Origin of the sequence: Rahnella sp. PCH160 (assembly GCF_047784855.1) — a bacterium.
Taxonomy (GTDB): Bacteria; Pseudomonadota; Gammaproteobacteria; order Enterobacterales; family Enterobacteriaceae; genus Rahnella.
This window is the reverse complement of record NZ_JBLOGT010000001.1, coordinates 1,036,843-1,152,185: the sequence shown is the minus strand read 5'-3', so window position 1 is coordinate 1,152,185 and position 115,343 is coordinate 1,036,843. Positions and strand designations below refer to the sequence as shown.

General features: G+C 52.6%; 101 protein-coding genes, 4 tRNA genes, 3 rRNA genes, 2 pseudogenes and 1 riboswitch (1 of these 111 running past the window's edge). Of the genes and pseudogenes, 52 read left to right on the top strand and 58 right to left on the bottom strand.

Annotated elements, in window-relative coordinates:
* Together rhlB and gppA are read left to right on the top strand one after the other, a co-directional pair.
* Window positions 1-1,031, top strand: partial view of an ATP-dependent RNA helicase RhlB gene (gene rhlB, locus ACM5QY_RS05275; protein ID WP_416119539.1) — the 3' portion only. 265 nt of this gene lie to the left of the window's left edge; 1,031 of the gene's 1,296 nt are visible here — the last part of the coding sequence; its start codon lies beyond the left edge, outside the window; its stop codon occupies window positions 1,029-1,031.
* 6 nt (window positions 1,032-1,037) lie between these two features.
* Window positions 1,038-2,531 (top strand): guanosine-5'-triphosphate,3'-diphosphate diphosphatase, encoded by a 1,494-nt coding sequence (gppA, locus tag ACM5QY_RS05270; RefSeq protein ID WP_416119538.1) that lies wholly within the window; start codon window positions 1,038-1,040, stop codon window positions 2,529-2,531.
* A gap of 61 nt (window positions 2,532-2,592) precedes the next feature.
* On the opposite strand, the gene rep is transcribed toward gppA, so the two are convergent.
* A complete protein-coding gene (gene rep, locus ACM5QY_RS05265) occupies window positions 2,593-4,617 on the bottom strand; it encodes a DNA helicase Rep (RefSeq protein WP_416119536.1) in 2,025 nt (674 codons plus the stop codon).
* 177 nt (window positions 4,618-4,794) lie between these two features.
* On the opposite strand from rep, the gene ppiC reads away from it, so the two are divergent.
* Window positions 4,795-5,076, top strand: coding sequence for a peptidylprolyl isomerase PpiC (gene ppiC / locus ACM5QY_RS05260; protein ID WP_015690589.1), 282 nt, complete (start codon window positions 4,795-4,797; stop codon window positions 5,074-5,076).
* Between the two features lie 90 nt (window positions 5,077-5,166).
* On the opposite strand, the gene ilvC is transcribed toward ppiC, so the two are convergent.
* A complete protein-coding gene (gene ilvC / locus ACM5QY_RS05255) occupies window positions 5,167-6,642 on the bottom strand; it encodes a ketol-acid reductoisomerase (RefSeq protein WP_104924029.1) in 1,476 nt (491 codons plus the stop codon).
* Window positions 6,643-6,828: 186 nt separating this feature from the next.
* On the opposite strand from ilvC, the gene ilvY reads away from it, so the two are divergent.
* Window positions 6,829-7,710: an HTH-type transcriptional activator IlvY gene (gene ilvY, locus ACM5QY_RS05250; RefSeq protein ID WP_416119534.1), complete on the top strand. Its 882-nt coding sequence runs from the start codon at window positions 6,829-6,831 to the stop codon at window positions 7,708-7,710.
* A 58-nt stretch (window positions 7,711-7,768) separates the two neighbouring features.
* On the opposite strand, the gene ilvA is transcribed toward ilvY, so the two are convergent.
* The 7 genes from ilvA to ACM5QY_RS05215 all read right to left on the bottom strand — a co-directional run bounded on the left by ilvA (window position 7,769) and on the right by ACM5QY_RS05215 (window position 15,716).
* Entirely contained in the window at window positions 7,769-9,313 is a 1,545-nt protein-coding gene (gene ilvA / locus ACM5QY_RS05245) for a threonine ammonia-lyase, biosynthetic (protein WP_416119533.1), read from the bottom strand.
* Between the two features lie 5 nt (window positions 9,314-9,318).
* Window positions 9,319-11,169, bottom strand: a complete 1,851-nt coding sequence (ilvD, locus tag ACM5QY_RS05240) for a dihydroxy-acid dehydratase (protein WP_416119532.1) — start codon at window positions 11,167-11,169, stop codon at window positions 9,319-9,321.
* Between the two features lie 73 nt (window positions 11,170-11,242).
* The gene (locus ACM5QY_RS05235) at window positions 11,243-12,172 is read right to left on the bottom strand and encodes a branched-chain amino acid transaminase (RefSeq protein WP_104924025.1); all 930 of its coding nucleotides are present in this window, start codon (window positions 12,170-12,172) and stop codon (window positions 11,243-11,245) included.
* Window positions 12,173-12,188: 16 nt separating this feature from the next.
* Entirely contained in the window at window positions 12,189-12,452 is a 264-nt protein-coding gene (ilvM, locus tag ACM5QY_RS05230) for an acetolactate synthase 2 small subunit (RefSeq protein WP_101079476.1), read from the bottom strand.
* Window positions 12,449-14,095: an acetolactate synthase 2 catalytic subunit gene (gene ilvG / locus ACM5QY_RS05225; RefSeq protein WP_416119531.1), complete on the bottom strand. Its 1,647-nt coding sequence runs from the start codon at window positions 14,093-14,095 to the stop codon at window positions 12,449-12,451. The genes ilvM and ilvG overlap by 4 nt, the downstream gene beginning before the upstream one ends.
* A 148-nt stretch (window positions 14,096-14,243) precedes the next feature.
* Entirely contained in the window at window positions 14,244-14,345 is a 102-nt protein-coding gene (gene ilvL, locus ACM5QY_RS05220) for an ilv operon leader peptide (RefSeq protein WP_015699153.1), read from the bottom strand.
* A gap of 132 nt (window positions 14,346-14,477) precedes the next feature.
* A complete protein-coding gene (locus ACM5QY_RS05215; protein WP_416119530.1) occupies window positions 14,478-15,716 on the bottom strand; it encodes an MFS transporter in 1,239 nt (412 codons plus the stop codon).
* A 368-nt stretch (window positions 15,717-16,084) separates the two neighbouring features.
* Here ACM5QY_RS05215 and ACM5QY_RS05210 point away from each other — a divergent pair, with 368 nt between their 5' ends.
* Entirely contained in the window at window positions 16,085-17,620 is a 1,536-nt protein-coding gene (locus ACM5QY_RS05210; RefSeq protein WP_416119529.1) for a YifB family Mg chelatase-like AAA ATPase, read from the top strand.
* 25 nt (window positions 17,621-17,645) lie between these two features.
* On the opposite strand, the gene ACM5QY_RS05205 is transcribed toward ACM5QY_RS05210, so the two are convergent.
* The gene (locus tag ACM5QY_RS05205) at window positions 17,646-17,984 is read right to left on the bottom strand and encodes a MaoP family protein (protein ID WP_416119528.1); all 339 of its coding nucleotides are present in this window, start codon (window positions 17,982-17,984) and stop codon (window positions 17,646-17,648) included.
* 118 nt (window positions 17,985-18,102) lie between these two features.
* On the opposite strand from ACM5QY_RS05205, the gene hdfR reads away from it, so the two are divergent.
* Window positions 18,103-18,927 carry an HTH-type transcriptional regulator HdfR gene (hdfR, locus tag ACM5QY_RS05200; RefSeq protein ID WP_416119527.1) on the top strand — a complete coding sequence of 275 codons (825 nt, stop codon included), beginning with the start codon at window positions 18,103-18,105 and terminating at the stop codon, window positions 18,925-18,927.
* A gap of 12 nt (window positions 18,928-18,939) precedes the next feature.
* Here hdfR and yjfF read toward each other — a convergent pair whose 3' ends face one another.
* The 13 genes from yjfF to btuB form a co-directional block, all read right to left on the bottom strand.
* Complete coding sequence (gene yjfF / locus ACM5QY_RS05195) at window positions 18,940-19,926, bottom strand: galactofuranose ABC transporter, permease protein YjfF (protein WP_416119526.1); 987 nt, start codon at window positions 19,924-19,926, stop codon at window positions 18,940-18,942.
* A complete protein-coding gene (ytfT, locus tag ACM5QY_RS05190) occupies window positions 19,926-20,945 on the bottom strand; it encodes a galactofuranose ABC transporter, ATP-binding protein YtfT (RefSeq protein ID WP_416119525.1) in 1,020 nt (339 codons plus the stop codon). Before ytfT ends, yjfF begins: the two co-directional genes overlap by 1 nt.
* A 10-nt stretch (window positions 20,946-20,955) precedes the next feature.
* Window positions 20,956-22,437: a galactofuranose ABC transporter, ATP-binding protein YtfR gene (ytfR, locus tag ACM5QY_RS05185; RefSeq protein WP_416122820.1), complete on the bottom strand. Its 1,482-nt coding sequence runs from the start codon at window positions 22,435-22,437 to the stop codon at window positions 20,956-20,958.
* A gap of 111 nt (window positions 22,438-22,548) precedes the next feature.
* Window positions 22,549-23,505 carry a galactofuranose ABC transporter, galactofuranose-binding protein YtfQ gene (gene ytfQ / locus ACM5QY_RS05180; RefSeq protein WP_104924017.1) on the bottom strand — a complete coding sequence of 319 codons (957 nt, stop codon included), beginning with the start codon at window positions 23,503-23,505 and terminating at the stop codon, window positions 22,549-22,551.
* A gap of 406 nt (window positions 23,506-23,911) precedes the next feature.
* A tRNA-Trp gene (locus tag ACM5QY_RS05175) sits at window positions 23,912-23,987 on the bottom strand.
* A 53-nt stretch (window positions 23,988-24,040) separates the two neighbouring features.
* Window positions 24,041-24,117, bottom strand: a tRNA-Asp gene (locus ACM5QY_RS05170).
* A gap of 101 nt (window positions 24,118-24,218) precedes the next feature.
* Window positions 24,219-24,334: ribosomal RNA gene (gene rrf, locus ACM5QY_RS05165) — 5S ribosomal RNA — on the bottom strand.
* A gap of 121 nt (window positions 24,335-24,455) precedes the next feature.
* Window positions 24,456-27,364, bottom strand: a 23S ribosomal RNA gene (locus ACM5QY_RS05160).
* A 208-nt stretch (window positions 27,365-27,572) separates the two neighbouring features.
* Window positions 27,573-27,648 (bottom strand) — tRNA-Ala (locus ACM5QY_RS05155).
* Between the two features lie 133 nt (window positions 27,649-27,781).
* A tRNA-Ile gene (locus tag ACM5QY_RS05150) sits at window positions 27,782-27,858 on the bottom strand.
* A 71-nt stretch (window positions 27,859-27,929) separates the two neighbouring features.
* Window positions 27,930-29,472: ribosomal RNA gene (locus ACM5QY_RS05145) — 16S ribosomal RNA — on the bottom strand.
* Together the 16S, 23S and 5S rRNA genes with 4 tRNA genes alongside form the textbook arrangement of a ribosomal RNA operon.
* Window positions 29,473-29,879: 407 nt before the next feature.
* On the bottom strand, window positions 29,880-30,761 hold the full coding sequence (gene murI / locus ACM5QY_RS05140) for a glutamate racemase (RefSeq protein ID WP_416119524.1): 882 nt from the start codon (window positions 30,759-30,761) through the stop codon (window positions 29,880-29,882).
* Window positions 30,706-32,568: a TonB-dependent vitamin B12 receptor BtuB gene (gene btuB / locus ACM5QY_RS05135; protein ID WP_416119523.1), complete on the bottom strand. Its 1,863-nt coding sequence runs from the start codon at window positions 32,566-32,568 to the stop codon at window positions 30,706-30,708. The genes murI and btuB overlap by 56 nt, the downstream gene beginning before the upstream one ends.
* A 69-nt stretch (window positions 32,569-32,637) precedes the next feature.
* Window positions 32,638-32,911, bottom strand: a riboswitch (cobalamin riboswitch).
* Between the two features lie 244 nt (window positions 32,912-33,155).
* Between btuB and trmA the strand changes: the two genes are divergently transcribed.
* On the top strand, window positions 33,156-34,256 hold the full coding sequence (gene trmA / locus ACM5QY_RS05130) for a tRNA (uridine(54)-C5)-methyltransferase TrmA (protein ID WP_416119522.1): 1,101 nt from the start codon (window positions 33,156-33,158) through the stop codon (window positions 34,254-34,256).
* Window positions 34,257-34,322: 66 nt separating this feature from the next.
* Here trmA and bglB read toward each other — a convergent pair whose 3' ends face one another.
* From bglB to fabR, 4 genes are all read right to left on the bottom strand, one after another.
* Complete coding sequence (gene bglB / locus ACM5QY_RS05125) at window positions 34,323-35,462, bottom strand: beta-galactosidase BglB (RefSeq protein WP_416119521.1); 1,140 nt, start codon at window positions 35,460-35,462, stop codon at window positions 34,323-34,325.
* Between the two features lie 29 nt (window positions 35,463-35,491).
* Window positions 35,492-37,078: an MFS transporter gene (locus ACM5QY_RS05120; protein ID WP_416119520.1), complete on the bottom strand. Its 1,587-nt coding sequence runs from the start codon at window positions 37,076-37,078 to the stop codon at window positions 35,492-35,494.
* A 311-nt stretch (window positions 37,079-37,389) separates the two neighbouring features.
* A complete protein-coding gene (locus tag ACM5QY_RS05115; RefSeq protein WP_416119519.1) occupies window positions 37,390-37,749 on the bottom strand; it encodes a YijD family membrane protein in 360 nt (119 codons plus the stop codon).
* The gene (gene fabR / locus ACM5QY_RS05110) at window positions 37,724-38,404 is read right to left on the bottom strand and encodes an HTH-type transcriptional repressor FabR (RefSeq protein WP_416119517.1); all 681 of its coding nucleotides are present in this window, start codon (window positions 38,402-38,404) and stop codon (window positions 37,724-37,726) included. The genes ACM5QY_RS05115 and fabR overlap by 26 nt, the downstream gene beginning before the upstream one ends.
* 212 nt (window positions 38,405-38,616) lie before the next feature.
* On the opposite strand from fabR, the gene sthA reads away from it, so the two are divergent.
* The gene (gene sthA / locus ACM5QY_RS05105) at window positions 38,617-40,017 is read left to right on the top strand and encodes a Si-specific NAD(P)(+) transhydrogenase (RefSeq protein ID WP_416119514.1); all 1,401 of its coding nucleotides are present in this window, start codon (window positions 38,617-38,619) and stop codon (window positions 40,015-40,017) included.
* Here the strand turns inward: sthA and oxyR are convergent.
* Complete coding sequence (gene oxyR, locus ACM5QY_RS05100) at window positions 40,000-40,923, bottom strand: DNA-binding transcriptional regulator OxyR (RefSeq protein ID WP_104924010.1); 924 nt, start codon at window positions 40,921-40,923, stop codon at window positions 40,000-40,002. The genes sthA and oxyR overlap by 18 nt on opposite strands.
* A 160-nt stretch (window positions 40,924-41,083) precedes the next feature.
* Here oxyR and ACM5QY_RS05095 point away from each other — a divergent pair, with 160 nt between their 5' ends.
* The 6 genes and pseudogenes from ACM5QY_RS05095 to ACM5QY_RS05070 all read left to right on the top strand — a co-directional run bounded on the left by ACM5QY_RS05095 (window position 41,084) and on the right by ACM5QY_RS05070 (window position 44,774).
* A complete protein-coding gene (locus tag ACM5QY_RS05095; RefSeq protein WP_416119512.1) occupies window positions 41,084-41,845 on the top strand; it encodes a glutathione peroxidase in 762 nt (253 codons plus the stop codon).
* Window positions 41,846-42,035: 190 nt separating this feature from the next.
* Window positions 42,036-42,995 (top strand): LacI family DNA-binding transcriptional regulator, encoded by a 960-nt coding sequence (locus ACM5QY_RS05090; protein ID WP_416119510.1) that lies wholly within the window; start codon window positions 42,036-42,038, stop codon window positions 42,993-42,995.
* Between the two features lie 3 nt (window positions 42,996-42,998).
* Window positions 42,999-43,154, top strand: coding sequence for a hypothetical protein (locus tag ACM5QY_RS05085; protein WP_416119509.1), 156 nt, complete (start codon window positions 42,999-43,001; stop codon window positions 43,152-43,154).
* A gap of 6 nt (window positions 43,155-43,160) precedes the next feature.
* Window positions 43,161-43,250: pseudogene (locus ACM5QY_RS05080) on the top strand (PTS fructose transporter subunit IIB); the annotation flags it as partial.
* Between the two features lie 68 nt (window positions 43,251-43,318).
* The gene (locus tag ACM5QY_RS05075; RefSeq protein WP_416119508.1) at window positions 43,319-43,651 is read left to right on the top strand and encodes a hypothetical protein; all 333 of its coding nucleotides are present in this window, start codon (window positions 43,319-43,321) and stop codon (window positions 43,649-43,651) included.
* A 52-nt stretch (window positions 43,652-43,703) separates the two neighbouring features.
* Window positions 43,704-44,774 (top strand): M24 family metallopeptidase, encoded by a 1,071-nt coding sequence (locus ACM5QY_RS05070; protein WP_416119507.1) that lies wholly within the window; start codon window positions 43,704-43,706, stop codon window positions 44,772-44,774.
* Between the two features lie 43 nt (window positions 44,775-44,817).
* On the opposite strand, the gene argH is transcribed toward ACM5QY_RS05070, so the two are convergent.
* From argH to argC, 3 genes are all read right to left on the bottom strand, one after another.
* Window positions 44,818-46,194, bottom strand: a complete 1,377-nt coding sequence (gene argH, locus ACM5QY_RS05065; protein ID WP_416119506.1) for an argininosuccinate lyase — start codon at window positions 46,192-46,194, stop codon at window positions 44,818-44,820.
* Between the two features lie 104 nt (window positions 46,195-46,298).
* Window positions 46,299-47,072: an acetylglutamate kinase gene (argB, locus tag ACM5QY_RS05060; RefSeq protein WP_416119504.1), complete on the bottom strand. Its 774-nt coding sequence runs from the start codon at window positions 47,070-47,072 to the stop codon at window positions 46,299-46,301.
* A 130-nt stretch (window positions 47,073-47,202) separates the two neighbouring features.
* The gene (gene argC, locus ACM5QY_RS05055) at window positions 47,203-48,207 is read right to left on the bottom strand and encodes an N-acetyl-gamma-glutamyl-phosphate reductase (protein WP_416119503.1); all 1,005 of its coding nucleotides are present in this window, start codon (window positions 48,205-48,207) and stop codon (window positions 47,203-47,205) included.
* A gap of 135 nt (window positions 48,208-48,342) precedes the next feature.
* Between argC and argE the strand changes: the two genes are divergently transcribed.
* A complete protein-coding gene (argE, locus tag ACM5QY_RS05050) occupies window positions 48,343-49,494 on the top strand; it encodes an acetylornithine deacetylase (RefSeq protein ID WP_416119501.1) in 1,152 nt (383 codons plus the stop codon).
* Window positions 49,495-49,782: 288 nt separating this feature from the next.
* Window positions 49,783-52,428, top strand: a complete 2,646-nt coding sequence (gene ppc, locus ACM5QY_RS05045) for a phosphoenolpyruvate carboxylase (protein ID WP_416119500.1) — start codon at window positions 49,783-49,785, stop codon at window positions 52,426-52,428.
* A 78-nt stretch (window positions 52,429-52,506) separates the two neighbouring features.
* On the opposite strand, the gene metF is transcribed toward ppc, so the two are convergent.
* The 3 genes from metF to metB form a co-directional block, all read right to left on the bottom strand.
* Window positions 52,507-53,415 carry a methylenetetrahydrofolate reductase gene (gene metF / locus ACM5QY_RS05040; RefSeq protein ID WP_416119498.1) on the bottom strand — a complete coding sequence of 303 codons (909 nt, stop codon included), beginning with the start codon at window positions 53,413-53,415 and terminating at the stop codon, window positions 52,507-52,509.
* A 309-nt stretch (window positions 53,416-53,724) separates the two neighbouring features.
* Window positions 53,725-56,160 carry a bifunctional aspartate kinase/homoserine dehydrogenase II gene (locus ACM5QY_RS05035; protein ID WP_416119497.1) on the bottom strand — a complete coding sequence of 812 codons (2,436 nt, stop codon included), beginning with the start codon at window positions 56,158-56,160 and terminating at the stop codon, window positions 53,725-53,727.
* A gap of 2 nt (window positions 56,161-56,162) precedes the next feature.
* Window positions 56,163-57,323 carry a cystathionine gamma-synthase gene (gene metB, locus ACM5QY_RS05030; protein ID WP_101079883.1) on the bottom strand — a complete coding sequence of 387 codons (1,161 nt, stop codon included), beginning with the start codon at window positions 57,321-57,323 and terminating at the stop codon, window positions 56,163-56,165.
* 329 nt (window positions 57,324-57,652) lie between these two features.
* Between metB and metJ the strand changes: the two genes are divergently transcribed.
* A complete protein-coding gene (gene metJ / locus ACM5QY_RS05025) occupies window positions 57,653-57,970 on the top strand; it encodes a met regulon transcriptional regulator MetJ (RefSeq protein WP_004392248.1) in 318 nt (105 codons plus the stop codon).
* Between the two features lie 171 nt (window positions 57,971-58,141).
* Here the strand turns inward: metJ and rpmE are convergent, their stop codons facing one another.
* Window positions 58,142-58,354 carry a 50S ribosomal protein L31 gene (gene rpmE, locus ACM5QY_RS05020; RefSeq protein WP_104923998.1) on the bottom strand — a complete coding sequence of 71 codons (213 nt, stop codon included), beginning with the start codon at window positions 58,352-58,354 and terminating at the stop codon, window positions 58,142-58,144.
* Window positions 58,355-58,554: 200 nt separating this feature from the next.
* Between rpmE and priA the strand changes: the two genes are divergently transcribed.
* The 7 genes from priA (at window position 58,555) to rraA (ending at window position 66,644) form a co-directional block, all read left to right on the top strand.
* The gene (gene priA / locus ACM5QY_RS05015; RefSeq protein WP_416119496.1) at window positions 58,555-60,750 is read left to right on the top strand and encodes a primosomal protein N'; all 2,196 of its coding nucleotides are present in this window, start codon (window positions 58,555-58,557) and stop codon (window positions 60,748-60,750) included.
* 190 nt (window positions 60,751-60,940) lie between these two features.
* Window positions 60,941-61,969, top strand: a complete 1,029-nt coding sequence (gene cytR, locus ACM5QY_RS05010; RefSeq protein WP_416122819.1) for a DNA-binding transcriptional regulator CytR — start codon at window positions 60,941-60,943, stop codon at window positions 61,967-61,969.
* Window positions 61,970-62,049: 80 nt separating this feature from the next.
* A complete protein-coding gene (gene ftsN / locus ACM5QY_RS05005) occupies window positions 62,050-63,021 on the top strand; it encodes a cell division protein FtsN (RefSeq protein WP_416119495.1) in 972 nt (323 codons plus the stop codon).
* Window positions 63,022-63,136: 115 nt separating this feature from the next.
* On the top strand, window positions 63,137-63,667 hold the full coding sequence (gene hslV / locus ACM5QY_RS05000; protein WP_056774599.1) for an ATP-dependent protease subunit HslV: 531 nt from the start codon (window positions 63,137-63,139) through the stop codon (window positions 63,665-63,667).
* A 12-nt stretch (window positions 63,668-63,679) separates the two neighbouring features.
* Complete coding sequence (gene hslU / locus ACM5QY_RS04995; RefSeq protein WP_416119493.1) at window positions 63,680-65,014, top strand: HslU--HslV peptidase ATPase subunit; 1,335 nt, start codon at window positions 63,680-63,682, stop codon at window positions 65,012-65,014.
* Window positions 65,015-65,111: 97 nt separating this feature from the next.
* On the top strand, window positions 65,112-66,038 hold the full coding sequence (locus ACM5QY_RS04990) for a 1,4-dihydroxy-2-naphthoate polyprenyltransferase (RefSeq protein ID WP_416119492.1): 927 nt from the start codon (window positions 65,112-65,114) through the stop codon (window positions 66,036-66,038).
* Window positions 66,039-66,158: 120 nt separating this feature from the next.
* Entirely contained in the window at window positions 66,159-66,644 is a 486-nt protein-coding gene (gene rraA / locus ACM5QY_RS04985) for a ribonuclease E activity regulator RraA (protein WP_152325023.1), read from the top strand.
* A gap of 64 nt (window positions 66,645-66,708) precedes the next feature.
* Here rraA and zapB read toward each other — a convergent pair whose 3' ends face one another.
* Window positions 66,709-66,948 carry a septal ring assembly protein ZapB gene (zapB, locus tag ACM5QY_RS04980; protein ID WP_013577585.1) on the bottom strand — a complete coding sequence of 80 codons (240 nt, stop codon included), beginning with the start codon at window positions 66,946-66,948 and terminating at the stop codon, window positions 66,709-66,711.
* 588 nt (window positions 66,949-67,536) lie between these two features.
* On the opposite strand from zapB, the gene ACM5QY_RS04975 reads away from it, so the two are divergent.
* The 3 genes from ACM5QY_RS04975 to glpX all read left to right on the top strand — a co-directional run bounded on the left by ACM5QY_RS04975 (window position 67,537) and on the right by glpX (window position 71,108).
* A complete protein-coding gene (locus ACM5QY_RS04975) occupies window positions 67,537-68,385 on the top strand; it encodes an MIP/aquaporin family protein (RefSeq protein ID WP_416119491.1) in 849 nt (282 codons plus the stop codon).
* Between the two features lie 45 nt (window positions 68,386-68,430).
* Window positions 68,431-69,954 carry a glycerol kinase GlpK gene (gene glpK, locus ACM5QY_RS04970; protein WP_104923990.1) on the top strand — a complete coding sequence of 508 codons (1,524 nt, stop codon included), beginning with the start codon at window positions 68,431-68,433 and terminating at the stop codon, window positions 69,952-69,954.
* 143 nt (window positions 69,955-70,097) lie between these two features.
* Window positions 70,098-71,108 carry a class II fructose-bisphosphatase gene (gene glpX / locus ACM5QY_RS04965; protein ID WP_416119489.1) on the top strand — a complete coding sequence of 337 codons (1,011 nt, stop codon included), beginning with the start codon at window positions 70,098-70,100 and terminating at the stop codon, window positions 71,106-71,108.
* Between the two features lie 53 nt (window positions 71,109-71,161).
* Here the strand turns inward: glpX and emrD are convergent, their stop codons facing one another.
* Window positions 71,162-72,355: a multidrug efflux MFS transporter EmrD gene (gene emrD, locus ACM5QY_RS04960; RefSeq protein WP_416119488.1), complete on the bottom strand. Its 1,194-nt coding sequence runs from the start codon at window positions 72,353-72,355 to the stop codon at window positions 71,162-71,164.
* 308 nt (window positions 72,356-72,663) lie between these two features.
* On the opposite strand from emrD, the gene fpr reads away from it, so the two are divergent.
* A complete protein-coding gene (gene fpr / locus ACM5QY_RS04955) occupies window positions 72,664-73,410 on the top strand; it encodes a ferredoxin--NADP(+) reductase (protein WP_416119487.1) in 747 nt (248 codons plus the stop codon).
* A 7-nt stretch (window positions 73,411-73,417) separates the two neighbouring features.
* Here the strand turns inward: fpr and ACM5QY_RS04950 are convergent, their stop codons facing one another.
* A complete protein-coding gene (locus ACM5QY_RS04950) occupies window positions 73,418-73,846 on the bottom strand; it encodes a DUF805 domain-containing protein (RefSeq protein WP_416119486.1) in 429 nt (142 codons plus the stop codon).
* Between the two features lie 182 nt (window positions 73,847-74,028).
* On the opposite strand from ACM5QY_RS04950, the gene ACM5QY_RS04945 reads away from it, so the two are divergent.
* On the top strand, window positions 74,029-74,607 hold the full coding sequence (locus tag ACM5QY_RS04945; protein ID WP_416122818.1) for a DUF1454 family protein: 579 nt from the start codon (window positions 74,029-74,031) through the stop codon (window positions 74,605-74,607).
* Window positions 74,608-74,734: 127 nt separating this feature from the next.
* Entirely contained in the window at window positions 74,735-75,502 is a 768-nt protein-coding gene (gene tpiA / locus ACM5QY_RS04940) for a triose-phosphate isomerase (protein WP_104923984.1), read from the top strand.
* A gap of 65 nt (window positions 75,503-75,567) precedes the next feature.
* Here tpiA and ACM5QY_RS04935 read toward each other — a convergent pair whose 3' ends face one another.
* The 3 genes from ACM5QY_RS04935 to cpxP form a co-directional block, all read right to left on the bottom strand.
* Entirely contained in the window at window positions 75,568-76,557 is a 990-nt protein-coding gene (locus tag ACM5QY_RS04935) for a sulfate ABC transporter substrate-binding protein (protein WP_416122817.1), read from the bottom strand.
* Between the two features lie 194 nt (window positions 76,558-76,751).
* Window positions 76,752-77,738 carry a 6-phosphofructokinase gene (pfkA, locus tag ACM5QY_RS04930; RefSeq protein WP_104923983.1) on the bottom strand — a complete coding sequence of 329 codons (987 nt, stop codon included), beginning with the start codon at window positions 77,736-77,738 and terminating at the stop codon, window positions 76,752-76,754.
* A gap of 345 nt (window positions 77,739-78,083) precedes the next feature.
* A complete protein-coding gene (gene cpxP, locus ACM5QY_RS04925; protein ID WP_416119485.1) occupies window positions 78,084-78,593 on the bottom strand; it encodes a cell-envelope stress modulator CpxP in 510 nt (169 codons plus the stop codon).
* Window positions 78,594-78,743: 150 nt separating this feature from the next.
* Between cpxP and cpxR the strand changes: the two genes are divergently transcribed.
* Genes cpxR through trmL form a run of 3 tightly spaced genes read left to right on the top strand, consistent with a single transcriptional unit; the run spans window position 78,744 to window position 81,323 of the window.
* Window positions 78,744-79,445, top strand: a complete 702-nt coding sequence (gene cpxR, locus ACM5QY_RS04920; protein WP_120133127.1) for an envelope stress response regulator transcription factor CpxR — start codon at window positions 78,744-78,746, stop codon at window positions 79,443-79,445.
* Window positions 79,442-80,812, top strand: coding sequence for an envelope stress sensor histidine kinase CpxA (cpxA, locus tag ACM5QY_RS04915; protein WP_416119484.1), 1,371 nt, complete (start codon window positions 79,442-79,444; stop codon window positions 80,810-80,812). Before cpxR ends, cpxA begins: the two co-directional genes overlap by 4 nt.
* A 37-nt stretch (window positions 80,813-80,849) precedes the next feature.
* On the top strand, window positions 80,850-81,323 hold the full coding sequence (gene trmL / locus ACM5QY_RS04910) for a tRNA (uridine(34)/cytosine(34)/5-carboxymethylaminomethyluridine(34)-2'-O)-methyltransferase TrmL (protein ID WP_101079903.1): 474 nt from the start codon (window positions 80,850-80,852) through the stop codon (window positions 81,321-81,323).
* 59 nt (window positions 81,324-81,382) lie between these two features.
* On the opposite strand, the gene cysE is transcribed toward trmL, so the two are convergent.
* From cysE to ACM5QY_RS04885, 5 genes are all read right to left on the bottom strand, one after another.
* Window positions 81,383-82,204 (bottom strand): serine O-acetyltransferase, encoded by an 822-nt coding sequence (gene cysE, locus ACM5QY_RS04905; RefSeq protein ID WP_101079904.1) that lies wholly within the window; start codon window positions 82,202-82,204, stop codon window positions 81,383-81,385.
* Between the two features lie 88 nt (window positions 82,205-82,292).
* Window positions 82,293-83,312, bottom strand: a complete 1,020-nt coding sequence (gpsA, locus tag ACM5QY_RS04900; RefSeq protein ID WP_416119483.1) for an NAD(P)H-dependent glycerol-3-phosphate dehydrogenase — start codon at window positions 83,310-83,312, stop codon at window positions 82,293-82,295.
* Window positions 83,312-83,782 carry a protein-export chaperone SecB gene (gene secB / locus ACM5QY_RS04895; RefSeq protein ID WP_013577602.1) on the bottom strand — a complete coding sequence of 157 codons (471 nt, stop codon included), beginning with the start codon at window positions 83,780-83,782 and terminating at the stop codon, window positions 83,312-83,314. The genes gpsA and secB overlap by 1 nt, the downstream gene beginning before the upstream one ends.
* Before the next feature lie 64 nt (window positions 83,783-83,846).
* Window positions 83,847-84,098, bottom strand: coding sequence for a glutaredoxin 3 (gene grxC / locus ACM5QY_RS04890; protein WP_416119482.1), 252 nt, complete (start codon window positions 84,096-84,098; stop codon window positions 83,847-83,849).
* A gap of 53 nt (window positions 84,099-84,151) precedes the next feature.
* Complete coding sequence (locus ACM5QY_RS04885) at window positions 84,152-84,583, bottom strand: rhodanese-like domain-containing protein (protein WP_416119481.1); 432 nt, start codon at window positions 84,581-84,583, stop codon at window positions 84,152-84,154.
* Between the two features lie 304 nt (window positions 84,584-84,887).
* On the opposite strand from ACM5QY_RS04885, the gene gpmM reads away from it, so the two are divergent.
* From gpmM to ACM5QY_RS04870, 3 genes are all read left to right on the top strand, one after another.
* Window positions 84,888-86,432, top strand: a complete 1,545-nt coding sequence (gpmM, locus tag ACM5QY_RS04880) for a 2,3-bisphosphoglycerate-independent phosphoglycerate mutase (protein ID WP_416119480.1) — start codon at window positions 84,888-84,890, stop codon at window positions 86,430-86,432.
* 172 nt (window positions 86,433-86,604) lie between these two features.
* Window positions 86,605-87,870, top strand: coding sequence for a murein hydrolase activator EnvC (gene envC, locus ACM5QY_RS04875; RefSeq protein ID WP_416122816.1), 1,266 nt, complete (start codon window positions 86,605-86,607; stop codon window positions 87,868-87,870).
* Between the two features lie 2 nt (window positions 87,871-87,872).
* Window positions 87,873-88,847 (top strand): divergent polysaccharide deacetylase family protein, encoded by a 975-nt coding sequence (locus ACM5QY_RS04870; protein WP_416119478.1) that lies wholly within the window; start codon window positions 87,873-87,875, stop codon window positions 88,845-88,847.
* 57 nt (window positions 88,848-88,904) lie between these two features.
* Here ACM5QY_RS04870 and tdh read toward each other — a convergent pair whose 3' ends face one another.
* Both tdh and kbl read right to left on the bottom strand, forming a co-directional pair.
* On the bottom strand, window positions 88,905-89,927 hold the full coding sequence (gene tdh / locus ACM5QY_RS04865) for an L-threonine 3-dehydrogenase (protein ID WP_416119476.1): 1,023 nt from the start codon (window positions 89,925-89,927) through the stop codon (window positions 88,905-88,907).
* A gap of 9 nt (window positions 89,928-89,936) precedes the next feature.
* Window positions 89,937-91,133, bottom strand: coding sequence for a glycine C-acetyltransferase (gene kbl / locus ACM5QY_RS04860; RefSeq protein ID WP_416119475.1), 1,197 nt, complete (start codon window positions 91,131-91,133; stop codon window positions 89,937-89,939).
* Window positions 91,134-91,375: 242 nt separating this feature from the next.
* Between kbl and rfaD the strand changes: the two genes are divergently transcribed.
* The 5 genes from rfaD to ACM5QY_RS04835 are packed head-to-tail and all read left to right on the top strand — an operon-like array spanning window position 91,376 to window position 96,413.
* Entirely contained in the window at window positions 91,376-92,308 is a 933-nt protein-coding gene (gene rfaD, locus ACM5QY_RS04855) for an ADP-glyceromanno-heptose 6-epimerase (RefSeq protein WP_416119474.1), read from the top strand.
* Between the two features lie 29 nt (window positions 92,309-92,337).
* On the top strand, window positions 92,338-93,387 hold the full coding sequence (gene rfaF / locus ACM5QY_RS04850) for an ADP-heptose--LPS heptosyltransferase RfaF (protein WP_416119473.1): 1,050 nt from the start codon (window positions 92,338-92,340) through the stop codon (window positions 93,385-93,387).
* Window positions 93,387-94,355, top strand: coding sequence for a lipopolysaccharide heptosyltransferase RfaC (gene rfaC / locus ACM5QY_RS04845; RefSeq protein WP_416119472.1), 969 nt, complete (start codon window positions 93,387-93,389; stop codon window positions 94,353-94,355). Before rfaF ends, rfaC begins: the two co-directional genes overlap by 1 nt.
* A gap of 2 nt (window positions 94,356-94,357) precedes the next feature.
* Entirely contained in the window at window positions 94,358-95,272 is a 915-nt protein-coding gene (locus tag ACM5QY_RS04840) for a sugar glycosyltransferase (protein WP_416119471.1), read from the top strand.
* Window positions 95,247-96,413, top strand: coding sequence for an O-antigen ligase family protein (locus ACM5QY_RS04835; protein WP_416119470.1), 1,167 nt, complete (start codon window positions 95,247-95,249; stop codon window positions 96,411-96,413). Before ACM5QY_RS04840 ends, ACM5QY_RS04835 begins: the two co-directional genes overlap by 26 nt.
* 51 nt (window positions 96,414-96,464) lie before the next feature.
* On the opposite strand, the gene ACM5QY_RS04830 is transcribed toward ACM5QY_RS04835, so the two are convergent.
* Both ACM5QY_RS04830 and ACM5QY_RS04825 read right to left on the bottom strand, forming a co-directional pair.
* Window positions 96,465-97,559, bottom strand: coding sequence for a glycosyltransferase family 9 protein (locus ACM5QY_RS04830; RefSeq protein WP_416119469.1), 1,095 nt, complete (start codon window positions 97,557-97,559; stop codon window positions 96,465-96,467).
* A 1-nt stretch (window position 97,560) separates the two neighbouring features.
* Window positions 97,561-98,517 carry a polysaccharide deacetylase family protein gene (locus tag ACM5QY_RS04825; RefSeq protein WP_416119468.1) on the bottom strand — a complete coding sequence of 319 codons (957 nt, stop codon included), beginning with the start codon at window positions 98,515-98,517 and terminating at the stop codon, window positions 97,561-97,563.
* Between the two features lie 206 nt (window positions 98,518-98,723).
* Between ACM5QY_RS04825 and rfaQ the strand changes: the two genes are divergently transcribed.
* The 7 genes and pseudogenes from rfaQ to coaD all read left to right on the top strand — a co-directional run bounded on the left by rfaQ (window position 98,724) and on the right by coaD (window position 105,719).
* Window positions 98,724-99,806, top strand: a complete 1,083-nt coding sequence (rfaQ, locus tag ACM5QY_RS04820) for a putative lipopolysaccharide heptosyltransferase III (RefSeq protein ID WP_416122815.1) — start codon at window positions 98,724-98,726, stop codon at window positions 99,804-99,806.
* Entirely contained in the window at window positions 99,803-100,933 is a 1,131-nt protein-coding gene (locus tag ACM5QY_RS04815; protein WP_416119467.1) for a glycosyltransferase family 4 protein, read from the top strand. The genes rfaQ and ACM5QY_RS04815 overlap by 4 nt, the downstream gene beginning before the upstream one ends.
* On the top strand, window positions 100,933-102,018 hold the full coding sequence (locus ACM5QY_RS04810) for a glycosyltransferase (RefSeq protein WP_416122814.1): 1,086 nt from the start codon (window positions 100,933-100,935) through the stop codon (window positions 102,016-102,018). The genes ACM5QY_RS04815 and ACM5QY_RS04810 overlap by 1 nt, the downstream gene beginning before the upstream one ends.
* 58 nt (window positions 102,019-102,076) lie before the next feature.
* Entirely contained in the window at window positions 102,077-103,063 is a 987-nt protein-coding gene (locus ACM5QY_RS04805; RefSeq protein WP_416119465.1) for a glycosyltransferase, read from the top strand.
* A 126-nt stretch (window positions 103,064-103,189) separates the two neighbouring features.
* Window positions 103,190-104,463 (top strand): annotated as a pseudogene (waaA, locus tag ACM5QY_RS04800) (lipid IV(A) 3-deoxy-D-manno-octulosonic acid transferase).
* The gene (locus tag ACM5QY_RS04795; RefSeq protein ID WP_416119463.1) at window positions 104,463-105,230 is read left to right on the top strand and encodes a glycosyltransferase family 2 protein; all 768 of its coding nucleotides are present in this window, start codon (window positions 104,463-104,465) and stop codon (window positions 105,228-105,230) included. The pseudogene waaA and the gene ACM5QY_RS04795 overlap by 1 nt, the downstream one beginning before the upstream one ends.
* Window positions 105,231-105,236: 6 nt before the next feature.
* A complete protein-coding gene (gene coaD / locus ACM5QY_RS04790; protein ID WP_416119462.1) occupies window positions 105,237-105,719 on the top strand; it encodes a pantetheine-phosphate adenylyltransferase in 483 nt (160 codons plus the stop codon).
* A 7-nt stretch (window positions 105,720-105,726) separates the two neighbouring features.
* On the opposite strand, the gene mutM is transcribed toward coaD, so the two are convergent.
* The 4 genes from mutM to radC all read right to left on the bottom strand — a co-directional run bounded on the left by mutM (window position 105,727) and on the right by radC (window position 108,039).
* Window positions 105,727-106,536: a bifunctional DNA-formamidopyrimidine glycosylase/DNA-(apurinic or apyrimidinic site) lyase gene (gene mutM, locus ACM5QY_RS04785; RefSeq protein ID WP_416119461.1), complete on the bottom strand. Its 810-nt coding sequence runs from the start codon at window positions 106,534-106,536 to the stop codon at window positions 105,727-105,729.
* Between the two features lie 140 nt (window positions 106,537-106,676).
* The gene (gene rpmG / locus ACM5QY_RS04780; RefSeq protein WP_004392084.1) at window positions 106,677-106,844 is read right to left on the bottom strand and encodes a 50S ribosomal protein L33; all 168 of its coding nucleotides are present in this window, start codon (window positions 106,842-106,844) and stop codon (window positions 106,677-106,679) included.
* An 11-nt stretch (window positions 106,845-106,855) separates the two neighbouring features.
* Window positions 106,856-107,092, bottom strand: coding sequence for a 50S ribosomal protein L28 (gene rpmB / locus ACM5QY_RS04775; RefSeq protein ID WP_004953342.1), 237 nt, complete (start codon window positions 107,090-107,092; stop codon window positions 106,856-106,858).
* 266 nt (window positions 107,093-107,358) lie between these two features.
* Window positions 107,359-108,039, bottom strand: a complete 681-nt coding sequence (gene radC, locus ACM5QY_RS04770) for a RadC family protein (protein ID WP_416119456.1) — start codon at window positions 108,037-108,039, stop codon at window positions 107,359-107,361.
* Between the two features lie 183 nt (window positions 108,040-108,222).
* Here radC and coaBC point away from each other — a divergent pair, with 183 nt between their 5' ends.
* From coaBC to slmA, 3 genes are all read left to right on the top strand, one after another.
* On the top strand, window positions 108,223-109,440 hold the full coding sequence (coaBC, locus tag ACM5QY_RS04765; RefSeq protein ID WP_416122813.1) for a bifunctional phosphopantothenoylcysteine decarboxylase/phosphopantothenate--cysteine ligase CoaBC: 1,218 nt from the start codon (window positions 108,223-108,225) through the stop codon (window positions 109,438-109,440).
* Window positions 109,418-109,876, top strand: coding sequence for a dUTP diphosphatase (gene dut, locus ACM5QY_RS04760; protein WP_013577627.1), 459 nt, complete (start codon window positions 109,418-109,420; stop codon window positions 109,874-109,876). The genes coaBC and dut overlap by 23 nt, the downstream gene beginning before the upstream one ends.
* 171 nt (window positions 109,877-110,047) lie before the next feature.
* Window positions 110,048-110,644 (top strand): nucleoid occlusion factor SlmA, encoded by a 597-nt coding sequence (gene slmA, locus ACM5QY_RS04755; RefSeq protein WP_416119455.1) that lies wholly within the window; start codon window positions 110,048-110,050, stop codon window positions 110,642-110,644.
* Between the two features lie 70 nt (window positions 110,645-110,714).
* Here the strand turns inward: slmA and pyrE are convergent, their stop codons facing one another.
* Together pyrE and rph are read right to left on the bottom strand one after the other, a co-directional pair.
* Window positions 110,715-111,356, bottom strand: a complete 642-nt coding sequence (pyrE, locus tag ACM5QY_RS04750; RefSeq protein WP_416119454.1) for an orotate phosphoribosyltransferase — start codon at window positions 111,354-111,356, stop codon at window positions 110,715-110,717.
* Between the two features lie 85 nt (window positions 111,357-111,441).
* Complete coding sequence (gene rph / locus ACM5QY_RS04745; protein ID WP_101079933.1) at window positions 111,442-112,158, bottom strand: ribonuclease PH; 717 nt, start codon at window positions 112,156-112,158, stop codon at window positions 111,442-111,444.
* Between the two features lie 125 nt (window positions 112,159-112,283).
* On the opposite strand from rph, the gene ACM5QY_RS04740 reads away from it, so the two are divergent.
* A complete protein-coding gene (locus ACM5QY_RS04740) occupies window positions 112,284-113,147 on the top strand; it encodes a YicC/YloC family endoribonuclease (RefSeq protein ID WP_416119453.1) in 864 nt (287 codons plus the stop codon).
* 89 nt (window positions 113,148-113,236) lie between these two features.
* Here the strand turns inward: ACM5QY_RS04740 and fabF are convergent, their stop codons facing one another.
* Both fabF and ACM5QY_RS04730 read right to left on the bottom strand, forming a co-directional pair.
* Complete coding sequence (gene fabF / locus ACM5QY_RS04735) at window positions 113,237-114,511, bottom strand: beta-ketoacyl-ACP synthase II (protein ID WP_416119452.1); 1,275 nt, start codon at window positions 114,509-114,511, stop codon at window positions 113,237-113,239.
* 140 nt (window positions 114,512-114,651) lie between these two features.
* The gene (locus tag ACM5QY_RS04730; RefSeq protein WP_416119450.1) at window positions 114,652-115,272 is read right to left on the bottom strand and encodes a TetR/AcrR family transcriptional regulator; all 621 of its coding nucleotides are present in this window, start codon (window positions 115,270-115,272) and stop codon (window positions 114,652-114,654) included.
* Between the last annotated feature and the right edge of the window lie 71 nt (window positions 115,273-115,343).

The following is a 115,343-nucleotide window of genomic DNA, read 5'->3' as shown; positions in this document are numbered from 1 at the left end:
TCATGGCACCTACGCGTGAACTCGCGGTGCAGATCCACTCCGATGCCGAAGCATTATCCGAATCTACCGGGCTGAAATTAGGCCTGGCCTACGGCGGCGACGGTTACGACAAACAGCTTAAAGTGCTGGAAAGCGGCGTGGACATCCTGATCGGAACCACTGGCCGTTTAATCGATTACACCAAACAGAACCACGTCGACCTGGGCGCGATCCAAGTAGTGGTGCTGGATGAAGCAGACCGTATGTTCGATCTGGGCTTCATCAAAGATATCCGCTGGATCTTCCGCCGGATGCCACCTGCGACTCAACGCCTCAACATGCTTTTCTCAGCAACCCTTTCCTATCGTGTGAAAGAACTGGCGTTCGAAAACATGAATAATGCCGAGTCGATTGAGATCGAACCGGAGCAAAAGACCGGTCACCGAATCCAGGAAGAACTGTTCTATCCTTCAAATGAAGAAAAAATGCGCCTGCTACAGACGCTTATTGAAGAAGAATGGCCAGACCGCTGCATCATTTTTGCAAATACCAAGCACCGTTGTGAAGACGTCTGGGGCCATCTGGCTGCCGACGGCCATCGCGTAGGTTTGCTGACCGGCGATGTCCCACAGAAGAAGCGCCTGCGCGTTCTGGAAGACTTCACCAAAGGCACGCTGGACATTCTGGTTGCGACTGACGTTGCTGCCCGTGGTCTGCACATTCCGGCTGTTACGCACGTCTTTAACTATGACCTGCCTGACGACTGTGAAGACTACGTTCACCGTATTGGCCGTACCGGCCGTGCGGGTCTGAGCGGTCACTCCATCAGTCTGGCCTGTGAAGAGTATGCGCTGAACCTGACGGCAATCGAAAACTACACCGGCCACAGTATTCCGGTCAGCAAATACAGCAGCGAAGCGCTGTTATCTGATTTGCCTGCGCCGAAACGTCTGGCTCGCTCACGCACCGGGAACGGTCCGCGTCGTAACAGTAATTCGTCGTCGCGTCGCAGCAGCAGCGCACCACGTAGCAACCGTAAACGTCCGGGCTGATAACCTATGCTAAGCTCCACCTCACTGTATGCAGCAATTGATCTGGGCTCTAACAGCTTTCACATGCTGGTTGTTCGTGAGGTGGCAGGCAGTATCCAGACCCTCGCCAGAATTAAACGCAAAGTGCGTCTGGCTGCCGGTCTGGATAAGCAAAATCTGCTTTCTCAGGAAGCCATGCAACGTGGCTGGCAATGTCTGAAGCTGTTTTCCGAAAGATTGCAGGATATTCCCCGCGAACAAATCCGCGTCGTTGCGACTGCAACGCTGCGGCTTGCCAGTAATGCTGACGAATTTTTGGGTAAAGCTCAGGAAATCCTCGGTTGTCCGATTCAGGTCATTGCCGGCGAAGAAGAAGCCCGTCTGATTTATCACGGCGTTGCCCATACCACGGGTGGCCCGGATAAACGTCTGGTCGTTGATATTGGCGGTGGCAGTACAGAGCTGGTCACCGGTACCGGCGCACAGGCCACCACGCTTTTCAGCCTTTCGATGGGCTGCGTGACCTGGCTGGAACGCTATTTTACAGACCGGAATCTCGCCAAAGAAAACTTCGATCAGGCCGAACAGGCCGCGATCGACATGATCCTGCCGGTTGCTCCTCAGTTGATCGCCAATGGCTGGCAGATTTGTGTCGGTGCTTCCGGCACAGTTCAGGCACTGCAGGAAATCATGGTCGCTCAGGGTATGGATGAGCGTATTACGCTGCCGAAACTTCAACAGCTCAAACAGCGCGCGATTCAGTGCGGAAAACTGGAAGAGCTGGAAATTGAAGGCCTGACGCTTGAGCGTGCGCTGGTTTTCCCAAGCGGTCTGTCGATTCTCATCGCCATTTTCAAAACCCTGAATATCGAAACCATGACGCTGGCCGGTGGCGCACTGCGTGAAGGTCTGGTTTACGGCATGTTGCATCTGCCGATTGAACAGGATATTCGCCAGCGCACATTGCGTAATCTGCAACGTCGCTATCTGCTTGATAATGAACAGGCACAGCGCGTGGCACAGCTTGCAGAGAACTTCTCGTTGCAGGTGGCGCAGGAATGGAAGCTCGATGCCCGCGCCCGTGAGCTGCTTAACAGCGCCTGTCTGATCCACGAAATCGGGCTGAGCGTTGACTTCAAAAAAGCGCCACAACATGCCGCTTATCTGATCCGTCATTTAGACTTGCCGGGCTTTACGCCGGCGCAGAAAAAGCTGCTGGCGACGCTGTTGCAGAACCAGAATGGAATGCTCGATTTACCGTTGCTCAATGAGCAAAACGCCGTGCCGCCGCGTCAGGCACAACGTCTTTGTCGCATTCTCCGGCTCGCCATTATCTTTGCCAGCCGTCGTCGCGACGATACGTTGCCCGCCGTGCGTTTACGGGCAAATGACGATGAACTGAACGTGATTGTGCCGCAGGGCTGGCTGGCTCAGCATCCGCTGCGTGCAGAAGAGCTGGAACAGGAAAGCCACTGGCAAAGTTATGTCCACTGGCCGCTGTTCGTCGAAGAACAGCTCTGATTTCTGCAAAAAATACGTTACCGACCGAGGCAGGGCTTATCCCCTGCCTTTTCTTTGTCTGTCAGTTTCCGCCTTTGGCTTTCGCCAGCTGCTCACGGATCTTCTCAAGATGGCTTTGGCCTTTTACCATCCGCTCCTGCGCACTGACCACTTTACGTTCACTTTCCCAGGCTAAATCATCCTGCGGCAGTTCCATCAGGAAGCGGCTGGGTTCCGGACGGATTAATTCACCGTACTGGCGGCGTTCGCGGCAAAGTGTAAACGTCAGCTCTTTTTGGGCGCGGGTAATTCCTACATACGCCAGACGGCGTTCTTCATCGACATTGTCTTCATCGATACTGCTCTGGTGCGGCAATAATCCCTCTTCCATCCCGACCAGAAACACATAGGGGAACTCCAGACCTTTCGAGGCGTGCAGCGTCATCAGCTGAACCTGATCCAGCTCTTCGTCGTTTTCACCGCGTTCCATCATGTCGCGCAACGTAAAGCGCGTGACCACCTGAGTGAGCGTCATCGGCTCATCGAGATCAGTGCCTTCGAGCATTTCAGTCATCCAGCTGAACAGCTGATTGACGTTTTTCATGCGCATTTCCGCCGCTTTCGGGCTCGGCGAGGTTTCGAACAACCAGCTTTCGTAATCGATGCCGTGGATCAGATCCCGTACCGCCGCGACCGGTTCGCGTTCGGCCAGTTCGGAAAGAGTGCCCATCCAGTGCGTGAATCGTTGCAGGGATTCCAGACCGCGCCCGGTCAGATACTGGCTCAGCCCCATATCGAAACTGGCTTTGAATAAACCTTTGTTGCGCTGATTCGCCCATTCGCCGAGTTTTTGCAGCGTCGCGGCACCGATTTCACGACGCGGCGTATTCACGATACGCAGAAACGCGCTGTCGTCGTCAGGGTTGGTCAGGACGCGCAGATAGGCCAGCAGGTCTTTAATCTCAGGCCGCGAGAAGAACGACGTGCCGCCGGAAATGCGGTACGGAATGCGGTTTTGCATCAGCATTTTTTCAAACAGGCGCGACTGGTGATTACCCCGGTACAAAATCGCGTAATCGCCATAGCCGGTTTTGTTGATGAAGTGATGCGCAATCAGTTCGCCAACCACGCGTTCGGCTTCGTGATCTTCGTTGTTGGCGGTCACCACTTTCAGTGTTTCGCCGTAACCCAGTTCAGAGAAAAGCCGCTTCTCAAATACATGCGGATTGTTGGCGATCAGGATGTTGGCCGCTTTCAGAATTCGCTGCGAGGAACGGTAATTCTGCTCGAGCTTAACCACCTGCAACTGCGGGAAATCTTCTTTCAGCAGCACCAGGTTTTGTGGCCGTGCACCGCGCCAGGAGTAAATGGACTGATCGTCGTCGCCGACCACGGTAAAACGCGCGCGGTTGCCGACCAGCAGTTTCACCATCATGTACTGACTGGTGTTGGTGTCCTGATATTCATCGACCAGCAGATAACGCAATTTGTTCTGCCAGCGCTCGCGCACTTCTTCATTCTTCTGCAACAGCAGCGTCGGCAGCAGGATCAGGTCATCAAAATCGAGAATATTACAGGCACGCATATGGTCATGATAAAGCCCGTAGCAGTGCGCAAAGATCTGATCACGTTCCGAACGCGCAAGACCTGCCGCATGAGAGGGATCAACCAGATCGTTCTTCCAGTTTGAGATCGTCGAGATCAGCTGTTGCAACAGCGTTTTGTCGTTTTCCAGCCACTTCTCGCTCAGCTCTTTGAGCAGCGCCAGTTGGTCCTGATCGTCGAACAGGGAGAAATTGGATTTCATGCCCAGCGCGGCAAATTCGCGTTTGATAATTTCCAGCCCAAGCGTATGGAAAGTCGCGATCAGCAAGCCGCGTGCTTCTTTACGCCCAAGGGTTTGCGCCACACGCTCTTTCATCTCGCGCGCCGCTTTATTGGTGAAGGTCACGGCCGCGATGTGGCGGGCCTGATAGCCGCACTCACGGATCAGGTGTGCGATTTTATTGGTAATCACCCTGGTTTTGCCGGAGCCAGCCCCCGCCAGAACCAGGCAGGGCCCGGTGACGAATTCGACGGCATGTTGTTGGCTGGGGTTTAATCGCATGGCGTATTTTTGCTCACCTGATGGACAAGGACGGCGATTGTAGCAGAAACGCCGCCTGAGATTGACAGCCTTTACGGTGCAATTTGTGATGTCTGGAATGCAGGCCGGAGTCCACATACAACGTTGCAGATGTTACATTACGCCCCTGGAAACACTCTCGCATAAAAGGTCTCAATCATGGCAAAAACTGCTGCAGCAATGCATATCCTTGTTAAGGAAGAAGCACAGGCGCTTGATCTTCTGGAACAGCTGAAGAACGGTGGCGATTTCGAAAAACTGGCGAAAAAACATTCTACCTGCCCGTCAGGCAAAAAAGGCGGTCATTTAGGTGAATTCAAACAAGGCGCAATGGTACCCGCTTTCGATAAAGTGGTTTTCTCTGCACCGCTGATCGAGCCACAAGGCCCGCTGCACACCCAGTTCGGCTACCACATCATTAAGATCCTGTACCGCAACTGAGTTTCCGTTCCGGCGCAGTAAAAAGAAAGGGCACCGCATTTTCATGCAGTGCCCTTTTCTATTTCTATTTCGCTAAGCTGTTGGCAAAAATTAACTCGCAACCGCGATGCGTTTCATATCCGTCATATAACCACGTAAAGTGCGACCGATTGACTCGATTGGGTGGTTGCGGATAGCTTCGTTAACGTCACGCAGCTGCGCGTTATCAACCTGAGTTTCTGCAACAGATTTACCCAAATCACCCGCCTGCAGGGTGGTCATGAACTCTTTCAGCAACGGGACTGCTGCGTTAGCAAACAGGTAGTTACCGTATTCTGCGGTATCAGAGATAACCACGTTCATTTCGTACAGACGCTTACGCGCAACGGTGTTGGCGATCAGCGGCAGTTCGTGCAGTGATTCGTAGTAAGCAGATTCTTCGATGATGCCGGAAGCCACCATGGTTTCGAAGGCCAGCTCAACGCCCGCTTTCACCATCGCAATCATCACAACGCCGTGGTCGAAGTATTCCTGCTCAGAAATTTTACCGTCGAACTGTGGTGCGTTTTCGAACGCCGTTGCGCCCGTCTCTTCACGCCAGGTCAGCAGGTTTTTGTCGTCGTTCGCCCAGTCAGCCATCATGCCGCTGGAGAATTCGCCGGAGATAATGTCGTCCATGTGTTTCTGGAACAGCGGCGCCATGATCTCTTTCAGTTGTTCAGACAGTGCATAAGCACGCAGTTTCGCCGGGTTGGACAAACGATCCATCATCAGCGTGATGCCGCCTTGTTTCAGCGCTTCGGTGATGGTTTCCCAACCGAATTGCAGCAGTTTTTCTGCATAAGCTTCATCAACACCTTCAGCAACCAGTTTGTCGAAGCACAGCAGGGAACCGGCCTGCAACATACCGCACAGGATAGTCTGCTCGCCCATCAGGTCAGATTTTACTTCTGCAACGAAGGAAGATTGCAGAACGCCAGCACGGTGGCCTCCCGTTGCTGCTGCCCAGGCTTTAGCAATGGCCATGCCTTCGCCTTTCGGGTCGTTTTCCGGGTGAACGGCGATCAGCGTCGGAACACCGAAACCACGTTTGTATTCTTCGCGAACTTCAGTACCCGGACATTTTGGTGCAACCATCACGACGGTGATGTCTTTACGGATTTGCTCGCCCACTTCAACGATGTTGAAACCGTGTGAGTAACCCAGCGTTGCGCCGTCTTTCATCAGGGGCTGAACCGCTTTAACCACAGCGCTGTGCTGTTTGTCTGGCGTCAGGTTAACCACCAGGTCAGCCTGTGGGATCAGTTCTTCGTAGGTGCCGACTTTGAAGCCGTTTTCGGTCGCTTTACGCCATGAAGCACGCTTCTCAGCAATCGCTTCTGCACGCAGGGTGTAGGAAACATCCAGACCGGAATCACGCATGTTCAGACCCTGGTTCAGGCCCTGTGCGCCACAGCCTACAATCACCACTTTTTTACCTTTGAGGTAGCTGGCTTCGTCCGCGAATTCATCGCGACCCATAAAGCGGCATTTGCCCAGTTGTGCCAGCTGCTGACGCAGGTTCAGTGTGTTGAAATAGTTAGCCATGTCTTGCTCCGTTCTATCGAGGTAAGTGCTGTTATTTTTTGTTTCACCGGTGAGCCGGTGAACGCCGTGAATTCACTATATGTCATGCGACACATTGCTTAAATTGATATATTACGAAGATGACGTTGCAAAAAATGCAATGTACTTCGTTTGACCTTTGCGTCACTAAAATGCCGGGACCTCTTTATGGACTTACGTGATCTGAAACTGTTCTTACATCTGGCGGAAAGCCGCCATTTTGGCCGTTCGTCGAAGGCGATGCATGTCAGCCCGTCAACGCTGTCTCGCCAGATCCAGCGGCTGGAAGAAGAGCTCGGCCAGCCGTTATTTCAGCGTGACAACCGCACCGTGCAACTGACCAGCGCGGGTGAACAGCTCAAAACTTTTGCCCAGCAAACGCTGCTGAGTTACCAGCAATTGCGCAGCGGTCTGGATCAGCATGGCCCGACGCTCAGTGGCGAGCTGCGGCTGTTCTGCTCGGTCACCGCCGCGTACAGCCATCTGCCGCCCATTCTTGACCGCTTCCGCGCGCAACATCCGCTGGTCGAAATTAAACTGACCACCGGCGACGCCGCCGATGCGGTCGAAAAAGTTCAGTCCACCGAAGCGGACTTAGGGATTGCAGGCCGCCCGGAAAGTTTGCCGGGCAGCGTGGATTTCACGCAGATCGGCGAAATCCCGATGATCCTGATTTCTCCTTCTCTGCCGGGTGCGGTCCGAACGCAGGTCAGCGTGCCGCATCCCGACTGGTCGCAAATTCCGTTTATCCTTCCTGAACATGGCCCGGCGCGAAAACGTATCGATGTCTGGTTCAAACATAACCGCCTCAGCAATCCGCTGATATACGCCACGGTGTCCGGCCATGAAGCCATTGTGTCGATGGTCGCGCTCGGTTGCGGCATCGCGCTCATTCCGTCGGTGGTTGTCGATAACAGCCCGGAACCGGTGCGCAACCGTATTTCTATTCTGGATAACGTCACGCTCGGCGCACCACTGGAACTGGGCGTCTGCGTGCAGAAAAAACGCCTGAACGAACCGCTGATCGAGGCGTTCTGGCAGTTGTTATAACGCGCGTTCACGACAAAATGATGGCAAAGAAAAAGGGCCCGTTCGGGCCCTTCGGTTTTTAGCCCGCCAGGAAGAAGCGGAACGCAGGATTATCACTTTCGTTATGACAGTCATACCCCAGCGCCGTCAGGTTCTTCTCGAACTCCGGCTCTTCTTCGTTCAACTCAAACGCGGCCAGCACACGGCCAAAATCGGTGCCGTGACTGCGATAATGGAACAGCGAAATATTCCAGTGCGTGCCCAGCGTATGCAGGAATTTCAGCAACGCGCCCGGTGATTCCGGGAACTCGAAGCTGTAAAGCCGCTCGCGCAGAGGCTTGGTTGGACGCCCGCCGACCATGTAACGTACATGCAGCTTCGCCATTTCATCATCAGATAAATCTACGACCTGATAACCGTCATGATTCAGCTCGGCAATGATTTCCTGCCGCTCTGCGTGGCCGCGTGTGAGACGCACACCCACGAAAATGCAGGCGTTGTCAGCGTCGGCGTAACGGTAGTTGAATTCCGTTACCGAACGGCCACCGAGCAACTGGCAGAATTTCAGGAAGCTGCCTTTGCGTTCGGGAATGGTCACCGCCAGCAAGGCTTCGCGTTGTTCGCCCAGTTCGCAGCGCTCAGACACATAACGCAGGCCGTGGAAATTCACGTTCGCGCCGGAAAGAATATGCGCCAGACGTTCGCCCTTGATGTTGTGCTGCTGCACGTATTTCTTCATGCCTGCCAGCGCCAGCGCCCCGGAAGGCTCAGCGATAGCGCGGACATCTTCGAACAAATCTTTGACCGCCGCGCAGATGGAATCGCTGTCGACGGTGATCACGTCATCGAGATATTCACGGCACAGGCGGAAGGTTTCGTTACCGATACGCTTCACGGCCACGCCCTCAGCGAACAGCCCGACACGCGCCAGATCAACCGGTTCACCGGCATCCAGCGCCGCTCGCAGGCAGGCTGAATCTTCGGCTTCGACACCGATCACTTTGATTTGAGGCATCAGTTGCTTGATTAACACGGCGACGCCAGCGGCCAGGCCGCCACCGCCAACCGGCACGAATACGCGGTCAAGATGCGCATCCTGTTGCAGCAATTCCATCGCCAGCGTGCCTTGCCCGGCGATCACCGCAGGATGATCAAACGGTGGCACAAAGGTCATGCCCCGCTGTTGTGAAAGCTCAATGGCTTTGCCTTTGGCTTCGTCGAAATTCGCGCCAAACAACAGCACTTCACCACCGAAATTACGTACCGCATCGACTTTGATATCCGCTGTGGCAACCGGCATGACAATCAGAGATTTAATGCCTTTTTTGGTCGCCGACAGCGCAACGCCCTGTGCGTGATTTCCGGCAGAAGCCGTGATCACGCCACGCGCAGCCTGTTCTTCCGTCAGGCTGGCAATCATGGAGTACGCGCCGCGCAGTTTAAAACTGTGAACAGCCTGGCGGTCTTCCCTCTTCACCAGAACAGTGTTGCCCAACCGGGAAGAGATCTTTTCCATGACCTGCAAAGGCGTAACCTGTGCGACTTCATAAACCGGCGCACGCAGCACAGCGCGCAGATATTCTGCGCCGCACGGCTGGTCGGGTAGAGGTTGTGATACCGCCATGACCTTTAGCCTCCCAGCTTAGACTTGTCGCGAACAGCACCTTTGTCAGCACTGGTTGCCAGCATCGCGTAAGCACGCAGCGCATAAGACACCACACGTTCACGATTTTTCGGCGTCCAGGCTTTGTCGCCACGCGCCAGTTCGGCTTCATGACGGGCAGCCAGTTCAGCCGCAGGAACGTCGAGCACCATGCTGCGGTTAGGGATATCGATGTCGATCATGTCGCCATCTTCCACCAGCGCAATCAGGCCGCCACTGCCCGCTTCCGGAGAAACGTGGCCGATAGACAAGCCTGAAGTCCCGCCGGAGAAACGACCGTCAGTGATCAGCGCACATTCTTTGCCCAGACCCATGGATTTCAGGTAGGTGGTCGGATACAGCATTTCCTGCATGCCCGGCCCGCCTTTCGGCCCTTCGTAGCGGATCACCACCACGTCACCGGAAACCACTTTGCCGCCGAGGATCGCAGCGACTGCATCATCCTGGCTTTCGTAGACTTTGGCCGGACCACGGAACACCAGGTTGGATTTATCCACGCCTGCGGTTTTAACAATACTGCCCGCTTCGGCGATGTTGCCGTAAAGCACGGCCAGACCGCCTTCCAGACTGAACGCATTTTCCAGCGAGCGGATACAGCCTTCGGCGCGGTCATCGTCCAGCGTGTCCCAGCGGCAATCCTGTGAGAAAGCCTGCGTGGTACGGATACCTGCCGGGCCCGCACGGAACATTTTTTTCACGGCTTCATCTTTGGTCAGCATGATGTCGTACTGTTCCAGCGTCTCAGTCAGGCTCAGACCCAGAATGTTTTTGACATCGCGGTTAAGCAGGTTAGCGCGGTCCAGTTCACCGAGGATGGCAAGCACGCCACCGGCGCGGTGAACGTCTTCCATATGATATTTCGGGGTGCTCGGCGCCACTTTACACAGGTGCGGTACGATACGGGACAGACGGTCGATATCTGTCATATCGAATTCGATTCCGCCTTCCTGCGCCGCAGCCAGTAAGTGCAGAACGGTGTTGGTCGAGCCACCCATCGCGATATCCAGGATCATGGCGTTTTCGAATGCGGCTTTGCTGGCGATGTTACGTGGCAACGCGCTTTCGTCGTCCTGCTCATAATAGCGTTTGGTCAGTTCAACGATACGGCGACCGGCATTGAGGAACAAATCGCGGCGGTCAGCGTGAGTCGCCAGCAATGAACCGTTACCCGGCTGAGACAGGCCCAGCGCTTCGGTCAGACAGTTCATGGAGTTAGCCGTGAACATCCCGGAACAGGAACCGCACGTCGGGCAGGCAGAACGTTCGATTTGTTCGCTGTCGGCGTCGCTGACGTTCGGGTTTGCGCCCTGAATCATCGCATCGACCAGATCGAGTTTGATGATTTTGTCGGACAGCTTGGTTTTACCGGCTTCCATCGGGCCGCCGGAAACGAAGATCACCGGAATGTTCAGGCGCAAAGACGCCATTAACATCCCCGGGGTGATTTTGTCGCAGTTGGAAATACACACCATGGCATCGGCGCAGTGCGCGTTCACCATGTATTCCACGGAGTCTGCAATCAGCTCGCGTGAAGGCAGTGAATACAGCATGCCGCCATGACCCATGGCGATCCCGTCATCCACGGCAATGGTGTTGAACTCTTTGGCCACGCCGCCGGAGGCTTCGATTTGCTCGGCAACCAGTTTGCCCAGATCACGCAGATGGACGTGGCCCGGAACGAACTGGGTAAAGGAGTTAACAACGGCAATAATGGGCTTACCGAAATCATCGTCGGTCATGCCGGTGGCACGCCATAAAGCGCGGGCGCCAGCCATGTTGCGGCCATGTGTCGTGGTATGGGAACGGTACTTAGGCATGCTCTATTCACTCCAAATCATTTCTGTTTAGCGGGCGGCGATTGCGCCGCCAGCATAATTCTTGTTCTTGAAACTATTGCGGGTTGATTGGATCCAGCCAACCCCATTTGTCTTCGGTTTTACCGGTGAACAGACCGAAGAACGCATCCTGAATTTGTTTGGTGACCGGACCACGTTTACCGATGCCGACCTGAATGCCGTCAACACTGCGAACCGGCGTGATTTCTGCGGCCGTACCGGACATAAAGACTTCGTCAGCCAGATACAAAGATTCGCGGGACAGAACTTGCTCGCGCACTTCCAGACCCATGTCTTTCGCCAGTTTAATAATCGCATCACGGGTGATGCCCGGCAGCGCAGAAGAGGTGAACGGAGGCGTAAACAGAATGCCCTCTTTTACTTCGAACAGGTTTTCGCCTGCGCCTTCAGACACGTAGCCGTGAATGTCCAGCGCGATACCTTCCTGATAGCCGTGGCGGCGTGCTTCGCTGCCTACCAGCAGAGAGGACAGGTAGTTACCCCCGGCTTTCGCCGCCGTAGGAATGGTGTTGGCGGCAACGCGGTTCCATGAAGAAACCATTGCGTCGATCCCCTGTTCGAGCGCTTCTTCGCCCAGATACGCACCCCAGGGGAAAGCGGCAATGATCACGTCAGTTTTGTAGCCATCCGGCGGGTTTACGCCCATACCGACATCGCCCACGAAGACCAGCGGACGAATATACGCGCTGACCAGATTGTTTTTGCGCAGGGTTTCGCGGCAGGCTTCCATCAGTTCATCAACGCTTTGGGAAACTGGCATACGGTAGATTTTTGCGGAATCGCGCAGACGCTGCATGTGTTCACGGTGACGGAATACGACCGGCCCTTTATGGGAGTCGTAGCAACGCACGCCTTCGAAGACGGAGGTGCCGTAATGCAATGCGTGTGACATGACGTGTACTTTCGCTTCTGCCCACGGAACCATCTCGCCATTGAACCAAATGTAATCAGCTTTCTTCGTCATTCTCTCGTTCCTTTACTCACGCATTCGCGCGTATTTGTTGTGATGTATGTTGCTGGATCTCGACACAGGCGACATCCATAAGTTTGCTTAACTGTGAAGACAGTAAATCTACCGGCCGCTGGCTGGCAACGGTCAATTCGATATTTATATTTTCTGCATTGACCATCGGGGTCATGTTCATTGCGCACACCTGAAAACCACGGTGGCGGACAACGCGTAATACGCGTTCTAACATTTCTGGGCGGAAACGGGCCTGGATTGAGACGTTATGCTGCATCATGACATTTTCTCCAACATGGTTTCGTTGCCTGCGCCCGGTGGAACCAGGGGCCAGACATTTTCATTTTCGTCGATGGAGACATGAAGCAAATACGGGCCTTTGCTGTTGAAAAAGGCATCCAGTGCGGCATCGACTTGATCTTTACGGCTGATACGCTGGCCGGGGATATTGAATGCGCTGGCCAGCGTCACAAAATCGGGGTTATCAGAGAGGTTGGTTTCACTAAAGCGTCCGTCGAAGAACAATTCCTGCCACTGTCGGACCATCCCTAACCGCTGGTTATCCAGCAGCAGGATTTTAACGGGCAACTGTTTTCGTTTGATGGTGCCCAGCTCCTGAACGTTCATCATGAATGAACCGTCGCCGGAAACGCAGATCACCATGTCATCCGGACGCGCAACCTGTGCGCCAACGGCAGCAGGAACGCCAAAGCCCATCGTGCCCAGACCGCTGGACGTGATGAAGTTTTCCGGGCGGGTGAACTGCATATGCTGCGCGGTCCACATCTGATGCTGGCCGACGTCGGTGGTAACAACGGTATTGGCGGATTTGCGGTCGGAAACTTGTTTCAGCAGCAGTGGTGCGTAAATGGCTTCGCCCGGATGGTCGTAACGCCATTCGCCCTGCGCTTTCAGGGTCATCACTTCATCGCGCCAGGCATTGATGTTCAGCGGCTGTTGCAGCGCCGGTAACAACGCATTCAGATCCCCCTGCAACGCAACGTGCGCCTGGCGCAGTTTGTTCAGCTCCGCCGGGTCGATATCCATGTGGATCACGGCGGCGTACGGCGCGAAGGTATTCAGTTTACCGGTCACGCGGTCATCAAAACGCGCACCGACGGCAATCAGTAAATCACAGGACTGAACGGCCAGATTCGCCGCTTTAGTGCCATGCATCCCCAGCATACCCAGATAGCACGGGTCGCTGGCATCCGGCGCGCCTAAGCCTTTCAGCGTGGCAACCGCAGGAATACCGGTCGCCGAGATAAATTCACGCAAAGCGGGAACCGCCTGCGCGATGCCCACACCGCCGCCCACGTACAGCATTGGTTTTTGCGCCGCAGCAATCATCGCGCTGGCTTGTTTCAGTTCAGCAGCCGGGTGCGGGAAGGTTTCTTCGACCGCGACCAGATGCGGCGGTAATTCGCCAACTGCTAACTGGATATCTTTCGGGATGTCGATCAGAACCGGACCCGGACGGCCTGAGCTGGCGATGGCGAACGCTTCGGCCATGATTTCCGGCAGCGCTTCCAGAGATTCCACCAGGAAGCTGTGTTTGGTGCAGGCCAGGGACAAACCTAAAACGTCGATTTCCTGGAAGGCGTCGGTGCCGATAAACGCGGAACTGACTTGCCCGGTGATAGCGACCAGCGGAACGGAATCGAGCAGCGCATCAGCCAGACCGGTGATCAGGTTGGTCGCGCCGGGGCCGGAAGTGGCGATGCAAACGCCGACTTTTCCGGTAGAACGGGCATAGCCGATGGCGGCCATTGCGGCACCTTGCTCGTGCCGGCACAACAGGTGTTCCACGCCGCCGTCATACAATGCATCGTATACCGGCATGATTGCCCCGCCAGGATAACCAAATACTGTATTTACACCCTGCGCACGCAACGCTTGTACTACCCACTGTGCTCCGTTCATCTTTATTCTCCTGCCTTTTTGCGACAAGTGCAGAATATTATGCTGTTGCTCATTTTCCGACCCCGCTTCACTGTTCTCTGAAATACCTGAACCCAAAAAAAAACCCCGGACCTTTCGGTGCGGGGTTTCTTTTCAGGTTCAGGCTTGTTTAATAAGCCTTTCTTCGTCCAAGTGCAGCCCCGCACGGTGGGATAATAATCACCACCACGCTAATCACGACTAGGCTAACTACGAGGAGAAGGGCTTTCATTTTTTAGTTTCTATAATTCATATTGCGAACGATTGCCTACAGAGTTATCACAGTAATGCATTTAATGACAACACTTTTCTTGCGTTATTATTTGCGACGTGCTGCACAATCCGACAAAAATAATCTGAAAAATCAAACCTTAGCAGGCCGATCTGTTCTCTGATTATTTATTGCTCCCGTGATCGCTTTTCCACGCGTATCCCGCCCGAATGCAACCAGTACAGAAATCACGATCGCCACCGTCCCGGCGACAATCGCCATCGCCAGCCCGTAGTTATGTCCGTGACTTTCGGCGATGCTTGCCTGTAGGGTCGCATTAACCGACGCCAGCAGATTCCCGAGCTGATAAACAAATCCGGGCAAGACGGCGCGGGTGTTCGCGGGCACCAGCTCAGTGAGATAAGACGGCACAACGCCCCACGCGCCCTGCACCATAAACTGCATCAGGAACGCGCCCAGGCCGATGGTCCAGGTTCCGCTGGAAAATGCCCACAGAGGGATCACAGGCAAAGACAGTAAGGCCGCGATAATAATGGCTTTTTTGCGGCCAATTTTCTCCGAAAGCGTCCCAAAGAAGATACCGCCGATGATCGACGCAATAGTGTAACCGATGGCGATCAGGCTGACCGTATGCGCATCAAAACCGTGCTGAACTTTCAGGAATGACGGGTAAAGATCCTGCGTTCCGTGGCTGAAGAAATTGAAGGCCGCCATCAGCACGACCAGATAAACACAGAGTTTCCAGTGTGATTTGAGTACCGGCAGCAGCGCGGTGCTTTCCTTGCGTTCGCGGGCGGCAAGCCAGACCGGCGATTCCTGCACTTTGAACCAGATAAAAGGCAGCAGGAAAATGGGCACAGCGCCGATGACAAACATTCCGCGCCAGCCGACCATCTCCGAAAACAGCCCGTAAACTACCGCCGCCAGCAGATACCCGAACGGGTAGCCGGCCTGAAAAATACCGGACATCATGCCGCGTGAACGGTCAGGAATGGTTTCCATCGCCAGTGAAGAGGCCACGCCCCAGACGCCGCCCATCGCCACGCCGTAAATTACGCGCAGGATCAGGAAAACGGTCAGTGAAGGCGCAGCTGCCGTGCAGAGTTCAAAAACGGAAAAGCAGGCAATATTCACCATCAGCACCGGTTTACGCCCGTATTTTTCCGCGGCCCGCCCGAACACCAGCGCGCCGATGGGCCGCACCGCCAGTGTCAGCAAAATCGCCAGTGTGACTTCTTTGATATCGACATGAAAGGCTGTCGCTATATCACTGAGCAGAAAGACTAAAATGAAGAAATCGAAAGCATCGAGCGTCCAGCTTAAAAAGCTGGCGATGGCAACATTACGCTGCCGGGAGGTCCAACCAAACATGGGTTTATCCCTATTCCGGAATAGCTGTAGGCAGTGCACTCACTGAACTGTTCCGGAAAATCCTCAGCGAGGCAGAGAGATGTTAATCAATGATTGATGTTTGTTTCTTTATTGTTAAATACATCAAGATTAAACACCGCTGCCTGTATAAACAGCAACTTAATTAGCCCGCTAATTTGTTTCCGAAGACCTCACTTTGTTAATGAGTATTACCGCTACTGCGAAGCACGCCGCACAACCCCGTGACAACCTGCTGAACCGGCCAGTCTTTTTACGTGACGCTGCGCATTCTGCAGATCTTATTCCCACATGTTTTACAGACTGCGGCATGCTGCTTTTTCAGGAAAATTCACAGCCAAGGAAGAAACATGTCATTAGCCGTGGTGTATACCCGCGCATCGCTGGGTGTTCAGGCTCCCGGTGTCTCCGTTGAAGTGCATATCAGTAACGGCTTACCGGCCCTGACGCTGGTTGGTTTGCCCGAGACCACCGTCAAAGAGGCGCGGGACAGAGTTCGCAGCGCCATCATCAACTGCGGTTTCAATTTCCCGCCCAAACGCATCACGGTGAATCTCGCCCCTGCCGACTTGCCCAAAGAAGGTGGCCGGTATGACTTATCTATCGCGCTGGCGATTCTGGTGGCCTCTGAGCAGCTTAAAGGCGACAGACTGGAGAAGTATGAGTTTCTGGGAGAACTGGGGCTGTCGGGCGCTTTGCGCAGCGTTAACGGCGCAATTCCTGCGGCGCTCGAAGCACAGAAAGAAGGCCGGATATTAATTTTGCCGCAAGCCAATCAGTCCGAAATGACACTGCTCGATCCCGGCGTCGCCAATATTGCCGGGCATCTGCTACAGGTTTGCGCTTTTTTGCAGGGCGAGGACAGCCTGCCGGCGATTGAATATCCGCCCGTTGCGCCGGAACCCGCCTGCCAGCCAGACATCGCCGATATCATTGGTCAGGAGCAGTCTAAGCGCGCACTGGAGGTCGCGGCCGCCGGAGGCCATAATTTATTGCTTATCGGGCCGCCGGGAACCGGGAAAACCATGCTGGCTAGCCGTTTACCCGGATTACTTCCCCCGCTCAGCAACGAAGAAAAACTCGAAACCGCCGCCATCGCCAGTCTGGTGTATAACCCGGAAGATGACGGTGAGTTTTCACGCGTACGGCCTTTCAGGGCACCGCATCACAGTACGTCGATCAGTGCGCTGGTCGGCGGGGGTTCGCTGCCCAAGCCGGGCGAAATTTCACTGGCTCACAATGGCGTTCTGTTTCTCGACGAGCTTCCGGAGTTTCAGCGCCAGGTTCTGGACGCATTACGCCAGCCGATGGAGTCTGGCGAAATCACGATTTCCCGGGCACGGGCAAAAGTTCGCTATCCGGCCAGAGCACAGCTGATTGCTGCAATGAATCCCAGCCCGACCGGACACTATCAGGGGATCCACAACCGCACACCGCCACAGCAGGTTTTACGCTATCTGGGCAGGCTTTCCGGCCCTTTCCTTGACCGGTTCGATTTATCGATTGAAGTCCCGCTGTTGCCGCCCGGAATTTTGAGCCAGCAAAACCATACGCCGACAGTCAGGGAAAGCAGTGCGCAAGTCAGGGAACGGGTATTAGTCGCGCGGGAGATTCAGATAAAGCGCGCGGGAAAAATCAATGCACGCCTTAACAGCAGCGAAGTCGAAATATTCTGCGTTTTAACGAAAGCCGATGCGGAGTTTCTGGAAGAGGTCCTGCATAAACTGGGGTTATCGGTCAGGGCGTGGCACCGCATCCTGAAAGTTGCGCGAACATTAGCCGATTTAGGGGGAGACAAAACGATTGAACGAAAACATATTGCAGAGGCGCTGAGCTATCGCACCATGGATAGGCTATTGTTAACTTTACATAAGAATCTGGCATAAAAAAACGGGGCATCGCCCCGTTTCATTAATCGTCGCTTTCCGTATAGTCTTCTACAGCGTCTGCCTGCGGTTTGCCGCCAGACAGCGTGTGGAATTTCTTTGGACGACGGGTGCGGACTATATATTTGTTCCACACTTTCTCTGCATCTGTCACAGGTTCGCGCGTACCACGGCAAACCTCCAGGAACAGTTTTTCTTCATCGGTAACGGGCTCACGTTTTCCCAGATCCAGCTCATTAAAAGCAAAGCCGCAACGTTCTAGCATTTGCGCTTCTTTAATGGTGAAATCGCCATGCCGGGAGAACCCGCGAGGGTAATGTTTATTATCAAAAAAACGATTTGTCGTGGTGAAGCTTTCCGCCATCTGACACGCTCCTAATTCACTCATGGTCGTGCTGTTATGGCGCGGAGTATTAGTTAGGCTTGACATTGTGTAAAACAAAACATTTAAATCTTAACGACAAAAATTATTGGAGATAGTTTTGGACACGGAATTACTGAAAACCTTTTTGGAGGTCAGTAGAACTCGCCACTTTGGTCGGGCGGCGGAATCCCTTTATCTGACGCAATCGGCTGTCAGCTTTCGTATCCGGCAACTGGAAACTCAACTTGGCGCTAATTTATTCACACGGCATCGCAATAACATCCGCTTAACGCCCGCAGGAGAACGTCTGCTGCCCTATGCAGAGAATCTGATGTCTACGTGGCAATTGGCGAAAAAAGAGGTTGTACGCTCGTTACAGCACACAGAATTGTCCATTGGCGCGACGGCATCGCTTTGGGAAGCGTATCTCACGCCCTGGATGCAGTCGCTTTACACACAACGTGACACGCTGAGGCTCGAAGCCCGCATCGCATTGCGCCAGTCGCTGGTCAAACAATTGCATGAAAGACAACTGGATTTGTTGATCACAACCGAGCCACCCAAGATGGATGAGCTGTCGAGTCAGCTCCTGGGTAATTTCTCGTTACGACTTTTTTCATCGAAGAAAACGGTCAGAGGGGAACAAACGCCATACGTAAAACTGGAATGGGGCGCAGATTTCCCGCAACAGGAAAAACTACAAAACAGCGAGCAGGAGCCGGTGCTGACTACAACGTCTGCGCAACTGACGCGTCAGTTGCTGGAAAATACCGGTGGCTGCGCTTTTCTGCCGGCGCACTGGGCAAAAGAGTATCCGCAGCTCGCCGCGCACGAAGATGTTCCGCCAGTGATCCGCCCGCTTTACGCCGTATGGCTGCAAAACAGTGACCAGCAGGTTTTGATTCGTCAGTTACTCAAAACGCCGCTGATCACTCATCTCTGACGCCGTCCTGACTCAGGACGGCTCTGGTCGTGGATGACGCACCCTTCTGGCAGTCCAGAAGGTGCCCATGCCTTTTTGCAGCCCGATGAAAATAAACAGCAAAACGCCCATGACGATTTTGGTCCACCACGAACTCAGCGTGCCATCAAACGTGATGTAAGTCTGGATAAGCCCCTGAATTAAGACCCCAAACAGACTTCCCAGCACCGTTCCCACGCCACCACTCAGCAGTGTGCCGCCAATGACCACGGACGCAATCGCATCAAGCTCAACGCCGCTGGCCGCCAGCGCATAGCCAGCAGAGGTGTAAAGCGAGAAAATGATCCCCGACAACACCGCCAGCGTACTCGACAGCATGTAGATATAAATCGTTGTGCGTCTGACGGGAACGCCCATCAGCGCCGCAGAAACATTGCTGCCGCCCACGGCATAAACGTTGTTACCGAAACGCGTACGGTGAGCCAGAATGATGCCGCCAAAGACCACCAGCAGCATTACCAGTGCCAGCAACGTGAAACGGCCACCGCCCGGCATTTTCCATGCATAGTTGGCGAGAAAATCATAAACGGGATGATTAATCGGGAGGGATTCCTCGGAGACAATAAAACTCATGCCGCGCACGAAGAACATCCCCGCCAGCGTGATGATAAAGGCCGGGAGTTTCAGTGTGTCAATGATCCAGCCCATCAGCGCCCCGAACATCGCCCCCATCAGCAGGACAATCACAAAGGCATAACCCGGTGCGACGCCGTAATCCCCAATCAGTTTTGCCAGCAACACACCGGTAAATGCGATAACTGAGCCGACAGAAAGATCAATCCCGCCCGAGAGAATGACAAATGTCATCCCGACGGCCACGATGCCGAGAAACGCGTTATCCGTCAGTAAATCGAAGAACACACGCGTCGATGCAAATCCGGGAAATTGCGTGAAGCAGTAAGCGTATCCGGCAAGAAAAACCACAATGGTAATCAGTAAGGGCAGATTTCTTTTAAGCATTATCCCTTCCTCCGGAACAGATTACTGAAGGAGACGCGCGGCGATTGCACCACCAGCACAGTCAGAACAACCAGCGCTTTCAGAACCAGATTGAATTCAGGTTTGAAGCCGGATAACAAAATACCGGTGTTCATCCCCTGGATAATCAGCGCTCCGATTATCGAAAGAAGGAGATTAAAACGCCCGCCAAGCAGCGAACCGCCGCCGATAACAACCGCCAGAATAGCGTCGAGTTCCAGCCATAATCCGGCATTGTTGGCATCGGCACCTCGGATGTCCGCCGTGACGATGACGCCCGCAACAGCTGCGCATATTCCGCAAATAACGTAGGTGGAAATGAGCACCAGACGGGCATTCACACCGGCGTTATAGGCAGAACGAATATTGATGCCGACAGATTCAATAAAGAGCCCGAGCGCGGTTTTACGCGTGAGCGCCCAAACCAGTACCAGCATGACTGCGGCAATAATCACCGGCATCGGCAGATAAAATAGCGAGCCGCTGCCGAACTGAGAAAGACCGTTGTGCTCAAAAGTAACAATCTGCCCTTCCGTAATCAGTTGTGCGATACCGCGCCCGGCCACCATGAGCATCAGCGTGGCAACAATGGGCTGAATCTGCAAAACGGCGACCAGAAAACCATTCCACAGACCGCACACTGCGCCGACGCCTACCGACGCCAGCAACACCACCATCAGCGGATACCCCTGAACTGTCATCGTTGCGGCCGTCGCACCGGCAATCGCCATCACCGCACCGACTGAGAGATCGATACCGCCCGTGGCAATGACCAGCGTCATCCCGAGAGCCAGCAAAGCCACCGGCGCGCCGCGGTTAAAGATATCTACCAGACTGCCAAACAAGCGGCCATCCTGAATATGGATAGAGAAAAAGCCCGGCGCGACCAGGCTGTCGATCAGTAATATTGCGACAAAAGCGCCAATCTGTGTGGCGCCTTTAGGAAATACCCATCTCACTTTGCGTGGTCTTCCTGTCATCGGCAGACTCCTGTTACTCATCGGTATCTCCTCATTGAGCCGCGATGGCTTTCATAATGGCTGGCACGGAGATCTCGGCCTGCTCAATTTCAGCAACATGGCGACGGTCGCGCAACACAACGATGCGGTCGGCATAACCTGCCAGCTCTTCCAGTTCCGAGGAAATCACCAGCAGCGCCAACCCTTCATCGCAAAGTTTTTCAATCAGGCGGATAATTTCCGCATGTGCGCCGACATCAATCCCGCGAGTGGGTTCATCGAGAATAAGAAAACGGGGATTGGTCGCCAGCCAGCGGGAAAGCAGGACTTTTTGCTGATTACCGCCGGAAAGATACTGAATTTCCTGCTCAGTACCGGGGGTCCGAATGCCCAGGAGTTTGATGAACTTTTCGGCAATCTGATGCTGTTCTTTCATGGGGAGAGGACGCAACCAGCCGCGCTGAGCCTGCAACGCCAGAATGATATTTTCGCGAACCGTTGCCGCACCAATAATCCCATCGGTTTTGCGATCTTCCGGGCAATAACCAAACCCAAGTTTCGCCGCTTTTCGTGGCGTGTTGATTGTTTCCGCACGACCATCGACCTGAGCCTTACCGCTGTCATGGCCTTTAATGCCAAAAATCAACTGAGCGGTTTCGGTACGGCCAGAACCCAGCAGCCCGGCCAGCCCGACAATTTCGCCACGACGAACTCTCAGGTCGAAATGCTCGACCACGCCACGACGACCATAATCTTTGAAATCAACTAATGGCTCGCCCGTGACATTCCGGTGCTCAGTGCGTTTAAGCAGGCTTTCGTCGAAACTGTGTCCCAGCATCATCGGGACCAGCTCAATGCGCGGCAGATCTACGGTCCGTTCCGACCCTACGCTTTTGCCATTACGCAAAACGGTAATGCGGTCGCTGATACGGTAAACCTGATCGAGGAAGTGAGTCACGAAAATCATGCCGACACCCTTGTTGCGCAGTTGCACAAGGATATCCAGCAACATACTGACCTCTTTGGCATCCAGGCTGGCTGTCGGTTCGTCGAGAATAAGAACCTGAGCAGAAAGGTCTACGGCACGCGCAATCGCCACGATTTGCTGTATAGCAATGGAATAGGTTGAAAGCGGCTGGCTTACATCAAGGTGCAAACCGTAGCCCTCAATAAGCGCTTCAGCCTGCTGTTCCATTTTGCGCTGATTCACCAGCCCGAAACGGGTCGGTTCACGACCGATAAACAAATTGGCGGCAACGGAGATATTCGGCAGAAGATTTACTTCCTGATATACCGTGCCGATCCCCAGCGACTGTGCGTCTGCGGTATTTACCGGCTCGATGGATTTTCCATTAAGAAAGACCTGACCTGTGGAGCGTTTATAAACGCCGGTCAGAGCCTTGATCATAGTTGATTTACCCGCACCGTTCTCCCCCAAAAGCGCAACGATCTCGCCACGTTCAAGGGTAAAGTCGACATTTTCAAGCGCTTTTACGCCGGGAAATTCAACTGATAGGCCGCGCACTTCAAGCAGCGATACTGAACCAGGATTATCCGTCACTTCACTACTCCTGCTGCATTCGCCAACGGCGAAATGGGAATAATTTTTACCGGTTTGCCCGTGAGACAAACCGGTAAAATCGGCTTAATAACCCATGTCTTTTTTCATGTCATACTCTTTCTGAGCCATATCAGGCAGGATCAGAGCTGACTGAGTCTGGATGAATTTCTTCGGCTGAGTCCCGTCTTTTTTGAGTGCGATCAGCGCATCAAAGGCTGGGCCAGCCATATTTGGTGTCAGCTCGACAGAGGCATTCGCTTCGCCAGCCAGCATGGCTTTGTAGATATCCGGAACACCATCAATGGAAACGATTTTGATCTGAGAACCCGGTTTCAGACCGGCTTCTTTGATTGCCTGAATGGCACCGATTGCCATGTCATCGTTGTGTGCGTAGACAGCACAGATGTTTTTGCCGTTTTGTTCAGCCTTGATGAAGCTTTCCATGACTTCCTTCCCTTTGCTGCGGGTGAAGTCGCCAGATTGTGAACGGATAATTTTGACATTAGGCGCGGCCTTCAGTGCATCCGCAAAACCTTGCTTACGGTTTAATGCAACGCTGGCACCGACAGTTCCCTGCAATTCAACAACGTTACAAGGTTTACCTGCTACCTCTTTAACCAGCCAGTCACCGGCTACTTTGCCTTCGTAAACGCTGTCAGAAGCGACCGCTGCGGTGTAGAGCGTCGGATCACTGACTTCAATAGTACGGTCCAGCAGGAATACCGGAATCTTGGCTTCTTTGGCTTCGGTCAGAACGGGAGCCCAGCCGGTGGCGACAACAGGCGCGATGAAAATTGCGTCCACGCCTTGAGCGATAAAGGAACGTATCGCCTTGATTTGGTTCTCTTGTTTCTGCTGTGCATCAGCAATTTTCAATGTAATACCGCGTTTTTCAGCCTCTGATTTCGACACTTTAGTTTCAGCAGAACGCCACCCGGACTCAGAACCGATCTGCGAAAAACCCACAACCAACGGAGCCGCCTGCGCCGCCCCACAGAGTGCTGTTGCAACTGCTGCTGCCACAAATAAACGTTTGTACATGTTTTATTCCTCGCGTGTAGTCTGAGCTACTTTTTGTTATGACTCGTTGGGTACGGCCTGGATCTTCATCCGACATACGTATTCCCCCCTCCTGGCTAAGACGCCATAAATATAAAGGGGGGAATCCGTATGCCAGGATCGGGTTATCGTCATCGGACGATGATTAGGTTTAGTACACTGGGAGAATGGGAGCATGAGCGGTGTCACATACGGGGATAACAATCATTTAGTGCATGTATTTAGCCAAAATATGACAAAAAAACAACCAGAAAACGGGGAAGGATTGAGCGTTAATGATGTAAAAGCTTGCGGTAAATGAGGATTTAATCAGAGTAATACGAAGAATGAGGAAAGTAAGATGAGTAAATAACAAAAAAGCCCCTCGCTTTCGCGAAGGGCTTTAATATGGCAGGGGCGGAGAGATTCGAACTCGCGACACCCGGTTTTGGAGACCGGTGCTCTACCAACTGAGCTACGCCCCTATATTACGCTTACTATTATGCCTGCTAATTTAGCAGGCATAATAGTTAATTAGTGGCGGAACGGACGGGGCTCGAACCCGCGACCCCCTGCGTGACAGGCAGGTATTCTAACCAACTGAACTACCGCTCCACCGGTTCTTTCACATATATCAGCAACCGGCTGATATATGTTTGTTCCTGTTATTTTCCTTGTCAGGGGAAAAGGAACATGTTCTTCATTATAAATTTGATGCCTGGCAGTTCCCTACTCTCGCATGGGGAGACCCCACACTACCATCGGCGCTACGGCGTTTCACTTCTGAGTTCGGCATGGGGTCAGGTGGGACCACCGCGCTACTGCCGCCAGGCAAATTCTGTTTCATCCATAACGCTTACCCTGTCTCAGGCTTGCACTACGAACCAATCTCGGAACATCAGCTGAAAATCAAAGTATCTGCACAGAATCTCTAAAAACACCTTTGGTGTTGTAAGGTTAAGCCTCTCGGGTCATTAGTACTGGTTAGCTCAATGCATCGCTGCACTTACACACCCAGCCTATCAACGTCTTAGTCTTAAACGTCCCTTCAGGTGGCTTAAAGCCACAGGGAAGACTCATCTCGAGGCAAGTTTCGCGCTTAGATGCTTTCAGCGCTTATCTTTTCCGCATTTAGCTACCGGGCAATGCCATTGGCATGACAACCCGAACACCAGTGATGCGTCCACTCCGGTCCTCTCGTACTAGGAGCAGCCCCTCTCAATCTTCCAACGCCCACGGCAGATAGGGACCGAACTGTCTCACGACGTTCTAAACCCAGCTCGCGTACCACTTTAAACGGCGAACAGCCGTACCCTTGGGACCTACTTCAGCCCCAGGATGTGATGAGCCGACATCGAGGTGCCAAACACCGCCGTCGATATGAACTCTTGGGCGGTATCAGCCTGTTATCCCCGGAGTACCTTTTATCCGTTGAGCGATGGCCCTTCCATTCAGAACCACCGGATCACTATGACCTACTTTCGTACCTGCTCGAGCCGTCACTCTCGCAGTCAAGCTAGCTTATGCCATTGCACTAACCTCACGATGTCCGACCGTGATTAGCTAACCTTCGTGCTCCTCCGTTACTCTTTAGGAGGAGACCGCCCCAGTCAAACTACCCACCAGACACTGTCCTCACCCCGGATTACGGGGCCGAGTTAGAACATCAAACATTAAAGGGTGGTATTTCAAGGTTGGCTCCACAAGAACTGGCGTCCTCGCTTCAAAGCCTCCCACCTATCCTACACATCAAGGCTCAATGTTCAGTGTCAAGCTATAGTAAAGGTTCACGGGGTCTTTCCGTCTTGCCGCGGGTACACTGCATCTTCACAGCGAGTTCAATTTCACTGAGTCTCGGGTGGAGACAGCCTGGCCATCATTACGCCATTCGTGCAGGTCGGAACTTACCCGACAAGGAATTTCGCTACCTTAGGACCGTTATAGTTACGGCCGCCGTTTACCGGGGCTTCGATCAAGAGCTTCGCATTGCTGCTAACCCCATCAATTAACCTTCCGGCACCGGGCAGGCGTCACACCGTATACGTCCACTTTCGTGTTTGCACAGTGCTGTGTTTTTATTAAACAGTTGCAGCCAGCTGGTATCTTCGACTGGATTCAGCTCCGGGAGCAAGTCCCTTCACCTACGCGCCAGCGTGCCTTCTCCCGAAGTTACGGCACCATTTTGCCTAGTTCCTTCACCCGAGTTCTCTCAAGCGCCTGAGTATTCTCTACCTGACCACCTGTGTCGGTTTGGGGTACGATTTCGTGTTACCTGGAGCTTAGAGGCTTTTCCTGGAAGCATGGCATCAACTACTTCACCACCGTAGTGGCTCGTTATCACGCCTCAGGGTTATACAAAAGAGCGGATTTACCAACTCTTTCCCCCTACACGCTTGAACCGGGACAACCGTCGCCCGGCTAGCCTAGCCTTCTCCGTCCCCCCTTCGCAGTAACACCAAGTGCTGGAATATTAACCAGCTTCCCATCGACTACGCTTTTCAGCCTCGCCTTAGGGGTCGACTCACCCTGCCCCGATTAACGTTGGACAGGAACCCTTGGTCTTCCGGCGTGCGGGTTTTTCACCCGCATTATCGTTACTTATGTCAGCATTCGCACTTCTGATACCTCCAGCAAACCTCACAGTTCACCTTCGACGGCTTACAGAACGCTCCCCTACCCAACAACGCATAAGCGTCGCTGCCGCAGCTTCGGTGCATGGTTTAGCCCCGTTACATCTTCCGCGCAGGCCGACTCGACCAGTGAGCTATTACGCTTTCTTTAAATGATGGCTGCTTCTAAGCCAACATCCTGGCTGTCTATGCCTTCCCACATCGTTTCCCACTTAACCATGACTTTGGGACCTTAGCTGGCGGTCTGGGTTGTTTCCCTCTTCACGACGGACGTTAGCACCCGCCGTGTGTCTCCCGTGATAACATTCTTCGGTATTCGTAGTTTGCATCGAGTTGGTAAGCCGGGATGGCCCCCTAGTCGAAACAGTGCTCTACCCCCGAAGATGAGTTCACGAGGCGCTACCTAAATAGCTTTCGGGGAGAACCAGCTATCTCCCGGTTTGATTGGCCTTTCACCCCCAGCCACAAGTCATCCGCTAATTTTTCAACATTAGTCGGTTCGGTCCTCCAGTTAGTGTTACCCAACCTTCAACCTGCCCATGGCTAGATCACCGGGTTTCGGGTCTATACCTTGCAACTTGACGCCCAGTTAAGACTCGGTTTCCCTACGGCTCCCCTATTCGGTTAACCTTGCTACAAAATATAAGTCGCTGACCCATTATACAAAAGGTACGCAGTCACCCCACAAAGGAGGCTCCCACTGCTTGTACGTACACGGTTTCAGGTTCTATTTCACTCCCCTCGCCGGGGTTCTTTTCGCCTTTCCCTCACGGTACTGGTTCACTATCGGTCAGTCAGGAGTATTTAGCCTTGGAGGATGGTCCCCCATATTCAGACAGGATGTCACGTGTCCCGCCCTACTCATCGAACTCACAATCTGTGCATTTTTGTGTACGGGACTATCACCCTATACTGTGCGACTTTCCAGACGCTTCCACTAACACACAAACTGATGCTGGTTCTGGGCTCTTCCCCGTTCGCTCGCCGCTACTGGGGGAATCTCGGTTGATTTCTTTTCCTCGGGGTACTTAGATGTTTCAGTTCCCCCGGTTCGCCTCATTACACTATGTATTCATGTAATGATAATGTGTCGAAACACACTGGGTTTCCCCATTCGGGTATCGTCGGTTATTACGGTTCATATCACCTTACCGACGCTTTTCGCAGATTAGCACGCCCTTCATCGCCTCTGACTGCCTAGGCATCCACCGTGTACGCTTAGTCGCTTAACCTCACAACCCGAAGGTGTTTCCACCATCGCATTGCGATTATTTGAGAGACTCTGTTACAGACTAATCACCACTCAGTACTTCTACGGAGAGTGATGTTCAGCTGTAAACTTTCAATTTTCAGCTTGTTCCAGATTGTTAAAGAGCAAAATACTTCGCAGCATACTGTTTCCAATACACTCTGAAGTATTATTTAAAGGCTGTACGGTAATGGTGGAGCTAAGCGGGATCGAACCGCTGACCTCCTGCGTGCAAGGCAGGCGCTCTCCCAGCTGAGCTATAGCCCCATACAGTCACTTACAGATACCTTAATTACTCATCAGTCAGATGAGTCAGCCAATTACTTTCTCATCAAGGCGGAGTCATGCGAAGTTTGCTTGTGCAAACGAGACATGGCGACAACGAAGAGGAGGAGGGAATTGGTAGGCCTGAGTGGACTTGAACCACCGACCTCACCCTTATCAGGGGTGCGCTCTAACCACCTGAGCTACAAGCCTATTAAGGTATTTCTGCTCGTTACTTTCTATCAGACAATCTGTGTGGACACTGCACAATGCGTATCTTGAGGTAAGGAGGTGATCCAACCGCAGGTTCCCCTACGGTTACCTTGTTACGACTTCACCCCAGTCATGAATCACAAAGTGGTAAGCGCCCTCCCGAAGGTTAAGCTACCTACTTCTTTTGCAACCCACTCCCATGGTGTGACGGGCGGTGTGTACAAGGCCCGGGAACGTATTCACCGTAGCATTCTGATCTACGATTACTAGCGATTCCGACTTCATGGAGTCGAGTTGCAGACTCCAATCCGGACTACGACATACTTTATGAGGTCCGCTTGCTCTCGCGAGTTCGCTTCTCTTTGTATATGCCATTGTAGCACGTGTGTAGCCCTACTCGTAAGGGCCATGATGACTTGACGTCATCCCCACCTTCCTCCGGTTTATCACCGGCAGTCTCCTTTGAGTTCCCGACATTACTCGCTGGCAACAAAGGATAAGGGTTGCGCTCGTTGCGGGACTTAACCCAACATTTCACAACACGAGCTGACGACAGCCATGCAGCACCTGTCTCAGAGTTCCCGAAGGCACTAAGCTATCTCTAGCGAATTCTCTGGATGTCAAGAGTAGGTAAGGTTCTTCGCGTTGCATCGAATTAAACCACATGCTCCACCGCTTGTGCGGGCCCCCGTCAATTCATTTGAGTTTTAACCTTGCGGCCGTACTCCCCAGGCGGTCGACTTAACGCGTTAGCTCCGGAAGCCACGCCTCAAGGGCACAACCTCCAAGTCGACATCGTTTACAGCGTGGACTACCAGGGTATCTAATCCTGTTTGCTCCCCACGCTTTCGCACCTGAGCGTCAGTCTTTGTCCAGGGGGCCGCCTTCGCCACCGGTATTCCTCCAGATCTCTACGCATTTCACCGCTACACCTGGAATTCTACCCCCCTCTACAAGACTCTAGCTTGCCAGTTTCAAATGCAGTTCCCAAGTTAAGCTCGGGGATTTCACATCTGACTTAACAAACCGCCTGCGTGCGCTTTACGCCCAGTAATTCCGATTAACGCTTGCACCCTCCGTATTACCGCGGCTGCTGGCACGGAGTTAGCCGGTGCTTCTTCTGCGAGTAACGTCAATGCAATGTGCTATTAACACATTACCCTTCCTCCTCGCTGAAAGTGCTTTACAACCCTAAGGCCTTCTTCACACACGCGGCATGGCTGCATCAGGCTTGCGCCCATTGTGCAATATTCCCCACTGCTGCCTCCCGTAGGAGTCTGGACCGTGTCTCAGTTCCAGTGTGGCTGGTCATCCTCTCAGACCAGCTAGGGATCGTCGCCTAGGTGAGCCATTACCTCACCTACTAGCTAATCCCATCTGGGCACATCCGATGGCGTGAGGCCCGAAGGTCCCCCACTTTGGTCTTGCGACGTCATGCGGTATTAGCTACCGTTTCCAGTAGTTATCCCCCTCCATCAGGCAGTTTCCCAGACATTACTCACCCGTCCGCCGCTCGTCACCCAGAGAGCAAGCTCTCCTGTGCTACCGCTCGACTTGCATGTGTTAGGCCTGCCGCCAGCGTTCAATCTGAGCCATGATCAAACTCTTCAATTAAAAGTTCGATTTGCTTAAACAAGTTAAGCGGTGCTCAAAAATTAACTTTCGTAATAATTCACTAAATGAATTACTGCTTGGTCACTCTTTAAGACTTGATATTTTTTTGCCACCGAAGTGGCTGATATCGTCTTGTGAGTGCCCACACAGATTGTCTGATAAATTGTTAAAGAGCATGCCGCGGTTCGCAAGGAATCTTATGCGGCGCGGGAGGCGTATATTACGTTTTCCCGCTGAAGAGTCAAGAGATTATTCATTTGAACTTTCATCTTTTTCTCTTCTTGTCCGAGCGACTTGTCAGTCGTTGTTCCCGGTCAGTGGAGGCGCATTATAGGGAGTTCTCAGAAGGCCGCAACCCCTAAAATACAAATAATTTACTGACCGCTGAATCTTTCATCAAATGGCGTTTAAAGCGGCAATTCCTGGATACTTCTGAAGCCATATGACTGTAAAACAGGCAGCAGACTTTGCGCCTCCGCCGTCATCGCCATGCAATACGCCACACTCTCTATTTCAACTTCTGGATTTATTTGTGGAATCGGCACGTGAGAAGTCTCAATTAACCAATGTGCGCGGCGTGCAATCGCAGAACCGGAGTCGATCATACGCGTACCGTCGGGTAAAACCTGTGACAACTCTTCCGAAAGCAGCGGGAAATGCGTGCAGCCTAATACCACGGTGTCCGGCGGTTCGCGCAAACGCAGCCACGGATGCAGGATTTTCTTCAGCGCGGCCAGTGAAACCTCTTCGCCATGCAGCTTCGCCTCTGCCAGTTCGACCAGTTCAGCCGACCCCAGCATTAGAATCTGACAATCCGTCGCAAAACGTGCCACCAGATCATGTGTATAAGGACGCTGAACCGTCGCGCGCGTTGCCAGTAATCCAACGACCCCATTGCGCGTTAATTTCGCCGCAGGTTTGATAGCCGGCACAACGCCGACGACCGGACAACTGAATTTGGCACGCAATGCCGGAAGGGAAACGGTACTCGCCGTGTTACAGGCAATAACGATAATAGAAAGGGGATGGCGTTTCGCGACGGCGCTGACAATCTCGACGACGCGCTCAACGATAAATTCTTCTGACTTTTCACCATAAGGGAAAGCCACATTATCGAAGGCATAAATGTAATGCAGGTCCGGCAACATCTGCCGGACCTCATGATAAACCGACAACCCGCCGACGCCGGAATCGAAAACCAGCACCGTCGGGCGGTCAGGGACTCGTGTTGTATCAGAAGGTATAGCTTCCAGAGAGATAGTACTCACGTCCTGGTGTTTCGTAGCCATAAACCGTCTCGTAATCTTTATCTAAGAGGTTGGCAATTCTACCACGAACTGTCAGGTGTGAGGTGACCGGATATGAAGCGGCGAGATCCCACAAACTGACACCGCCGAGTTTAACGGTCTGATAAGGATATGAACCGTAGTCGGTGTCGTAACGTTGCCCCAGATACTGGTAATTGATCGACCAGTCTATGTCGGCAATATTCCAGTCAATCTGGTATTTCGCCTGCTGCTTGGCACGACGGACCAGAATTTCGTTGGTTTCGGCATCACGCGGATCGAGATATTCCAGGGTAATCTGGTGGCGCAGCGGACCCGTATCAAACGAACCCGTCCATTCGACACCTTTGATGGTGGCTTTACCGACGTTGTAATAACGGCTCGTCGAACTGTCGTAATCAATCATCTGATCGATGTCGTTACGATAGACTGATAAGCGCCAGTCCAGCGGGCCCGTCAGACCTTCCAGCCCTCCTTCCCATTGCTTACTTTCTTCCGGCTTCAGATCAGGGTTGCCATAGTAGTCGCTGTAAAGCTGGCTCAGGTTCGGTGATTTGTACGCGGTGCCGTAAGAGGCAATCAGACGATACCCGTCAATGAATTCCCATGCTGCGCTGCTTTGCCAGGTCGTGTGCTGACCAAACTGCGAGTTATCATCGCTGCGCACCGCGCCTTCCAGCGTGAAATCACTAATTTTTTGCTGTGTGGTCAGATAAACACCCGTGTTGTGCTGATCATAGCCATCAGCCAGATAACTGGTGCCTGGCTCAGTGGTCAGCTTCTGCCAGTCCAGCCCTGCGCTGACTTCCCCTTTCCATACCTGAAGGGTGTTGCCCCATTGCACGTTGTACTGATCAGAGTCATCCAGCGAAGCCGAGGTGTCGTACGGGCCGTATTTCGGATCGTAGTTATAGTCTTTGACGTGGCTGTAGCTGCCGATTAACTGTGTGGCATAAATGCCGTTCTGATAACGCAGGCCGGTGTCGTACGTGCGGCTGTAAAGCTGACGGGTATCAATAAGCGCGCTGCCCGGCGTGTAATACGCATCATAAGCGGTACGGTTGTCATAACCGTAAGCTCGCGCAAAACCGCTGATATCGTCATTGAACTGATGTTGTAGCGCCAGATAGAGCGTTTTGCTCATGAAGCCGTCACGGTCCGGCTGAGGCACGCCACCGTTATTACCATCGGCTACAACATCAATGCCGCGCGTATAGGTGTAATCGCCGGCCGCCGTGACGGTGGTGTTCTCACCCAGCTTCTGCTGCGTGGAGCCGTTATAGTTCTGATAGCCGTTTGAGCCGATACCCGCGCCGAGCCTTGTACCGTCTTTATCGCGTGTCGTAATAATGTTAACAACGCCGCCAATTGCGTCAGAACCATAAACCGCGGAACGTGGCCCGCGAATAAACTCAATTCGCTGTACCAGAGAAAGCGGGATTTGGCTGATATCCGCAGAACCGGAAATCCCCGCCTGGTTCAGTCGAACACCGTCGATTAATACTAAGGTGTGGCTGGAACTGGTGCCGCGAACAAATAAAGAACTCAGTTGCCCCATTCCCCCGTTCTGGGCAATATCGACACCCGGTAAACGGCGGAGTACATCAGCAACAGATTTTGACTGCCAGCGGTCGATATCCTCGCGCGTCACAACATCCGTCGGGGCTAAAACTGAAGAAACTGGCTGTGGAAAACGGTTAGCCGTGACGACCAGATTATCACTGCTGTTTGTGGAAGTGCTGTCTTGCGCCCACCCTGAAAAAGCCGTGACGGATAATGCCGTCAGCAGCACGTGCTTTTTAATTGTCATGAATCGAGCATCCAAACTTAATTGGCGGATGCCGCAGAAAGACGCTGTCGTTTTCGCGACGACAGTGAACAATGCGACGTAATATCGGCAGGTTTTCGGACTTAGGATTTGCAGGCTGATTAATTACGCTGCTTATTAATGACAAAACGCGTAATTCAGATACCTGCACCGGGCGATGACTTCCCATTGCTTCTCTCTTATCTATATAGAGAAGAAGAAAACAGTGTCTGCATAATAAAGAATGCTATCGCCGTGATTTCCCCATACCGCTGCGCGCCAGTTCCGGATTCACACCAGATTCCCTTTTAACTCAGTCAATGAGGCCGATGAGCAATCCTACGATCAACCTATTTGGAAATCCAGACATCCGTAGAGCGTATTACCGTTCCCCAACGGCATTGGCGTGAGAGCAAGGCAGCAAATGAGAGAATCCCGATGAGCTGACATTCGTCAGTGATTCGGGTGAGCGAGTGCAGGTAACGTCGCTATAACGTCTAGGACGAAGGGGAAAGCTGGACATAATGGAGACTTTCCCTACAATCCCCCGCAAAGTTCGCCCATTTATTCCTTGTTAGACGAGATAACCGATGACGCCTGAAAACCTGCCCATTGAACAATATGACGACCAGCTGGCGGAAAAGACCGCACGTCTCACGGCGATGATGTCGCCTTTTAATGCGCCGCAGCCTGAGGTTTTTCGTTCTCCCGTCAGCCATTACCGTATGCGCGCTGAATTCCGCGTCTGGCATGATGAAGGGGACCTGTACCACATCATGTTTGACCAGCAGACCAAAGCCCGCGTGCGCGTCGACCAGTTCCCGACGGCCAGCGTGCTGATTAACCGTCTGATGCCGGTGCTTATCAGCGCCGTGAAACAAGATCCGGCGCTGCGCCGTAAGATCTTCCAGATCGACTACCTGTCGACCCGCAACGGCAAAATTATCGCGTCGCTGCTCTACCACCGTAAGCTGGATGAAGAATGGCAGAAGTCTGCGACAATTCTGCGCGACCAGCTTCGTGCCGAGGGTTTTGACATCCAGCTGATTGGCCGTGCCGCCAAAACCAAAATCATGCTGGATCAGGATTATGTTGATGAAGTCCTGCCGGTTGGCGGGCGCGATATGATTTATCGTCAGGTGGAAAACAGCTTCACCCAGCCCAACGCTGAGATGAACATTCAGATGCTGGAATGGGCGCTGAAGGCCACGGAAAACGCCACCGGTGATTTGCTCGAGTTGTATTGCGGCAACGGCAACTTCTCACTGGCTCTGGCGCGCAATTTCCGCCGCGTGCTGGCAACCGAAATTGCCAAACCGTCGGTCGCAGCGGCGCAGTTCAACATTGCGGCGAACCATATTGATAACGTGCAGATTATCCGCATGGCGGCTGAAGATTTTACCCAGGCGCTGAACGGCGTGCGTGAATTCCGTCGTTTGCAGGATGTGGATTTAAGCGGATATGAATGCAACACGATTTTCGTCGATCCACCGCGCAGCGGCCTGGATGATGAAACCGTGAAAATGGTGCAGGGATACGAGCGCATCCTTTATATCTCCTGCAACCCGGAAACACTGTGTGCAAATCTGGAAACCCTGAGCCAGACACACCGCGTGACGCGTCTGGCGTTGTTCGATCAGTTCCCGTATACCCACCATATGGAATCCGGCGTTCTGCTGGAAAAAATCTGATTCCGCAGCGTTAAATATGAAAACGGGCACTCTCACATGCCCGTTTCTCTTTCTGTACCGCCAAACTCAGAGATAAACCCGCAGATATTCTGACAGACACAGAATCGCCATCGCCTGCCCGTAAGGCATGGACGTCAGCGCGATTTCGCGGTAGAAATCCAGATCAGAACCCATTGCCGTGCCGAATGACGTTTGCGTCAGTTCCCCTGCCGGATTGATATGTTTGATCACGCCCTGAATCGCTTTCTCCGCCACCGGCGCATACGACGCATCGATATAACGTTTACGTACCGCTTTCAATATTCCGTAGGCAAAACCGGCAGTTGCTGAGCTTTCGAGATAGGACTGCGGATCGTCGAGCAGCGTATGCCACAAACCGCTGTCATCCTGACATTTCGCCAGCGCACTGACCTGACTTTCCAGTACCTGCAACAAATAGCGGCGGGTCGCATTATTTTCCGGCAAGTCCACCAGCTCAAGGAATTCAGGAATGGCGATCGTCAGCCAGCTGTTCCCGCGTGCCCAGCGCGCCTGCGCAAAATTATGATGACCGTCGAATGTCCAGCCGTGGAACCACAGGCCCGTTTCGCGATCCATCAGATACTGAACGTGGAGGAGAAACTGATACGTTGCTTCTTCCACAAACTCCTGGCGATCCAGCAATTTCCCGATTTTTGCCAGCGGCAGCACGCTCATCATCAATGTGTCATCCCACATTTGCTGATGGTTTTCGTTGTTATAAACAATATGCTGCATCGCGCCTTTATCGGTGCGCGGCATTTCATACATCACCCATTCCGCCCAGCGTTCAAGATACGGCCGCCATGCCGCATTACCGGTTTCTTCATAGCGGTAAGCCAGCGTCAGAAACGGGCTCATAGTGTTCACATTTTTCGTTGGCGTGCCTTCCGCCAGACGCGCAGTAAACCAGTCATCGATCACCGCCCGCATTTTCTCGTCGCCGGTTTGCTGATAATACTGATAGATGCCGTAAAGCCCGATGCCGTGCGTCCATTCCCAGCCCGCCCAACCTTTAGTGTCAATGACGCGGCCATCGTCGAGCCGTAACAGAAACTCACCGGTTTTATCTTCGATATTCACCAGATTGTCCGTCACATTGTGGATCAGCGCTTTCAGTTCATTGCGCGAAATGAAATGTTCAGGCTGGCGTAAAAGCGCGCTGTGTTTAACTTCAAAAACTTTCATGGTGTTCTCCTGATAAATGTTCACCAAAATTACAAACGTCCCTGTGCCGGAATTTCGGCGACATTTTCACGGGTCAGCTTTTCAGGTGGTGGATTATGACGATGCAGATAACCAATATTGTTGTTGCCCCACAGCGATTCGTACTTCATCCCTGTCAGCATTTCGACGGTCGCCCGGTCTTCCGGCGTAATTTGCTCCGGCACGATGCGGTTCGCATCACGCATTTTCTGCGTTTCGCGGGTCAGCACGCCGTGCGTTTTCTGATTGAGGCGGAAGAACAGTGAAATAATAAAGCCCATGCTGAGCATCAGCAGTGAACCGATCACCATAACGCCGAGAATGGTATGGCCGACGGCGGGCACCTGCTGGCTCTGCCCGGAAACAAATCCGGCGAGTTGCAAAATGATCCCCACCAGCATGACCGCTCCGGCCTGCGAGGCTTTGCGTGTCAGCGTCATCACACCCGCGAAAATCCCCTCACGACGCTGGCCGGTAATGGTTTCATCGACATCGGCAATATAGGTGTAGATATTCCACGGCACGTAGTTGATCCCACCGCGCCCCAGGCCAGCCAGTGCAGAAATCAACAGCAACAACGACATTGAATCGTTCATTCCGGTGTAATACAGCGCGCCGTAAGAAATCGCCGCCAGCCCGAATAACGTCACAGCAAGACGATAAGACGGCGCAGGCCCGAAGCGGATGCACAGCGGGATCATGCCGATAACCGCCACGAATTGCAGAATCGCCATCATCCCCATCAGATTGGAGGCAATCGACGCGCTTTGCATCAGCACAAACACCACGTAATAGGTAAAGACGGCGTTAAACACGTCCTGCGCGATATACCCGCCGAGGTACAGCCCCAGATGCTGACGGAAAATTTTGATCCGCAGTGTCGAGGACAATTCCACTTTCAGGCGTTTCAGGCTTTGCGCCAGCGTCAGTTGCTGACGTTCGCGTTCAATTTTCTTCGTGGCTTCAGATTTGAGTTCTTCAGGCCGTTCCCAGGTGAAGAAATACACCAGCGTCAGCACGAAGGCGCAGATCACCGCAAAGACCAGGCTCGAATAGAAGAAGGAAATGGCGTTATCTTTGCCGAAATGCTGCAACAGAATGCCGGGCAGGAAAGCGGCGAGGATGGCTGAAAGCTGCGCCAGCGCGATACGTGCCCCGGAGAATTTGGTTTTCTGTTTGAAATCGTCGGTCATTTCTGGCACCAGCGTTTCATACGGCACCAGAATCATGGTGTAGACGATATCGAACAGCAGATAAGTCAGCAGGTAGTAGACATATCCCATGTCGCCCACCCACATAAAGCTGTAGCTGAATACGCAGGGAATACCGAGTAAAATAAAGAACTTACGGCGACCAAAGCGTTTGCCGAGCCAGGTATTGCCGAAGTTATCCGTGAGATATCCCATCAGCGGGCTAAGAACCGCATCGGCGACGCGCGCCGTGGCGAAGATAAATGTCGCTTCGATGGGCGAAAGGCCGCAAAACGTGGTGTAGAAGTAGAGCAACCACGCCGCAGTCAGGGCCGTTGTGCCCGCCCCCAAAAAATCGCCAGAACCGTAGGCGATGTAATTAAAGAATCCGATCTTACGTGTTTTCATTGCCGTCTTGCCTCTGTTAAATCACCTATAGGCGTAGGCTGAATGCGAACGAAAATACTTCGTCCGGCCATGATTCAAATTAGCGAGGAGCCCGGATGAAAACCTTTCGATTTTTGCCACTCATACAGACTTTATGGCAAAGAAATAAAGAAGTGGGCGATCAACATCAAAATATTGAACATGGGTTTATTATTTATGAAATGACAGTTCATAAATAACAAGCAGAGAAGAAAACAAGAAGAGGGTTGCCAGACGTAGGGTATAAAAAAGGCAACCTGAGGATTGCCTGATTTTGGAAAATAATGAGGAGGTTACTGGGCGGCAGATTTACGTTTCTTCAGCTTCAGACCTATCCAGAAGACCAGCGCCACACAAATCAGCGTTGGCAGGGAATTCGACCCTAGTTCCGGGTATTCCACGCGGACAAACGCGCTGTAGAGCAGCAATCCAAGCAGGAAACAGGCTGCGGCCAGAAGCGGCAAACCTTTCGGCATTTCGCCTTTGTGGTAGCGAACATGCAGGCAATATACCGATAACACCAGAGCGATTATCGGGAATATCGAAAACGCGACGACGGAGCTGAATAACGCATCGAAGGTGCCGTTAATCGACAGCCCGGCAATCAAAGCCAAAACCAGAGTGCCATTATCCTGGTTCGCTTGTTCGGTCATCTTCTTTACCTCGGGTCTTATTGTGAATCGGAGTCACCGCCGTTCTTTCCTGTTGCCGGCGATACCAGTAATACGCACCTTTAGAAATCATACGCAGTTGCAACACCAGACGCTCTTCGAGCTGGCGACGCTGTGCGAGATCCACATCCAGCGCTTCCGCACCGGCGTTGAAAACAATGATGACCATTGCTTCGGCCTGCGCTTCGGTAAAACTGCGGGGCATGTGATTTTCGAGTTGCAGATAGTCGGCAAGTTCCGCAATAAAATGCTGAATTTCACGGGCGACAGCCGCACGAAACGCGGCCGATGTACCGGAACGTTCGCGCAGCAGCAGGCGAAAGGCGTTGGGGTTATTGCCGATGAACTCCATGAAGGTCGAAACCGACGTGCGGATGACGCTGCCGCCTTTGGCAATACGCTGGCGCGCCTGACGCATCAGTTGACGAAGCATTAAACCGCTCTCATCAACCATCGTCAGACCCAGTTCATCCACGTCACGGAAATGCCGGTAAAAGGACGTCGGCGCAATGCCCGCTTCACGGGACACTTCACGCAAACTCAGACTGGCAAAGCTGCGCTCGGCACTGAGCTGGCTAAAAGCCGCTTCAACCAGTGAGCGACGCGTGCGCTCTTTTTGTTGTGCTCTAACGCCCATAACATTCATTCGGATAATGTTCTTCTTGTTAATTATTCGCCCGTTATCGCTTCACTATACCAAAATTTTTACCGGGCGGAGTTATAGATACCACAGCATAATGTGGGTCAGAATGTTGCTGCATTACCATTAAATGACAACTGCATGTGGGGTAAATAGGTGTAATATGTTACTTTCTCGTTGTGATTTTGTATAAAAATAGGTTTCGAACTATGCCACAGCACTCACATTTTGATGCCATTATCATTGGCTCAGGCCCTGGCGGAGAAGGCGCCGCGATGGGACTGGTTAAACAAGGCGCCCGGGTTGCTGTCATCGAACGCTATAACAACGTCGGTGGCGGATGTACTCACTGGGGAACTATCCCTTCCAAAGCACTGCGTCACGCCGTCAGCAGAATCATCGAATTTAACCAAAACCCGCTCTACAGTGATAACTCCCGCACCCTGAGCTCCAGCTTCCCGGATATTTTGCGTCACGCGGATTCTGTCATTAATCAGCAAACCCGCATGCGTCAGGGTTTCTACGAAAGAAACCAGTGCCAGTTATTCTCGGGCGACGCCAGTTTTGTCGACGCCAATACCGTCAATATCCGCTACGCCGATAACACGCACGAACAAATTACCGCCGACAACATTGTGATTGCCTGCGGTTCGCGCCCTTACCGCCCTGCCAACGTCGATTTTGGCCATCCGCGCATTTATGACAGCGACCTGATCCTTGAACTGAGCCACGAACCCCGCCACGTCATCATCTATGGCGCGGGCGTTATCGGCTGCGAATATGCGTCTATCTTCCGTGGTTTGAACGTGAAAGTGGACTTAATCAACACCCGCGACCGGTTGCTGTCTTTCCTCGATCAGGAAATGTCCGACGCGCTGTCTTATCACTTCTGGAATAACGGTGTGGTCATCCGCCACAACGAAGAATTCGAGATGATTGAAGGCGTGGAAGACGGCGTGATCATGCACCTGAAATCAGGTAAGAAAGTGAAAGCTGACGCGCTGTTGTACGCTAACGGACGCACCGGTAACACTGACAAACTGGGTCTGGAAAATATTGGTCTGGAAGCAGACAGCCGGGGTTTGCTGAAAGTAAACAGCATGTACCAGACAGCGCTGTCGCACATTTATGCCGTCGGCGACGTCATCGGTTACCCAAGCCTGGCCTCAGCGGCCTACGATCAGGGCAGAATCGCCGCGCAAGCGATGATTCAGGGCGAAGCGAAAGTCCATCTGATCGAAAACATTCCGACCGGCATTTATACCATTCCTGAAATCAGCTCCGTCGGCAAAACCGAGCAGGAACTGACGTCAATGAAAGTGCCTTACGAAGTGGGTCGCGCACAGTTTAAACATCTGGCTCGTGCGCAAATCGCCGGAATGAATGTGGGGAGCCTGAAGCTGCTGTTCCATCGTGATACCAAGGAAATCCTCGGCATTCACTGCTTTGGAGAGCGCGCTGCGGAAATTATCCACATCGGTCAGGCCATTATGGAACAGAAAGGCGAAGGCAATACTATCGACTATTTCGTTAATACCACCTTCAACTATCCGACCATGGCAGAAGCTTACCGCGTTGCAGCACTGAACGGATTAAACCGCCTTTTTTAAGCCCGCGGCTTTATCCATATAAGGTTGCATGTGTTCTTTGATGGCTTCGGCCAGTTGTTCATAGCGCCCACGCAGTGGCGAACCGGGACGATACACCAGCGCGATAGTGCGACGGGGTTCCGGTTTGTCACAGGTGAGATAAGTTACGCCATCGCGGCTGCGCTCATTCGGCACAGCCAGTGCCGGCAGCAATGTAATTCCGCTTCCCGCCGCCACCATATTACGCAGCGTTTCCAGACTGGTTGCGCGGAAATGCGTATCTTCATCGGCACCCGCCTGGAAGCAAAAACCGAGCGCCTGATCGCGCAGGCAGTGCCCGTCTTCCAGCATCAGCAGCTTTTCACCGGCCAGATCCGCCATTGCCACGCGATCGCGTGATGCCCACGGATGATCGTCGTAGATCGCCAGTTTCATCGGTTCATCAAACAGCGGCACTTCAATAAAGGCTTCGCTTTCTTTGACCAGCGCCAGGATCGCGCAATCGAGTTTTCCGCTGTCGAGTTGTGCCAGTAACTGATGGGTTTGCGCTTCGTGCAGATACATTTCGAGTTTAGGGAATGTTTTATGCAGTGAAGGAATGATTTGCGGCAACAGATAAGGCCCGACAGTAGGAATTAGCCCGATATGCATAGGCCCGGACATCGCTTCGCCCTGCTGGCTGGCCATCTCTTTGAGGACTTTCACTTCACGCAGCACCGTGCGCGCCTGATCTACCAGCAGCAAGCCGGCTTGTGTAAACAACACCTTGCGGCTGGTTCTTTCAAGCAGCATCACGCCAAGTTCATCTTCCAGCTTGCGGATTTGCCCGCTTAACGTCGGCTGGCTGACATGGCAGGAATCTGCTGCACGGCGGAAGTGACGAAACTCTGCCAGTGCCACCAGATACTCTAAATCACGAATGTTCATTTTTCCTCCAGTCCCTATAAGGCGATGTGATAGCCGATAACGATAGATAAGATAGCAATCAACGATTATATCTATCAACTATTATCGTTAATAATGCTTTCCAACGAAACGGCACAGCCGAAAGATATTCACATTTTATCGATTAATTAAGAGGTTATTCATGTATTCAAGCCAGGAAGGTAAACACGTTCCGCACGTTACTTTTCACACCCGCCAGGGCGATCAGTGGGTAGATCTCAGCACTGATGAATTGTTCAAAAACAAAACAGTCATTGTCTTTTCACTGCCGGGCGCATTTACCCCGACCTGTTCTTCAAGCCATCTGCCGCGTTACAACGAACTGGCACCGGTATTCAGACAACACGGCGTGGACAGCATTCTGTGCGTCTCTGTAAACGACACGTTCGTGATGAATGCCTGGAAATCAGAGCAAAAGGCGTCAAACATTACGTTTATTCCAGACGGTAACGGCGAATTCACCAAAGGCATGAACATGCTGGTTGAGAAAGCTGATTTAGGTTTCGGCCCGCGTTCATGGCGTTATTCCATGCTGGTACGTAACGGCGTGGTCGAGAAAATGTTCGTTGAGCCGAACAAGCCGGGCGACCCGTTTGAAGTGTCAGATGCAGACACGATGCTGAAATACCTGGCACCAGAATTCAAAGTGCAGGAATCGGTTTCCGTATTCACCAAACCGGGCTGTCCGTTCTGCGCCAAAGCCAAACAAATGTTGCAGGAACGCGGCATTCAGTACGAAGAAATCGTACTGGGCAAAGACGCCACCACCGTCAGCCTGCGCGCTGTCACCGGCCGTGCGACCGTGCCGCAAGTCTTTATCGGTGGGCGCCACATCGGCGGAAGCGACGATCTGGACGTTTACCTGCATTCAGAAACACAAGATGTGTGCGAAGTTGCACAATAAGCTTCACCGAAAACAGCCGTAAGAAGTAAGACGATAATCCCTGCATTACCAACAAAAAAGCAAAGTCAGACTACGTGAACTTTCGGCGGATCTTGAATCCGCCATTTTTTTGTTTCTGCGATGTCAGCCCGTTTTTTCCCGGCCTTCTCCTGCAACACTTTGCGGTCAATTTATTCCGAATGGCAGGAAGATGACGGCGCAAAAGCCCCGCACTAAAATCACTCAGCAGGATGTCGCGCGTCTGGCAGGCGTTTCCGTTGCTGCGGTTTCGCTGGTGCTCGGCGGCAAAGGACGGATATCCCCTGAAGGCGTGGAGCGTATTTATCAGGCCATCGACCAGCTCGGTTATCATTTACCGGCCACGCCGTCAGTCACGCCTTTCACACGAACGGGCATTCTGCTTTCGCCAGATTGCGCTTTCGCCGCTGGTTTACTCCCCGAATTGTCCCGTGCGCTGCAACAGACCAGATTGACACTTTTACCGGGCTACGCAGACACCTCAACGCTTCTGGAACATGCCGCGCAGCTTCTGGCGCAGGACGTGCGCGGGATTTTCGTGTGCGGAAAATTACTCAATGCGCAGCCTGATACGCTGAAAGCCCTGCATGCTCGGGCGACAGCGCGGCATGTGGCGCTGACCGGCGTCGGCACGCATTTCCACACCGGTCCGCTCGCGACAATTCATCCCGACAACGCGCTGGCCGCACACATGGCAACGGACGCGTTACTTCAACAGCAGCACCAGAATATTGGTTATCTCGGCGGGGAAAATCATTCGCTGGTTCGCGCCGAGCGGCTGGGCGGGCTTTCGCTCGCGCTCGGGAAAGCCGGTCTGGCGTTTTCCGCATCGTTAAGTCAGCCCTGCGCAGCAACATTTGACGACAGCTTCCGCGCAGTCACTCAGCTGATCAAACAAAGCCCCAAAATTTCCGCGATCCTTTGCGACAATCCGACGGTATTACTGGCCGCGCATCACGCGCTGGCCGAAGGTTTGCACACCTCCCGGTGGCGGCTGTTCTCGCGGCGCATCGCACTGACGGGTTTCGGTGAGTGCGAACATTCCCTGAAACTGGCTTTGCCCCTCGTTGCCGCACGTCATGCCGCGATGGCGACGCGGGCAGTTACGCCAGCGCAATGCAAAACGCAGTGATTTTTGGCTATGAATTTCCCGACGGGTTCTTCCGGCAATACACACGGCGCGGACGAATACGGCAGCCTGAGCCGTTTTATAAGCGCCATCGGCATCTACGCCGAAGCCCTTTACCGGCTGGCAAATCTGCCCGCCGCTCCTTCCGATAACACGAGCTAATTCACGATGTCTGCAAAAAAACTGATTGCGCTGTGTGCCTGCCCGATGGGTCTTGCTCATACCTTTATGGCCGCCGAAGCCATTGAAGTTGCCGCCCGCCAGCGCCGATAACCGCGCGCTGTCTGGCGGTCGTTATTCCTTCGTTCGGTCTCGGACTGTCGACGGTGATCGACAAATGGCTGGTCGGGCGTCGTGTTTATGATCGCCAGTTCAACCAGATTGGCCGCACCGCGATTTTTCTCGGTTTTATGGGGATTTCCGAAGGGTCGATTCCGTTTGCGCTCGAACGCCCGGGGTTTGTGATCCCGGTGTACGTGGTCGGGGCCATTATCGGCGCGGTGCAATGGTTCCCGGAATCCGCGATCTGGGCATGGCCGCTGATCAGCAACATTCCGGCCTACCTGATAGGTCTGGCGGGCGGTTCGCTGTTTATCGCCGTGACCTGCGTGTTCTACCGCAACCGTCTGATCAAAAAGGGCTTACTCGAAATCGCCTGATCGTCATCCTGACAGGGCGCACACGCGCCCTGTTCTGCTCACGGGAGGAAACATGAGCCGTCAGCAACGCCTTAATGTCCTGCGCCAGCACATGGCAGAACATCAAATGCCCGCCGTTTTACTCACAGACAGATTCAGCAAATATTCGCTGGCTGAACTCTACAGCGCGTCCGGCTACGTGCTGGTCACCGCAGACCGCTTATTGGTGCTGGTCGATGGCCGATACAGCGCCGAATGCCGGCAGAACAACCCCGACACAGAAGTCGTCACGCTCACCGCAAAACTTCCGCTGGCAGAGGTTCTTGCGCAGCATATTTCCGGTGATAAAACGCTGTTTGCCGATGCCAGCGCGCTGTCTCATCTGGCCTGGAAAACGCTGGAAAACCAGTGCAAGACGCAGCTGCAACACTGGGACGCGTCGGTTCTGCGTGTGCATAAATATGCCGATGAAATCGCGATAATCCGTGAAGCGGCGGCGATTGCCGATCGCGCCTTACAGGCCGTTATGCCGCTGATCCGGCCAGGTATCAGCGAGAAAGCGCTGGCGGATCACATCGAAATGGCGGTCCGTCAGGCCGGTGGCAGCAAAACGTCGTTTGATACCGTGGTGGTTTCCGGCCTGCGCGGCGCGTTGCCACACGGGCGCCCGACGGATAAAAAGCTCGCGGCGGGTGAATTAGTGACGATTGATTTTGGCGCGGTCTGCCAGCATTACTGTTCCGATATGACGCGGACATTCGCGCTGGGCAGCGTCAGTACAGAACTGAAAACGTTATACGACACGGTACTTCTCGCCCAGCAGTCCGCACGCGACGCCGTCAGACCGGGAATTCGTTGTCAGGAACTCGATGCCGTGGCGCGCGACATTATTTCTGCGGCCGGATTTGGCGAATACTTCAGCCACAATCTGGGGCATGGATTAGGGCTGGATGTCCACGAAGCCCCCGCGCTCAGCCCGCAAAATACGCAGCCGCTGGAACAGGGCATGGTGATCACCATCGAACCGGGTATTTATGTTCCGGGTCTGGGCGGTGTGAGGATTGAGGATGATGTTCTGGTAACAGAAAGCGGCAGCGAAGTGCTGACGAAAAGCCCGCGGGAATGGGAGGAGAGGAGTTATTGATGGGAATGTCTCCCCCGGTTCTTCGGGGGAGAAAACTAAAAACCTACAGCCCTAAACGCGCTTTCGCGTCGGCAATCGCCTGTGCGACTTGTTGCGGAGAAACGCCGCCTTTGGCTGCTCGTTTATCGAGGCAGGATTGCAGCTCAAGGATCGGATACACGTCATCGCCGATCACGCTGCTGAATTTCTGCAAATCGGCCAACGTTAAGGCTTCCAGCGCTTTGCCTTGTCTGATGGCTTCAACCACGGCTTCACCGACAATGTGGTGTGCTTCGCGGAACGGCACACCTTTGGCGACCAGATAATCCGCCAGTTCGGTGGAATTCGCGTAACCCTGCTGCGCAGCTTCCTTCGCACGAGGACGTTTCACCTGAATGCCCTCCAGCACCAGCGACGCCATATTCAGGCAATCCATCCAGGTATCGAGCGCGTCGAACAGCCCCTCTTTGTCTTCCTGCATGTCTTTGTTGTACGCCAGCGGCAGGCCTTTCATGGTCATCATCATGCCGGTCAGCGCGCCCTGAACACGGCCACATTTGCCGCGGATCAGTTCCAGTGCGTCCGGGTTTTTCTTTTGTGGCATCAGGGAAGAACCGGACGTCACGCGGTCGGACAAATCAATAAACGCCGCTTCGCCGGTGTTGAAGAAAATCAGATCTTCGGCGAAACGGGAAAGGTGGACCATGCTGATGGCGGCGTTAGACAGTAACTCAAGCACGTGATCGCGGTCGGAAACGCTGTCGAGGCTGTTGCGGGTGGCAGACGCAAAACCTAACCAGCCCGCCAGTTGCTCGCGATCCATCGGATACGCTGTGCCGGCCAGTGCGCCACAACCCAGCGGGCTGACGTCCAGACGGGTCAGGGTATCTTTCAGACGACTTTCATCACGCGCCAGCATTTCCACATACGCCATACACCAGTGCGCAAAAGTCACCGGCTGCGCGCGTTGCAGGTGTGTATAACCTGGCATCACGGCGTCCTGATTGGCTTCAGCCGTGGCGACCAGTGCCTGTTGCAGGTGATACAGCGCGTCGCCCAGTTCAGCCACCTGCGCTTTACACCACAACTTGATATCAGTCGCGACCTGATCGTTACGGCTGCGGCCGGTGTGCAGTTTCTTGCCAAGATTGCCGACTTTGTCGATCAACTTGCCTTCAACCCAGCTGTGAATATCTTCTGCATCGCTGGCTAAAATAGCGCGCGGGTTAGCACGGACTTCTTCCAGCAGAATGTTCAGCGCTTCTTCCAGCTGAATTTGTTCGTCAGCCGTTAACACATTCACGGTCACCAGCGCTTTGGACCAGGCGACGGAGCCCACAATATCCTGCTCTGCCAGCCGGTAGTCGAAACGCAGTGAGTCATTGAGTTCTTTAAACCGCTGATCCGCTGCCTGAGTAAAACGTCCGCCCCAAAGTGCCATTTTCCTGCTCCTGAATTTTTTTATGCAAAAGGGCGCAAACTGCTGCGCCCTGACAAAAGTGTGTACCAAATGCGCGCCAGGTCGTAAGCCTGTCGATGGGCAAATTACGCCAGAATGCGTGTGCCGATCGCAACGCCGTTAAAGAGTGCCGGTAATTGCTCGGCGTGACGCCAGCTGGCGATATCCACCGGCCGTCCGAGAGTCCGTGCGGCGTCCAGAGCAGCATGAACCTTGACAATCATACCGTCAGTAATAATGCCCTGCTCGATCAGGTGTTCAGCCTTTTCCGCACTCATTTCCGGAATGCGCTGGCCTTTGCCATCGAGTATGCCGCTGACGTCTGACAACAGAATCAAATCCGCGCCCAGCGTCGCCGCCAAAGCGGTTGCTGCCTGATCGGCATTGACGTTCATCAGCTCACCGGCTTCGGTGATACCGATAGAGCTGACAATCGGCAGATAGCCCGCAGAGGTCAGGGTATTGATCAGCGCAGGATTGCCCGCTTCGGCTTTACCGACGAAGCCCAGAGATTCATCCAGCTGGGTCACGCTGACCGTACCGCCATCTGCCAGAGACAGGCCGACGGCGTTAATGTGGTTCTTCACCGCCCACGCCAGCAAGGTTTTGTTCGCGCTGCCTGCCAGTGCGCCGGTAATAATGTCAATCTGATCGGCTGGTGTGACACGCAGACCGGCTTTCTTCACGACAGGAAGATTCAGCTTTTTCATCAGATCATCAACCAGGCAGCCGCCACCGTGAACGATCACCAGCGGACGATGATATTCCTGACGATAAGCCACAACCGCCATGAACAGGCGCTCAAGTGCTTCTTCATTATCCAGCAACACACCACCTAACTTGATGACTAACGGATTCATAGCTGTTTACGCCTCGATCGGTTGATTATGTTAATTAATAACAATGCGTTTAATTTAATTTAGCATCCCCGAACGTCTGAATAAACGCTCAGGGACGCGTGTTTTCTGTTTGCTGACAATCTGAGGATTGTTAAAGCAGGGATTGTGTTTCCGGGAAGCCAAAGCGGATATTCATGCACTGCACTGCCTGCGCGGACGCTCCTTTCAGAACGTTATCTTCCGTCGCCACCACAATCAGATGTTCGCCTTTCACCGCAAAACCGATATCACAGAACGGCAGACCGACCACGTCTTTCAGCGCCGGAACGCCTTTGGTGTAAAGACGCACCAGCGGTTTGTCGTGATACGCATTGTGGAAAGCTTCCGCCACATCCTGCTCCGTCACACCTACGTTAAGACGGCAGGTAATGGTCGCCAGAATACCGCGCGGGAAGTTACCCAGATGCGGCGTGAAAATCACCGGTACGCCAAGGTGCTCGGCGATTTCAGGTTCATGACGATGGCTGAAGAGTTTGTACGGCTGAAGGCTGACTTCGCAGAAGCTGTTGCCCAGCGTGGCTTTACGGCCTGCACCGCTGACGCCGCTGGTGGCGTTAATCACCGGCCACTGGCTGTCATTGAGCAAGCCGTTTTCGATAAGCGGTTTCAGCGCCAGCTGGGAAGCGGTCGGGTAACACCCCGGCACGGCAATCAGCTGCGCGTCTTTTAATTTGTCAGCCTGCCATTCGGCCAGACCGTACACGGCTTTGTCGAGCAAATCGAGATGCTGATGCTCAAAGCCGTAGAATTCGGTATAGAACTCCGGTTTGCTAACGCGGAAAGCCCCGGACAGGTCAAACACCACGCAACCGGCCGCCAGAAACTGCGGGGCTAAATCATGGCTGACTTCATGCGCGGTCGCCAGAAATACCACATCGACGCCTTTCGCTGCTTCTGCCACGTCTTTGAGCGGCAAAACAGGCAGATCGACGATGCCTTTCAATTGAGGGTGCAAATCGGAAAGCAATTTTCCTGCATCTGCACTTTGCGCTGAAACCGTTAAACCGGTTATGTTCATATGTGGGTGGCGGTTCAGATAGGCCGCGAGTTCAGCTCCGGCATAACCTGTGGCACCAACAATCAGCGTATTCAACATAGGGTCTGTTCACCTTCTCAATTTTGGGTAAGGGGCCGGATAATTATTCTGGTTTCCTTACGCACTGGCTTATTGTATTTTTATTCACAATTATTGCATGAATATGAATACTACCCTAACTAAAGGCTGTCAACAGTGAAGATGAAATTACCTCCTTTTATTGAGCTCTATCGGGCGTTAATCGCAACCCCTTCCATCAGCGCAACGGACGCTGCTTTGGATCAGAGCAATGAGACGCTAATCCATTTACTGGCAGGCTGGTTCGGTGATTTAGGCTTCAAAATTGAAGTGCAACCCGTTCCAGGTACGCGCAACAAATTCAATATGTTAGCCAGCACAGGTCACGGCGCAGGCGGCTTACTGCTGGCCGGTCATACCGACACCGTTCCGTTCGATGACGGACGCTGGACACGCGATCCTTTCACCCTGACCGAACATGAAAATAAGCTCTATGGTCTGGGGACTGCCGACATGAAAGGTTTCTTCGCGTTTATCCTCGATTCGCTTCGCGATGTCGATCTGACCAAACTGACTAAACCGCTGTATATTTTAGCGACGGCAGATGAAGAAACGACGATGGCCGGTGCCAGCTACTTCTCCAAAAACGCAAAAATTCGTCCGGACTGCGCAATCATCGGCGAACCGACTTCGCTGAAACCGGTGCGTGCCCACAAAGGCCATATGTCGAACGCCATCCGCATCACCGGTCAGTCCGGCCATTCCAGTGATCCGTCGCGCGGCGTGAACGCCATCGAACTGATGCACGAGTCAATTACCCATCTGATGACGCTGCGCAATACGCTGAAAACCCGTTACCACCACAGTGGCTTCGTGATCCCGTACCCGACCATGAACTTTGGTTACATCAATGGCGGCGACGCGCCGAACCGTATTTGCGCCTGCTGCGAAATGCACATGGATATCCGCCCGCTGCCCGGTCTGACGCTGGCCGATATCAACGGCTTGCTCAACGAAGCGCTGGAGCCTGTCAGCCAGCGCTGGCCGGGTCGTATTGCCATCGAAGAACTGCATCCGCCGATCCCGGGTTATGAATGCCCGCCGGATCACCCGCTGGTGCAGGTGGTGGAAAAGTTGCTGGGCGTCGAAACGGAAATCGTGAACTACTGCACCGAAGCGCCGTTCATTCAGGAACTGTGCCCGACGCTGGTTCTGGGGCCGGGTTCTATCGATCAGGCGCACCAGCCAGATGAATATATTGATACCGCGTTCATAAAACCGACACGTGAGCTGATTTCTCAGGTCGTTCATCACTTCTGCTATCACTGATCCTGAATCAGGGTTGATGAAGAAACAATCAGGGCGCTTCCGGGCGCCCTTTGATACTGTACAAATGATGGATTAGCCAAACTGATATCGTCGCTGTTGTAATTAAATTTCAGCGACATTGCCAAAAAGACCATTTTTAACGTGAGTGATCGGGTGTTTTTGGGTTAAAACAGGTGCGGCATTTAAAAAGTATGGCCAGGTTGGCGGGTGAACGGGGCATGAATGCCTGACGGGTGAAAGTTATTTACAGAATATAAAAATCAAACGAGAGAACGGGTCAGAGGTGATATGAACGAACAATATTCCGCAATGCGAAGTAATGTCAGTATGTTAGGTAAATTGCTGGGCGACACGATCAAAGATACGTTGGGAGAACATATCCTGGATCGTGTTGAGAAAATCCGTAAGTTGTCCAAATCCTCACGCGCAGGAAATGATGCTGATCGTCAGGAATTGCTGTCAACGCTGCAAAATCTCTCGAATGATGAGTTGTTGCCTGTTGCCCGTGCTTTCAGCCAGTTCCTTAACTTAGCCAACGTAGCCGAGCAATATCACAGTATTTCGCCACACGGCGAAGCGGCCAGCAATCCTGAAGCTCTGGCACAATTGTTCGATCGTCTGAAATCCAAAAATCTCTCTGAACAACAATTACGTGACGCCGTTGACCAGCTTTCTATCGAACTGGTGCTGACCGCGCATCCGACGGAAATTGCCCGCCGCACGCTGATCCACAAACTGGTGGAAGTGAATAACTGCCTCAAGCAACTCGACCATAACGATCTGGCCGATTACGAGCGCAAACAAATTATGCGCCGCCTGCGTCAGTTGATCGCGCAGTCATGGCACACCGACGAAATCCGTAAGAACCGCCCTTCTCCGGTTGATGAAGCCAAATGGGGTTTTGCGGTGGTCGAAAACAGCCTGTGGGAAGGCGTTCCCGCTTTCCTGCGTGAACTGAACGAGCAACTCGAGACGTCACTGAATTACAAAATGCCGGTGGAAGCCGTGCCGGTGCGTTTCACTTCCTGGATGGGCGGCGACCGCGACGGTAACCCGAACGTGACCGCCGATATTACCCGCCACGTTCTGTTGCTGAGCCGCTGGAAAGCCACCGATCTGTTCCTGCGCGATATCGCCGTGCTGGTTTCAGAACTCTCCATGACCGAATGTACGCCGGAGCTGCGCGAGCGGGCCGGTGGTGCCGATATTCTCGAGCCGTACCGCGAAATCATGAAACAGCTGCGTACACAGCTGACCACCACGCAGGTATATCTCGAAGCCCGTCTGAAAGGCGAACGCGTTGCGCGCCCTCACGATCTGCTGGTGAAAAACGATCAGCTCTGGGAACCGCTTTACGCCTGTTACCAGTCGCTGCTGGCCTGCAACATGGGCATCATCGCGAACGGTCAGTTGCTCGACACCCTGCGCCGCGTACGCTGTTTCGGCGTGCCGCTGGTGCGTATCGATGTGCGTCAGGAAAGTACCCGTCACACCGATGCGATCGCCGAAATCACCCGTTATCTGGGGCTGGGCGATTACGAAAGCTGGTCAGAATCCGACAAACAGGCTTTCCTGATCCGTGAACTGAATTCACAACGTCCGCTGGTGCCGCGCCACTGGGAACCGAGCGCCAATACCAAAGAAGTGCTCGATACCTGCCAGGTTATCGCGGAAGCGCCGGAAGGCTCTATCGCTGCTTACGTCATTTCCATGGCGCGTACGCCGTCTGATGTACTGGCCGTGCATCTGCTGCTCAAAGAAGCCGGTTGTCCGTTCCCGATGCCAGTTGCGCCGCTGTTCGAAACGCTGGATGACCTGAATAACGCCGACGATGTGATGAAGCAATTACTGAGCATCGACTGGTATCGCGGCCTCATTCAGGGCAAACAAATGGTGATGATTGGCTATTCCGACTCCGCGAAAGACGCGGGCGTGATGGCGGCTTCATGGGCGCAGTACCGCGCGCAAGATGCATTAATCAAAACCTGTGAGAAAGCCGGTGTGGCGCTGACGCTGTTCCACGGACGCGGCGGTTCTATCGGCCGTGGCGGTGCGCCTGCACAGGCTGCGTTGCTGTCTCAGCCTCCGGGCAGCCTGAAAGGTGGCCTGCGCGTGACCGAACAGGGCGAGATGATCCGCTTCAAATTTGGTCTGCCGGAAGTCACCATCAGCAGTCTGGCGCTGTATACCTCCGCCATTCTGGAAGCCAACCTGTTGCCACCGCCTGAGCCGAAAAAAGCCTGGGTAGACATTATGGAACAGCTGTCTGACGTTTCCTGCAAAATGTACCGTGGCTATATTCGCGAGAATAAAGACTTCGTGCCTTACTTCCGTGCGGCGACGCCGGAGCAGGAACTGGCGAAACTGCCGCTGGGTTCACGCCCGGCGAAACGTAAAGCCAACGGCGGCGTGGAAAGCCTGCGTGCGATCCCGTGGATCTTCGCCTGGACGCAAAACCGTCTGATGCTGCCAGCCTGGCTGGGCGCGGGTGCCGGTTTGCAAGCCGTGGTCGATGACGGAAAACGCGATGAGTTGGAAGCGATGTGTCATGACTGGCCATTCTTCTCCACGCGTATCGGCATGCTGGAAATGGTGTTCGCCAAGGCCGACCTGTGGCTGGCGGAATACTACGATCAGCGTCTGGTCGAAAAAGAACTGTGGCCGCTGGGCGCGAAACTGCGTGAGCAGCTGGCAGGCGATATCAAAGTGGTTCTGGCGATTTCCAACGACGATCATCTGATGGAAGATTTGCCGTGGATTGCTGAATCTATCGCACTGCGTAACGTCTACACCGACCCGCTGAACGTCCTGCAGGCTGAGTTGCTGCACCGTTCACGCGAGCTGGAAAAAGACGGTAAGCAGGATGCGAATGTCGAACAGGCACTGATGGTGACCATCGCAGGCGTTGCAGCCGGTATGCGCAACACCGGCTAGTTCAGCCTGAAAGCCCAAAGAAAAACCCGCGAATTCGCGGGTTTTTTGCTTTCTGCATTGTGGAAATTATTTACTTACTTACGCACGAACCGGAACCGCGATATCAGGCCGAACACCCAGCGTATGGCAAATCGCGTAGCTCATTTCGGCACGGTTCAGGGTGTAGAAATGGAAGTCCTTCACGCCTTCGCGGCTGAGGATTTTCACCATGTCCATCGCGATATTTGCGCCGACCATTTTGCGGGTTTCTGCATCATCATCCAGCCCTTCAAACAGGCTGTTCATCCAGTGAGGGACACGCACGTTGGTCATGGTGGCAAAGCGTGTCAGCTGTTTGAAGTTAGACACCGGCAGGATGCCCGGTACGATTTCAACATCAATGCCCTGACCCGCACAGCGGTCACGGAAACGCAGGTAGCTTTCCACGTCGAAGAAAAACTGCGTGATGGCGCGGCTGGCACCGGCGTCAATTTTGCGCTTCAGGTTGATCAAGTCGGCCTGCGCGCTTTTGGCTTCCGGGTGAACTTCCGGGTAAGCCGCCACCGAGATATCGAAATCGCCCACTTCTTTCAGCAGATGCACCAGATCGGTCGCGTACATATCCGGCTTACCGCCGCCCGCCGGTAAATCACCGCGCAGCGCGACGATATGACGGATACCGCTTTCCCAGTAATCCTGCGCAATCTGACGCAGTTCGTCACGGCTGGCATCGATACAGGTCAGGTGCGGAGCCGCTTCCAGACCGGTGCGTTCTTTAATGCCCTTAATGATGCTGTGCGTGCGGTCGCGCTCGCCGGAGTTCGCACCATAAGTCACGGACACAAACTTAGGCTTGAGGCTGCTGAGGCGGTCGATGGAGCTCCACAACGTATCTTCCATCTCGCTGGTGCGCGGGGGGAAAAACTCGAAAGAAACGTTAATCTGACCCTGCAACTCTGCCAGATTCTGATTCAGCGCCTCGCGCTGGTTAGCGTGGAAAAAGCTCATAAACACGACCTCATGCATCACTGCGTTTTAATTATTGGTTTATCTGGTAAGCGTCTAGACGTCTAAACGTATGGATAGACAATGGAGGAAGTGAGCAAAACTGTCAACTGCAAAAATGCATCTGAGTGTGATTAATCTTCACTCAAATTGAAGGAATTTCATGTTGGGGGAAAAGTGCAGAGGAGAAGATGAGTGTTTTAGCTCCTCCCCCTGCGAAGGGGGAGGTCGGGAGGGGGTTTAGCTGGCAACTCAGTGTCGTTTGCTATACCCCACCCCAACCCTCCCCTTCGCAGGGGAGGGAGCAAAGAATTAAAGCAACTGAGTCAACCGGTTAAGGTCAGATTGCAATGCGCCAGCAGTAACATCACGACCCGCGCCCGGCCCGCGGATGACCAGCGGGTTGTCGCGATACCAGCGACTTTCGATGGCAAAAACGTTATCGCATGGCAGCAACGCGGCCAGAGGATGATCCTCGCGCACCGCTTCAACGCCGACACGCGCTTTGCCGTTGGCATCAAAACGCGCGACATAACGCAGCACCAGGCCCATTTCCCGCGCGGCTTCCAGACGCTGAACCATTTGCTGATTCAGCGCTTCACCGTCCTCGAAAAACTGATCGACAGAACCCGTTTCACAACCGGCAGGCACCAGCGATTCCACACGAACCTGCGTCGGCTCGATGTCATAACCGGCTTCACGCGCCAGGATCACCAGCTTACGCATCACATCCTGCCCGGACAAATCATCACGCGGATCAGGCTCTGTCAGCCCCTGCTGCCACGCTAAATCGACCAGTTCGGTAAACGGCAGCGTGCCGTCAAATTGCAGGAACAACCACGATAATGTGCCGGAGAAAATTCCGCTGATCGCCAGGATGCTGTCGCCGCTGTCACGTAAATCGCGCACGGTATGGTTGACCGGCAACCCGGCACCCACGGTCGCGTTATACAACCAGTGGCTGTCAGTTTTGGAGAAGGCATCACGGATCTGGCGGTATTTATGGCTGTCTGAAGCGCCCGCCAATTTATTCGCGCTGATCACATGGAAACCGTAGCTGGCGAAATCCAGATACTGATCGGCCAGCTCTGCGCTCGCCGTCACATCCAGCACGACTAAATCATCGTAAGGATGCGCACGCATCCACAGGAACAGCGATTCTTCATCGTGCGCCTGAGATTCGTTGTCGAAGAAAGCCAGCGCGCGGCTGGCGTCCAGACCTTCGTAATTGAGCAGGCTGCGTTTGCTGTCAACCACGCCGGCCAGTACGAACTCAAAGCCACTGCGGGCAGAAATGTTCTTTTGCTCACGGGCAAACAGTTCCAGCCAGCGTGAACCGATATTGCCTTTACCAAATAACATCAGGCCGATTTGTTTCTCAGCGCGGAACAGGGTTTTGTGCAGCCCCTGAATCAGGTGAGCGGTCGGGCCGACGCGCAGAACAGCCACCAGGCTGATGCCGTCTTCCGACTGCCAGATGAATTCGATCGGCTGATCTTTCATTTCCTGATAGAAACGGTGGCTGTGCAGCGGGTTTTTACATACGCCTGCACCGACCAGCGCGACCATTGCCAGCCCTTCACGCAGCGTCAGACGCCCCGGTAATGCGGCATCCTCCAGCACCTGCAAGGCGCTGCCCGCCACTTCAGAGGTATAGCAAAATTGCAGAAGATTGCGGTCAGGATGCACACCGGTACACAGCGGTTTGATCTGCGCACGCTTGAGCAGTAACTCGACGTCTTTTTGCGCCAGCGCAAAATCATGCGCGGACGGAATAGCCATTTCGATCAGGCAAATATCATCGTGGCTGGTGACAATTTTTGCGCCCGTACCGGACGCCAGCACGCGTTCGATACGCGTCGAGCCCTGCTCCGGTTTGTAGCTACAGCGCAGTTGTAAATCGATGTCGCTGCCGGAAACCGGCTGCAAAGTGCGGGTATGCAGCACAGGTGCAGCCAGACGCGCCAGTTCACTGGCTTCATCCAGACGCAACAGTGGCAACAGGCAGGCATCTTTCACTTTACGCGGATCGGCGCTGTAAACCCCGGCGACGTCACTCCAGATGGTGACCCGGCTGGCGTTCGCCAGCGCGCCAATCTGGGTGGCGGAATAATCGCTGCCGTTACGGCCAAGCAGAACGGTTTCACCGGCGTCGCTGCGGGCGATAAACCCGGTCACCACCAGATATTGTTGAGGATGCTGCGCGATAAGCTGTTGCAGGAGCGGATAAGAACGACCTTCATCCACCTGAGGCTGAGCCGCGCGTTCTGCACGCAGGAATTCGCGCGCGTCGAGCCAGGCGGCTGGCAGTTCCATTTTGCACAACACAGCAGACATCAGTCGTGCAGACCAGATTTCGCCATGACCAACAACTTCGGCGTAAACCGCATCGGTCATTTTGTCATCGAGCAAAACAGCCAGACGTTCAAGATCATGAATAAAAGAAGCAATAAGCGGTTCTGCCATTTCTGGCGGAAGCAGGCCGGAAATCAAATCACTCTGATACCGGCGCAAGGCCTGCTGAACCTGATGCGCGGAAAGCCGGTCGGTCTGGCTCAGTTTCAGCCAGCTGATCAGCTGGTTGGTTGTGCTGCCCGCCGCCGACACGACCATCAAATCGCCCGGCTTTGCGTATTCCGCCATAATACCTGCGACGCGCAGATAACATTTCACGTCAGCCAGGCTGCTGCCACCAAATTTGTGCAACTGCCGGCTTCCCGCCGGCGCTGCAACCGCTATTGCATTCATACTTACCTCGTTGCCACTGACTGGAATGCGTGTTCCAGATCAGCAATCAAATCTTCGCTGTCTTCAAGACCTACAGAAATACGGAGCAAGCTGTCAGAAATCCCGGCGGCTTTACGCGCTTCCGGCGCCATGCCAGCGTGTGTCATGGTTGCCGTATGAGAAATCAGGCTTTCGACGCCTCCCAGTGATTCTGCGAGGGTAAATAACTTCAATTCTTTCAGGAAATGACGCAACTGCGCTTCATCTCCGTTAAATTCAAAACTGATCATGGCTCCGAAGCCACGTTGCTGACGGCGGGCAATTTCATGCCCCTGGTTTTCCGGCAGCGACGGATGATACAGCTTTTTAACCTGCGATTGTTTCTGCAAATACGCCACAATCGCCAGTGCATTTTCCTGCTGTTGTTTTACGCGAACCGTTAAAGTGCGCAGGCCACGTAAGAGCAGATAGCTGTCAAATGCCGCGGCGGTCACACCAATGTTGTTCGCCCACCACGCCAGTTCAGTTGCATGCTCTGCGGTCTTAGATATTACCGTACCGGCGACCACATCAGAATGCCCATTCAGATATTTCGTACAGGAATGTACAACTAAATCCGCCCCCAGCTTCAGCGGGTTTTGCAACGCCGGGCTCAGGAACGTGTTATCCACCACGGTCAGCGCGCCAGCCGCCTGCGACGCCGCGCAAATCGCTTCGATATCGACCACGCGCAGCAACGGGTTACTTGGGGATTCAATCAGCACCAGTTTGGGTTTTTCCTTCAGCGCTTCAGCCAGCGCCTGCGGGTCACCCTGATCGACAAACAGCACGCGATACGCGCCACGCTTGCTCAGGCTGTCGAACAGACGGTAGCTGCCGCCGTAGCAATCGTGCGGCGCGACCAGCAAATCACCCGGTTTGAGAAACACCGTACACACCAGGTGGATTGCGGACATCCCGCTGCTGGTGAGAACCGCACCCGCACCACCTTCCAGATCTGCCAGCGCACGCTGAGCGATATCACGCGTCGGGTTTCCGCGACGTGAATAGTCATGGGCTCTCGGCTGATTAAAATCTTCGAAGTTGTAAGTACTGGAAAGGGCGATAGGCGGAACTACACAACCATATTGCTGATCATTGTTCAGGCCACTGCCTACGGCAATGGTGGCTTGCTTGTGCGTCATAGTCGTTTCTTCCTGACGAAATGCGGAGGATGAGGGTGTAAAGAGTAACGCCCGGGATTATAGACGTCAATACATCTGGACATCTAAACTTCTTTGCGTATAGATTGAGCAACAGAGCAATACCCGCTAAAATTATGGCGTTAATGAAGATGTCCGGCAGATCCGTTGCGTGAAGCAGTTAAGCGCAAGGCGACAAAATGAACAATGCCGCAGGGCAAATCGTGAGATATCCCTGTAAAATGACGACATTTATTTAGTGAGAACAGTGAAAATCGGGCATAATCACACGGTTTTCAGTATTTTATTTTTTGATAAATTTAAGGTGTCCCATGGCTGAGTGGAACGGCGAATATGTCAGCCCTTACGCTGAACACGGTAAGAAAAGCGAACAAGTTAAGAAAATCACGGTATCCATTCCGCTGAAAGTCCTGAAAATTCTCACCGATGAACGCACCCGTCGTCAGGTGAATAACCTGCGTCATGCGACGAACAGTGAATTATTGTGTGAAGCTTTCCTGCACGCGTTCACCGGTCAGCCTTTGCCGAATGACGAAGACCTGCGTAAAGAACGCAGTGACGAAATCCCGGAAGCGGCGAAGATCCTGATGCGTGAACTGGGTGTTGATCCTGATACCTGGGAATACTGATCGCGGCTTCGCGATAATGGGCTGAAAGACCGTGCGAACCCGTCGCGCGTTTTTTCAGTGCATTTACAGGAAGTGAAACTTCGTGAGAATGAAGTTTTGTCTGGCGGGAAGTTGAAACAGCAGGCAACAAAAAAGGCGCCAAAGGCGCCTTTTTTTGCTCTCAAGCGTAGCTTATTTGCTGCTTGGAACGCTGAAACGCTTGTTGAAGCGGTCAACGCGGCCACCGGTAGCCACTTCACGTTGCTTACCAGTGTAGAACGGGTGGCATTCGCCACAGACGTCCAGGTTCAGATCATGACCCACAGTTGAGTGAGTTTTGATAACGTTACCGCATGAGCAAGTTGCAGTAACTTCTGTATATTTAGGGTGAATACCTTGTTTCATGGAAACCTCTTCTTAAGGCCGCGTCGCTATCCAACCCTGTTCTGTCAGACACCACGCGTAGTGGATGATAGGCTTTGAATGCGAAATGCACCAAAGGCGGCGAATCATACAGAATCTCTGAGAACCGCGCAATGATGTTCATGCATTTCGAAGGACACAGTGTACACTATCTCGTCATTTTTTTATAGTCTGGACCCACAATGCCTGTTGCCCACGTCGCGTTACCTGTTCCACTCGCCCGAACTTTCGATTACCTCCTGCCGCCTGGATTACAGGTTTCTCAGGGGTGTCGGGTCAGTGTGCCTTTCGGTAAACGCGATGCTATTGGCATTGTCACACGCGTCAGTGATTCCAGCGAATTTGGCCTGGAAAAGCTGAAACCGGTCCGCGAAGTCCTCGACCGGTCCAGCCTGTTTACGCCCGATCTGTGGCGCATCCTGCTCTGGGCTGCCGACTATTATCATTTCCCCATTGGCGAAGTGTTGTTTCACGCGCTGCCAGTGCTGTTACGGCAGGGGAAACCCGCTGAACTGACGCCGCTCTGGCAATGGTTTGCCACAGAACAGGGGCGCGCCACGCCGCTCGACAGCCTGAAACGTGCGCCGAAACAGCAACAGGCGATGGCCGCGCTGATTCAAAAACCGCTGTACCGCCATCAGGTTGTCGATCTCGATCTGACCGACACGGCCTTGCAGGCGCTTCGGGCGAAAGGGCTGACCGATTTGCGCAGCATCGCCCCTGCCGCGCAGGACTGGCGCAAAGATTTCTCCGTCGTGGGCGAACGCCTGCGTCTTAACACCGAACAGGCTACCGCCGTCGGCGCCATCCGCAGTGAAGATCAGCAGTTCTCCGCCTGGTTACTGGCCGGGGTGACGGGTTCGGGTAAAACCGAAGTGTATCTGAGCGTGCTGGAAAATATTCTCGCGCAGGGTCGTCAGGCGCTGGTGATGGTGCCGGAGATCGGCCTGACGCCGCAAACCATCGCGCGTTTTCGCGAACGTTTCAGCGCACCGGTGGATGTCTTGCATTCCGGCCTTAATGACAGCGAGCGCCTTTCCGTCTGGCTGCGTGCGCGTAATGGCGAAGCCGGAATTGTGATCGGCACGCGCTCGTCGCTGTTCACGCCGTTTGCGCGTCTGGGCGTCATCATTATCGATGAAGAACACGACAGCTCTTATAAGCAGCAGGAAGGCTGGCGTTATCACGCGCGGGATCTCGCGGTATATCGCGCCCACGCGGAAAACATTCCCATTATTATGGGGTCGGCAACGCCTGCGCTGGAAACGCTGCACAACGTGGAACTGGGCAAATATCGCCTGCTGAAGCTGACCAAACGTGCCGGGAACGCCAAACTTGCGCGGCAGAATTTGCTGGATTTAAAAGGCTTACAGCTAAAAGTCGGGCTTTCTCAGCCGCTGATACAGCGCATGCAGGAACACCTTAAGGCCGACAATCAGGTCATGCTGTTCCTTAACCGACGCGGCTATGCACCTGCCCTGCTGTGCCATGAATGCGGTTGGATTGCCGAATGCCAGCGCTGCGATCACTATTACACGCTGCATCAGAATCAGCGCCAGTTACGCTGCCACCATTGCGACAGCCAGCGTGCTGTGCCGAATCAGTGCCCGCAGTGCGGATCGACGCAACTGGTGTCGGTCGGTGTCGGCACTGAGCAACTGGAAAACGAACTGGCACCGCTGTTCCCTGATACGCCGATCACCCGCATCGACCGCGACACAACCAGCCGCAAAGGCTCGCTTGAGCAGCATCTGAATGAAGTGCATCGCGGCGGCGCACGTATTCTTATCGGCACGCAAATGCTGGCCAAAGGCCATCACTTCCCGGATGTCACGCTGGTCTCGCTGCTGGACGTTGACGGTGCGCTGTTCTCGGCAGATTTCCGTTCAGCAGAACGTTTTGCCCAGCTTTATACCCAGGTTTCAGGCCGTGCCGGTCGTGCCGGAAAACAGGGGGAAGTGGTTTTACAAACGCATCATCCTGAACACCCGCTGTTGCAGGTTCTGTTGCATAAAGGCTACGACGAATTTGCAAAACAAACGCTTGCTGAGCGCAAGAGCGTCTTTTTGCCGCCTTACACCAGCCACATTATGATCCGCTCTGAAGACCACGATAATCAGCAGTCGGCGCTGTTCTTGCAGCAACTGCGAAATCTGCTGGAATCCAGCCCGCTGAAAGATGATTCGTTGTGGATTTTGGGGCCGGTACCTGCACTGGCAGCCAAGCGCAACGGGCGTTTCCGCTGGCAACTGTTATTACAGCATCCTTCACGCCGCGTTTTGCAGCATCTGATCAAGAGTTCTCAGCCGCTGATTGCCAGCCTGCCGCAGGCTAAAAAGGTGAAATGGACGCTGGATGTCGATCCAATCGATAGCTAATCCGCATGAATAGTCAGGATTTCTGCGTGATGGATCGAAAAAAGCATCTGCGTCACACTTTTAATGCAAATTAGGTAACAAATCCTACTCACATTCTGTTTAGAATGTGATGAGCTACACATCACGGGTAGCCAGGTGAGGAATGTTGATGTTGTTGTGTCAGTTTGATGCTGTTGCAAGGAGAGATGCGTTGGAGCACAAGAAAGAATTACCCGCCGCAACAATGAAAGATGTGGCAGAACAGGCAGGCGTTTCAACAGCAACGGTATCCCGCGCGTTAATGAATCCGGAAAAAGTCTCCGCCTCTACCCGTCAGAAGGTCGACCAGGCAGTGATGGCCGTAGGGTATTCTCCACATGCCTTGTCCCGAAACCTGAAACGTAACGAATCGCGAACCATTCTGGTGATCGTCCCGGACATCTGCGATCCGTTTTTTGCCGATCTGATCAAAGGGATCGAACGCACCGCCGCCGAAAGTGGTTATCTGGTGCTGATTGGCGATTGCGCCCAGCAAAACCAGCAGGAAAAAACCTTCATCAATCTGATCATCACCAAACAGATTGATGGGATGTTGCTGCTCGGTTCCGATTTACCTTTCGACGCCAGCAAAGAAGAACAACGGAATCTGCCGCCGATGGTGATGGCCAATGAATTTGCGCCAGAACTGGAACTGCCGACCGTCCACATTGATAACCTGACTGCCGCGTTTGAAGCGGTACATTATCTGCTGAATCTGGGCCATCAGCGCATTGCCTGTATCGAAGGGCCGAAACATATGCCGCTGTGCCAGTACCGCTCACAAGGTTATATTCAGGCGCTGCGCCGCAATGGGATCAGCGTTGAAAATGCCTTAACCGCTCAGGGCGATTTTAGCTACGAATCCGGCGCGCAGGCAGTCATTGCGCTGATGTCGCTGCCTTCCCCGCCCACGGCTATCTTCTGTCATAACGATATTATGGCTATCGGCGCGATGTTCCAGGCGAAGAAAATGGGCCTGCGCATTCCGCAGGACTTGTCGGTGGTCGGCTTCGATGACATCAAAGCCAGCCAGTTTACTGACCCTCCGCTGACCACCGTCGCCCAGCCAAGATTCCAGCTGGGTCGTCAGGCTATGTTATTATTACTGGAGCAGTTACAGGGAAATCCGGTACAAAACGGTTCGCTTCTGCTTGATAGTGAGCTGGTGGTGCGCGAAAGCACGGCCGCCCCGAAAACATGATTCAGTTTTTGGTTTGTTATATATGCAGGGTTAAGTAACATGACGCACTTCTTCATTCATCACGACACAGCGAAACGATAGTGGCACAAAGAGACTATGTAAGCCGTGGGCGCTCAGGAGCGCGGCGGAAAAGTACCAGCCGGAGTAAAAAACGCAGTTCCACAACGATCTCCAAAACCATGGTGGTGTTAGCCGTTGCGGTACTGGTGGTGTTTGTCGGTGGCCTCTATTTTATTGCGCACAATAAACATGAAGAAGCGGCGGTACTGCCGGCGCATGCTGTTCGTCCGGGTAACGGATTACCGCCTAAGCCTGAAGAGCGCTGGCGTTACATCAAGGAGCTGGAAAACCGTCAGATGGGCGTCACCACGCCGACTGAACCGACGGCCGGTGGTCAGGTTGAATCTAAAACGCAACTGACGCCGGAACAGCGACAACTTCTCGAACAGATGCAGGCCGATATGCGCCAGACGCCGACACAGCTGTCTGAAGTGCCGTATAACGACCCGAGTCAGGTCGCAACGCACCCGGCTCAGACACAGCGTCAGGTTCAGCAACAGCAACAGCAGCCGACTTATGCCCAGCAACAGCCGGTGCAGACGCCACCACGTCAGGTTCAGCAGCCAACGTATACGCCACAAACGCAGCCCGTTCGTGCTCCGCAAGCACAGGTACAAACGCAACCTGTTCAGCCAAAACCGAAGCCACAGGTCAAAGAGCCGGTAAAAGAAGTACCGAAAGAAGCGCCGAAAGAACAACCGAAAGCACAGCAACCGGCCGCCATCACACAGGCTGTGCCAGAGAAACCGAAAGAGCAGGAAAAAACCCAGCGCTTTATGGTGCAGTGCGGTTCATTCAAAGGCTCCGAGCAGGCGGAATCCCAGCGCGCCAAGCTGGCATTCGAAGGGTTTGAAGGCCGGATCACCATCGGCGGCGGCTGGAATCGCGTCGTGATTGGCCCTTATAACACTCGCTCAGGTGCAGACAGCACCTTATCCCGCCTGAAGAGCGCAGGCATCTCCGGTTGCATTCCCCTCGCAACCGGGGGTTGAAAACCCGTAATCCTTCCCCAATCTATACTTTCAATATGCCCCGTAAGTTTGTGAGACACGCAAAGTGTCCCACAAGCCTGCGGGGATCTTTTACGTCTGCAACGAGGAACCGCTCGTGACAACAATTGTAAGTGTACGCCGCAACGGCAAGGTCGTTATCGGTGGTGATGGCCAGGCCACATTGGGAAATACCGTCATGAAGGGCAACGTCAAAAAAGTACGTCGCCTGTATAACGACAAAGTGATCGCGGGTTTTGCTGGCGGCACCGCTGACGCTTTCACGCTGTTTGAGCTGTTCGAACGCAAGCTGGAAATGCACCAGGGACATCTGGTTAAAGCCGCCGTTGAGCTGGCAAAAGACTGGCGTACTGACCGTATGCTGCGCCGTCTTGAGGCGCTGCTGGCCGTTGCGGATGAAAATGCCTCGCTGATTATCAGCGGTAACGGTGACGTCATCCAGCCTGAAAACGACCTGATCGCGATTGGTTCCGGTGGCCCGTATGCGCAAGCCGCTGCCCGTGCATTGCTGGAAAACTCAGAGCTTGGCGCACGCGATATTGTGGAAAAATCGCTGAGCATCGCGGGTGATATCTGCATCTACACCAACCAATTCCACACCATTGAAGAATTGTCTTCTAAAGCGTAAGGATCGAAAATTATGTCTGAGATGACCCCGCGCGAGATTGTCAGCGAGTTAGACAGCTACATCATTGGCCAGGATAAAGCGAAACGTGCTGTGGCGATCGCACTGCGTAACCGCTGGCGCCGTATGCAGCTCGATGAAGCGCTGCGCCATGAAGTCACCCCAAAAAATATTCTGATGATCGGCCCGACCGGTGTCGGTAAAACCGAAATCGCCCGTCGTCTGGCCAAACTGGCTAACGCGCCGTTCATCAAAGTCGAAGCCACCAAGTTCACCGAAGTGGGCTACGTCGGGAAAGAAGTGGATTCTATTATCCGTGATCTGACCGACTCTGCAGTGAAAATGGTGCGTCTGCAATCCATCGATAAAAACCGATTCCGCGCCGAAGAAATGGCCGAAGAACGGATTCTCGATGTGCTGATCCCGCCGGCGAAAAACAACTGGGGCCAGGCTGACGAAGCACATGAGCCTTCTGCCGCGCGCCAGAACTTCCGCAAGAAATTACGTGAAGGCCAGCTCGACGACAAAGAAATCGAAATTAATCTGGCGGCTGCGCCTGCCGGTGTTGAAATCATGTCCCCGCCGGGCATGGAAGAAATGACTAACCAGCTGCAATCGATGTTCCAGAACATGGCAGGCCAGAAGCAAAAACCGCGCAAACTGAAAATCAAAGAAGCTTACAAGCTGCTGGTTGAAGAAGAAGCGGCGAAGCTGGTGAACCCGGAAGAGCTGAAAGAACAGGCGATTGAAGCCGTCGAACAGCACGGTATCGTGTTCATCGATGAGATCGATAAAATCTGTAAACGCGGCGGCCAGAGTTCCGGCCCGGACGTGTCACGCGAAGGCGTTCAGCGCGACCTGCTGCCGCTGGTGGAAGGCTGTACCGTTTCCACTAAGCACGGCATGGTGAAAACTGACCACATTCTGTTTATCGCCTCCGGTGCGTTCCAGACGTCCAGCCCGTCAGACCTGATCCCTGAATTGCAGGGGCGTTTGCCAATCCGCGTTGAGCTGCAGGCGCTGACGACAGAAGACTTCGAGCGTATTCTGACTGAGCCAAGTGCATCTCTGACACATCAGTACAAAGCATTGATGGCGACCGAAGGTGTGACCATTGATTTCACAGCTGACGGCATCCGTCGTATCGCGGAAGCGGCATGGCAGGTGAACGAAACCACCGAGAACATCGGTGCGCGTCGTCTGCACACGGTTCTGGAGCGTCTGATGGAAGATATTTCCTATGACGCCAGCGAAAGCAACGGTATCTCCATAAACATTGATGCAGATTATGTTAGAAGCCACCTTGATCAGCTGGTAGCTGATGAAGATCTGAGCCGTTTTATCTTATAATTTGCTCATACGTTCCGAAAGTGATCTTCAGGGAGGCGTTTGCCTCCCTGATTTTTTTTAGATTTCGGACTGACTGTTCACCTGAGCGAAATCACCTATGAGCACAATGACTCCCTGCACCCCGACCACGCCTGCCCGCGCATGGCTTGAAAGCCTGCGTCCTAAAACGCTGCCTCTGGCTTTTGCCTCCATCGTTATGGGTTCGGCGATTGCCAGCCTGCAAGGCGTTTTCCATCCGCTCATCGCGCTGCTGGCGTTGCTGACGGCCGGCTGTCTGCAAATCCTGTCTAATCTGGCGAACGATTATGGCGATGCTGAGAAAGGCAGCGATACGCCCGATCGCGTCGGGCCATTGCGCGGAATGCAAAAAGGGATGATTACCGCCGCCCAGATGAAGCGCGCAATTATCCTGACCATCGTGCTGACGCTCGTGTGCGGTATCGCGCTTATCGCAGTAGCCTGCCACAAACCGAGCGATGTCGTGGGCTTTGTCATCCTCGGCCTGCTCTCGATTGGCGCGGCCATCACGTATACCGTCGGCACGCGCCCTTACGGTTATATGGGACTGGGTGATATTTCCGTTCTGATTTTCTTTGGCTGGATCAGCGTCGCCGGGACGTTCTATTTGCAGGCGGGATATTTCGACTGGATTGTGATGCTGCCCGCCACCGCAACGGGATTACTCTCGACGGCGGTGCTGAATATCAATAATTTGCGTGATATCGAAACTGACCGCGCTAACGGCAAAAACACGCTGGCGGTTCGTCTCGGGCCGGTGAATGCGCGTCGCTATCACACGCTTATTCTGACCGCCGCCACGCTGTGCCTGGCCATTTTTTCCGCGGTACATTTGCACCACTGGACGGGATGGTTATTTATTTTAGCAGTTCCGATGCTGGTCATTCATCTGATCCGCGTGAGAAAGGCCAAAACGTCTCTGGAAGTACGTCCGCTGCTCGAACATATGGTGAAAACGGCGTTACTGACTAACGTGTTGTTTGCGGTGGGTCTGTTGCTCAATTGAGTAAAAGTGGCCGGGTGTGCGTTTATCCGGCCGCTTTTCACATTTAACAATTGATGATTTTGCCAACATCCGCCCGAAAGGGATATACTGAATACTCATGCAGCAACCAGATGAAATCCTATGAAATACGATACTTCCGAACTTTGCGACATCTACCATGAAGAAGTGAATGTCGTCGAACCCCTGTTCTCCAACTTTGGTGGCCGTACTTCATTTGGCGGGCAAATCACGACAGTGAAGTGTTTCGAAGACAATGGCTTGCTTTATGACTTGCTGGAAGAAAATGGCCGTGGACGCGTTTTACTGGTCGATGGCGGTGGTTCCGTTCGTCGCGCATTGCTGGATGCCGGTCTGGCACGCCTGGCGTTGCAAAATGAATGGGAAGGCATTGTGATTTACGGCGCGGTTCGTCAGGTTGACGATCTGGAAGAACTGGATATCGGCATTCAGGCGATGGCAGCAATTCCGGCAGGCGCGGGCAGTGAAGGGATCGGCGAAAGCGACATTCGTGTCAATTTCGGCGGCGTAACCTTCTTCTCCGGTGACCATCTTTATGCCGACAATACCGGTATTGTGTTGTCCGAAGACCCGCTCGACATCGAATAACCTTGCGCTTTCAGCAACAAAAAAGGACGCCGTGGCGTCCTTTTTTATTTTCAGGCCGAAGTCATCAGACTTCTTCCATTTTTCCCAGCAGTGCACGCAGACGATCCTGCCACACGTGCTGTTCTTCTTTCAGCTGTGCATTTTCACGCACCAGCGATTCGTGGTTACCACTTGCCTGCTGAACTTCCTGAGACAGGGTATTGTTTTGTTCTTTCAGTTCTTCGATTTCCATCTGCAAAAGAGTAATGGTATCGATCGCTTGCTGAACTTTAGCTTCTAATTTCTCAAATACTTCAAATGACATTTTTCGGTCCCCTTATGTTCGCAAGGCGCACATCTTATGTTCTGCCGCATCATCCGGACACGGCTCATGAATTCCTGCACTCCGTCGATTTTGATAACGAATTCAAACCAAATTCAGGTCTGATTTGCGCCAAAGTCTTGTAAAACCAGCGGGTGTCTTACCGGGTGATTGTATGTAGCCAGCTTTGCCCTGTCTAGCAAGAACCCCTTCCTGCACGCAGTCTGTTGCAATTTTACAGCGCCCGGTATCAGGAAATGCTTAAAAAGCAGCGTCACTCACCAGAAATCCCCGTTAATACCGCATATCCTTATCCGGCCTGTTGCTATGTTCGTTTCACCTACCCGTGCCCGGAAAATGTTAAATCGTGGCCTTTTTGCCGTTCGCGATGGTCCGGTAATACGCGAAATCGCTCATTTTTATGACATGACACGCAAATTTTGATTTCGCTATTTCTCGTTTATGCTCGTTAACGATAAATTCACATTACGTTCTCATTTAATGATGAACGTCAAAATCCGATTACGTTCGCGTACGACATAACAAAAAACTATAACCAATCATTAACATCATCCTTAGCAGGATCAAACTATGAGCCAAACCATGAGTTCCACATTAAAAGGTCAGTGCATCGCTGAGTTTCTGGGTACCGGGCTTATCATTTTCTTCGGTGCAGGCTGTGTTGCTGCACTGAAACTTGCCGGAGCATCCTTTGGCCAGTGGGAAATCAGTATCGTCTGGGGTTTCGGTGTGGCCATGGCCATTTACCTGACTGCGGCGATCTCAGGCGCACACCTGAACCCGGCTGTCACCGTCGCGCTATGTCTGTTTGCAAACTTTGAAGGACGCAAAGTTCTGCCTTACATTATCGCGCAGGTCGCCGGTGCCTTCTGCGCCGCTGCACTGGTTTACGGCCTTTACTACAATCTGTTCTACGATTTCGAGCAAACTCACAACATGGTACGCGGCAGCGTAGACAGTCTGAGCCTTGCCGGTATCTTCTCGACGTATCCAAACCCGCACATCAGCGTGTTGCAGGCGTTCCTGGTTGAAACCGTGATCACCGCCGTTCTGATGTCGCTGATCCTCGGCCTGACCGATGACGGCAATGGCCTGCCGCGTGGCCCGCTGGCTCCGCTGCTGATCGGTATTCTGATTGCGGTGATCGGTGCATCAATGGGGCCACTGACCGGATTCGCACTGAACCCGGCGCGTGATTTCGGACCGAAACTGTTCGCTTACTTCGCAGGCTGGGGCAAAGTGGCATTCACCGGTGCCCGTGATATCCCTTATTTCCTGGTACCGATTTTTGGTCCGCTGCTTGGCGCTTGTCTGGGTGCTGTCGGCTATAAAGCGTTGATTAGCCGTCATCTGCCACACCAGATTAACGAACCGGCAGCAGACAAAGCGTCGCAGCCAACCAAACAGCGCAAAGCCTGATCGGCTAAACTGTTCCACAGCTTACTCATTTGCAGGATGAATATTATGTCAGCAGATACGACTCACGAAAAAAAATACATTGTCGCACTCGATCAGGGTACGACCAGCTCACGCGCTGTAGTGCTGGATCACGATGCCAATATCATCAGCGTTTCTCAGCGTGAATTTACCCAGATCTACCCTAAATCTGGCTGGGTTGAGCATGACCCGATGGAAATCTGGTCATCGCAAAGCTCGGTACTGGTTGAAGTGCTGGCCAAAGCCGACATCAATTCTGATCAAATCGCCGGTATCGGTATCACCAACCAGCGTGAAACCACGATTGTGTGGGAAAAAGAAACTGGCAAGCCGATTTATAACGCGATCGTGTGGCAATGCCGTCGTACTGCTGATATCTGTGAAAAGCTGAAAAAAGACGGGATGGAAGAGTACATCCGTCACAACACCGGCCTGGTGGTTGACCCGTACTTCTCCGGCACCAAACTGAAATGGATCCTCGATCACGTAGAGGGCTCCCGTGAACGTGCTAAACGCGGCGAACTGCTGTTCGGGACTGTCGATACCTGGCTGGTCTGGAAAATGACGCAGGGACGTGTTCACGTGACGGATTACACCAACGCATCACGTACCATGCTGTTCAACATCCGTGATTTGAAGTGGGATGAACGCATGCTCGAAGCGCTGGATATTCCGCGTGAAATGCTGCCGGAAGTCCGTCCTTCTTCAGAAATTTACGGCCAGACCAACATCGGGGGTAAAGGCGGTACGCGTATTCCTATCGCCGGTATCGCCGGTGACCAGCAGGCGGCGCTGTACGGCCAGCTGTGTGTGCAACCGGGTATGGCAAAAAACACCTACGGCACCGGCTGCTTCTTGCTGATGAACACCGGCACCGAGGTTGTGGAATCGAAAAATGGTCTGCTGACCACTATCGCCTGCGGCCCGCGTGGTGAAGTGAACTATGCACTGGAAGGCGCAGTGTTTGTCGGTGGCGCATCGATCCAATGGCTGCGTGATGAACTGAAACTGATCAGCGACGCGACCGATTCAGAATACTTTGCCGGTAAAGTGAAAGACACCAACGGCGTTTATGTGGTGCCAGCCTTCACCGGCCTCGGCGCGCCTTACTGGGATCCGTATGCCCGTGGCGCCATCTTCGGTCTGAGCCGTGGTGCGAACAGCAACCACATCATCCGCGCTACGCTGGAGTCTATTGCTTATCAGACCCGCGACGTGCTGGATGCCATGCAGGCTGATTCCGGTGCCCGTCTGCAATCCTTACGCGTGGACGGCGGCGCAGTTGCCAACAACTTCCTGATGCAATTCCAGTCAGACATTCTCGGCACTCGCGTTGAACGTCCGGCTGTGCTGGAAGTCACCGCGCTGGGTTCTGCATTCCTTGCAGGTCTGGCCGTCGGTTTCTGGAACGATCTGGAAGAAGTTCGCAGCAAAGCGACCATCGAACGTGAATTCCGCCCTAGCATCGAAACGACGGAACGTAATGTCCGCTATAAAGGCTGGCAGAAAGCAGTGGCACGCGTTCGTTCGTGGGAAGATCACGACGAATAATCCCGTCAGTTTTACGCCAACACCTTTTATGAAACTCCCCATCCGGGGAGTTTTTTTATGCGCCCTTCCCACTGTGCTAAAATCTGCAGCACAGATGAGCCTTGCCTCACCGAACGCTTTCTTTTCTTCCAACAGGTTTTCCAATGAAACGTGAATTAGCAATCGAGTTCTCCCGCGTGACCGAAGCTGCCGCGCTTGCCGGTTATAAATGGCTGGGCCGTGGCGATAAAAACCTCGCCGATAACGCCGCCGTACAGTCCATGCGCATCATGCTCAACAAAGTCGATATCGACGGCACGATTGTGATTGGTGAAGGTGAAATCGATGAAGCACCGATGCTGTATATCGGTGAAAAAGTCGGTACCGGCAACGGTGATGCAGTCGATATCGCGGTGGATCCGATTGAAGGCACGCGCATGACCGCAATGGGTCAGTCCAACGCGCTGGCGGTGCTGGCGGTGGGCGATCAGGGTTCTTTCCTTAACGCACCTGATATGTACATGGAAAAAATCGCCGTCGGTCCGGGCGCAAAAGGCGCTATTAATCTGAATCTGACGCTGGCGGAAAATCTGGCGAATATCGCCAAAGCCCTGAATAAACCGCTGACCGAGCTGACCGTCGCCGTACTGGCGAAACCGCGTCATGACGATGCAATCCGCGAAATGCTGACCGCCGGTGTCCGCGTCTTTGCATTTCCGGACGGTGACGTGGCGGCGACTATTCTGACCTGCATGCCGGAGAGTGAAGTGGACGTGCTTTACGGCATTGGCGGCGCGCCTGAAGGCGTGATTTCCGCCGCCGTTATCCGCGCGCTGGATGGCGATATGCAGGGACGTTTACTGGCGCGTCATGACGTCAAAGGGGATACGCCGGAAAACCGCCGGATTGGCGAAGAGGAACTGGCGCGCTGTAAAGCGATGGGTATCGAAGCCGGGAAAGTGTTGTTGCTCGATGATATGGCGCGTAACGATAACGTGATTTTCTCAGCGACCGGAATTACCAAAGGCGATCTGCTGGAAGGCATCAGCCGTCAGGGAAATATGGCGACCACCGAAACACTGCTGATTCGTGGCAAATCCCGCACCATTCGCCGCATCAGTTCGACGCATTATCTCGACCGCAAAGACACCGCACTGCACGAATTTATTATCTGATCGACGGCCTTCCGGTCATCAAAAAGCAGGGCTTTGCGCCCTGCTTTTCCATTTCAGACCACGTGACCTTCATGTTGACTGCGGTTCGACATCGGCCACCAGCACAACAAAATCAGCACGGCCATCGCAAACATCAGCAGACCCAGACTGAACTGACCGGTTTGCGGCAACATCGCTGACATCCACGCCACCAGCCCTGACCCCATATTCTGCAAACCGCCCACCAGCGCCCCTGCCGCACCCGCCAGATACGGAAATGGTTCCATTGCGCCGGTCGTCGCCAGCGGGAATAACATGCCTGCGCCGAAGAAAAACAAAGACGCTGGCACGATCAGCGTCCAGATATTCATAATGCCCAGCCAGCCTGGGATCCACATCAATAGCCCCGCAAGCAGACAGCTGATAACCGAATGCCACATCAGTTGCTGGAAGCTCTTCTCCGTGCGCCCGGCATACCAGGCACCAAAAAACGCGGCCGGGATCGGCAGGATAAACAGAATGCTGACCATCACACCGCTCAGCCCCAACACGCCGCCCATCAGCACGCCGCAGCTGGCTTCAAAAACCGCCACGCCCGCCAGCGCGCCGACCAGCATCACCAGATAACGGCTGAAATTAGCGTCTGCCAGCAATAAACGCAGGCTGCTCAGCATCTTGCGAGGCGGATGATCAGCGGTAAATTCCGGGCGGGTTTCCGGCAACCAGCGGTACATCGAAAACGCGACGCCTGCACACAAAATCAGTAAGAAACCGAAACTCGCCCGCCAGCCCAACCACGCAGCCAGCGCCCCGCCGATAACCGGCGCTAACAGCGGGCTGACCAGAATCCCCATATTCAGCAAACTGTTGGCGTGGCGCAAAGCACCACCGCTGTATAAATCGCGCGGCATGGTTCTCGCCATCACGCCCGCCACGCCGGTGCCCAACCCCTGCACGGCGCTGGCGGCAATCAGCATATTCAGGCTGGAAGACATCATCGCGCCTGCTGCGCCAACCAGGAAAATCATCAGGCCGGTGAGGATCACCGGTTTGCGGCCCACATTGTCGGACAACGGGCCATAAATCAGCTGCGAGCCGCCGTAGGTCAGCAAATAAGCGGCCATAACGCGCTGTACTGACCCCGGTTTGACGGCCAGACTGGTCGCCATATCGGCGATGTTCGGCACATAAATGGTCTGCGCCATCTGACCGACCGCCACCAGCAAAATCAGCATCACAAGCAGGTGAATATTTTCCATATTTTTCATTTTTCAGTTCGTTATCAGATAAGGTTGGGAATGTGCAGAACAAATAACCAGTAAAACCGCCGATAATACGGCGGCGCATAAGTTAACAAATTCAGATGAATAAGCGAGGGTTGAGACAAACTCTCCTGATATTTTGCTGGCAGCGGCAGGAGCCAGATCTGTAACGCAGAATGTACAGAAATCGATACCGGCTAACGGACGCAGAACAGGCTGATAACATTTAACCGATAAGCGATCCGAAAAATTTGAAATAAAATCAGCGCATAAATTCGCTATGCATGACGAAATCAGAAACGACGGGAGTTTTTATGGCTGATTGGGTGACGGGAAAAATCAAAAAAGTTGAGCACTGGACGGACAATTTGTTCAGCATCACGGTCAATGCGCCAGTCGACTCTTTTACCGCAGGTCAGTTTGCCAAACTCTCTCTGGAAATCGATGGCGAACGGGTTCAGCGCGCGTATTCTTACGTTAATCCGCCTTCGAGCAATGACCTGGAATTTTATCTGGTCAACGTACCGGAAGGAAAACTCAGCCCGCGCCTGCACGTGATGCAGCCCGGTGACGAAATTCATGTCACCAAAGAAGCCGCCGGTTTTTTCGTGATTGATGAAGTTCCGGAATGCAACACCCTGTGGATGCTGGCAACCGGCACCGCCATCGGGCCTTATCTGTCGATTTTGCAGGAAGGAATCGGGCTGGCGCGTTTTAAAAATATCGTGCTGGTTCACGCCGCGCGTTTTGCCGCCGATCTCAGCTATTTACCGCTGATGCAGCAATTACAGCGGCGTTATGAAGGCAAACTGCACATTCAGACCGTCGTCAGCCGTGAAGAGATTTCAGGCTCGCTGACCGGCCGTGTTCCGGCGCTGATTGAAAGCGGCAAGCTGGAAGCGGCTGTCGGCCTGAAGATGAACGCGGACGACAGCCACATCATGCTCTGCGGGAACCCGCAGATGGTTCGTGATACCCAGCAGGTGCTGAAAGACTTGCACGGCATGCGTAAACATCTCAAACGCAAACCGGGCCACATGACCAGCGAACATTACTGGTAAGCGTGTTTTATGCGGATTTAAATTTGACGTCTTCCGGTTCCGGGCCAAAACGATTTGTGCCCGGTGTCCCCACGAAAGCCCCGCAGTCGATAATCAGCATGATGAAAATCACCGAAGGCGCCAGCCGCCCTAATACCCAGCTCCACGTCTGCGGCATCGCGGCGGCCCAGTTTCCGGCCACCAGCATCCAGGCCAACACAAACAACAGCGCCCACCAGGCTGATTTATTACGGTCATGCAACCTTTTCACCAGCACAGCTGCTGTTGGCCACAATAAAACCACCAGCGCGAAACCGGCGGTCTGATAGGTAATCCAAAGTTGCGCGGCAAAGAAGAAATCGGCGACCATCAGAACCAGCCAGCTGATCATCCAGAGCCAAAAATCGCGGCGGCCCAGGCGGCCGTTAAAAGAAAACAGTGCGTGCTGTAACGTCATTGAACGTCGGTTCCCTAAAACAATGAGAGGAAAATGTTAAAACAGAGCGAGTGTACCTGATGCGCAATGGCGCGAGAATGTTTACGCACTCCTTTTGACATTGCCCCCCGATCACCGCTTTAATCGGTCTGTTGAAACAAAATAAGAAACGCCCTATGACTGTTGCTAAATCGATTTTACAGATGGTTTTGCCCGTATTGCTGATTCTCGCGGGCCAGAACACTGCCCTTGCCGATCCGCCGGCGGACCATTCCGGCGCAGAAGAGATGCCGAAAGCCCCGTATCTTCTGGCAGGCGCACCGACATTCGAAACGACGCTGATTAACTTCCGCGCCAAATACAATGAAGCGAATCCGACCCAGCAGATTGGCGAATTTCGCGCAATCACTGAACCCGCCAACAGCTCGCTGACCCGCGCAGCCAGCAAAATTAACGAAAATCTTTATGCCTCCACCGCGCTGGAAAAAGGCACCGGCAAAATCAAAACGCTGCAAATTACCTATTTGCCGATTCAGGGCCCCGAAGAAAAGGCCGCACGCACGCTGGCTGTCCGCTATATGGCAAACCTGATGCGCCAGTTTGATGCCACGCTTTCCCCTGAACAAAGTCTGGCGAGAGTGACATCCCTGATTGAAAAAGGGAAAGGTCAGCAATTTTATAAACAGGAAGTCGGGGCGGTGCGTTTCGTGATTTCAGACAATGGCGAAAAAGGCCTGACGTTTGCCGTTGAGCCGGTAAAACTGGCGCTGGCTGAGCCCTGAGATGACGGTTTTTAATGACAAAAAGCAAAGCCTTTATGGTCAATGACCTCTATACTGTTGGACAGGTAATCTGCTTGTTTGGCAGAAATTTTAATCGACACTCGCGTCCCCTTTTGGAGGAAAAAACATGCGACATCCATTAGTGATGGGTAACTGGAAGCTTAACGGCAGCACCCACATGGTTAACGAACTGATTGCTGCTCTGCGTACTGAGCTGAGCACCGTTGTAGGTTGTGGCGTTGCAATTGCTCCACCAGAAGTTTACCTGTCACAGGCTAAACACGCTCTGGCCGGCAGCCGTATCGCGCTGGGTGCTCAGAACGTTGATGCTAACCTGTCTGGCGCATTCACCGGCGAAATCTCTGCCGACATGCTGAAAGATATCGGTGCAAAATACATCATCATCGGTCACTCAGAACGCCGCACTTATCACAAAGAAAGCGACGAATTCATTGCTAAGAAATTTGGTGTGCTGAAAGAAGCGGGTCTGATCCCTGTTCTGTGCATCGGTGAAACTGAAGCAGAAAACGAAGCCGGTAAAACGGAAGCCGTTTGCGCTAAGCAACTGGACGCCGTGCTGAACACTCTGGGCGCGAAAGCATTTGAAGGCGCAGTGATCGCTTACGAACCTGTTTGGGCTATCGGTACAGGCAAATCAGCGACCCCGGCTCAGGCTCAGGCCGTTCACAAATTCATCCGTGACCACATCGCGAAACAAGATGCTGCAGTTGCTGAACAAGTTATCATCCAGTACGGCGGTTCTGTTAACGCAGCTAATGCGGCTGAACTGTTCACCCAGCCAGACATCGATGGCGCACTGGTTGGCGGCGCATCACTGAAAGCTGACGCTTTCGCGGTGATCGTTAAAGCGGCTGCAGAAGCAAAACAAGCGTAAGCCTGTTTCTTCTGAGCACAAAAAACCCCGGAATCCCGGGGTTTTTTATTGCCTGTAAAGCAGGATTAACGCTTGCTGATTTGGTCAAAAATCCCGTCAGTCGCGAAGTGATCTTTCTGCGCCTGAGCCCATGTTCCGGCCACTTCACCAATGGTGAACAATTTCAGTTTAGGGAATTCAGCATCGAATTTTTTCTCAACAACCGGATCACGCGGACGATAGTAGTTTTCAGCCGCAATGGTCTGGCCTTCCGGTGAATACAGGTACTTCAGATAAGCTTCCGCCACAGTGCGCGTATCACGCTTATCAACCACTTTATCCACCACAGAAACCGTTGGCTCTGCCAGAATCGATTCGCTAGGCGTCACGATTTCAAACTTGTCTTTGCCGACTTCTTTGGTAGCCAGCAAAGCTTCGTTCTCCCATGCAATCAGCACATCACCAATACCGCGTTCCACAAAGGTGTTTGTTGCGCCACGGGCACCGGAATCCAGCACTTCCACGTTTTTATAGAGCGCTTTCACAAAATCCTGAGCTTTCGCTTTGTCATTGTTGTTGTGGTGCAGGGCATAACCCCACGCAGCCAGATAATTCCAGCGTGCGCCGCCAGACGTTTTAGGGTTCGGCGTGATTACTGACACGCCCGGTTTGATCAAATCATTCCAGTCGTGAATTTGTTTAGGGTTACCCTTGCGGACCAGGAATACAATGGTCGACGTGTAAGGTGCAGAGTTGTCTGGCAGACGGGTAATCCAATTTTTATCAATACGACCGCGTTCAGCGATAGCATCCACGTCATACGCCAGCGCCAGAGTCACGACATCCGCTTCGATACCGTTAATGACGGACGTCGCTTGCTTGCCTGAACCGCCATGTGACTGACGGACGGTGACGGTATCACCGGTTTTACCCTGCCAGTATTTGCTGAATGCTTTGTTGTATTGTTCATAGAGCTCACGGGTGGGATCGTACGACACGTTCAGAATCTGAATATCTTTGGCAATCGCCCCGGTTGCAACCAACAGTAATGCCAGACCTGCACCCCATTTACGCATACGCATCGCACTCTCTCCCAGAAATAGTTTCTATGAATTTCATTAATTTGTTCGGATGAACAGAGCGTGCCAGAGAAAAAGAAAACAACTAAAGAATAAAAGGTTTTTTTCTATTACTTTCTGGAATAACCAGAAACAGGTCAAAAAAAAACCTCCCATGAAGGAGGTTCTTAGCGTCAGGCAACAATCTGTTTTTAGAACAGTTTTTTCGCTGTGTCGTACCAGTCTTCTTTGAACTTACTTTTCTTGTTCTCCGGAGAAATACACACGGAGATCAGTTCGTGAACCATTTTTTCGTTTTGAACACCGACGCAGTAACCGCCTTTGCCGTAGTCACGACCTTCTTCCATCAGGAGGTCAACCGCGTAAGCCCCCATGCGGGACGCTAAAATGCGGTCATAAGCAACCGGTGCGCCACCACGCTGGATGTGGCCCAGTACGGTGCCACGGGTTTCACGGCAGGTTTCTTTCTCGATGTATTTAGCCAGCTCATCGATATCATCTAACTTTTCAGTGATGGCGACGATAGCGTGCTTTTTACCTTTCGCGATGCCGGCTTTGATTTCAGCAACCAGATCATCACGTTTGAATTCGACTTCAGGAATGGCGATAAATTCGCAACCACCGGCAATGGCCGCAGCCAGAGTCAAATCGCCACAGTAACGGCCCATGACTTCAACGATAGAAATACGCTGGTGAGAAGACGAGGTGTCACGCAGGCGGTCGATAGCTTCAACCACGGTGCCCAGTGCAGTGAAGAAACCGATGGTGTAGTCAGTACCGGCAACGTCGTTGTCGATAGTGCCTGGCAGGCCGATACAACGGATGCCACCTTCTTTGGTCAGCAGGTCAGCACCGGCATAAGAACCGTCACCGCCGATAACGACGAGACCGTCGATACCGCGATCTTTCAGGTTCTGCAGGGCGACTTTACGCATGTCCGCATCACGGAATTCAGGAAAACGCGCTGAACCCAGGAAAGTACCGCCGCGGTTTATCATGTCTGAAACGCTATAGCGGTCGAGTTCTCTCATGCGGTTTTCGTACATGCCGAGGTAGCCATCTTCAATACCGAAAACTTCCAAACCTGCTGATAAAGCCGCACGCACAACGCCACGGATAGCAGCATTCATGCCCGGGGCATCGCCACCGCTTGTCAGTACACCAATTTTTTTGATCATGACTACCTCTGAACTTGTAGATGCAATTTCTTAAGAATCTTGAGCCTGCCTGTTGGGCGGATTTAACTTATGCAGCCAAAGGGCTTATTAGCGTTTGAGCCTATAGTATAACAAAACACCGTAGCTGAATTGATTCAAGTCAGCAAGAACACGCATACAACGCCCTGTACATCGCAATTTACTGATTCATACGGCTTTTACAAGATATTTCCGGTTGGTTACGTGCAGATTTCCATCTTGTTAATTCCCGATTTTTGAAACAATTCCAAATTGCGGACAAAAAAAACCCCACCTTTCGGTGGGGGAAGACAGGGATGGTGTCTATGGCAAGGAAAAACAGGGATCTTACTCGGTCGTGCTGGTACTACTCGTCTTCTGGGCAGAAGGGGGTTGTAATCCGGAAAGCTGTGCCTGCATTTCTTTCATGCGTTGCTCATGCTTCTGGTTCAGTACATATTTTTGCTCAGGCGTCAGAAGGTTAAACATCTGGTTGCGGATGCGGGCCATTTCAACCTGGCGATCCACCTGTTCCTGAGCCATTAATTCGGCTTGGGCCCTTACAGCGGCCTGATCAAATTTTTCAGCGGTCACCAGCCTGTGCATAGTTTCGACTTGTTCTACATTTACATGAGGCAAATCTTTACGGGCCTGATGCATTAGGTCGCGCATTTGTTGGCGCTGTTGCTCTGTCAGATTCACACCGTCAAACAGTGTGTTGCGTTCCTGAGGCTTATCCAACAACGTGCTATCATGTTCTGCTGGCATCGCCGACACTGGTTTTGCGCCATCTGCTAAAACGACACCTGAACTCAGCGTCAGAAGCGTGGCCAAACCCATTGAAGCTGCCTTAAACATCACATACTCCTGAAGTCTTTATCGCTTATCGCGAATCATTAAAAGCAGTCTAAACCTGCTGCTGCAAACAAGCGTCAGTGCTTGTAAAAGTACGTAAAGTCATGGAATAGCGGCAATTGATGACGTATTTTGCGTCTAGAGGTAAATACAATGAATAAAATTTTGTTAGTTGATGATGACCGTGAACTGACTTCACTTTTGAAAGAATTGCTCGAAATGGAAGGCTTTAATGTTGTGGTTGCTTACGACGGTGAGCAGGCATTAGAGAAAGTCGATAATACCATCGACCTTTTGCTGCTTGACGTCATGATGCCGAAGAAAAACGGCATTGAAACCCTTAAAGAATTACGCCAGCGTCACCAGACGCCGGTGATTATGCTGACCGCCCGTGGCAGTGAATTAGACCGCGTTCTCGGCCTCGAACTGGGCGCCGATGACTATCTGCCAAAACCGTTTAACGACCGTGAACTGGTTGCGCGTATCCGCGCTATGTTGCGCCGCTCCAACTGGAGCGAACAGCAACAAACCAATGAAAACAATGGCTCGCCAACGCTGGAAGTCGACGGACTGCAACTCAATCCGGGTCGTCAGGAAGCCAGTTTTAATGGCGAAGCGCTGGATTTAACCGGCACCGAATTTACCCTGCTGTATTTATTGGCAAAACATCTCGGTCAGGTCGTTTCACGCGAGCATCTGAGCCAGGAAGTGCTGGGCAAACGCCTGACGCCGTTTGACCGTGCTATCGATATGCATATCTCCAATTTGCGCCGTAAATTGCCCGATCGTCAGGACGGGCATCCGTGGTTTAAAACCTTGCGTGGACGCGGTTACCTGATGGTTTCTGCTTCATGATAAACAGCCTTACGGCACGTATCTTTGCCATTTTTTGGTTCACATTAGCGCTGGTGCTGATGTTGGTATTGATGGTGCCGAAACTCGATTCACGCCAGATTACGCCGTTGCTCGATAACGAACAGCGGCAAGGTCTGATGATAGAACAACATGTCGAAGCCGAACTCGCCACCGATCCTGCCAATGACCTGATGTGGTGGCGCAGGCTGTTCCGCGCGATCGATAAGTGGGCGCCGCCGGGCCAGCGTTTGTTGCTGGTCACCAGCGAAGGCCGCGTCATCGGTGCGCAGCGCAATGAAATGCAGATTGTGCGTAACTTCATCGGTCAGTCTGACAACTCCGATCGTCCGAAGAAAAAGAAATATGGCCGCGTCGAAATGGTGGGGCCTTTTTCTGTTCGTGACGGCGAAGACAACTATCAGCTTTACCTGATGCGTCCGGCCAGCAGCTCTCAGTCTGATTTCATCAATCTGATGTTTGACCGACCTTTACTGCTGTTAATCGTCACGATGCTGATCAGCGCCCCGCTTCTGCTCTGGCTGGCATGGAGTCTGGCGAAACCTGCACGTAAGTTGAAAAACGCCGCAGATGACGTCGCACGGGGGAATCTCAAGCAACATCCTGAGCTCGAATCCGGGCCGCAGGAATTCCTCGCGACCGGTGCCAGTTTCAATCAGATGGTCAGCGCGCTCGAACGCATGGTGACTGCGCAGCAACGGCTGATTTCGGATATCTCACATGAACTCAGGACTCCGCTGACGCGTCTTCAGCTGGCAACCGCGCTGATGCGCCGTCGTCACGGTGAAGGCAAAGAGTTGCAGCGCATCGAAAATGAGGCGCAACGTCTCGACGGCATGATCAACGACCTGCTGGTATTATCGCGCAGTCAGCACAAGAATGAGCTGTCGCGGGAAACCCTCAAGGCCAATGAATTGTGGGCTGGCGTAATTGATGATGCGCAGTTTGAAGCCGAGCAGATGGGCAAAACCCTTGAAGTGACCTCGCCTCCGGGCCCGTGGAAGCTCATCGGTAATGCGGCTGCGCTCGACAGTGCACTGGAAAATATTGTGCGTAACGCTCTGCGTTATTCACATCATCACATCGCGCTGAATTTTGCTCACGATAACGACGGCATCACCATCACCGTGGATGACGACGGCCCCGGTGTCAGTGAAGAGGATCGCGAACAGATTTTCCGTCCATTCTATCGGACTGATGAAGCACGCGATCGCGAATCCGGCGGCACCGGCCTCGGACTGGCGATTGTGGATACCGCCGTTCAGCAGCACAGAGGCAAGGTTAAAGCCGAGGACAGCCCGCTGGGTGGCCTTCGTTTGATTATCTGGCTGCCGCTGCACCAGCGTTGAGTTTCTGCTATTCTGCGTCCCTCTATCAGGGGGACGCATGCTTAACATCGTTTTATTTGAACCAGAAATCCCGCCAAATACCGGCAATATTATCCGTTTGTGTGCCAACACCGGATGTCAGCTTCACCTTATCGAACCGCTGGGTTTCGGCTGGGACGATAAGCGTCTGCGCCGTGCCGGGCTCGATTATCACGAATTCGCTCACATCAAGCATCACGCAAACTACGACGCCTTTCTCAGCAGCGAAAATCCGCAGCGCCTCTTTGCATTGACCACCAAAGGTACGCCCGCTCACAGCGCCGTCAGCTATCAGGACAATGATTTCCTGCTGTTTGGCCCGGAAACACGCGGCCTGCCCGCGACGATTCTGGATGCGCTGCCTGCCAGACATAAGATTCGTATTCCGATGCTCGCAGAAAGCCGCAGCATGAACTTGTCGAATGCTGTATCTGTCGTGGTTTATGAGGCCTGGCGCCAGCTGGGATATCCGGGAGCTTTACTCAAAGAGTAAGCCGGAAAGGAAATGATGAAGTGAACGATGGCATGCAAGAACATGCCATCGGAAATCTGTCAGATACCGTCGCCAAATTCAAAACCCTGCGCGATACCGTTGAAATGCTGATCCATATCCATCGATGGTCGTTCGCTTTCTGGCCGCCCGACAATACGAGCCGGAACACCTGCCGCCGTGGTGTGCGCAGGAACGGACTGCAATACCACAGAACCCGCCCCGATTTTTGCCCCTGCACCGACTTCGATGTTGCCGAGGATTTTTGCGCCCGCGCCGATCATTACGCCCTCACGAATTTTCGGATGACGGTCACCGACAGTTTTGCCCGTTCCCCCGAGCGTGACCGATTGCAAAATCGACACATCGTTTTCAACCACGGCCGTTTCACCGATAACAATACCGGTGGCGTGGTCAAACATGATGCCGCAACCAATACGCGCCGCCGGGTGAATATCCACGCCGAAGGAGACAGAAATCTGATTCTGGAAATAAATCGCCAGCGCTTTGCGATCCTGCTTCCACAGCCAGTTACCGATGCGATACGCCTGAAGCGCGTGAAAACCTTTCAGGTAAAGCAATGGCGTGGAAAATTTGTCGACCGCCGCATCACGCTGATGTACCGCCAGAATATCGCGGGCAGCGGAGAGGATCATTTGCTCATCGTTACGGTAGGCTTCTTCAACCACTTCACGAATCGCCATCGCCGGCATGATTGGGTTTCCCAGCTTGTTAGCCAGAATATAGCTCAGCGCACTGCCCAGCGTTTCATGTTTGAGTAACGTCGCATGGAAAAAGCTGGCCAGCATCGGTTCACACTCAGCCAGTGCTCTCGCCTCTGATTTAATGTTATTCCAGACCAGTTCTAATTCTTCTAGCGACATCACTTTTCCTTACGACTTAGCAGGTTTTAATAATAAAAAGCCGCCCTGTCGGGAAACCCAACAAGGTGGCTATGCTTCATGTCGCCTTTCAGTGGCTGTGTTTTTCGTCCTTGCTCGCACGGGCAAGCAGACTGATGGCCGCTTCACGGGCATCTTTACCGCAGTACAACACCTGGTAAATCTGTTCCGTAATAGGCATCTCAACGTTATTACGCTGAGCCAGCGCCCGTACTTCTTTCGTGTTGCGATAGCCTTCAACAACCTGACCGATGGTGTCCTGAGCAGTCTGAACATCTTTGCCCTGTCCCAGCATAATGCCGAAACGACGGTTACGTGACTGGTTGTCTGTGCAGGTTAACACCAAATCGCCCAGCCCCGCCATGCCCATAAATGTCGCAGGATCAGCACCCAGTGCGGAGCCCAGACGGGTCATTTCGGCAAGACCACGGGTAATCAGCGCAGTTCGGGCATTCGCACCGAAGCCAATCCCATCTGACATACCGGCACCAATAGCGATGACGTTTTTAATCGCGCCGCCAAGCTGTACACCGATGAAATCTGGATTGCTGTAAACACGGAAGCTTTTGCCGCAATGCAGCAACTGCTGAAGATCTTCCGCAAAGCTTGCGTCGGTGGCTGCCAGTGAAATCGCTGTCGGCATGCCTGCTGCCAGCTCTTTGGCAAACGTCGGCCCGGAAACTACGGCCAGCGGAATGGCATCACCCAGCTCTTCACGCGCGACATCCTGCAACAAGCGTCCGGTTTCCGCCTCAAGCCCTTTCGTCGCCCACACTACGCGTGCATCTGCCCGCAAATGCGGTTTCAGCTGACGCAGGACGTCACCAAAAACGTGGCTCGGCACAACAACCAGCACATTACGGCTGGCTGCTAACGCGACGGACAGATTGGTTTCAAGCAGCAGATTATCGGGGAACGGCACATCAGGAAGGAATTCCTGATTACAACGGGCTTGTTGTAAGGCATTGATGTGGTCGGGATTGTGTCCCCAGAGCACAACGGGATGGCCATTTCTGGCGAGAGTAATCGCTAAAGCGGTGCCGTAAGATCCGGCACCGATAAGAGTCATTGACGCATTGACGGTTTTCATCAGGCATCCTGATGTGGTTCAGCACCTTCGCCTTCAGCTTGCTGTTGCAGATAGTTCATGAACAGAGCGTCGAAGTTAACAGGTGCCAGGTTCAGTTGCGGGAAGGTACCGCGTGAAACCAGGCTGGTGATGCACTCACGCGCATACGGGAACAGAATGTTCGGGCAGTATGCACCCAGGCAATGTGCCATCTGGTTGCCATCAATACCGGAAATAGTGAAGATACCACCCTGTTGAACTTCGCACAGGAATGCAGTTTCGTCACCCAGTGAAGAAGTTACGGTCACACGCAAGACGACTTCATATACGCCTTCAGCCAGCTGGCTGGAAGCCGTATCAAGATCCAGTTTCACTTCCGGCTGCCAGTCCTGCTGGAAAACCTGAGGAGCATTTGGCGCTTCGAAAGAAATATCTTTGGTGTAGATACGTTGGATCTGGAAAGCCATCTCGGTGTTATTTTGTTCTGACATGTGAGTAGTACCCTCGAGTTAATAGTCCTTTTAAACACTTAATGAAAATACGCGGCTTTCTGCATTAACCCAGTAAAGGGTCAAGGCCACCACGCGCATCAAGTGCATGTAAATCATCGCAACCGCCCACGTGCTGTCCGTCGATAAAAATCTGAGGAACAGTCGAACGACCGCTGCGGGCAATCATTTTTTCACGCGTATCTGCGTCACCATCAATAGCGATTTCATTGAATGAAACGCCTTTGCTATTGAGCAGGGCTTTTGCACGATGGCAATAAGGACAGGTTGCCTTGGTATAGATTTCAATTTTAGCCATGGGTTCCACCTCTGAGTCGTAGAATTTAGTGCCGTTGCGACGGGGTCTGAATCTTACTTACCGCGTGCTAAAGGCAGGTTTTCACCGCTCCAGCCGCTGATACCTTCTTTTAACGTGTAAACACGTTCGAAACCAGCCGCGATCAGGCCTTCTGCCGCCGTACGGGAAGTCTGGCCGGTGGCGCAAACAACGATAACCGGTTGTGCTTTATGCTTGCTCAGTTCGCCCAGGTTATTGTTTTTAATGTCTGCACTCAGCACATTTTGAGATTCTGCGATGTGGCCTTTGCGGAATTCTTCACGCGCGCGAACATCGACAACAACAGCATCTTCTTTGTTGATCAGGCGGGTTGCTTCGCCACGCGTGATCTCTTTCACTTTAGAAAAACGTGTTTTAAAGGTGGTCACAATTACTGCAATCAGTAACGCAACCCACGCCAGGCTGAGAACCGGATGCGCACTGATGAATGGCATAATATCTTGCATGGGGTGTAGCAACTCCCGTCAGTTGGGGGAAAATTCAAGGCCTCAGAGTATACCTGCGCGTCGGAGCAAATACAGCCAGTATGCGCGGGCTAATGCCACAAACTGCGGCACATCCCGAAAAATTAACACGCCTTTATGCCGAAGTTAACGCCCACCGCGCTCCATCTTTGATCTCCCACGGCTATTCCGCTTTCAGCGCTGGGGTAAAATCAGCCCGCTTAAATGCACGTAGCCACGCCAGTTTATTCACGTCGAGCTGGCGAGCCTATTGAGCATTTCATCTTTCAAATTGAGGTCAATTGACATGTCGAGCAATAAAAAACCGATGGTTCTGGTTATTCTTGATGGCTACGGATTTCGCGAAGAACAACAGGATAACGCGATTCTGAATGCAAAAACCCCGGTCATGGATAAGCTGTGGGCGACTCAGCCGCATACCCTGATTGCCGCATCAGGCCTTGACGTGGGTCTGCCTGATGGCCAGATGGGCAACTCCGAAGTGGGCCACGTCAATTTAGGCGCGGGCCGTATCGTTTATCAGGATCTCACCCGTCTGGATAAAGAAATCAAAGAAGGCGACTTCTTTAATAATAGCGTACTGACCGGCGCGGTTGATCGCGCAATCAGTGCAGGCAAAGCCGTTCACATTATGGGTCTGCTTTCCGCAGGCGGCGTTCACAGTCACGAAGATCACATCATGGCGATGGTTGAACTGGCTCACCGCCGTGGCGCGAAAGCGATTTATCTGCACGCGTTCCTGGATGGCCGCGACACGCCTCCGCGCAGCGCCGAAGCCGCGTTAAAACGTTTCTCTGAGAAATTTGCAGAAATCGGCACCGGGCGTATCGCGTCTATCGTGGGCCGTTACTTCGCCATGGACCGTGATAATCGCTGGGATCGCGTGCAACTGGCTTATGACCTGATGTCTCAGGCCAAAGGTGCATTCACCGCGGATAACGCACTGGCAGGCTTACAGGCCGCCTACGCCCGTGACGAAAATGATGAATTCGTGAAACCAACTGTGTTGCAGGCTGCCGGCGAAGAAAATGCGGCAATCAATGACGGCGACGCGATGATCTTCATGAACTTCCGTGCTGACCGTGCGCGTGAAATCACCCGTGCCTTCATCAATCCGGACTTCGACGGGTTTGCCCGCGAAAAAGTCATCAACTTCGGCGATTTCATCATGCTGACCGAATACGCCGCTGATATTAAAGCAGCCTGCGCGTATCCACCTGCATCACTGAAAAACACGCTGGGCGAATGGCTGATGGCACATAAGAAAACTCAGCTTCGTATCTCCGAAACTGAGAAATATGCTCACGTCACCTTCTTCTTCAACGGCGGTATGGAAGATCCGTTTGAAGGTGAAGACCGTATTCTGGTGAAATCACCGAACGTCGCGACCTATGATTTGCAACCGGAAATGAGCTCAGCAGAACTGACAGACAAGTTGCTGGGCGCGATTGCCAGCGGCAAATATGACACGATCATCTGTAACTACCCGAATGGCGACATGGTTGGCCATACCGGTGTTTATGACGCTGCCGTCAACGCGGTAGAAGCACTGGATCAATGTGTTGCTCAGGTTGTGGATGCGGTTAAAGCGGTTGGCGGGCAACTGCTTATCACCGCCGATCACGGTAACGCAGAGCAAATGCGTGACCCGGCAACCGGCCAGGCGCACACAGCGCATACCAGCCTGCCGGTTCCGCTGATATATGTGGGCGGCAACGCACAAGTAATCGAAGGCGGGAAATTGTCTGATATTGCGCCGACCATGCTCTCCCTGATGGGGATGGAAATCCCGGCTGAAATGAGCGGCAAACCCCTGTTTATTGCACGCTAATTTCCGTTAAGACCGCGAATTTAAGGCGTATCAGCGCAGGCTGGTACGCCTTTTTTGTTTGTGCATCAGCCGGTTGATTAGTGTTACGATAAGATAAGGGACAGCCATATTGTCTATCATCCACGGTCGACAAGCGGAAAAAAGTTTGAGCAAATTCATTCATTTCAGCCTGATGAGAACCCGCCTTTCCGCTCCGGACAAGGTCGTATCTGCTTTCCCATCTCCAGCCTTATTACTTTGCGCTTCATTGTTAACTCTCTCCGTGAGTGTGCACGCTGACGAAAACAAAGATCAGCTCAAAACCATCCAGCAGAACATTGCGGAAAAAGAGAAAAGCGTAAAGCAGCAGAAACAGCAACGCGGAACGTTGTTGCAACAGTTGCAGGTGCAGGAAAAAACCATCGCGTCGGCCAGCAGCCAGTTGCGCGGGACACAGTCGACCCTTGCGACGCTCAACAAAGATATCGCCGGGCTGAATGCCTCCATCGATAAACTGCAAAAACAGCAGAAAACGCAGGAAGCCATTCTTGCAAAGCAGCTTGATGCGGCATTCCGTATCGGCCAGCACAAAGGCCTGCAATTGCTGTTAAGTGGTGAAGAAACCGAACGCAGCGAACGGATCATGGCCTATTTTGGCTATCTGAATGAAGCCCGCCAGAAAACCATCGAAGAACTCAAACAAACGCGTACTAAGCTGGCAGAGCAGCGGGTTTCCCTGCAATCGAAGGAAACTCAGCAAAAAAGCTTGTTAGGCGAGCAGCAAACCCAGCAACAAAAACTTGAACAGGCCCGTTCGGCGCGAAAACAAACGCTGACGGCGCTGGAATCCTCTTTGCAAAAAGACGAACAAAGCCTGACAGAGTTGCGTGCTAACGAAGCCAGTTTGCAGAATAAAATTGCCGCCGCTGAACGCGCTGCAAAAGCCCGTGCCGAGAAGGAAGCGCGCGAAGCCGCCGCCGTCCGGGCGAAAGAGCAGCAGGCCAAGAAAACCGGCACCACCTATAAACCGACCCAAAGTGAACAGTCTCTGATGGCGCGAACCGGTGGGCTTGGAAGGCCGTCTGGTCAGAATATGTGGCCGGTTAACGGTTCGTTGATACACCGTTTCGGCGAACAACTTCAGGGTGAACTACGCTGGAAAGGTATTGTTATTTCAGCCAGAGAAGGCAGCGACGTCCGGGCGATTGCCGACGGTCGCGTCATTCTGGCTGACTGGTTACAAGGGTACGGGCTGGTTGTGGTCATCGATCACGGCAGAGGCGATATGAGCCTGTACGGATACAACCAGGATGCGTTAGTCAGTGTTGGCGATCAGGTCAGAACCGGCCAGGCCATTGCTAAAGTAGGAAACAGCGGCGGACAGGGCCAGCCATCGCTGTATTTTGAAATTCGTCGTCAGGGCCAGGCCGTTAATCCACAGCCGTGGTTGGGAAGATAGCATTGCGATATAAAAAGTCCGTTTTAGCTGCCCTTTGTGGTACTGCGTTCTTCGTTTGTCAGGTTCAGGCAGCGAAGTTATCCATCCTGATTGATGACTTTGGTTATCGCCAGCATGAGGAAAACCAGGTACTTCAGATGCCAAAAGCGGTATCCGTGGCGATTTTCCCCAATGCGCCAGATTCCCAAATGATGATGAACAAAGCCCATCAGCAGGGACGTGAAATCCTGATCCACCTGCCGATGGCGCCGCTGAGCAAACAGCCGCTGGAAAAAAATACGCTGACGCCGTCCATGAGTGCGGCGGAAGTGAAGCGCATTGTCGATCAGGCCATCAGCAATATCCCTTACGCTATCGGCATCAATAACCACATGGGCAGCGCCATGACCTCCAGCCTGACAGGCATGGAAAACGTCATGCAGGCCATGAACGCCCATAACCTGTTCTTCCTCGACAGCATGACGATCGGCAATACTCAATCGGTTAAAGCCGCTCAGGGCACCCGCGTGAAAGTCATCAAGCGCAATGTCTTTTTAGATGATGTGCAGAACGAAGCCGAAATCCGCCGCCAGTTTGAGCGTGCGATTCAGCTGGCCCGCAAAAATGGTTATGCGATTGCCATCGGGCACCCGCACCCGACCACGGTGAAAGTGCTGCAACAAATGCTGCCGAACTTGCCGTCCGATATTGTGCTGGTGCGCCCGAGTGATTTGTTAGATGAAGCGCAGCGCGCTGCACCGTCAGGTAAACCGGTGATTATCCCGCCAGCCAAGCTATCACGCAAAGGGATCAGTCAGTGCCGGTTTAAACATCCTGCGCCGCCAGTTTATGCCGGCAGCCTGTTTAGCGTCGTGGGAGAAAGCCTGCAATCACTGCCAGCCGTCCAGTTCGTGGAACGCCAGTATGGGGTTTTGGTGAGTTTTATTGATAAACCGGCCGCCGCGCAAGTGGAGCCGGTTGCTGCTCCTCAGAAATAATATCTCAGAGCCTCCTGAACGCGGGAGGCCCTGCATATCTGTGCTACCCGTTTAAAACTACCAGTCCAAAATCACTTTTCCTGAATGCCCTGAACGCATCGCATCAAAGCCTTTCTGGAAATCATCAATCGGGAAATGGTGCGTTATCAGCGGTGTGAGATCTAATCCTGACTGGATCAGCGCCGCCATTTTGTACCAGGTTTCAAACATTTCCCGGCCATAAATCCCTTTGATGAACAACCCTTTGAAGATGACCTGATTCCAGTCGATCGCCATTTCGGTCGACGGAATACCCAGCATCGCAATACGCCCGCCGTGGTTCATGGCGTTGAGCATACTGCGAAACGCCGCCGGTGCGCCGGACATTTCGAGACCCACGTCAAAACCTTCGGTCATGCCCAGTTCTTCCATGACGTCCTGCAAACTCTGCTGGCTGACATTCACCGCGCGGGTCACGCCCATTTTACGGGCCAGTCCCAGACGATATTCATTCATGTCCGTGATCACCACATGCCGGGCACCCACATGCTTGCAAATTGCCGCCGCCATAATGCCAATCGGGCCTGCACCGCTGATCAGGACATCTTCACCGACCAGATCAAATGACAATGCGGTATGCACAGCATTGCCCAAGGGGTCGAAAATGGCCGCCAGATCGTCGGAAATATTGTCCGGGATTTTGAAAGCATTAAAGGCAGGCAAAACCAGATACTCCGCAAAAGCACCGGGCCGGTTAACGCCTACGCCCTGTGCATTGCGGCATAAATGTGTGCGACCACCACGGCAGTTCCGGCAATGGCCACAGGTGATATGTCCTTCACCGGAAACCCGGTCGCCGATGCTAAAACCTTTCACTTCCTGACCAATCCCCACGACTTCGCCGACATATTCATGCCCGACCACCATCGGTACCGGAATGGTTTTTTGCGACCAGGCATCCCAGTTATAGATATGCACATCCGTTCCGCAGATGGCGGTTTTACGGATTTTGATCAGCAAATCGTTATGTCCCATCTCCGGCACCGACGCGTCGATCATCCAGATGCCTTCTTCACGTTTCAGTTTTGCTAAGGCTTTCACAGGTACTCCTCAGGCGATCACGCCAAGTTTTTTGCCAATTTGGGTGAAGGCGCTCACCGCCTTTTCGATTTGTTCCGTGCTGTGCGCGGCAGACATTTGTGTGCGGATACGCGCCTGCCCTTTCGGCACCACGGGATAGAAGAAGCCGGTGACGTAAATGCCTTCCTGCTGAAGCTGCGCGGCAAATTCCTGTGCCAGCCGCGCTTCGCCGAGCATCACGGGAATAATGGCGTGATCGGCTCCGGCCAGCGTGAAACCGGCAGCGGTCATTTTTTCCCGGAAGAGTTTTGCATTGCTCAGCAGCTTTTCACGCAGTTCGCTGCCGGCTTCCAGAATCGACAGGACTTTCAGGGAGGCGGAAACAATCGAAGGGGCTAATGAGTTTGAAAAAAGATAAGGGCGGGAACGCTGACGCAGCCAGTCGATCACTTCCTGACGCGCGGCGGTGTAGCCACCGGATGCACCGCCCAGCGCCTTGCCGAGCGTTCCGGTGATAATATCCACGCGGCCCATGACGTCACAATATTCGTGCGTTCCCCGTCCTTCTGCGCCAACAAAACCGACGGCATGGGAATCATCCACCATGACCAGCGCATCGAAACGCTCCGCCAGATCACAAACACCTTTCAGATTGGCAATAACGCCGTCCATCGAAAACACGCCGTCTGTCGCCACGAGAATATGGCGCGCGCCATCCTTTTTCGCCTGCGACAGACAAGCCTCAAGTTCGGCCATATTGTTATTGGCATAACGATAACGTTTAGCCTTGCACAAACGCACGCCGTCAATAATCGACGCGTGGTTCAGCGCATCAGAAATAATGGCATCTTCTTCGGTGAGCAGGGTTTCGAATAAGCCCCCGTTGGCATCAAAGCACGAGGAGTACAAAATGGCATCGTCCATCCCCAGAAAATCTGCCAGGCGATGTTCGAGTTCTTTGTGAGTATCTTGCGTTCCGCAAATGAAACGTACCGACGCCATGCCAAAACCGTGGCTGTCGAGCCCCGCTTTTGCGGCCTGAATTAATTCCGGATGATTTGCCAGCCCGAGGTAGTTATTCGCACAAAAATTGATGACCGGCTTGCCGCCTGCGACGGACACTTCGGCCTGCTGAGGCGTGGTCAGAATGCGTTCTTCTTTAAACAGCCCTTCAGCCCTCGCCTGGTCAAGCTGATCTTCTAACTGGCGATAAAACGAAACAGACATACAGTATTCTCCTGAAATGACTCATTCACGGAATACCTTACTAATCTGCCTGCAAAATAACGATGGAACCGCTCACAATATCTTAGTTTTGCAGCATAGTTCACGGCTTACCACCTGAAACACAAGAATGCGTCTTATCGGACACCTTCCCAATGTGAGCTTCATAATGAAGTGTTATGATATTACCCACTGTATAGGCTGTGCATGGTGCGCGGCTCTTCAAAAGATTAAAGGTGAATCCCATGATAATCGTCACTGGCGGCGCTGGTTTTATCGGCAGCAATATTATTAAATCGCTCAATGATATGGGATACCGCGATATTTTGGTGGTCGATAATCTGAAAGACGGCACCAAATTCGTCAATCTGGTTGATCTGGATATCGCGGATTACTGCGACAAAGAAGATTTTATTGCCAGCATTGTAGCCGGCGACGATCTGGGTGATATCGACGCCATTTTCCATGAAGGCGCCTGCTCTTCCACCACCGAGTGGGACGGCAAGTACATGATGGATAACAACTATCAGTATTCCAAAGATATCCTGCACTATTGCCTCGATCGCAGCATTCCTTTCCTTTACGCCTCTTCCGCCGCCACTTACGGTAGCCAGAGCACCAGCTTTGTTGAAGACCGTAAATACGAACAGCCGCTGAACGTCTACGGCTACTCCAAGTTCCTGTTTGACCAGTATGTTCGCGAAATCCTGCCACAGGCTGATTCGCAGATCTGTGGTTTCCGTTACTTCAACGTCTACGGACCGCGTGAAGGCCATAAAGGCAGCATGGCCAGCGTAGCATTCCACCTGAACAACCAGATCAACGCCGGTGAAAATCCGAAATTGTTCTCAGGCAGTGAAGGCTTCAAACGCGATTTTATCTACGTGGGCGATGTTGCCGCTGTGAACCTGTGGTTCTGGCAGAACGGTGTTTCCGGTATTTTCAACTGCGGGACGGGCCGTTCAGAATCGTTCCAGGCCGTTGCGGATGCCGTAGTTGCTTACCACAAATCTGGCGATATCGAATACATTCCTTTCCCGGAAAAACTGAAAGGCCGTTATCAATCCTTTACGCAGGCCGATATGACCGCGCTGCGTAATGCCGGTTACGACAAACCGTTCAAAACGGTTGCTGAAGGCGTAACGGAATACATGAGCTGGCTTAACCGCACAGTATAAGTCCGCTGATTGAGGAATGGATTAACGGTATGAAAATACTGGTAATTGGGCCGTCATGGGTCGGTGACATGATGATGTCACAAAGTCTCTACCGCACGCTGAAAGCAGCGCATCCGGACGCGCAAATCGACGTGATGGCACCGGCATGGTGCCGACCATTGCTCGACCGGATGCCGGAAGTGCGTCAGGCTCTGCCGATGCCGCTGGGTCACGGTGCTCTGGAACTTGGGGAGCGCCGCCGTCTGGGCATTTCGCTGCGTGGCGAAAATTATCAGCGCGCCTTCGTGCTGCCTAATTCGTTTAAATCGGCACTGGTTCCGTTCTTTGCCCGCATTCCTCAGCGTACCGGCTGGCGTGGCGAAATGCGTTATGGCCTGCTCAATGATCTGCGAGTTCTCGATAAAGCCGCCTTTCCTCTGATGGTTCAGCGCTATGCCGCGTTGGGCTTTGACGCGCAACAAATCCGCACCGCTGCCGATATACCGCAGCCGATTCTCTGGCCGAAATTACAGGTGTCAGAAGCGGAAGTTGCAGCGGTTAAAACCTCATTTGCTGTCGATGACAACAGGCCGTTAGTGGGTTTTTGTCCGGGTGCAGAATTTGGCCCGGCAAAGCGCTGGCCGCACTATCATTACGCCGCTCTGGCCGAAAAACTGATTGGCGAAGGCCAGCAGGTCGTGCTCTTCGGTTCTGCGAAAGACCATCCGGCAGGAGAACAAATCCGCCTTGCCTTGACCGAAAGCGCGCAGCCTTTCTGCCTGAATCTGGCAGGTAAAACCTCACTGGATCAGGCCGTGGTAATGATTGCCGCCTGTCAGGCCGTGGTCAGCAATGACTCAGGGCTGATGCATGTCGCCGCCGCGCTGGATAAACCGCTGGTTGCCCTTTACGGGCCGAGCAGCCCGGATTTCACCCCGCCGCTCAGCCATCAGGCCAAAGTCATTCGCCTCATTACCGGCTACCATAAAGTCCGTAAAGGCGATGCGGAAGAAGGCTATCACCAGAGTCTGATCGACATTCATCCAGAACAGGTTTATCAGGAATTAAGTCAGTTACTGAATACAGGGAAGGAGCAGTAATGCGGGTTCTCATCGTCAAAACATCGTCAATGGGTGACGTTCTGCATACTCTCCCCGCACTGACCGATGCCATGCAGGCCATCCCCGGTATCCGCTTTGACTGGGTCGTGGAGGAAGGTTTCACGCAAATTCCCGGCTGGCATCCGGCGGTAGATCGCGTGATCCCGGTGGCCATCCGGCGCTGGCGCAAGAACTGGTTTGGTTCTGAAACCCGCCAGCAACGCTGCGATTTCAAACGTGAAGTGCAATCCCGGACTTACGATGCTGTCATCGACGCACAAGGCCTGATCAAAAGCGCGGCGCTGATTACCCGTGTCGCAAAAGGCGAGAAGCACGGTCAGGACTGCAAAAGTGCCCGCGAGCCTTTTGCCAGCTGGTTCTACAACCAGCGCCACGAAATCGATAAGAAACAACATGCTGTAGAGCGTACCCGCGAACTTTTTGCAAAAAGCCTGGGCTATAAAAAACCTGCGATTCAGGGCGACTACGCCATCGCCGCGCGATTTCTTTCACACCCACCGGAAGATGCAGGTCAGTATCTGGTATTTCTGCACGCCACCACCCGCGCCGATAAACACTGGCCGGAAGAACATTGGCGCGAACTGATCGGCCTGTTCAGCACGCAAAATATCCGTATCAAGCTGCCGTGGGGAGCGGAACACGAATATCAGCGCGCACTGCGACTTGCAGACGGTTTTCCCTTGGTTGAAGTATTACCCAAATTAAGCCTGCAAAATGTGGCCGAAGTGCTGGCAGGGGCGAAAGCGGTGGTTTCAGTCGATACCGGCCTGAGTCATTTAACGGCTGCGCTGGACCGCCCGAATATCACGCTTTACGGCCCGACAGATCCGGGGCTGATCGGGGGATATGGGAAGAATCAGTTTATTTGCCGCCCGTTAACCGGGAATCAAATGGCGAATATTCTTCCGCAACAGGTAAAAGCACTGCTTGATGAGGAGGTCGGTTAATCGTGGGATCTTTGTTTAAACAGGTTTACCGATACACCCACCCGCGGTCATTCAGACACAACGAAACCCTATGGCCCTATATGAAAATAGGCAGGGCAGCTACGGGGGAAATAAAGAAACTCGAGTATCGCGGCCAGTCTGTACCCATTGCCGATCTTTCCTCCTTAAAAGGAAAGTTTTCAGGCCCGCTAATGCTGACCGCCACCGGTCCTTCTGTAAAAGAAATTGATTTTACCCAACCACCACTCCCGGTTCCGGCTTTTGGTGTTAACGGGGCATGGTCGCTAAGCCAATTTTTTGAATTCTCATTTTACGTTATCGTAGACATGGGGTTCTTCGATAAAAAGCCCGAAATCGTGGCTAACATTGTCGCTACACGCGGTTTGACGTTATTCACCACAGCACATGGTATAGCCAGAATTATTGACCGTATCGGGTTGGAAAATCTTCAATGCACATTAGCGCTTATTGAAGATGCCGCCTGTAAAATTTACCAACCAGCCCTGAAGCCTCATGAGCTAAAAGATTTTTATATAAAAGAGAACGCTGCGGCGTTTACTCAGGACCGTGCAGATATCGGGTTTTCTATGGATATCCGCAAGGGGATTTTTGATGCCGGCACAGTAATTTACTGGGCATTGCAAATTTCACTGTATCTCGGTTTTAATGAGTTGTTCATCGCAGGCCTGGATATGAACAACTTTGATAAACCCCGGTTTTATGAAAGCCAGAGCGAAAAGCAACCCACGAACCTTAAAGGTATTTTTACAAGCCTTGTTTTACCTGCATTTGAACATGCCAGCTTATTACTTAAAGATAAAAAAATAAGAGTTATTAATCTTTCAGTCAATAGTGCTATTCCAGACTACATTTTTGAAAAGGTTTCATATAATGATGCATTTTTTAAAAAGAATTAATGCAGAGCATCTTTATTATTTATTCTTTACATTATTTCTTTTCTTTAGTGCGATTTTTTGTGGCTACACAAGATCGACAAACCTCTTCCATTTATCGGGAATAATTTTCCTTTTCCTTATTTTCAGAAACAAAGCCTTTCGCGACAACCTGCTGCACAAAAAACAAATGCTTTACGGCCTGGTTTTTTGCTCAATCTATCTTGTGTATTTCTCATTAAGTACACTTTGGGGCGACATTCCGTCCAATCTCGAATCAGCGTTAACGCACAGTTTATACATCCTGATCTTTGTCGCCATGGTCGCGACAATTTTAAGCAGCGAGAAGAGAGATATTGCGCTGGCCGCAATAATTTTCGGGTTTGTTGCTTTGGCGCTTTTCTTAATCGTTGTTGATTATCAGAATTTACTGACCAACCGTCTCGATAGCTCTTTATCTCCCGGACCGAGCAATGTCATTGATGTTGGAGGATATTTCTCCATCGGGGTAATTCTGTCATTGCTGGCGTTCAAAGAAAGCAAGAAGCCTGTATTTATTATCACGGCATCTATACTCTTCATCGCATTATTACTCACTCAAAGCCGCGGGCCTTTTATTGCCCTGATGATCTCGCTCATCGTAACGTCCCACTACAAAATTCTTTCCAGGAAAAACGTTTTCATTGCCGCCATCGTGCTGGCCGTCGTCATTACAGCAATGTCCTATATCGGTATTACTGAGATGGTCATAGAACGTTTTCAGGAGTTGTCATCACAGATTTACTTACGTCTCAGTATCTGGCGACATACGTTTGAGGTGGTATCTCCGGACATTATTTTCGGTTACGGTTTTGATAAGAGCCTGAATTTCATCAACTACAGTGGCGAGCACATCACCACAACCCACAGCTTGTATCTGGGTGCCATGCTGAAAGGCGGGTTGATAGGTTTAGTTTCACTTCTGCTGCTGCTGGGTTATATCGCTCGCAGGGCGTTTGGCTACATAAAAGAAGACAGGCGCTTTGAGGCAGCTATCTTTATATTCATGCTGATCTTTTATGTTTCTCAGGGAATGTTCAATATCGGTAATCCCAGCGAATGCTGGTACTTATTCTGGTTCCCGATAGCCGTTTTACTGACCGGACAGATAAAGAAAGCCAGATAGGAAAGGGTAAAAATGAGCAAGGGAACAGCGGCTATTCCCTTGCTCTCATCATCAGCGCGGCAACAACAGTTCGATTTTTTCCAGAACATCCTCTGCGTTAATGATAGCCAAAGGTTGTATCTTAATATCCGCGGCAAGATTTTTAATATCCGCAGAAACACGCATAATCTGATGCAATTCCCTATCCTGATAAGGCCCTGTATGGTCGGGATTCGCGGTCACAAAAAGGCTGACAGTTTTTGTTTTCAGCGCAACGGCAAGATGCAGTGGCCCGGTATCCCCGGTAATGAGCACATCCATATTTTCTATGATACCCATCAGTTGCTTCAGATCGGTTTTGCCGATGTAGCTGGTCACCCTTTTTGCTTCATCTTCCGGCAATAAATTCAGAAAAGTTTTCTCATAAGCCAGTTCCATTTTCGTCCCAATCAGCGCCACTTCATACTCTGGCCCCAGTTGGAATATAGCCCTGGCGAGCTCTGAAAATTTTGAAATCGGCCAGCACCTTATCGGCTCAGAGGCACCCATCTGAAAACCAATAATTTTCTTTCCGGTCTCTTTATTAATATGTGGGAAACCAACAGGAATAACCATTTCCTTATTGGAGACATCACACCCTAATAAACTGCACATATTCAATTTTCGTTGAATCAGATGGCAACTTAAAACCGACCCTTCGTTGACCAGCCACTTCTCCATCTCAATTTTCTTACCGCCGTAAATATCCTTGAGGATATATTGGGAACCGGACATCACTGCGCTCAGAATATCGTAGGGTGCTTTTGAGTGTAAAATCACCGTTAACTCAGGTTGCCGCTCTCTGAGGCGAGCAATAAGTTTCCGGACATTTTTTACTTTTTCATCCCAATACACAATCCGGTCAAAAAAATGGCTTCCTTCAACGAGCGTTTTATTCTTTTCACTGGAAACCAGTGTAATGAATGCGTCGGGATAACGTTGTCTTATCGCGCGAATCGCTGGTGTATTGAACATTAAATCGCCGAGTGCAGTGGTCGAGTAAATGGCAATATTTTTGAAATTCTCTTTCGACGAGAATGACTCCCGGCTTTTAAGGGTAGGCTTAATCCTGACATAGCAATGTAAGAAAAGATTAATCCAAAACGTTTTCATTCTTTTCTGCGACATCTTATTTTATCTTCCATTGATAATATTCAGCCAGCGTCATCCCTTGTGACCGTTCACTTATCCAGCTAAACAGCTTTTCTAAATCTTCGTAGAGCCTCTCGATGTCATGCTCATTTTTGAACGTCGGGCTTCCGCCAGGCATAAACTCAGAAGAATGCAGCATAAACTCGATGTAGTCGGAACCCTGCTTAAGAGAATGTTCCGCCACTTTTTGCATATTCTCAACATTGCCGCCAGAGGGGCGCAACCAGAGCGTAGAGGGCGAACGATTTTTGCCCCGAAGCTTATCGTATCCGCTCTTAATTTGGTTGAGCAGTCCGGAGTGCTTCAACTGAATACTCATCGGGACTTCAAGAAGCGGAGAGTTACCCGCTTTCGCAATATCGTTGAGGTCGATGAAATAGGCCTCTTTCGGGAAACGGCTATAATCCGTTCCGCCGGTGCCTTTGGGATTACCTGGTGAAGATGACCAGTTCACATGCGGCGTCACTGAACAATCAACAAGATACCCCTGCTCAACCAGCAGCGACGCGTAGTATTCATTAAAGGCCCAACGACCCGCGCGATGGCTGAGCATTTTGGTCTGGAAATTGTCTTCCAGCAGTTCTGTCATAAACGCCACTTTGGCTTTGATTTGTTCTGCCGGGAATTCAATCAGATAAGGTTTATGTCGCCAGTCATCATCGGTCAGCGCAACAAGCGGAGGACTGTTCCAGGCGTGTAAATGCATGCCCACTTCGCCCTGACCCCGTTTGATCACATCACTGGCAAACTCCACATAAGCAGCGTCCTGCGCCATTTCATAATTCGTCAGATAAACCGGTTTGAAAGCATACTTTTCACACAGGCTCTGGAATCGCGGCAGGAAGCGGGTGTTTTCGGTGGAAATGCGCTCATGATTTTGCCAAAGATTGTCACCCTCGGTATCTATGGTGATGATAAATGCGGGTTTTTTCATTGAACTGGCCTAATTTTATCTTATTAATCAAACGTACAGGATGTCTGTTACGAGGGGATGCGCATGCAAACATACCGTTAAGACAACAATTTATTGGATTGTTTCTATTTTTTGGGATTTCCACCCACAACGCAAGAACCGCGTTGGGTATAGCCTGAGGCTTCAGTGTACTTTAGAATCGTGCTTTGATTCCTAAACAGTGATGAATTATGACGACGGCTCATGCACAAAATCCGGGTTCCTCTATCAGGCGTATCCTTATCATCAAACTGCGTCACCACGGCGATATGCTATTGACGACCCCTGTCGTCAATACATTGAAAGCACGCTACCCTGACGCCGAAATTGATATGCTGATATACCAGGAAACCCGCGATATGCTGGCGGCAAATCCTGCAATTCATCATCTGCACTGCATCGACCGCACCTGGAAAAAACTCGGCGCGCTGTCTCACATGGGTCATGAAATTCGTTTAATGAAACAGGTCATGTCCCGCCATTATGACCTGACCCTCAACTTAAGCGATCAGTGGCGAAGTGCTATCGCTACCCGGCTCACCGGCGCGCCCGTCCGCCTGGGCTTTGATTTCCCAAAACGTCAGGGACTATTTTGGCGTTTTTGCCACACGCAGTTAGTCAGCACGAAAAATCATCACGCCCTTCACACCGTTGAGCAAAACCTCTCCCTGCTGGAACCTCTTCAGCTTTCGTCGTTAAAGCCCGAAGCTACAATGAGTTATGCTCAGGAAGACGGTGAGAAAATTCAGCATTTTTTACAAGAAAATCATATTCCCAATCGCTATATTGTGGTGCAACCAACTTCACGGTGGTTTTTCAAATGTTGGTCAGAAGAAAAAATGGCCGCCATGTTGACGCAGTTGCACGATGAAGGATATCCCCTGGTCGTCACTTCCGGGCCAGATAAGCACGAGCTCGCCATGGTCGACCGTATCCTGAAACTTTGTCCGCAAATCAAGGTGACTTCTCTTGCCGGCAAATTAACATTACGCCAGCTCGCCGCGCTGATTGACGGTGCCGCGCTGTTTATTGGTGTAGATTCTGTCCCGATGCATATGGCTGCAGCATTGAAAACCCCGCTCATCGCCCTGTTTGGCCCTTCAAAACTGGTTTTCTGGCGGCCGTGGGACGCGATCGGTGAAGTTATTTGGGCCGGTGATTACGGCCCCCTTCCTGATCCGGACAATATCGATACCAACACGTCAGAACGTTATCTGAATGCCATTCCCGTTGACGTCGTGACTGATGCGGCCAGGAGATTATTAGCATGAAAGCATTCCGGCTAGCTTTAGTTAGACAGAAATATCGCCCTGACGGAGGTGCCGAGCGATTTGTCTCCAGGGCGCTTGAAGCACTTGAAAACCAAAACATCGAGCTTAATGTCATCACCCGCGAATGGCAGGGTGATATTAATCCCGACTGGAATGTGCACCTCTGCAATCCCTGGAAATTTGGCCGCGTAAGCAGGGAACGCGGTTTTGCCAACGCGGCCCGGCAAATCTGGCAGAAAGAACATTTCGATTTGGTCCAAAGCCATGAGCGGATCCCGGGTTGTGATTTGTACCGGGCCGGTGATGGCGTTCACGTCAGGTGGCTCGAAGAACGTTCTCGATTGCTGCCCAGGCACAAGGCGAAAAGACTTTTTACTGACCGTTTCCACCGTTACGTGATGCAATCGGAGAAGGCGATGTATGCAGCGCCCGAGCTGAAAGCGGTTATCTGCAATGCTGAAATGGTTAAAAAGGAAATCATCGAACAGTTTTCAGTGCCTGCAGAAAAAATTCACGTCATTTATAACGCTGTAAACAATCAGCATTTTATACCCGGCACAGCCTCGCTGCGTGCTCAGTTGCGCCGGCAATACGGTCTTCCTGAGAATGCGACCTGCCTGATTTACGTCGGTTCGGGCTTTGAACGCAAAGGGCTGGACGCGGCAATCAAAGCGATTTCAGGAACGCAGCGACATTTGCTGGTGGTCGGCAAAGATAAAAATGAACCACGCTATCGGGAACTGGCGGCAGCAACCGGCTGTAAAGATCAGGTACATTTCTATGGTGTTCAGCAAAACACGCTGCCGTTCTATCAAATGGCCGACGGACTGTTACTTCCTACGCTATACGATCCGTTCCCCAACGTGATCCTTGAAGCCATGGCCTGCGGTCTGCCCGTGATCACCACACCGACCTGTGGCGGAGCCGAGTTTATTGAGAACGGAAGAAACGGATTCGTTTGTGATGCGCTGAATATCAACGACCTGCAGCAAGCGATTATGGCTCTGCCGTCGAATGTGGTAGATTCTCGCGAGTCTCTACACTCACGGGAAACGGTCATGAACAATACGCCTCAGCGCCTTTCGGAACAGCTCCTGACACTCTATAAACAGCTTCTGAGCCGATGATGAATATTCTGATTGTTATTGATGGTTTGCCAGGCGGCGGTGCCGAGAAGGTTGTTCTGACCTTAGCGGAAGGTTTTTTGCGCGCCGGACACCGGGTCTCGCTATTTTCATTAAGAGACGTTTGTGAGTATCCGCTGCCGGAAGGTCTGACATACCGGGTGATCAGTGATAAAAGCCGCACACCTTGGCGAAAAATCACCGAGCTTTCACGCCGGGCGCGGTTGCTTGATCAGGCCGTACAGGCCAGCGAAGAGTTCGATTTAGTGTTATCAAACCTGCACAAAACCGATCGCATCGTCGCCCGCAGTAAATGCCTTCCCCGTCATAAAGTCTGGTTCTGTTTACACGGTATGTTCTCGACGTCTTATCTGGGGCACCGGACAGGCCTGAGCCGCTGGATGAAAAAACTTAAGATAAAAAGCGTTTATCAGAACCGGAATATCGTCACTGTTTCACAAGCTGTAGCGGATGATTTATCCCATTTCGAACTTCGTCCTTCACAACTCAGGGTCATCTACAATCCGTTCGATATCGATGCTATCAGGCAGGCGGCTGCGCAGGAATGTGAATTTCCACCTGATTCATACCTGATTCATGTGGGCCGTTTTCATGAGAGTAAGCGTCACGACCGGCTGATTCAGGCTTATGCCGAAAGCCACATTGAACTCCCGCTGGTTCTGCTAGGACAAGGTTCAGAGGCACAAACAGAGAAACTGAAAAAAATAGCTCAGGATCTTGGCGTAAAAGACAAGGTTCTGTTTCTCGGATTCAGGCCCAACCCTTATCCTTTCATTCGAAATGCAGCAATGTTGGTGTTAAGTTCGGACAGCGAAGGGTTTGGGAATGTGCTGGTTGAAGCCCTGCTGCTGGCAACACCGGTCGTCAGTACCCGTTGTCCGGGCGGCCCGGCTGAAATCCTGAAAGGGGAACTTGCGCGCGGATTAGCTCAGCTCAACAGCCATGATTTAGCCAAAGTGATGGCGGATATTTACCAACATCCCCCACAAATCAATCAAAAATCTTTATCGGGCTTTGGCATTAAACCTATTTGTGAACAATATTGTTCGCTGGCAAAAAATGCCTGACAGCTAAACAAGAATTCATTCTGAGCACCTGCTGCTCTACGTTTATTTCAGGACCATTATGCTACAGACCCCTTCACTGAGTATTATCGTTGCCGTTTATAACGGGGAGCAATTTCTCGCCCACTTTTTCGACAATATCATCCAGCAGGCATTAACCCATTTTGAGATGATTGTTGTTAATGACGGTTCAACGGATAAAAGTGCAGAAATTATTGAATCCTACCGGGCCTCTTTCAAGATGTTCAAGGTATTCACGATTGAAAATCAGGGGGTTTCCGCTGCACGTAATCACGGTTTATCACAAGCCACCGGCCAGTATCTGGCATTTCCGGACATAGATGACAACATTCATCCTGGTATGTATCAGAAACTGCTGGAGATGGCTGAAAAAAACTCACTGGATGTCGCAACGTGCAATGGGCGATATGTTTATGAAGATAGTGACGAAAGCAAAATAATCTTCCCGCCTGAGCGCTTATCTTCGACAGATGTTTTATCCGGTGACGTCTGGCTCAAACAGGCACTCGACTCCCGCAAATTTCTGCATGTCACCTGGTTAAATATCTACAACCATGACTTTATTCAATGCCATCACTTTTCTTTTGAGCCGGGCCTGAGACATCAGGATATTCCGTGGACCACCGAGATACTGCTGGCGGCAGATCGTGTTCAATATACCAGCGATGTTTTCTACGATTATTTAATCCATTCGAATTCGGTTTCACATAAAACGGACGGTGATGCCACCGAGGTTCGTTCTGCGCATCATTACATGAAGATTCTGCGTATGCTGGATGATATCAATCATCGGTACCCGGAAAAAGTCGCTAAAATTCCGGGGTGTAAATGGCAAATAGCGAAAGAAGGTTTGGGTATTCTTCATACCGTCGACAAAATAAAAGACCCGGCGTTGAAAAAAAAGCTGGTTGAGGAAATTTTTCAGCAAGGCATCTGGAACCTGATGTGGCGTAACGCCAATACTTTCCGCCTCCGCTGGCGGCTTGGCCGTCGGTATTTCAAATTGCGAAAATTAATCAGTGGATAGATCCCGTGCCGGAAGGCTATCGCATCGTAATGCGCGGCCGCCCTGCCTCTGGCGTTAAAAGTATTCGCTTTGATTTGGCTAAAAACTTAGAATTCCAACCCTACTCGAGACTTCACGGATATTATGTTGCAAACGCTGTATACAGTTCTTCTATACCTCATCCAGCCTCTTATCTGGATCCGTTTGCTGGTACGTGGCCGGAAGTCACCGGCATACCGTAAACGCTGGGCTGAACGTTATGGCTTCTGCAAGGGGAAGGTGGTTTCGGGTGGCATCATGCTGCATTCCGTCTCCGTGGGCGAAACGCTGGCGGCCATTCCTTTAGTCCGCGCGCTGCGCCATCGTTATCCTTCATTGCCTATCACAGTCACCACCATGACACCAACAGGCTCTGAGCGTGTTCAGTCCGCTTTTGGTGCCGGTGTTCATCACGTTTATTTGCCTTATGATCTGCCCGGATCGCTGAACCGTTTTCTTGATGAAGTGAACCCCAAGCTGGTTATCATTATGGAAACCGAGCTGTGGCCAAACCTCATCAGCGCTCTGCATCGTCGTAAAATTCCTTTGGTGATTGCCAACGCGCGCCTTTCTGAGCGCTCAGCTAAAGGCTACCAAAAACTGGGCAAGTTTATTCGCACGGTTTTACAACGCATCACGCTGATTGCCGCGCAAAATCAGGAAGATGGCGACCGTTTCCTTTCGCTGGGGCTGAAACGTAATCAGCTCGCGGTGACCGGCAGTTTGAAATTTGATATTTCAGTCACCCCGGAATTAGCGGCTAAAGCCATCGCACTTCGCAGCCAGTGGGCGTCGCGCCGTCAGGTATGGATTGCGACCAGTACGCATGAAGGGGAAGAAATCCTGCTGCTGGACGCACATAAAGAATTGCTGAAGTCTCACCCGACGTTGCTGCTCATTCTGGTTCCACGCCACCCGGAACGATTCCCGGTCGCGTGTGAACTGACGCGTAAAGCGGGTCTGACCTTCACACAGCGCAGTACCGGCGAAGTACCTTCATCGGGAACGCAGGTGGTGATCGGTGATACGATGGGCGAATTAATGCTGCTGTACGGAATTGCCGATCTGGCATTTGTTGGCGGCAGTCTGGTCGACCGCGGGGGCATAACCCTCTTGAAGCCGCAGCACATGCTATTCCTGTACTGATGGGCCCGCATACGTTCAACTTCAAAGATATCTGCGCCAAACTTGCGCAGGACGACGGATTGATCACCGTGACGGATACGCCGTCGCTGGTTAAAGAAATCTCCACGCTGCTGACAGATGAAGACTATCGTCTGTATTACGGGCGTCACGCGGTAGAAGTCTTGCATCAAAATCAGGGCGCGCTTCAACGCCTGCTGCATTTACTGGAGCCTTATCTGCCTGTGCGAGGTCATTAATGGCCGACAAAAAACGTTTATCCGTCGTGCTGATTGCACGCAATGAAGCAGATCTGCTGCCCGAATGCCTTGAGTCTGTGGCCTGGGCAGATGAAATCATCCTGCTCGACTCCGGCAGTGAAGATGCCACGCCGGACGTTGCCCGTCAGTTCGGCGCGAAAGTTTTCACCAACGTGCAGTGGCCGGGTTTTGGCAAGCAGCGCCAGTTAGCGCAAAGCTATGCGACCGGCGATTACATTTTGATGATCGACGCAGACGAACGGATTTCCCCGGAACTGCGTCAGTCGGTTGAAAACGTTCTGAATAACCCGCAGGAAAACACCGTTTATAGCCTCGGTCGCAGTAATTTATTCCTCGGGAAATTTATGCGCCACAGCGGATGGTATCCTGATCGCGTTAACCGCTTATACGCATCATCCTTCCGCTATAACGATGATTTAGTTCATGAATCGCTGAATACTGGCAACGCCGCCGTTGTCCCTTTACAAGGCGATTTACTGCACCTGACTTGCCGGGATTTCTTTGCCTTCCAGCGTAAGCAGCTCAGTTATGCCGAAGCATGGGCCAGTCAGCGTCATCAGCAAGGTCGTCGTTGCAGTTTTTCCTCTGTCATTTCGCACACGTTGGGCGCATTCGTAAAAACCTGGATCCTGCGGGCGGGTTTTCTGGATGGCAAACAGGGTTTTATCCTGGCGGGCGTCAATGCGCAGTATACTTTCAATAAATATGCCGCCCTGTGGGCGCTCAGCCACCAACTGCAAAAGTGAGCCTTTATGAGCACTAAGGCAATTTATCCCGGTACTTTCGACCCGCTGACTAACGGACATCTTGATATCGTTACGCGTGCTGCGCTGATGTTCGATCACGTCATTCTGGCGATTGCCGCCAGCCCAAGTAAAAAACCGATGTTTACTCTGGATGAGCGCGTAGCGCTGGCAACACAGGTCACTGCGCATCTGAAGAATGTCGAAGTGATTGGCTTTAGCGATCTGATGGCGAATTTTGCCAAAGCGCAGGGCGCGAATGTACTGGTGCGTGGCTTACGTGCGGTGTCTGATTTTGAGTATGAAATGCAGCTGGCGAATATGAACCGGCATTTGCTGCCGACGCTGGAAAGCGTGTTTATGATGCCCTCGAAGGAGTGGTCGTTTATTTCATCCTCTCTGGTGAAAGAAGTGGCCCGCCACGGTGGCGACATCACGCCGTTCCTGCCCCAAAAAATCACTCAGGCGCTGATGGAGAAGATCAGCACCTGAGTGTGTTTTACCGCTGGCAGTTCGGGCAAAAAAACGTGGTGCGCTGAGCGTGTTTCTTACTCTCGATGGGCGTACCACATACCCTGCAAGGCTCGCCTGCACGGCCATAAACCTGCAATTCCTGCGCGAAATATCCCGGTTTTCCGTCCGACTGAAGGAAATCCTTCAGCGTGGTTCCGCCCTGCTCAATGGAACGCAACAACACCGCTTTAATGGTTCTGACAAGTAACTCGGCCTCATTGCGTTTCAGTGAATGCGCCAGCTTGTCCGGCGAGATGCCCGCAACAAACAGCGATTCACTGGCGTAGATGTTGCCCACCCCGACTACCAGTTTGTTATCCATCAGCCACGGCTTGATAGGGGATTTTTTGGCACGCGATTTCTCCAGCAGATAATCGGCGGTGAAATCGGTGCTCAGCGGCTCCGGCCCGAGATGCGCTAAAACATTGCTGGCGGCCAGATCAGAAGACCATAACCAGGCACCAAAACGCCGCGGATCGGTATAACGCAACACAAAACCGGTATCCATCACCAGATCGACATGGTCATGTTTACCCGCTTCGGTTTCCTCCGGCAATATCCGCAAACTGCCAGACATCCCCAAATGGATGATGATCCAGCCCGTTTTAAGCTCAACCAAAAGATACTTTGCGCGACGCTGAACACTTAGCACCGGCTGGTCACTGAGCGACAAAATCTCTGCCGAAACAGGCCAGCGCAGACGTGGATTACGCACAATGGCGTGCATAATCGTATGGCCTTTCAGATAGGGTTCAATCCCTCTGCGGCTGGTTTCAACCTCAGGTAATTCCGGCATAATTTCTCCCTTAGCAGAATGATTCTCAGAGTGTGTCGCAGACACAGTTATCAGGCAAACAAAAGTCGCGCTGAGGAAAAATGACTAATTTCAGGCAATAAAAAACCCGGCCGGAGCCGGGTTTTATTAATCCACTAAAATTATTTAATTTTAGCTTCTTTGTAGATCACGTGTTGACGGACAACTGGATCGAATTTCTTCAGTTCCAATTTTTCCGGCTTAGTACGCTTGTTCTTCGTAGTGGTATAGAAGTGACCAGTACCAGCAGAAGAAACCAGCTTGATCTTCTCGCGAACACCTTTAGCCATGATGCAGTTCCTTAATACTTCTCACCGCGGGTACGCAGATCGGCCAAGACCGTCTCAATACCCTTCTTATCGATAACACGCATACCTTTAGCAGATACACGCAGAGTTACAAAGCGCTTCTCAGCCTCAACCCAAAAACGGTGGGAGTGCAGGTTCGGCAGAAAACGGCGTTTGGTCGCGTTCATTGCGTGGGAACGGTTGTTACCGCTCACCGGGCGCTTGCCAGTAACTTGGCAGACTCGGGACATGTCTATATCTCCAAAAATCAAATCAGCTCGAGCTTCGTATAGGGTATGGCCGCCTCGTCAGGCTTTTAGAGCCCATCTCAGCAAACTCCACTGAGAACCGACTCACTGTCGTCGGGTAAAAACCATTTCATCAGGTTAGAAACCTGCTGAGATAGGCTCTTAACGCCAAACCCAAGATTCTCAAAGGTGGCGTAGTATACGCTCTGTAGCGTAAGTGCTCAAGTCCCGAACAGCTAAAGATCCCTAAGGATCTTCAAAAAACGATGCTAAATCCAACCACGTTCAGCAAAAGAGACTGTTTCTCCGTGGCCTACAACCAAATGGTCGAGGACGCGGATTTCCAGCAGTTGGCACGCTCGAATAATCTGTTCAGTCACTTTCCGGTCCATCAGGCTGGGCTCAGCCCGACCCGATGGGTGATTATGCGCCAGAATTAGGGCTGCCGCATTAACCTTCATCGCACCGCGAACAATTTCGCGTGGATACACTTCTACGTGCCCAATAGTACCAGCAAACATCTCCTCATGGCGAATAACGCGATGCTGGTTGTCGAGAAAAAGTACCAGAAAGACCTCTCTTTCCCGAAAAACCAGCAAATTCTGCAAATATTCCCGGATGACCTCAGGGCTGAGCATCGCATTTTCAGCATTCAGGTGGCGCAAATATGACCGGCGAGACAGTTCCGAAACCGCCACTAACTGTGCAAATTTCGCGACGCCCATCCCTTTAATGCCCGCCATTGAAGCAAAATCAGCCATCAGCAATTTATGCAGAGAACCGAATTCTTCCAGAAGATTGCTCGCCAGCGCCATGACGTGCGTCCCCTGGCAACCCGTACGCAAATAAATCGCCAGCAGTTCCTGATCTGTCAGCCCTTTTGCGCCCTGCTGTAAGAGTTTTTCCCGTGGCGGCATTTCGCCCGGCCAGCTTTCCTGTGCTTTCGTCATCCTGACTCCTTTTACGCGCCGATTGTGGCACAGAGCACGGCAAGACAGCGTTTTCGGTTTGAAAGCCTGCGAGGCATTACGCAGAATTTTTATTCATCTGCATAAGAGTATCGCCAATAGCTGTCATCATTCCGCGTTATGCTAAAATGTCGCTTCTTTCGGCTAACAACCAATCGGACAATGATGATGACGGGACTTTCCGGCAAACATATTGTGCTCGGTATCAGCGGTGGTATCGCTGCCTATAAAGCACCAGAACTGGTACGTCGCTTACGTGAAAGAGGCGCAGAAGTGCGCGTGGTCATGACACAAGCGGCCAAATCCTTTGTGACTCCCCTGAGCCTGCAGGCCGTTTCTGGCTATCCGGTTTCTGATGACCTGCTTGATCCGGCGGCCGAAGCGGCAATGGGGCATATCGAGTTAGGCAAATGGGCTGACTTAGTTCTGATTGCCCCCGCAACGGCGGATTTACTGGCGAGAATGAACGCCGGTATGGCGAATGATCTGCTGACGACCGTCTGTCTGGCAACCGCCGCGCCCGTCGCCGTACTGCCTGCCATGAACCAGCAGATGTATCGCGCGGCTGTCACTCAGGAAAACCTGGAAAAACTGGCCGCGCGCGGCACGTTAATCTGGGGCCCCGACAGCGGAAGCCAGGCTTGTGGCGATATCGGCCCCGGCCGGATGCTCGATCCGCTGGTGATTGTCGATTTAGCCAATACCCATTTCTCTGCCCGGAAAGATCTGGCTCACCTGAACATTATGGTCACCGCAGGTCCGACGCGCGAAGCGCTCGACCCGGTGCGTTTCATCAGCAATCACAGTTCAGGAAAGATGGGATTCTCTATCGCCAAAGCTGCCGCAGACCGTGGGGCTCAGGTCACACTGATTGCGGGTCCGGTGTCACAACCGACACCGCCGAATGTCCGCCGCATTGATGTCGAAAGTGCACTGGATATGCAAAAAGCCGTGCAGCTTTCCGCCGCGTCTCAGCAGATTTTCATCTCCTGTGCGGCCGTTGCGGATTACCGTGCGGAGCGGGTTTCTGAAGAAAAAATCAAAAAACAAGGTGATGAAATCACTGTAAAAATGGTCAAAAATCCCGATATTGTGGCAGGCGTTGCTGCAATGACGGAGAACCGGCCTTATGTCGTGGGATTTGCTGCAGAAACCCAGAATGTGGAAGAATACGCGCGGCAAAAAAGGATCCGCAAGAATCTGGATCTGATTTGCGCCAATAACGTTTCACTTGCCGGGCAGGGTTTCAATACTGATACCAATGCTTTGCATCTTTTTTGGCAGGACGGGGATAAAATCTTACCGCTCAGCGATAAGTCCCTGCTTGGTCAACGTTTATTAGAAGAGATTGTCAGCCGTTATGATGAAAAAAATCGACATTAAAATTCTCGACCCGCGCATCGGTTCGACTTTCCCTTTACCTGCCTACGCGACACCGGGCTCCGCGGGTCTGGATTTACGCGCTTGTCTGGACGCGTCTGTAGAGCTGAAACCGGGCGAAACGACGTTGCTGCCAACCGGTCTGGCTATCCATATCGGTGACGCAAATCTGGCGGCGGTTATCCTGCCACGTTCCGGTTTGGGCCATAAGCACGGCGTCGTTCTGGGCAACCTGGTCGGCCTTATCGATTCCGATTATCAGGGCCAGCTGATGGTTTCCGTCTGGAACCGCGGTCAGACAACGTTTGTTATCGAACCGGGCGAGCGCATTGCTCAAATGGTCTTTGTGCCTGTTGTTCAGGCAGAATTCAATCTGGTGGAAGATTTTGACGCCAGTGAACGCGGTGAAGGTGGTTTTGGCCACTCAGGCCGTCAATAAGAACCTGTTCAGCACCGCTGATTTTGACGCGATATTGAACAGATCCTTATCACTATCAGACCGTAACAACACCAAGGGAACGAAATAAGCCGCAGGATCACAGCGATTCATGCGGCAGTTGTGCGGTTTCTCCATGATTTTAGCCGTTTTTTAGCAAGGGTCTATTCAGACATGGCAGAGAAAGAAACGACAAAAAGGAACCGGCGCGAAGAGATTTTGCAGGCGTTAGCGCAAATGCTTCAGTCCAGCGATGGCAGCCAGCGGATCACCACCGCGAAACTCGCCGCCAGCGTAGGCGTTTCGGAAGCAGCTCTATACCGTCATTTTCCCAGTAAGACGCGGATGTTTGACAGCTTAATCGAATTTATCGAAGACAGCCTGATCACCCGTATCAATCTTATCCTGCAGGATGAGAAAGATACGTTGAACCGAATCCGTCTGATTTTGCTGCTGATTTTAGGTTTTGCAGAACGCAATCCAGGGCTGACCCGCATCATGACCGGTCATGCGCTGATGTTCGAACAAGACCGTCTGCAAGGCCGCATCAACCAGCTTTTTGAGCGAATTGAAGCGCAACTGCGGCAGGTATTGCGTGAAAAGAAAATGCGTGAGGGCAGCGGATTCATCATTGATGAAACCCTTCTCGCCAGCCAGTTGCTTGCATTTTGCGAGGGTATGTTGTCGCGGTTTGTGCGTTCAGAGTTCAAGTATCGTCCGACTCAGGACTTTGATACCCGCTGGCCTCTGATTTCTGCTCAGCTGCAATAACGTCAATCTTCAACACGGGTTACAGATGCAAAAAAGGGCCGAAAAGGCCCTTTTTCATTTTTGCCAAATCTTACACGCCGTAGGTTTGCTGATACGCGCGAACAGACGCCAGATGGTCAGCCATTTCCGCTTTCTCCTCCAGATATTCAATTAAATCTGCCAGCGTAATAATTGAAATCACCTTGCAGTGATAATCACGCTCAACTTCCTGAATTGCAGAGATATCAGCGCGGCCGCGTTCCTGACGATCCAGAGAAATCAGCACACCCGCCAGCGTCGCACTGTGGGCATTGATGATTTCCATGGATTCGCGGATAGCCGTCCCGGCGGTAATCACATCGTCAACCAGCATGACGCGCCCCTGCAACGGGCTGCCCACCAGTAAACCGCCTTCGCCGTGATCTTTGGCTTCTTTACGGTTGAAACAATACGGCACATCGCGGTCATGATGTTCAGCCAGCGCGACGGCGGTGGTTGTCGCAATCGGGATCCCTTTGTAGGCAGGCCCGAAGACTAAATCGAAATCAATTTTTGAATCCATCAATGCTTCAGCATAGAAACGTCCCAGTAACGCCAGGTCACGGCCCGTATTAAACAAACCGGCATTAAAGAAGTAAGGACTGATGCGCCCGGACTTCAGGGTAAATTCGCCGAATTTCAAAACCTGTTTGTTCAGTGCGAACTCAATAAACTGGCGCTGATAGGCTTTCATTGATGGTCTCCTCATTAAGGTCTTATATCTGCAATTGTCAGCCCGCAGGCCATAAAAAAAGCGACTTCTCAGTCGCCTTAAAAAATTATTCCGCCAGCGCCGCTTTCTGCGCCTGGAAGATAGTGTCGATCCCCTCCCGTGCGAGGGAAAGTAAAGTGAGCAGTTCTTCGTGGCTGAACGGCTCGCCTTCTGCGGTACCCTGCACTTCAATCATGCGGCCATCTTCCATCATGACCACGTTCATGTCCGTTTCGGCAGCCGAGTCTTCAACATACTCGAGGTCGCACAGCGCTTCGCCTTTCACAATACCGACAGAAACAGCGGCAACCATGCCTTTCATCGGATTGGCTTTAAGTTTACCCGCTGCCACCAGCGCGTTTAGTGCATCCGCCAGCGCCACACAGGCACCTGAGATAGACGCAGTACGCGTACCGCCGTCAGCCTGCAAAACATCGCAGTCCAGCGTGATGGTGAATTCACCCAACTTTTTGAGATCCACTGCCGCACGTAAAGAACGCGCAATCAGACGCTGAATTTCAAGAGTACGGCCACCTTGTTTGCCTTTGGCGGCTTCACGCGCATTACGGCTGTGCGTGGAGCGTGGCAACATACCGTATTCAGCCGTGATCCAACCCTGTCCCTGACCTTTCAGGAAACGCGGAACGCCTTCTTCCACCGTCGCGGTACACAGCACTTTAGTATCACCAAACTCCACCAGCACGGAACCTTCAGCGTGTTTAGTGTAATGGCGGGTCAGTGTTACGGGGCGTACTTGTTGCGCATTTCTGCCTGCTGGACGCATGGATAGTTCTCCGGGTCGCGAATCGTGTTTGGCTGCGCATTATACGGACTTCGCGAGGTAATGCCTATCATGACCCGCTCACCGGGGCTATAATCGCTTCATCTTTACATTAACAGGACGCATACATGATCCGTAGTATGACCGCTTATGCCCGACGCGAAATTAAGGGTGACTGGGGCAGCGCCGCGTGGGAACTTCGCTCGGTAAACCAACGTTATCTCGAAACTTACATCCGTCTGCCAGAGCAATTCCGCAGCCTGGAGCCGGTTGTCCGCGAGCGCATTCGTGCCCGTCTGACACGGGGTAAAGTCGAATGTAATCTGCGTTTTGATCTCGATCCGGGCGCACAAAGCACGTTGCAGCTAAATGAAAAACTGGCGAAACAGCTGGTTGAAGCGGCTCAATGGGTAAAAATGCAAAGCGACGAAGGCGAGATTAATCCGCTGGAAGTTCTGCGCTGGCCGGGCGTGATGCTGGCCGAAGAACAGGATCTGGATGCCATCAGCAATGAACTGCTGCTGGCGCTGGATACCGCGCTGGACGACTTTATCAGCGCGCGCGAAAGCGAAGGTGCTGCACTGAAAACGATGATTGAACAACGCCTCGACGGCGTCAGCACCGAAGTCTTGAAAGTCCGTGCCCAGATGCCAAATATTCTGCAATGGCAGCGCGAACGTCTGGTGAGCAAACTGGAAGACGCGCAGGTTCAGCTGGAAAATACCCGTCTGGAACAGGAACTGGTATTGATGGCGCAGCGTATTGATGTGGCCGAAGAACTCGACAGACTGGAAGCACACGTTAAAGAAACGCATAAAATCATGAAGAAAGAAGAGGCTGTCGGCCGCCGTCTTGATTTCATGATGCAGGAATTTAACCGCGAGTCGAACACGCTGGCCTCCAAATCTATTAATGCCGATGTCACGACTTCAGCTATTGAGCTGAAAGTACTTATCGAACAAATGCGCGAACAGATTCAGAATATTGAGTAAATCGCCCGTTCGGATGCAATAAAAAACGCCTCCCGTCAATCTGACCGGAGGCGTTTTTTTATGCTTTAACGTTGAAAGTCAGAAAGAAATTAATCTTCCCAGCGCTTCAACAGCACGCACGCATTCACGCCGCCAAAACCAAAGCCGTTGGACAGTGCGTAAGTAATGCCGTGTTTCTGCGCCGTATTTCCAACGATGTTAAGGCCTTCTGCCGCTGCATCTTTGTTTTCAAGATTCAGCGTTGGCGGAACGATTTGATCACGCACAGCCAGAATAGTGAAGATAGTTTCCAGACCGCCCGCAGCGCCCAGCAAGTGGCCGGTGGCAGATTTAGTGGACGTTACCGCCAGTTTCCCGTCTGTGCCGAACAGGGTTTTAATCGCGTTGATTTCACCCAAATCACCCACCGGCGTAGAGGTCGCATGCGCATTCAAATGCTGTACGTCGGAAGGCTGAATGCCCGCCTGACGTAAAGCAATTTTCATCGCACGACCAGCGCCGTTGCCGTCTTCCGCACCGGAAGTCATGTGGTAGGCATCACCGCTGGTGCCGTAACCGACGATTTCAGCCAGAATTTTTGCACCACGTGCTTTTGCATGTTCCAGTTCTTCGATAACCAGCATGCCTGCGCCTTCACCCATCACAAAGCCGTCGCGGGCGCTGTCGAATGGACGGGAGGCTTTGTCAGGATGATCTTCATGACCCGCAGACATCGCTTTTGCTGCCGCGAAACCACCCAGACTGACGGTATCGATAGCCGCTTCAGCACCACCGCACAGTGCAACATCCGCTTCATCATTACGAATTAAACGAACGGCATCACCGATTGCCTGAACACCCGCCGCACACGCGGTTACCGGCGCGCCGATTGGGCCTTTGAACTGGTGTTTAATTGAAACCTGACCGGAAGCCAGATTCACCAGGAATGAAGGGATCGTAAACGGGGACAAACGCTTAGCACCACGGCTGTCGTTGGTACGCACCGCATGCGCAATCGCCGGGAAACCACCAATACCAGAACCGATTACAGTTGCAGTACGTTCCTGCTGTTCAGCGGTTTCCGCTTTCCAGCCTGCATTCGCGATCGCCATATCGGCAGCAGCCATGGCGAAAAGAATGAACCGGTCCATTTTTTTCTGGTCTTTCGGTACAACAAACAGGTCGGGTTCGAACCCTGATTCAGGATCCTGTTCCTTAGTTTGTACCTGGCCGCCAATTTTCACGGACAGCGTTGCAACAATTTCTTCCGGCAAAACGCGGATACCAGACTGACCGGCCAGCAGGCGCTTCCAGATAGTTTCGATATCACAGCCCAGAGGACTCACAGCCCCCATGCCGGTAACAACCACTCGACGATGAGTCATAAAAATTTCCTCTCTGTCTGTTAAAGACATAAGTTTCTGCTGAAACTTCCACAAGCGGGCAGAAACGATTTTAATTTAAGGCTGACAGTATGTGACGAATTACGATTTTGTAAACCCGTAACTCGAAAATTTTGTTGCGACTACTTTGCCAGGCTACGCAGAACCAGACCGGTGATGGCCTGAACGCGTTCTTCCAGTTGCTCCGGCGTTTTTTGTTCCAGCAACAGCGGGTGAGAGAACGGCGTCGTCACACTGGTGATGGCCATACAAACTTCATCCAGCGGCGTTTTGCGCTCAAACTCACCGGACTCACGCCCGTCGTTCACTATTTTTTCCACGATGCTATACATGACAGCCCTGTGATTTAACGTGGATTTCCACTGCTGGGCCGAAGCAATAGCGGCCAGATCGTGTAACTTTCTATCCTGAAAGAAGAGATCCAGACTACGTGTTAACAACGTTTTAAAAATTGAACGCAGGCGCAGAGTTGCACTTTGGTCGCTCTGTGCAATCAGCAGTAATGCCTGATCGATCTGGCCGACACGCTGGGAACAGATTGCTTCACCAATCGCTTGTTTTGACTCAAAAAACTTATAAATATAAGCACTTGAAACACCGATTGATTTAGCCAGATCCGCCACAGACGTTTTGGCATAACCATAGAGGCGAAAGTGCTCAAATGCCGCATCAATAATTTGTTCGCGCCGTTCGTGTTCGGCTGGTCCACGCTGAGTTAACGCAACCGGAATTTCGGGCTTCATACACTCCTCCGGACAGATAAAACAATTGGACTTTACGTCTTTAAGTTACGATTTTAAATAATCGTAACTTA

Bases quoted from the DNA above. Each gene is read 5' to 3' on its own strand.
- gppA (WP_416119538.1), top strand. From the start codon at position 1,038: ATGCTAAGCTCCACCTCACTGTATGCAGCAATTGATCTGGGCTCTAAC.
- rep (WP_416119536.1), bottom strand. From the start codon at position 4,617: ATGCGATTAAACCCCAGCCAACAACATGCCGTCGAATTCGTCACCGGG.
- ppiC (WP_015690589.1), top strand. From the start codon at position 4,795: ATGGCAAAAACTGCTGCAGCAATGCATATCCTTGTTAAGGAAGAAGCA.
- ilvC (WP_104924029.1), bottom strand. From the start codon at position 6,642: ATGGCTAACTATTTCAACACACTGAACCTGCGTCAGCAGCTGGCACAA.
- ilvY (WP_416119534.1), top strand. From the start codon at position 6,829: ATGGACTTACGTGATCTGAAACTGTTCTTACATCTGGCGGAAAGCCGC.
- ilvA (WP_416119533.1), bottom strand. From the start codon at position 9,313: ATGGCGGTATCACAACCTCTACCCGACCAGCCGTGCGGCGCAGAATAT.
- ilvD (WP_416119532.1), bottom strand. From the start codon at position 11,169: ATGCCTAAGTACCGTTCCCATACCACGACACATGGCCGCAACATGGCT.
- ACM5QY_RS05235 (WP_104924025.1), bottom strand. From the start codon at position 12,172: ATGACGAAGAAAGCTGATTACATTTGGTTCAATGGCGAGATGGTTCCG.
- ilvM (WP_101079476.1), bottom strand. From the start codon at position 12,452: ATGATGCAGCATAACGTCTCAATCCAGGCCCGTTTCCGCCCAGAAATG.
- ilvG (WP_416119531.1), bottom strand. From the start codon at position 14,095: ATGAACGGAGCACAGTGGGTAGTACAAGCGTTGCGTGCGCAGGGTGTA.
- ilvL (WP_015699153.1), bottom strand. From the start codon at position 14,345: ATGAAAGCCCTTCTCCTCGTAGTTAGCCTAGTCGTGATTAGCGTGGTG.
- ACM5QY_RS05215 (WP_416119530.1), bottom strand. From the start codon at position 15,716: ATGTTTGGTTGGACCTCCCGGCAGCGTAATGTTGCCATCGCCAGCTTT.
- ACM5QY_RS05210 (WP_416119529.1), top strand. From the start codon at position 16,085: ATGTCATTAGCCGTGGTGTATACCCGCGCATCGCTGGGTGTTCAGGCT.
- ACM5QY_RS05205 (WP_416119528.1), bottom strand. From the start codon at position 17,984: ATGGCGGAAAGCTTCACCACGACAAATCGTTTTTTTGATAATAAACAT.
- yjfF (WP_416119526.1), bottom strand. From the start codon at position 19,926: ATGCTTAAAAGAAATCTGCCCTTACTGATTACCATTGTGGTTTTTCTT.
- ytfT (WP_416119525.1), bottom strand. From the start codon at position 20,945: ATGAGTAACAGGAGTCTGCCGATGACAGGAAGACCACGCAAAGTGAGA.
- ytfQ (WP_104924017.1), bottom strand. From the start codon at position 23,505: ATGTACAAACGTTTATTTGTGGCAGCAGCAGTTGCAACAGCACTCTGT.
- murI (WP_416119524.1), bottom strand. From the start codon at position 30,761: ATGGCTACGAAACACCAGGACGTGAGTACTATCTCTCTGGAAGCTATA.
- btuB (WP_416119523.1), bottom strand. From the start codon at position 32,568: ATGACAATTAAAAAGCACGTGCTGCTGACGGCATTATCCGTCACGGCT.
- trmA (WP_416119522.1), top strand. From the start codon at position 33,156: ATGACGCCTGAAAACCTGCCCATTGAACAATATGACGACCAGCTGGCG.
- bglB (WP_416119521.1), bottom strand. From the start codon at position 35,462: ATGAAAGTTTTTGAAGTTAAACACAGCGCGCTTTTACGCCAGCCTGAA.
- ACM5QY_RS05120 (WP_416119520.1), bottom strand. From the start codon at position 37,078: ATGAAAACACGTAAGATCGGATTCTTTAATTACATCGCCTACGGTTCT.
- ACM5QY_RS05115 (WP_416119519.1), bottom strand. From the start codon at position 37,749: ATGACCGAACAAGCGAACCAGGATAATGGCACTCTGGTTTTGGCTTTG.
- fabR (WP_416119517.1), bottom strand. From the start codon at position 38,404: ATGGGCGTTAGAGCACAACAAAAAGAGCGCACGCGTCGCTCACTGGTT.
- sthA (WP_416119514.1), top strand. From the start codon at position 38,617: ATGCCACAGCACTCACATTTTGATGCCATTATCATTGGCTCAGGCCCT.
- oxyR (WP_104924010.1), bottom strand. From the start codon at position 40,923: ATGAACATTCGTGATTTAGAGTATCTGGTGGCACTGGCAGAGTTTCGT.
- ACM5QY_RS05095 (WP_416119512.1), top strand. From the start codon at position 41,084: ATGTATTCAAGCCAGGAAGGTAAACACGTTCCGCACGTTACTTTTCAC.
- ACM5QY_RS05090 (WP_416119510.1), top strand. From the start codon at position 42,036: ATGACGGCGCAAAAGCCCCGCACTAAAATCACTCAGCAGGATGTCGCG.
- ACM5QY_RS05070 (WP_416119507.1), top strand. From the start codon at position 43,704: ATGAGCCGTCAGCAACGCCTTAATGTCCTGCGCCAGCACATGGCAGAA.
- argH (WP_416119506.1), bottom strand. From the start codon at position 46,194: ATGGCACTTTGGGGCGGACGTTTTACTCAGGCAGCGGATCAGCGGTTT.
- argB (WP_416119504.1), bottom strand. From the start codon at position 47,072: ATGAATCCGTTAGTCATCAAGTTAGGTGGTGTGTTGCTGGATAATGAA.
- argC (WP_416119503.1), bottom strand. From the start codon at position 48,207: ATGTTGAATACGCTGATTGTTGGTGCCACAGGTTATGCCGGAGCTGAA.
- ppc (WP_416119500.1), top strand. From the start codon at position 49,783: ATGAACGAACAATATTCCGCAATGCGAAGTAATGTCAGTATGTTAGGT.
- metF (WP_416119498.1), bottom strand. From the start codon at position 53,415: ATGAGCTTTTTCCACGCTAACCAGCGCGAGGCGCTGAATCAGAATCTG.
- ACM5QY_RS05035 (WP_416119497.1), bottom strand. From the start codon at position 56,160: ATGAATGCAATAGCGGTTGCAGCGCCGGCGGGAAGCCGGCAGTTGCAC.
- metB (WP_101079883.1), bottom strand. From the start codon at position 57,323: ATGACGCACAAGCAAGCCACCATTGCCGTAGGCAGTGGCCTGAACAAT.
- metJ (WP_004392248.1), top strand. From the start codon at position 57,653: ATGGCTGAGTGGAACGGCGAATATGTCAGCCCTTACGCTGAACACGGT.
- rpmE (WP_104923998.1), bottom strand. From the start codon at position 58,354: ATGAAACAAGGTATTCACCCTAAATATACAGAAGTTACTGCAACTTGC.
- priA (WP_416119496.1), top strand. From the start codon at position 58,555: ATGCCTGTTGCCCACGTCGCGTTACCTGTTCCACTCGCCCGAACTTTC.
- hslU (WP_416119493.1), top strand. From the start codon at position 63,680: ATGTCTGAGATGACCCCGCGCGAGATTGTCAGCGAGTTAGACAGCTAC.
- ACM5QY_RS04990 (WP_416119492.1), top strand. From the start codon at position 65,112: ATGAGCACAATGACTCCCTGCACCCCGACCACGCCTGCCCGCGCATGG.
- rraA (WP_152325023.1), top strand. From the start codon at position 66,159: ATGAAATACGATACTTCCGAACTTTGCGACATCTACCATGAAGAAGTG.
- zapB (WP_013577585.1), bottom strand. From the start codon at position 66,948: ATGTCATTTGAAGTATTTGAGAAATTAGAAGCTAAAGTTCAGCAAGCG.
- ACM5QY_RS04975 (WP_416119491.1), top strand. From the start codon at position 67,537: ATGAGCCAAACCATGAGTTCCACATTAAAAGGTCAGTGCATCGCTGAG.
- glpK (WP_104923990.1), top strand. From the start codon at position 68,431: ATGTCAGCAGATACGACTCACGAAAAAAAATACATTGTCGCACTCGAT.
- glpX (WP_416119489.1), top strand. From the start codon at position 70,098: ATGAAACGTGAATTAGCAATCGAGTTCTCCCGCGTGACCGAAGCTGCC.
- emrD (WP_416119488.1), bottom strand. From the start codon at position 72,355: ATGAAAAATATGGAAAATATTCACCTGCTTGTGATGCTGATTTTGCTG.
- fpr (WP_416119487.1), top strand. From the start codon at position 72,664: ATGGCTGATTGGGTGACGGGAAAAATCAAAAAAGTTGAGCACTGGACG.
- ACM5QY_RS04950 (WP_416119486.1), bottom strand. From the start codon at position 73,846: ATGACGTTACAGCACGCACTGTTTTCTTTTAACGGCCGCCTGGGCCGC.
- ACM5QY_RS04945 (WP_416122818.1), top strand. From the start codon at position 74,029: ATGGTTTTGCCCGTATTGCTGATTCTCGCGGGCCAGAACACTGCCCTT.
- tpiA (WP_104923984.1), top strand. From the start codon at position 74,735: ATGCGACATCCATTAGTGATGGGTAACTGGAAGCTTAACGGCAGCACC.
- ACM5QY_RS04935 (WP_416122817.1), bottom strand. From the start codon at position 76,557: ATGCGTAAATGGGGTGCAGGTCTGGCATTACTGTTGGTTGCAACCGGG.
- pfkA (WP_104923983.1), bottom strand. From the start codon at position 77,738: ATGATCAAAAAAATTGGTGTACTGACAAGCGGTGGCGATGCCCCGGGC.
- cpxP (WP_416119485.1), bottom strand. From the start codon at position 78,593: ATGTTTAAGGCAGCTTCAATGGGTTTGGCCACGCTTCTGACGCTGAGT.
- cpxR (WP_120133127.1), top strand. From the start codon at position 78,744: ATGAATAAAATTTTGTTAGTTGATGATGACCGTGAACTGACTTCACTT.
- cpxA (WP_416119484.1), top strand. From the start codon at position 79,442: ATGATAAACAGCCTTACGGCACGTATCTTTGCCATTTTTTGGTTCACA.
- trmL (WP_101079903.1), top strand. From the start codon at position 80,850: ATGCTTAACATCGTTTTATTTGAACCAGAAATCCCGCCAAATACCGGC.
- cysE (WP_101079904.1), bottom strand. From the start codon at position 82,204: ATGTCGCTAGAAGAATTAGAACTGGTCTGGAATAACATTAAATCAGAG.
- gpsA (WP_416119483.1), bottom strand. From the start codon at position 83,312: ATGAAAACCGTCAATGCGTCAATGACTCTTATCGGTGCCGGATCTTAC.
- secB (WP_013577602.1), bottom strand. From the start codon at position 83,782: ATGTCAGAACAAAATAACACCGAGATGGCTTTCCAGATCCAACGTATC.
- grxC (WP_416119482.1), bottom strand. From the start codon at position 84,098: ATGGCTAAAATTGAAATCTATACCAAGGCAACCTGTCCTTATTGCCAT.
- ACM5QY_RS04885 (WP_416119481.1), bottom strand. From the start codon at position 84,583: ATGCAAGATATTATGCCATTCATCAGTGCGCATCCGGTTCTCAGCCTG.
- gpmM (WP_416119480.1), top strand. From the start codon at position 84,888: ATGTCGAGCAATAAAAAACCGATGGTTCTGGTTATTCTTGATGGCTAC.
- envC (WP_416122816.1), top strand. From the start codon at position 86,605: ATGAGAACCCGCCTTTCCGCTCCGGACAAGGTCGTATCTGCTTTCCCA.
- kbl (WP_416119475.1), bottom strand. From the start codon at position 91,133: ATGTCTGTTTCGTTTTATCGCCAGTTAGAAGATCAGCTTGACCAGGCG.
- rfaD (WP_416119474.1), top strand. From the start codon at position 91,376: ATGATAATCGTCACTGGCGGCGCTGGTTTTATCGGCAGCAATATTATT.
- rfaF (WP_416119473.1), top strand. From the start codon at position 92,338: ATGAAAATACTGGTAATTGGGCCGTCATGGGTCGGTGACATGATGATG.
- rfaC (WP_416119472.1), top strand. From the start codon at position 93,387: ATGCGGGTTCTCATCGTCAAAACATCGTCAATGGGTGACGTTCTGCAT.
- ACM5QY_RS04835 (WP_416119470.1), top strand. From the start codon at position 95,247: ATGATGCATTTTTTAAAAAGAATTAATGCAGAGCATCTTTATTATTTA.
- ACM5QY_RS04830 (WP_416119469.1), bottom strand. From the start codon at position 97,559: ATGTCGCAGAAAAGAATGAAAACGTTTTGGATTAATCTTTTCTTACAT.
- ACM5QY_RS04825 (WP_416119468.1), bottom strand. From the start codon at position 98,517: ATGAAAAAACCCGCATTTATCATCACCATAGATACCGAGGGTGACAAT.
- ACM5QY_RS04815 (WP_416119467.1), top strand. From the start codon at position 99,803: ATGAAAGCATTCCGGCTAGCTTTAGTTAGACAGAAATATCGCCCTGAC.
- ACM5QY_RS04810 (WP_416122814.1), top strand. From the start codon at position 100,933: ATGAATATTCTGATTGTTATTGATGGTTTGCCAGGCGGCGGTGCCGAG.
- ACM5QY_RS04805 (WP_416119465.1), top strand. From the start codon at position 102,077: ATGCTACAGACCCCTTCACTGAGTATTATCGTTGCCGTTTATAACGGG.
- ACM5QY_RS04795 (WP_416119463.1), top strand. From the start codon at position 104,463: ATGGCCGACAAAAAACGTTTATCCGTCGTGCTGATTGCACGCAATGAA.
- coaD (WP_416119462.1), top strand. From the start codon at position 105,237: ATGAGCACTAAGGCAATTTATCCCGGTACTTTCGACCCGCTGACTAAC.
- mutM (WP_416119461.1), bottom strand. From the start codon at position 106,536: ATGCCGGAATTACCTGAGGTTGAAACCAGCCGCAGAGGGATTGAACCC.
- rpmG (WP_004392084.1), bottom strand. From the start codon at position 106,844: ATGGCTAAAGGTGTTCGCGAGAAGATCAAGCTGGTTTCTTCTGCTGGT.
- rpmB (WP_004953342.1), bottom strand. From the start codon at position 107,092: ATGTCCCGAGTCTGCCAAGTTACTGGCAAGCGCCCGGTGAGCGGTAAC.
- radC (WP_416119456.1), bottom strand. From the start codon at position 108,039: ATGACGAAAGCACAGGAAAGCTGGCCGGGCGAAATGCCGCCACGGGAA.
- coaBC (WP_416122813.1), top strand. From the start codon at position 108,223: ATGATGACGGGACTTTCCGGCAAACATATTGTGCTCGGTATCAGCGGT.
- dut (WP_013577627.1), top strand. From the start codon at position 109,418: ATGATGAAAAAAATCGACATTAAAATTCTCGACCCGCGCATCGGTTCG.
- slmA (WP_416119455.1), top strand. From the start codon at position 110,048: ATGGCAGAGAAAGAAACGACAAAAAGGAACCGGCGCGAAGAGATTTTG.
- pyrE (WP_416119454.1), bottom strand. From the start codon at position 111,356: ATGAAAGCCTATCAGCGCCAGTTTATTGAGTTCGCACTGAACAAACAG.
- rph (WP_101079933.1), bottom strand. From the start codon at position 112,158: ATGCGTCCAGCAGGCAGAAATGCGCAACAAGTACGCCCCGTAACACTG.
- ACM5QY_RS04740 (WP_416119453.1), top strand. From the start codon at position 112,284: ATGATCCGTAGTATGACCGCTTATGCCCGACGCGAAATTAAGGGTGAC.
- fabF (WP_416119452.1), bottom strand. From the start codon at position 114,511: ATGACTCATCGTCGAGTGGTTGTTACCGGCATGGGGGCTGTGAGTCCT.
- ACM5QY_RS04730 (WP_416119450.1), bottom strand. From the start codon at position 115,272: ATGAAGCCCGAAATTCCGGTTGCGTTAACTCAGCGTGGACCAGCCGAA.